This window comes from Pseudoalteromonas luteoviolacea NCIMB 1944 (assembly GCF_001625565.1).
GTDB classification, from domain to species: domain Bacteria; phylum Pseudomonadota; class Gammaproteobacteria; order Enterobacterales; family Alteromonadaceae; genus Pseudoalteromonas; species Pseudoalteromonas luteoviolacea_F.
On record NZ_AUXS01000036.1, the window covers coordinates 1 to 115,343 of the forward strand.

A 115,343-nucleotide genomic window follows, 5' to 3' on the forward strand; every position below is an offset into this window, starting at 1 on the left:
CACAATGACGGATAGGCAGGGGTGTGTATAGTTAGTTTAAACTTAAACTCGCCACCCTGAGCTTAAACTCGTGATCCTGAATCCAAACCCGTAGCCCTGAACCTAAACTCGTCACCCTGAACTTGTTTCAGGGTCCACAGCATTCATACAAAACATGGATTGCGGGGCAAGCCCACAATGACGGATAGGCAGGTTAGTCTGAATTTAAACTCGTGACCCTGAACCTAAACCCGAGATCCTGAACCTAAACTCGTCACCCTGAACTTGCTTCAGGGTCCACAACATTCATTACTAAACATGGATTGCGGGGCAAGCCCACAATGACGGATAGGCAGGTTAGTCTGAATTTAAACTCGTGACCTTGAGCCTAAACCCGTAGCCCTGAACCTAAACCCGTCACCCTGAACTTGTTTCAGGGTCTACAGCATTCATTACTAAACATGGATTACGGGGCAAGCCCGCAATGACTGAAGTAGCGGGGCAAAGACTGAATAGGGCAAAGACTGTATATGTTTAAGAGTGCCGCATTAAATTGGACACGCGATGCTGTCAAAATACGATCACTGGTCTGTATCAAGTGGTGCTCCGAATCCCAATCTATTTCCACTTGGGTCAAGCACTCTAAAATCTCGAACATTGAAGCTACGATCGGCTATTTCAAGTTCAATATTAGCTCCGTTCATAACACACGACTCATAATATTCTTCTAAGTTTGTTACATGAAAGAAAATAACTGAAATACCCGTAGGGCCCCCTCCTGATGCGTCTAGTTGCAGTTCGAAGCCATCTAGTGCAATACCGGCCCTGACAGCTGGCTCCCCCCAAGTCCATGTTACTTTGAATCCGAGGGCATTTTGAAAATAATCGAGACTTGATTGCAGGTCATTAACTGCCAACACAGGGTTCATCAAGGTTACTTTAGCACTTTGTGTCATAATCCGTGTCCTTCAATAACTAATTGACCCACTTCAGTTCACATAAAGATGAGATGGGAAGGAAAGTTGTAAAGTAAGACTGTCAGGTTTCGAGGAATTCTTCAACTGGAAGAGGTTAAGCAAAGGATACTTTATGCGCATATTCAAGAAAGTGATGGTTTGTCTTACATTGATGATTAGGGCTTAACGGGTGTGCGTTAACTACCCCCAGCAATCTGAAATAAAAAGAGAACTTAGGGCATTACTTGGTAAAGCAACGGTTTTTTTAGAGGAGTCCAAATTTAATAGTGAAGACCATCAACTTGCTTTTTTTTGTCAAAAACTCGAAATTAAATCTAACAATACTTGAGCTAAGAGGTGCGTTAAAGGAGGCCTCTTACTTGCTCGTAAATGCGGGTTTTACCAATCCTGCGCAAGTCGTCTATTGCACCCAAAATGACTTTGATAGTGGCTCATGTTTTGCGCTAAGCTGTTTTGCCTGCGTAGACCCTGTAAAGAGCAACCTGGATCGCTTGGAACTGACTTACTATGTAGGCATGACTCAACAACTGCAAATTTACAATCCTATCGTAAAAAGGGGGAGCAGGGCCCTTGTTCGGCCACTCCAAAAATAACATATTAAGTTCAGCCGCTTCCAAATTCAGTGTTGTTTGGGAGCTATGTAGTATTTCCTTATGATAATTCTGAGCGGTCGCAAAGGCTGGTGAGTGAAGACATTGATGAACGTAAAAAATGAGACTGTATCGATTTACAGCTAAAGGTGAAGGGTTGGCCTTCCCCAAATGAGGTTGAATCGTTTTATTAACAGTCTCGCGGTTTGAAAAGTAGCCTACTAAATTTTTTTAGATTGCCAATTATGCTCGCGCGCTATCGCTTCGAGCTTATCAAGTGGGGTTTTCATTGACCAACACAAGTTTGAAAATGTATGAAGGGCAAATTCATCTCGTGTTATTTTGGTCTTAACCCCTTGCTGTTCTTGGATTTTTATATTAGCTGGATATACAGTAGCAGAGTGCATTAACTCTTCATTTGAGTCGTAGTACTCCATTGTATAAACCCACTCCGGAAGGTAGTCAAAAATTGATTTAAATTGTTCCGTTTTGGCCGCGCTAAAATCGTGACAAACTTCATATATAGATGAGGGACCAAATAGCGTACTCTCTTCAATGAGTGCGTTGAAGAATGGGCGAGCAAATATGTCTTTTCCAAGTAGAGACGCCATGATTAGCTTAGAGGCCTCGTCACCCTCGGGGCTTTTATCTCTTCTAATATCAACCCACTCTATTAGCTCGGTGCCAAGCTCTCTACTTGGGTCCGGTGAGTCAGCCAACTGCATAATGCCCATTTTAAATATATTTTTCTTGAAGTTTTTATAATTGAAAGGTATTTCGTTAGTTCCATATTTGGAGCTTAGCCAGTGTGCAACAACTTCTTCTCCTTCAATGAGCGCTTCAGACCATTTAATTTTTGTACGTGGATCCATCGTTTTCTCCTGTGTCTACTTTTGGTCGATTAAATTAATAAGGTCATTCCATTTTAAGTTGCTGTTTTCAATAGTTTTTCCACTTCTTCTCGTGATGATGTTTACGCCATCCGAAGATAACTTAATATCAGTGCTCCCATTTCTTTCTCCTAAATATTCTTTTTGTATATTGCACTTTTTAAACCCGGATTTTACTAGTGAGTTGTACAACCACATTGGAGGGTTGTTGGTCCTAGTTTTTCCACCTACAAACCAAGCATAAATTGGTTGGTTTTCTTCTTTTGCGATTTTTACAATATTCTTTAACCATTCAACATAAAAGGTGCAATCTGATTCGCTTGGCTTTCCGTCGGTATGATGTAATAGGGTAAATATTTTGTCTTTTGTTGGGGTGTAAGTAATAACTCCAGAGCATACGGTGTAGGCCAAGGATTCAATGCATCCCTGCTTAATTATTGCTGAGTAACCATATTTGGATTTCTGTCCGTTCATTACTACAACTTTGTCTTTTTCAATGGTGATATTTTCGTAGGAAAATTGACGCTCTTCTCTATTCATTAATATGTTTCCAAGTTAGCCCAAAGTAACTTTTACTTTAATGATTGATTGTCTTTTATACTCTTTCAGAGTGTGGGATTAATCGGCGTATTTTATTTTTATTGCCTATAATTTATTTTAACGCGCCGTTTCTGCAGCCACTTCCTTTAACTTATCCAAAATGAATTTTTGATTTCGATTGTCTACAAAGGCAATCTGATTGGAAGTAAATACATTGTGTTTGGTATCCATCGCATACAGCCGCACACGGCCTGTACTGCCCCAAAAGGTGTTTATAAGAGATTGATCTTCTTTGGGAAAAGAATTTAATTCGCCGGAACGAAAATGTAGGATGTTAGTGGAAGATGGTTGTAATTCTGCCTGCTCAGTATACCTTTGCATTTTGAGACGAATATCAACATAGTTATTGTCGCTAATTTGCACACGCATAAGTGCGAGTGGCCTCAAAGACGTGCTAACTCTGCCGGCATTAGAGGCGACAACTTCAACAGTAAAATAGGTGTGGTGGTTTACTTGCTGGGCTTTGAGTTTTTGCAACTGGGTTTCAATATTGCGAATATCATCTCTAAGCCGCTCATGACGAATGCTTGATTCCCCAATAACATCGGTGATGTCTTCTTTTACGTCATTAAGCAAAAATTTCAGTGCAACAAGGTTGATATTGGGCTCTGAATCTTGATTAAAGTCCATTTGTGAGTAGTTTCGTGTGATCGCCAATACTTGGTTTTCAAAATACTCCGCCTCTGCATCATCTATAAAATTACTGAGATCCCAGCTTTTAAGTTCGCTGACGCGAAACTCGATAAGCGGGTAGTTTAGATTTTTGGGATCTAGGTAGGCATCTATTCGTTCAATGCTCTTTTGTAGGTTAGCTTTTGTATTAGCTATGTTTTTTAAATCTTGTTTTGCTTTGTCATATGCTGAAAATAAAGTATCAATGGAGAATTCTGGGTAATCAATTTTGTCACCTCGTTCACCGAGCCTGTTGTATTCATACAATTGGCTTTCAGGAATGTAGGGCTCAAGCAAGGCTAATTCGTCAGTATCGAGAGAGACCTTAAATTGGGTGGATTCGTTTCGATTTATCGATGCAACCTCAATAACAACTTCGGATGTTTCGACAAAATAAATCTGCCATATTGGCACAATAGCTGCGCCAGCGACCCCGAGAATACTTAACATGACAGTTTTTAAATTTTTGCGTAGCTTGCTCTGTAAATGGGTTTTTGGTTCGCAGGTTGAAGAATCATCTTTATCCATTGTGCGGCCTGATCAATTTTTGTTATTAGGCTAAGCGAAAAACAATGACGATACTCGGGCATAACAAGCAAATAGCAAACAACAATCAGACCCCTAATCCATACACGGCATTTTTACTCTTATTCATCGCTTACAAATGGTTACTTGTTGCCATAAAAGGTAAAGTCACGAGTTTTAAACCTTGGCTATACTCTTGGTCTAGCTGAGGTGAAATGTTCTAGAGATGACACTTTTAAGTGTCGCAGATTTTAATAAGCGGATTAATAGCATGATCAGAATCACGGTTGCTTTGTTAGCAATGTTTGTCGCAAGCACAGCACAAGCTTTGCCTAAAATTCAATTTTCCAAGCTCGATATAACGCAAAACAAGCGTCTTATTGTTTTCATTAACGACACAAACTCGCTCAGTGGTTTGGCTGCACAAGTTAACGCACAAACTAATGGGCAATTGAAGGCCGCTATTGATAACGCGGCGTTTAAAAGCAAGTTTGGCAATACACAGACCTTTTATGGGCTAGCGCCATTTGCGCAGGTAACGGTAGTCGGTACTGGGTCTGGTTCATTGACTCAATCTCAGTTGCAAGACTTAGGAGGGTACGCCGCGGCAAGCACTCCTGCAAATAGTAAACACCAATTTACTGTGATGGCTGAATCTTTAAATACATCAGTATCAGTGCCAGCAGCTTGGGTAGCCATGGGAGCGGGCCTTCGTGACTACCACTTCGACAAATATAAAGCTGCGGCAGCTCAATCTCAGCCTCGGGATTTTGTATTTCAAACGGCGAACTACAATGCTGCCTCTAACAAATACCATACTGACTTAAAATACATGGTACAGGGGGTTCATTTAACTCGGGATATGGCTTCTGAGCCGGGTAAATCTCTATACCCGCAAAGCTTTGTTAATCGAGTGAAAGATGCGTTCGATGACATTGATAACGTCGACATAGATGTTTTAAAAGTTAGAGACATGAAAAAACACCAAATGGGAGCCATTTTAGGTGTAGGGCAGGGTTCTATCCACGAGCCTAGAATGTTAGTGATCCAGTATCGCGGTGGTGCTAAAAATGAAGCGCCAATCGCGTTAGTAGGCAAGGGGATCACATTTGATACTGGTGGGATCAGTTTGAAGAAAAACAGCGGCATGTGGCAGATGAAGTCAGATTTATCAGGCGCAGCGGCAGTTGCAGGCACAATGCTTGCTGTTGCAAGCCGCGGCGAAAAGGTTAACTTGGTCGGTGTAATGCCTCTTGCTGAAAATATGCCTGCCGAAGATGCAATTCGCCCTGGAGATGTCTTAAAAACAATGCAAGGCACTACCATCGAAATCATTTCCACTGATGCAGAAGGTCGTTTACTTTTAGCTGACGCAGTGCGATATACACAAGATGAATTTAAACCAAGAATGCTAGTAAATATTGCGACTTTGACAGGCTCGGCTGCGAGAGCGTTAAGCGATGAATATGCTGCGCTTGTCACGCGTGACTGGTCGCTGGCCCAAGATATGATGAAGGTGGGAGAAACCAGTGGTGAAGCTGTTTGGCCGCTCCCGCTACACCCTAACTTTTTTAAACAAATAAAGTCCGATATCGCAGACATTAAAAATTCTGGTGCAGGTAACCCCGGGGCGAGTATTGGCGCCGCTGTTGTTGCGACTTTTGTAGATAAGAATGTGCCTTGGGTACATTTGGATATTGCTGGTGTCGATTGGTTAAACAAGCCAATTGCAGTCGCACCTAGAGGATCACAAGGTTGGGGTGTACGCTTTTTAGACCAATTGGTACGTGAAAACAGTAATTAATCGACTTCTATTGCCTTACATTGAGTATTGATGGCCGATAGGACTGTTGGTATCAATATCAAGCGATAAAGAGCACGGCGGTATGTTAATTAGTATACGTACGTCTCGAAAAAAGCAGCCTTGTTATTAAGGCTGCTTTGACGGACATAAAAACTTTACAGTATTGCTTTAGCTTTGCCTAAGTGCTTCACTGGGTTCTTGTGAAGTTATTTTGCGGCAAGGGATATAGGTAGCGGTTAATACCATTAACGTGATAAATAAAGGAATACCTACAATGCCAAAGGCATAGCTATCGCTGCTGAACAGCATCGATTGTGATAATTGATTCAATACCATCAGTGACATACAAACTCCGCCAATTAACCCGATAACGAGTTGTATTCCTGCCTCTTTCATAAACAGACCTATCACCCGACTATTGTTTGCGCCCAAGGCTCTGCGTGTTGCTATTTCTTGACTTCTGAGCGCAATGCTATTTGAAGAAACTGCAAAGATACCACTGGCTGCCAAAAACAGCGCGACTAACCCGCACCACAAAAATATGCTATTGACTGCGTTGACAAGCTGCATAGGCTGAGCAATAAACTCGTCATAACGCTGGATTTGGTGGAGAGTGACATCAAGGTCCATAGCTGCCACAGTTTCTTTTAGAAGTGCTTGTGCTTGTGTGTGAGACCCGAAATAGTGCACAACTATTTCCATATTCCAAGCGCGTAAATCCATCATGCCGTAGCCTGTATGCCATGCGCTGGTCGCCTGCATTGTTGGCCCATGTATGCTATCGGATACAATACCAATAATCGTACGCCATTCTGTATGCCAATTACCTTCATCTACTGTGCGCACTCGTTGTCCAATAGCATTGCCCTCAGGAAATAGGTCTCGTGCCATTGATTCGTTGATGATGGTTGGAGAGCCGCCATTTTCCAGATCGCGCAGGTCAAAATCGCGCCCTTCAATAATCTTCATACCCACCACCCCCCAAGCATCTCGACTGACAGCTTCAAAGTTCCACATTGGGTTTTCGTTGTAGACTAACGCTTCTCGGCCTTGTATTTCGAAGTGAGAACTCCCACCACCTGTGCCAGGCAGACTGCTAAAATAAGCAACACCTTGGATATTTGGGTGCTTTTCTAGGTTACTTTTTAGTTGGTAGTAAAAGTCATTGCGTTTGTCCCTAGGGTTTCTTGGATAACTGCTGGTTGGCAATAGTATTTGTGCGGAGAGCCGGTTGGAAGTGTCAACGCCATAGTCTGCATTTTGTGAATTGTAGCTGGTAGAGAGTAAAATCGTCGCCACAACAAGTACAACAGAAGATAATGCAATCTCGGTAACGACAAGGAGTTTATTTGCTCGACCAGCCTTTTTTCCTAATGCACCACGTGTACCATCTCGTAAAATGGCATTTACATCGCTATTTAATGCGCGAACAGCTGGGAGAATACCGGTAACTGCGACCATGAAAATAATGGCTACTAATAGCACGAAGAATGCGTCACTGTGTAAATTCAAATGCCACCAAAATGGTTTGTCACCGCTCAGTGCAAAAAGCTGCTCAAACGCAACATTGGTAAGGCGAACGCCAATCATTGCAAGGCCCCAGGCGAGCAAACCGCCGATAGAGCAAATAAACAAGCTTTCCCATAGCATTTGCAGCATCAGCCGCTTTTTGGGGATACCTAATGCAATACGGACCCCAACTTCTTTGATCCTTTCATTGACGCGAGCGAGCAATAAACTTCCAACATTGATGCAGGTTAAAAACAGGATCAGTAAAACGACAATAAGCATGGCGACAAAAATAGTATAGTGTTGAGCAATACTGTCGTTGGTATCTTTATATTTGAATGCTCGGATATAACCGCCAGGTGAGTTTGCACGCCACGTAAATGCCTGAGGTAAAGTTTGAAAATGACGCTGTAACAGGTTTTTGATTTCTAACTGAAGTTGCTCAAGTGAGATGCCGGGCTTTAACCTCGCCACTGCATTCATTGCATCAGTGTGTGCATCTGACGGCGCGGCGGGTGCCAACTGAGTTTCAGACAGGGGTTCCCAAATTTGTGCAATTGCCGGAAATGCAAATCCAGCAGGCATAACACCAACTACACGTTTCGAAATGCCATTTACGCGAATACTGGTATTGATGATATTTGGGTCTTTTGACAAATACTTTGTCCAAATTTCATGACTTATCACAATGACAGGCTCGGTTCCAACAGCTTGATCAGATGGGGTGAAACCACGGCCAAGAATAGGTTGAACCCCAGCCAATTCAAACAAGTTCCATTGGCTATAGCTGGCATGTACTTTTTTTGCACTGATGTTGTTGCCTAAATCACTAATGATGGTGGTACCGGTGCGATATAAGCTCATTTTGTGTAGCAAATTAGAGTAGGCACTGATGAAGTTGAGGTGGTAAGGGTCCGTAAGTTGACCTCGGCCATGTGCGGCTCTGAATTCACCTTCAATGGCAACAAGTGGTGTGGCGCCTTGCATGGTTAAAGGTTTAAATATGAGCTGTGACAGGAGCGAGTAGGTATAGACAGTTAACCCTAATCCGATAGCCACAATCAATATTGAGGTGGCAGAAAAAGCAGGTTTTTTGAGTAATAATCTAAAGGCATATTTTACATCAATCCAATATAACATGAGGATGCCTCCTTATACTGCAATCGGCGTTGTGGGTTTATTGTATTTGTCTGATATTACTTCACCGTCAAATACTTCTATGACTCTTTGGGTGCGCGCTGCATACGCAGGGTCATGAGTAACCATACAAATGGTCGCTCCCTCTGAGTTGAGTTGTTCAAGTAGGGTCATCACTGACTCGGCATTTTTCGAGTCTAGGTTTCCTGTAGGTTCGTCGGCCAAAATTATGGCAGGCTGGCCTGCAATTGCGCGCGCCACAGCAACACGTTGTTGTTGACCTCCTGATAATTGGGAGGGAAAGTGGGTCGCTCTATGTGCCATATCTACCCTTTCTAAAGCTAAGCGGACTAGCTCTTGGCGCTCTGATTTGGATAAATCAGCTCGATACGTTAAAGGGAGCTCTACATTTTCAGCAACAGTTAAATCACTAATTAAATTAAATGACTGGAAAATAAAACCAATCTCTTTATTTCGAATGCGTGCTCTTTCATTTGAATCAATGTCAGATGCATCATGGCCCGCCAATTGATACTGCCCTGAAGTTGGTTTGTCGAGTAGCCCAAGCAGTGAGAGTAGGGTAGATTTACCGCATCCAGAAGGGCCAGTAATCGAAACAAAATCCCCCTGTTCTACAGTAAGGCTAACATTGTTTAAGGCATTAGTTTGTATGTCATCGGTGCAAAATATTTTGCTTAAATTTGTTAATTCAACCAAGGCGTTGAGGTTATTTTTATTGCTTTGCATGTCTGGCTCCTAATTGATGCGAATTTGTTGATGTTGTTGCCATGCTGATGCATCTGACACAATGATGTTTTGCCCTTCGTCTAGGCCTTGCTCAACCTGAATATAGTGTGTGGACATATGGCCAAATTTTACCGACTGAACATTGGCGCTCTTGCCTTCACTGTCGATGCGATATACGTTTGCTTGAGTGAAGCTATTGGCAAACATTGGGCGTTTAACAAATAGGGTATTTGGGATTGTGTGAATGGAGATAATGCCGTCCACCGTAAGTTCGGGGCGCACTTCTTTTGGCAGTTGCCCTTGTAATTCTACATCGATCCGTACAGAGCCATTCATAACAGTAGGGTCGATTCGTTGCACTTTTCCTTGGATCTTGCTGACCCGGGTATCGAGCAATACAGCTTGGCCGACTACCACATCTTTAATTTGTTTTTCGGGGACCATGAGTTCTGCGATGTATAAATCTGAACGGGCCAGCAATGCTAAATTGGTGCCGGCTCCAACCTCTTGGCCTAGCTCCATAGGTACTGCTTGTACTATGCTGTCCATACTGGCTGTGACTTTTAAGCTGGCAACTTGTTGTTCGATACGAGCGACGCTTTTGCGCATCATGTTGAGGCGCGCATTACTGGCATCAATTTGTGCAATAAGGTTTTGCTTGCGCTTATCAAGGCGTTGTTGCTCCAGTTTCCAACGCTGTTGATATTGGGTTACATTCATTTTGACTGCTTCAAAGTCAATTTTAGAAATTGCGTCAAACCCTTTATCTAATAGCTCTTTTTGCGCATTTAATGTCAGCTGACTACGCTCATAATTGAGGTGTTCATTGATCACGGCGATTTCTTGATCAAGTAATTCAGATTCTAAAGACACTCGGCGTGCGCTCATTTCAGATTCAAGAGCCTGTAGCTCCCACCTTGCTTCTACAAGCTGTTGTTCAAGTTCGGGATTACTCAATTCAAAAAGTAGCTCTCCTTTTTTTACCACTGCGCCAGCTTTTTTTAGGATACGGTCCACTCGTCCGGGTACATTGGTTGCTATCCAGCGAATATCTTTGGGGGCCAGTACGCCTGTTCCGCGCACTGTGATGTTTAAATCGCCACGCTCCACCGTGCCAATTAGCAGGCTATTTCTGTCGACTAAATAGGATGCACTGCCAGAGGACAAGAACAGTGCCATACTCACGATAGCAGCAGCACACAAAGTGCCCGCTATCAATACTTTCGAATTCCGTTTTTTTGTCTTTTTTCTCACTATATCCATAATTAACTCAGTGTCTTACCTTTGATGCCTGATATTGTTAAGAGGCTTGCTGATGGCGATAAATATAGCGGGGGAAATAGCGCTGAAATAGGCATAAAAAGTAAACATTGCTGGCAAGAAAGTTTACAAAAGTTTGCATTTATATTTTTGATAAAATTGGTACACTGCCGGTGCAGCGTTGAGTTTAAACGGGTTGTTTAAAACGAAAAATGAGAGACATCCCCATATGCAACATAGAATTTTAAATCAACAAAAGGACATGGTTTGAGTACGAAACCTAAGCTACTTATCGTAGAAGATGAGCCAAGTATATTAAGAGGCTTAACAGACTTATTTGTATTTCATGGATATGAAGTGGCAAGCGCAATAGATGGAAAAGAAGGCTTAGAGATGGGATTAACAGGTGACTATACCTGTATCCTTTTAGATGTCATGCTACCTTCGATGAATGGCTTTGATATTTGCAATGCCCTACGAGCACACTCGCGCACCCAGCCTATTATGATGTTAACGGCCAAAAATACAGAAGCTGACATTATTAACGCACTGACGCTTGGTGCTGACGACTATGTCGCAAAACCGTTTTCAACTTCTGAGTTGGTGTTGAGAGTAAATGCTTTGGTCAGGCGCTCTGGCTGGACTGAGCAAGGAGATATGCTTGAGCTGAGCGCTGAAGTATCAATTTGTTTGCAATCTCTAACCGGAAAATCATATCGACAAGATGTTAAATACACACGCCGAGAGGCCCAAATATTGGCGTATTTGCAGCGTAAGGGCGGACTAGTATCACGTGATGATTTGCTCAAGGATGTTTGGGGATACAAGGAAACACGAGATATAGATACGCGAACGGTTGATATCCATATTGCCAAAATTAGAAAAAAAATAGAGGCTGACCCAAAATCCCCTAAGCATTTGCTCACCCATCGCGGTGAAGGCTACCAATTGTACATATTATAAGAATAAAAAATGATGCTTTTTAAAAATAAACGCTTACTCAACTACGCACAGCGTATCAAGCGTTTACGTATATCGGCAATACTGTTGTTATTGCTTTTGCTCATACCTTTGTCTGTTTTGTTGTATTTCAGTTATCAACAATCTCAACAAAGTCGGTTAGTTGAGTATGAAAAAGAGGCAAGCAATCTTGCAAGGGTCATAAATAGAAAGCTTTTTAGAAAATTGAGTGTCAGTAATCAGCTCCCAGCTGACGCATTCAACTATTACCGCTACATCTACAACCCATTGACCAAGCAAACCCAGCAAATGCTGTCGCCACTGGCAGAGCTGAATGGTGAGCAAACCATACGAGGTTTAGTCGGCTACTTTCAGATAGACAGGGAAGGTAACTTTAACTCACCTATTTGGCCCTATGCTATAACGTCTAATATCGAGGATTCTGGTCAGAAGAATCAAACACTTGAAATGATCACTCGGCGTGAAATTGCTACTTCCGTTTACCAAACGATTTTTGAGTCGAATACGGTCAAACAGATGTTGACCCATGGGGTTAGTGCCAAAAATAGTCAATTTAATATTAGTTTTGATTTGCCAGAGTACCTTATTTTCTATCGTGTAGTGGAGGTGATTGATCAGCCAGTTTTGCAAGGCTACCTAGTCAAGCGAGCGCCTTATTTACACCAGCAGGTCGCAGATGTACTAGAGCTACGAAGTTTTGATATTCCTATGTTGGTTACATTAAAAGAAATCGAAAAATCAGTAGCCGATACTTACTTCCTGTATTCGCCTTCAACCGAGGAGCCGGATATTAGTCAACCACTTGATGTGGATGTGCACTATAAACAACAATTTATATTTGAAACGAATTTACATTGGCCATATCGTAATTACAAGGTAGTCCTGTCGAGTGCGCCGCTACCTATTGCACAATCTATGATATATAGCTTAATTTTCAATGCTGTTATGTGTTTGGCGATTGTGTCTGCATGTTATGGTTTCTATCGCTTTAGTGTTAAGCAGCTGGCGCTAGGAGAGGAAAAGGTCAACTTTATTTCCGCAGTCAGTCACGAACTTAAAACACCATTGACCTCGATAAAAATGTACTCTGAAATGCTCAAATCTGGGATGGTTGCCTCTGAGCAACACAAGGGTGAGTACTATGATTTTATTTGTGATGAAAGTGAACGCCTTGCCCGTCTAATTGACAACATTTTGCAGTTGTCTGCATTTGAGCGTCAACAACAAAAGGTGACACCTGAATATACGCCTTTGACGGTCTTGCAAGATATTATTCGTTCGAAAACGGCTTCGCTCACTGAAAATCATCACTTTGAGCAAGTGCATATAATGGAACTGGCACACTATGAGCGTGCCCAAGCTTATATTGAGGTGGATGCATTTACCCAAATAGTTATCAATATTACTGACAATGCCGTTAAGTTTTTTGAATCAGCAGGCATTGACGATCCATCTCGAAGAAAGATTGAATTTACTTTTCGTAAACACCCTATGCACAAAGGAATGGTGCAATTGGAGATCCGAGATTACGGAAACGGCATCAGCAAAGCGCAAGAGGAAAAAATCTTTGAGTTATTTTATCGAGGAAGCAGTGAGTTAACGCGAAACTCGAAGGGAACCGGTATTGGTTTAGCTTTAGTGCGTGAGCTGGTATTAGCGCAGCAAGGCGAGGTCCAAGTGCAAGCTCGGCATCCTGGACTTGCAATGCTGATCTCATTTCCGATGAAGTAATTACACCACCAAAGCGACCTATTTACCTGAGTTCCTGTAACAGGGTGTAATGGTTTTATATTACACCTCCACCCACAATAAAAACATTGTATGTGTACAAAAAGGAATGTATGACAATGTTTTTAACAGCTAGCCAAAAAGATCGCATCCAAACGATAGTTGGTTGCGATAGGGTATTTTTCCCTTCGAACGATCTAAATAATCAAGAAGACCAATACAATCAATCTCGTAAAGTATTCAATCGAAAGTTTGATTTTGTGCCAAGTGCCGTTGTGCAAGTTACTAATTCATTACAAGTCGCTCATTTGGTTGCCTATTCAGAGCAAGAAGGTATTGAATTTACGGTTAAATCAGGCGGTCATGACCATGAAGGAGAGTGTGTTTCAACCGCTAAAGTATTAATTGATTTTTGTCGTATGAATGAGGTTATCGTATTTGACAATAAAAAGCTTGTTAGCATTCAACCTGGGGCAAAGTTCGAAAAAATTAAAACAGAGTTAGATAATAGCCACTTAGGGATACCGCACGGAACCTGTCATACAGTTGCTATTGCGGGTTATACCATGGGGGGAGGTTGGGGACCTTGGACTCGTAAATATGGAATGGGATGTGAGCGCCTTGTTGGCGCGACTATGGTACTTGGAGATGGGACGATTGCCTTCCTTGGTCAAAGTGCAACCGTCCATCGCGAAAAAATAACTAAAAATGGATTAAAAGTAATATTTAACGACGATTTAAACAGCCCACTACTGCGTGCTCTGAGAGGCGGAGGAGGCCTTAGTTATGGAATTGTCACTGAGTTCATTTTTGAACCATTCGAATTACCTGATATTGCCCAAAGTTTTGTGATTAAAAAGAGCGATATTCCCGCATTTGATAACCTCAAAGCGACAGATGTGATCGCAGCTTGGGAGTCGTTGACCAGTGCTGGGAAAAACCCGAACTTAATTGGCACCAATTTGAAGGTCAATGCAAAAGGGGTTATCTGTGAGTCTGAGATTAGTCCTGATGCGGTATTGGATTGGCAATTGAATGGACATTTTGGCGGTACTTCAGAAGAACTAGAGCGCATGTTGAAGCAGTGGGGAGGTGACGTTATCGGCTTAATTCAGCAAGACCCCTCGCTATCCCATGATGCCAAGAAACAACAAATCGATGACTTAACTAAGGAGTTGACCCAGTTTTATAAAAAGGTGTGTTCTAACAGTGTTCTGTATAGCAGAAGCGCAAATACACCTGGGTATACACTGAGCTTTGAAGCGTGGGATAGAGAATTAAAAGGCATAGAATTAGAAACTGACGAGCCCGCACCACATAAAATTACCTCTCGGATGCCGACTCGGGATTGGGGGCATCAAAGCCGAATTGCTTTGGTTAAGTCACTTCAGTCGACATTACTATACCGTGATAAAGAAGATACCAATATCTCGGCATACATTACACTGGGTGCTATAAGTGGGGAATATTATGATAGTAAACCAGCTGATGTTGCACTGCAAAAAATAAGGTGTTCATTCCCGTATCAAGACCGTCCATTTACAATTCAATACCAAGCTTGGTGGGACCAGCTAGCGAAAGGTCATCCTGTTGAAAAAGAAATCGCGACGCGCTTTTATGAGAATAGAGCACAAGATTGGATAGAGTCATGCCGAAGTTATGACATTCCACAAACCAAAGGTTCTTTTATTAGTTTTAAAGATGCGGCTGTTGAAACCAAGGATTACTTTGGTGACAGTTATAATGAGTTAATCGATACTAAGTGCCGTTATAGCAAAGATGCAAAGTGCCTATTTAGAAGCCGTAAAACAATTATTTAATTCGCCCCAGTGAGCCAAGCAAGTTGCAATAACCCTAGCCTTATTTAACGGTTGGGGTTATTAAAAATTGTTGGGAAAAAACTTTTCAATGGAAATGTTAGCGATATATCACAGAGTTAATGAATTTTTCTGCTGGCGATTTTTTACTCTAAAATGCTCCTTTCAAATATAGCGCTATAAGAATCATAGTGTTCATTGATGCTGGATATAATGAGCTCAGAGTTTACTTACGCAGATGAGCACCGTGGCGGTTATGAGTACTTTTATATCTGTTTATGCATGCTTGATGTTTAGTTTAATCCCATATAAATTCGCTATAGCAGCACATGTTTCCGTTAAGTTATAAGGATAAAAATGGAAAAACTATTTTCATATGGCACATTACAATTAGAACAAGTTCAAATTGAAACATTTGGTCGCATACTCACAGGCCAAAAAGACAAACTGATAGGTTATGTCCTTAGCGAAGTTAAAATTAACGATGCTGAAGTAATAAAAACCAGTGGCAAAGATATACACCCCATTTTGAAATATACCGGGAATGACTCCGATATTGTAGATGGTACTGTTTTTGACATAACACCATCAGAGCTAGCTCAGGCTGATGAGTACGAAGTTGACGAGTATGTGCGTGTAGCGGGCCAGTTTCAATCAGGTCAGCAAGCGTGGGCTTATGTGTGCGGGGCAACAGAGTCTGCAAGAACATAACTTAGAATAGCGTTAAAAGGGGTTATATCTTGGCGTTTATATTAAAGGTTGGATTTGCAAGTTGCCTATTGTGGTTGGTAGGTTGTTCTGATAGTCCACAACACGCTGACCCAAATTTTAAGCCGCAGAACAGCACCCCGCGCTTTGCAGAGCATAACAGTCCAGTTGTGTTTATTGATCAAGCACATCATAACTTTTTAACACTTCATGGGCGTTATAAGCCTTTTGCGCAAGTACTCGAAAGTGACGGGTATACAGTTAAGCCTAATCGCCACACATTGTCCTTAGCAAGCTTGAGTAATATTGATGTTTTAGTGATTGCCAATGCGCTCGATAGAAAGAGAAGTGACTTTCAACCGCCATATGGCCAAGCTTTTACGAATGAAGAAATCACTGATATAAAAACTTGGGTGAGTAAAGGAGGGGCTTTGTTTTTGGTCGCAGATCATGCGCCGTTTCCAAAAGTCATTGAAAACCTTGCAGAGGCATTTGGATTTGAATTCTCAAATGGTCATGTCGGTGACGCTGTTTTTAATAGGCAGCAAGGGACACTGGCTGAGCATCCTATTACCGCAGCGCCGTTGAAGGAGGCGACCAATATTTACGGTGTAGCAATGCATAATGCAATACGTGCTAAGGCGACAGAAAGATATATTGACCAAATACGCTCCTTTGGTGGTTCGGCTTTTAAACCGCCCAGCGGAGCGTTTTCGTTGCTTTCAATGAAAGCGGGGAGCACCGCTATCGTACCAAGCGTGCCATTTGAGGTTAATGCGAATACCAAACGAATTACCATTGATGGCTGGAGCCAAGGTGCTGTGATGGAGCTTGGGCGAGGTCGAGTCGCAGTGTTTGCAGAGGGCATGATGTTTTCATCACAAATAGATACAAGAACTGGTCAAAAGCTTGGACTAACCTCACAAGGTGCTGAACAGAACGAGCGCTTTTTATTGAATGTGGTGGCGTGGTTGGTTAAAGGGCTTTAGTTTGTGGCGTTTGTGTTATTTGGTTGCTGTTTTATCTATTTATTGTTGGGTCACAGCAATTGTGCGCCATTGTAGCGCTCATTTTGTTTTGTAAATGCATAGATGATGAGACCTGACTTTGTATCTGATGAGCCAGGGCTCCAAATGATGAAAGCGTATGATTGCCCGACTAAAAATTTATACTGATAGGGCACTCCCCATGGATCGAGTGGTACAGTACCTAGAATTATTCAGTGTGTGGAATAAGTAATTATCAGGCTAATACGCCATTATCATGCCACAGTTTACTAAGCATACTGGGCTCGCCACTTGGTTGGTGTGGTGCCTATTTGTTTTTTGAACTCAGTATAAAAAGAACTCTTGTTGTTAAAACCGCTATCGAGTGCAATTTGAGTGATATTGTCCCGGGACGTTGTCTGCTTTAAAAGTTGGCAGGCAAAGCTGATACGATATTCATTGAGCAGAGCGTAAAAGCTTTTATTCATGTGCTCATTGAGTAATTCAGAAGTTTGATGTTGGCTGAGTCCCAGCAGCTCAGCCAGATGTTTTAGTGTCAATTGGTTATCTAGGAAAATGTGCTCCTGTTCAAGCAAACGCTTTAGATCATGACGACAGCTTTGAACAAGTGACGGACTAAGCTGAAGTTGTTTTTTTGTCGGTTCAACTTCCTGCACTTGAATGTATTGTGATTGTTGAATGCGATATGCGGCAGCAAATGAGAATATCAGTAGGTAGAAACATACGGTAATGTTTAAACTGAGCCACAAAGGATAAAGCCATATAGAGCCACTTAAATACGCAACGGCGACCCCACCGTTTAGGCTCACCACAAATACCACCCAAGTGAATAGCCACTTATTTTTTTTGAGTAATGTGGCATTTTTTGCTGAACGACTTTGCCACATTGCCGTTACGTAACTGAACATTAGGCCAAAATAAATGGTGTGCATTAACTGTGCTTGGGTGTGAATACCAACCACTTTAACGATAAGGAAAATTGAAAATGGCACACAGTGAAGTAACACGGTAGCAAGCTTTGGTTTGGCGTCGAAGCGGTAAAATAAAAAGCACAAACCGCAAAATAGCAACATACAGTTGTTGGCTATTTGCGATATTAATACCGAGTGGATATTAAATTTGAGTTGAATGTAGCTGGTGAATGGGATCAGCATCAAAACCAAGTTGGCTGATGTTAAAAAGTACATACCCTTATCAAAGCTCTGTTCGTACCTTAGCATCATGCCAACACAAAATAGGGCGATTAAGCACGATACGAGATAAAACTCCTGTTGCAGTTCAAGCCACATAGTTAAAATTATCCTTGGTCAGGTTGTGTCATCAAACATAGCGAGAAGTCAATTTAGCTAAACTGATAACTGTAATCATCTGATACTTATCGATATTAATTCAAAAAACTCCTATTTTATCAAGATGGAATAAATCGCTGGGCAAAGCTTTAAGACTAAAAAGGTGATAAATACAACGACTAGGAGTCATCATGAAATCTCTTCAAGCAAGTTTAATATTAATGGGATCGAGCGTTCTGAGCTTTAACGGCAATGCACAAGTGCTAACTGAGGTGCAGGTCGAGCAAGTAAAGCAAAACGTATTAACTTATATGAGTAGTTGGAATTTACAGAGTGGGGAAGAGCGGGTCAGTAATCTGGAGCGTGCCATTAATCCCGGTTTTCGTTACCAAGATCCAACAACTGCCGGGTTCTTGGTTACCGATGCACAAAATGTCAGTAATTGGATCGGCGGATTTCAAGGGCAAATGCGCGACTTTGGACTCTGGCCTGTGGATGCAACTTTGGTGTCGAATATTGAAGTTCATGGTAGCGTAGACAGTACGCATATAAGATTCAATTGGCATATTTCCGCGTTTGACGGTGCGGTGACCGTGGCTGAAGGTGTGGACTATGGTACTGCATCAAACTTAAAGTTGGACTCAATCACGGGCTTTTTTGGGCCGTTAATACCACTTTGTAAGGCCCCGGATTGGCAATCTGGCAGCACTTATCTAAGAGATGATCAGGTGTCTTTTGAACAGGCGATTTACAAAGCGAGTTGGTGGACTCAAGCATCTCCAGTCCAAGATCCTGATGCGTGGGTTAAGCTAACTGACTGTAGCGAAACCCCCTAACTATTAGCAATCGTCTCAGAGCGGCTGGTTAAGGCTGCTCTTTTTAGTGTTCAGAAATATTTGAAACTTTATATCTTGGCGTTAAGATAAGAATGTATCTTGGTACAGAAATAAAGGAATATTTTATGGACAACAAGCATTATATCGTCGATCGAACCCTCCATTGGTTTGCTGCTTTTTTGATTTTATTTATTTTGATGAATATGAGTGCGCAAATTCATACCATCGACTACCAAATTAAAGGTCAAGAATTACATCGTCAGGAGTCAATTCAAACTCATGCATTGATGGCATTAGGTGTATTTACTTTGGTTTTGACCCGGTTAATTTGGGAAAAGCTATTTAGTGGAAAATTGACAAGACAGCCAATACAGAGCCGTGCGCATGCAATTCTGGTAAAAATAGTACATGGGGGTTTTTATTTAATTTTATCAGGGCTGGTGGTTACCGGAGTCGGTATGGCAATAAATGCTGAAGTAGTTATTTATTTGTTCGGCGTGCAATTCTCAGATGCGGTCAGTCGAGACGGTCATTTTTATGCCAGTATGCTCGATATACATTTAATGTTGATAGACACTTTGTGGTGGGTGATCGCCGCTCATTTTGTAGGGGTTTTGTACGCTCGTCGGTAGCGATTCGAATGGGGTGGAAGACCCACCCCGTGTAATTTAGCTTAATACGTCTTGAAGCGCGGCGATTAACAGTGCAACATTTTGCTCGTTGGCAGTCGTGCCCATTAGGCCGATACGCCATGTTTTGCCTGCAAGCTGGCCCAGTCCAGCGCCAATCTCAAGGTTGTATTTGTTTAGTAAAGCTGTACGCACGTAGTTGTCATCTATTCCGTTAGGGATCAAGACGGAATTCAGTTGTGGTAAACGGTGTGGCTCATCAACTAAAAACTCAATGTTGAGCTTTTCAAGGCCAGCTTTTAGTGCGAGGTGTAAATTGTGGTGCCGCTGCCAAGCATTTTCTAGCCCTTCTTGTTTCAACATGAGTAAGGATTCGTGCAGTGCATACAATGAATTGATAGGGGCCGTGTGGTGGTAGCTACGCTTACCTTCGCCTGACCAGTAGTTCATCACTAAAGATTGATCCAAAAACCAGCTTTGTACTTTGCTTTTGCGTGACTGCAAGACTTCTACTGCTTTGTCACTAAAACTGATGGGTGAGATCCCTGGGACACATGACAAACATTTTTGCGAGCCGGAATATATCGCATCAATTCCCCACTCATCTACTTTTAGTTCGCTGCCGCCGAGAGATGTTACTGCATCAACAATGCTAAGGGCATCATATTTCTTTGCCAATTGGCACAAGGTTTTTGCATCACTGCGTGCACCAGTGGAAGTTTCTGCGTGAATAAATGCCAGTGCTTTTACTGTGGGGTTGGCTTTAAATGCGTCTTCAACTTTGTCAAGCGTCACAGGATCGCCCCATTTATCCTCTATGACAATAGCCTGAGCACCAACTCGTTCTATGTTTTCTTTGAGTCGTGTACCGAACACACCATTAATACACACGATGACTTTGTCGTTGGGCTCAATAAGGTTCACAACACAAGCTTCCATACCCGCCGAACCCGGCGCAGATAACGCAATGGTAAATGCATTTTCTGTGCTAAACGCATATTGTAAAAGTTGCTTAATTTCATCCATCAGGCCGATGAATTGAGGGTCCAAATGCCCTATGGTTGGTCTAGACAGCGCCCCTAAAACACGAGGCGAGACATTAGAAGGCCCTGGTCCCATTAGGATCCGCGGGGTTGGGTTAAATGATTCAAACATAAAAATTCCCGTTTTTAGTGTGTTGGTAATGCACGTTGTTGTGGACTTAACAAAACTGGCCGAAATTTCTGGCTTAATTGTGCGCCCTAGATGCTTTTAAATCCAGTGGTGAGATCAAGACTTGCTATTTCTTTGCCTGATCATTTTACGTATCAAAGAGTTGTGCTCTTAACCAGTTTATAAATATCAATTGTTGCCTGGTGTACTGAGCTTCATTCAAAGGCACATAGTAACCAAGTTGTGTGTCGACAGAGAGGTGCGAGCCGTTAGTTAAAACATTCTTTTCAGTCAGGCTCTTAACAAGGCTGGATGAAGCAAAAACGAGTCCACTACCTGCGATTGCTTCTTGAATGCAATATAATTCCTGATCAAAGTACACAACCTCAAATAAACTTGCATCTAGGCCATTGTGGGCTAACCAAGCTTGCCACGGTGCGGCGGGCAGTTGCGTGTTTTTCCACTTTGGAATAAACATGGTGGTTTTTGTCTGGGCGCTCAATCCTGCAAGACACGTATGATTGCCATAGGCATTAAAATTCTCTAAGCAAAGTAACTGGCTTGGTTTAATTTGGCTTGTATCTCCAAAGCGAATAGCAATCGCTTGTGAGTCATGCACTAGGTGCTCACCAGTTGCGACAGAAACTTCAAGGTTTGGGTATGCTTTATTAAACCCTCGCAATGCGGGGATCAACATTTGGGCGGCAAAGGATGAAGTGGTGTGCACTTGAATGACTTTGCCTTGTTCAACCAGCTGGTGGACTGCACGTTCAATGGTACCAAACCCTGTATGGGTTGCCTGAGCCAACAGAAAACCATTTTTGGTAGGCGTTATTTCACGGGTTTTGCGAATAAACAAATCAATACCGAGACGCATTTCTAAGTTTTTTATATGGTGAGACACCGCTGTTGGCGTGATATTTAGTTCCTGAGCAGCAAGTTTAAAGCTGCTGTGGCGCGCTGCGGCTTCAAAGACTCGCAATGCTTGCATGGATACATTCAACATGGCTACTTCCTCAATAAGGTTTGTGTAATTATACATGAGTAAAACTTGCTTATAAGAAAGTTCTTTTCATTTGTCGTGGAGCCCCATAAATCACACAATGTTCGCCAATGAAACACACAAAAAAGGCGACCTACATGTTTAAACTACTTCATATAGATTCAAGTATTAGAAAACGTCAAAACAGCAACCCTCAGCATGACTCAATTTCAAAAAGACTCGCTTATAGCTTTGTTGAAGAGATGAAGAATAACTCATCTGTGTCTCAATATGTATACAGAGATGTAGGTATGACTCCACCACCGTTTACCGATCAAGAGTGGTTAGGCGCAGTGTTTACTCCCATAAACAAAAGAAGTGCACAGCAATGCCAAAAGCTCGCCATTTCAGACTCCTTGATTGCTGAAGTGAAAGAAGCGGATATTATCGTGATTTCAACGCCTATGTATAACTACGGCATGCCCGCGCAGCTTAAAGCTTGGTTTGATCAAATTGTGAGGATCAATGAAACATTTAGTTTTGACCTCGCTCGGGGGGATTTCCCACTTGAGCCCATACTGTCAGGGAAAACATTAGTGCTTATCACATCATGTGGTGAGTTTGGCTTTGAAATCGGGGGAGTGAGAGAGCATATGAATCACTTGGCGCCTCATATTAAGACCCTGTCTAAGTATATTGGCTGCGAACGGATATATGAAATCGCATCTGAGTATCAAGAGTTTGCAGATCTACGTCATCAAAGTTCGCTAGAAGCTGCGTTTGTAGAAACGCGAAAACTTGCCAAGCGTCTTATTTAATAACACTTTCCTAGCCATAAACGTGTCACTCACAATTATGGCTTTTTCCATTTTAGTTCGCGCCATCATTATCTTTTTCTATCCATTTTTACTTTGCTATTTATTATCGTCAGCAGTGTCTTTATTATCTTATTGTTGTTTCAATATTAATTAAGCCAAAAGGAGTGTTATTTGGTGCGACCAGCTAACCACCCATCCGTTATTGAACTCAGTAAAGCCTATTTCGAGCAGCAAAATCAGCCTTGTGAAGCACTACCGAGCTGGCACTTTTGTGATAACGAAACTGATGCTAACGACTGCCTCAATCTAGTGCTCTCAGGAGAGAAAAAAGCAACGTCTCCATCTCTTTGGTGGCATAAAGCCAAAGATATCGCATTGCCGCAAGTAGGTGATTTAAATATTGTCACGGACTGGCATGGCCTTGCTCACTGTATTGTCAAAACAACCAAAGTAAGCGTAGTCCCTTTTAACCAGATTGATGATGCTTATGCCGCTTTAGAAGGGGAGGGAGATAAGTCTTTGGCTTATTGGCGGCAGGTTCACTGGTCGTATTATCAAAGAGAGTTGGCCGGTACAAAGTATGCGCCGTGTCAAGATATGCCTATCGTATGCGAAGTGTTTGAAGTCGTTTTTACTAGGGAGGATAAATGATTGACGCTGTGATATTTGATATGGACGGGACTTTAATTGATTCTGAGCCAATGTGGCAGGAGGCGGAAAAACAGGTTTTTGGCAGTCTTGGCGTCGATGTGCGCGATGAGCTAGCGGCTAGAACTGCGTCCATGACAACCATACAAGCTGCTGAATTTTGGTATCAACATGCTCCTTGGGAAGGGCCGAGTACGTCACAAGTCGCTGATCAAGTCGTTTTACGTGTCGCTGAATTAATTGTTCTTCAAGGAGAAGCTTTGGCTGGTGTCCATCATGCTTTGTCGTTGCTGCAAGAGAAACAACTTAAGATAGGTTTAGCTACTAACGCACCCGTTGCGCTGATCCCCGTGGTGTTCGACAAGCTGGATATAGGTCATTATTTTACGACTTATTGTTCATCGGATAATGAAGTGGCAGGCAAACCTTCTCCAGATGTTTATTTGACAGCAGCGAAGCAAATGGGCGTTTTACCTGAACGGTGTTTAGCTGTTGAAGACTCCGTGACAGGCATGAAAGCAGCGCAAGCGGCAAATATGCGCACGCTTGTGGTACCACAAAAGTCACAGTTCAATAATGTCAAATTTGATAAGGCCGATATGAAACTTGAAAGCTTGCTCGCGTTAACTGAGTCGCACTTAGCATTAAACGAGTATGCACGCTCGGCCAATAAGCGTTAAAACACAGCAAAATAAGTTGCTTAACTTTGCGTTTATTGCAAGCAGTGACTAGCATCTAGCTTGGTAAGCAAATAAATAACAGCGAAAAGGAAGGCAATGAAGATTTTAGTTGTAGATGATACGTACTTTATGAGGGAGCTCATCTGTGAAAGTTTGCAAGAACAAGGTTTTAACGAGCTGACACAGGCGAGCAATGGCGAAGAGGCGCTGAATGCTTTATCAGATAAACACTACGACCTCATCGTTACCGATTGGAACATGCCGAAAATAAATGGCGTTGAACTGATTAAAAAGATGAAGCGCAACCCGGCGCTTCGCCATACTAAAATTATTATGTTAACAGGTGACACAACCCCTGAAAAAATCTTAGAAATGAAAGAGCTAGGTGTTAATGGCTACATTTCTAAACCTTTCACTCCAGAGTTGCTTACAGATTTAGTTTTAAAGTTATCTTAGATTTATCAGATGCTTACTTATCTTAATTGACAAACTTTTTTTAACTTGTTCTCTCATGCCTTATTCTATTTAATAGAAATGCGGTTACTTAAAGGAGATGAGATGCAAGATATAGAAATAAAACAACAGCAGATCCTAACAATGCTCGAAAAAGGGGTCTTTGAACAAGATTTTGAACGTATTGCAGAAGATACCCTAATTGAAAACCTAAACAGCCCGTCTGAAGACTTACGATTACTTAGCCTACATCTAATTGATGATTATTTAAGCCGTGCTAGTGACAGTGCTAGAGCGCAAATAAAGGTGGAAAATTTATATTGGTTAACTGCTAACGAGCATACGCGTGCGAATGAGGCGCTTGGTCAGTTAGTTGCGGCAGAAAAGTTGAACTTAGGCCATAAGTTAGCTGTTTCAGAAACGACTGGCAAGTCAGCTCTTCCACTCGTGTTTAGTATGGCAAATCGTCAGCGTAAAAAGGCGATTTTAATTCATGGTACTTGGGCAAATGGTAATGCTTGGTATCAAAAAGGTGGGGATTTTTACAATTACCTGACCAACAACCATTTTGATGTCATGCCTTTTCATTGGAGCGGGGCGAATCAGCATGCAGACAGAGTAATGGCGGCGGTGCATTTGCGTGATTTGATAGAAAAGAGCGGAAATAACCACGCATTTACAAAAGACGCTGCTGGCTTTTACGATGTTGAAATTTATGCCCATAGTCATGGTGGCAACGTCGCACTAACAGCATTGCGATTAGGGTTAAAGGTATCGAAAGTTGTTTTAATGGGCACGCCGGTTAGATATCAGTACATGCCGTTATTACGCAATGTATCAAATGGGGTGTTTAACGTGTTTTCATTAGGGGATAAAGTCCAAATTGCTGGCGCGTTAGGAAGTAAACGCGGTGGCCGTGCAATTAGTGACAGTGAAAAAGGGGTTAACTACCTAGCAGAAGAGAATCAATCAAACCGAGCGCCAGGGCACTCAGAGCTCCATGATAGCGGTGTGTGGGGGAAAAACAGCTTAGGCGATATTATGCATCAATAAAGGCGGTAATTTACTACCTAATATACCTTTAAACACTTGAAAAAAAGCTAAAAGGTAGCGACTATAAGCGCACTTTTTCTACTAACCTGAAATGGAAATTATCATGACAAAAGTATTGCACACAGAATCTGCACCAGCGGCAATTGGCCCTTATGTCCAAGGTGTTGACTTAGGAAACATGGTACTGACTTCTGGTCAGATCCCTGTTAACCCTGTCACAGGAGAGGTTCCAGAAGCCATTGCTGATCAAGCAAAACAATCACTTGAGAACGTGAAAGCAGTTGTTGAGTCTTCAGGTCTAACCGTTGCTGATATTGTAAAATTGACTGTATTTGTAAAAGACCTGAATGACTTTGGTACTGTAAATGAAGTTTATGGCCAATTTTTCGACGAGCATAAAGTAGCACATTACCCGGCGCGTTCTTGTGTAGAAGTTGCGCGTTTGCCAAAAGATGTCAACATTGAAATTGAAGCGATTGCGGTCCGTAAATAACGAGACAGTAAAGAGATAATAAAGGAGCTTAAGCTCCTTTTCATTGAGCATATTTCAAATTCTACAAACGCAAAAGTATTACTCAATTACGCATAACCCCTTTACCTATCAATGATCAAGGAGTAGTACGATGATTGAAAGAAAGCGAGGCCTATATGAAGGCCGTAATAAATCATCAGCCTATAAAGAATTAGTGTGGACTGTCGCAACGTCATTTGATACTCAAACAGACTTGGCACAGCAAACAAAGCACACGCTAAATACAATCCAAAAAAACCTCAATGAGCTTGGTTCAGATAAGACCCGCATAGTTTCCGCACAAGTATATATTGCAAACATGGCAGACAAGCCAATAATGGATGAAGTTTGGAAAGAGTGGCTTGGCCCAAACCCTGACCATTGGCCCCAGCGAGCTTGCCTAGGTGTTGATCTTGAAGGTGATGTGTTGATTGAGGTGACTGTAACCGCAGTTCGTTGCAATTCAGTTTAAAATATATTCGTCAATAACCTAAAAACGGTAACCCTTATGATTGAGCTGGTGGTTTCTGAAGCCGAACACATTGAAAAATTTATAGATATGGAGCAAGAAAGTGACACGGAACACTTTATCATTCCATATACAAGGTCACAGCATTTAGCACAGATGGACCAAGCGAACACACTGTACTTGTCTATTTTTTGTAAAGGTAGGTTGTCCGGTTTTTTTATCTTGGTCAAACAGCATGGTGGAGATGTGGAGTTTCGACGTGTAGTCATAGCAAAAAAACACCGAGGGATCGGCCAGCTCGCGATTAAGGAGATGGCCCTTTATTGTAAAGTGCACTTAGGAGCTAAGAGAATATGGCTAGATGTGTTTGCGACTAACTCACGGGGTATACACGTATATCGTAAACTTGGTTACCGTCAATTTGGTGTGTCGCAATACCAAGGTCAGCAACTCATTTTAATGGAAAAACAGATTTGAAGTTGGCACTATATGAGATTGTTTGGCCGATAGTTTCAAATGAGTATTAAAGTAAGCAGAGTTGCAAGAACACCTATTAGCAACTTTGAGTTTTAATTAAAATGACCACAAACACAATTCCCCAATCGCAACGGGAAGAGCAACTTAGGGTTTTGCAGTGTCTTTGTAGAGCCCAATTGGATTTATTCGTCTTGATCTAATGTGGCTTGCAGTAAAGACTCTGTTTGTATCGCGATGTCTTTCATTTTTATCGCGTATTGTTCTAGGGCTTTTTGCTCAGGAGTTTGCGCTACAAATTTAGATACGGGAATAGGGTAGCCCGCTTGATCCATAGCAATAAAACTAATGATACAGTGGTTGGTTTCGACCATGTGCTGCTTTTGTGGATCGCCACACCTCACCTGAATAAATATCTGCATACTGGTTTTTCCGGTATGGGCGATTTTTGCGGATACCTCAACAATTTGGCCAACCAAAATAGGGCGGTGAAAACGCACACCAGCGACTGAGACCGTAACGCAATAGGCGCCACTCCAGCCCGCAGCACAGGCATACCCTGCCTGATCGATCCATTTCATTACGACGCCGCCGTGGACTTTGCCGCCAAAATTTACGTCGGTAGGTTCAGCTAAAAACCTGAAAATCACTTCTGATTGATTGGCCATACGCGCCTCATCGTTTTTCGAGTATGAGGTAAGTATAGAAAAAAAGGGGCGTTTCGCCCCTTGCAATTTGAGATATGTAAATAATTGGTTGGGTTATTACATATTCGGGTAGTTGGGTCCACCAGCACCTTCTGGTGTCACCCAAGTAATATTTTGGCTAGGGTCTTTGATATCGCAGGTTTTACAGTGAATACAGTTTTGTGCATTAATCACAAATTGCTTTTCACCGGCTTCATTTTCATTCACCTCATAAACACCTGCAGGGCAGTAACGCTGCGCAGGTTCTGCATATTGCTCTAAATTAACCGAAACCGGAATGCTGGCGTCTTTAAGTTGTAAATGGCAGGGTTGAACTTCTTCATGGTTTGTATTTGATAAAAAGACCGAAGAAAGTTTGTCAAAGCTGAGCTTGCCATCGGGTTTCGGGTAGTCAATTTTAGTCGCGTCTTTGGCGAGTCTTAGGGACTCGTAATCTTTGCTAATATCTTTGATGGTGAAAGGTAATGCACCAGAGAAGAAGTTTTGGTCAATCATGTTGTAGGCGCCGCCTAGGTAGCGACCTAGCTTATGCATGGCTGGACCAAAGTTGCGAGATTGATAGAGCTCTTCATGCAGCCAGCTTGCCTTAAACTTATCGTCGAAACTTTGTAAGTCAGTAGTCGCGTCCTCTTTTGAAAGCGCTTCAATGATAGTATCGGCACCGATCATACCAGACTTCATTGCAGTGTGATTTCCTTTGATTTTGGCGAAGTTCAAGGTGCCAGCATCACAACCAATCAACAAACCGCCTGGAAAATGCATTTTAGGTAATGCGTGCAATCCACCCTTTGCGATTGCACGTGCGCCGTACGAAATACGTTCACCGCCTTCTAGGGTTTGCTTAAACACCGGATGATGTTTCATGCGCTGAAATTCATCAAATGGGCTTAAATACGGGTTCTTGTAGTTCAAATCGATGATCAAACCAACCACAACTTGGTTATTTTCGGCGTGGTACATAAATGAGCCGCCATGGGTTTCATTGTCAAGCGGCCAGCCAGTGCCGTGAACCACTGTACCTTCTTTGTGCTTCGCTGGGTCGATTTGCCAAATTTCTTTAAAACCAATGCCATAGTGTTGTGGCGTAGCGTCTTTATCTAGCTCAAACTCCTTGAGCAATTGTTTACCAAGGTGGCCGCGACAACCTTCAGCAAACACTGTGTATTTAGCGCGAAGTTCCATGCCTGGCATATACGTGTCTTTTGGCTCACCATCTCTGTCTAAGCCCATGTCACCTGTTACAATGCCTTTAACTTCATTTTCTTCAATGATCAGTGAATGAGCACTAAAGCCGGGGAAAATCTCTACGCCAAGCGCTTCTGCTTGCTCTGCTAACCAACGGCAGACATTGCCCATAGAAACGATGTAATTGCCTTCGTTTTTAAAGGTTTTTGGTACCACCATATGTGGTAGGTTTGTTGCGTTTTGCTCATCTTTAAACAGGTAGATTTCATCTTCTGTTACTTTTGTTGTAATAGGTGCACCTTTTTGTGCCCAATCAGGAATGAGCTCATCTAATGCTTTGGTCTCGAAAACAGCACCGGACAAAATATGTGCACCCACTTCTGAGCCTTTTTCTACCACACAGATCATGAGTTCTTGTTCTTTTTGCTGTGCTTGCTGAGCGAGTCGAATAGCGCATGATAGGCCTGCAGGGCCCGCACCCACTATGACGACATCAAATTCCATGGTTTCACGTTCGACCATTTTTACCTCGTATACATTGACGGTAGATTAACTTAAACTCGAGTTAAGTTCTTTTTACGTTAAGCTAAGGTTATTTTAGGTTGACGTTTACGTCAACAGGAAGTAGGCTGGTTTCATTAAATTGTTTCATTGACGTACGCGTCAGCTATACAAATAACCAGATGATGGAGTAACCATGAAAGTACTTGTACCAATCAAACGCGTGATTGACTACAACGTCAAAGCGAGAGTCAAGGCAGATAACAGCAATGTTGATCTTACCAATGTTAAGATGGCCATGAACCCGTTTTGTGAAATCGCAGTAGAAGAAGCGATTAGATTAAAAGAAGCAGGCAGTGCAACTGAAGTGATCGCCGTATCTATTGGTGATAAAGCTTGTCAAGAGCAGCTTCGCACGGCATTGGCACTTGGTGCTGACAAGGCAATCCACATCGAAACAGACGCAACGTTAGAGTCGCTACATGTTGCAAAATTACTGGCTAAATTGGTAGAGCAAGAAAATCCTGAACTAGTCATTTTAGGTAAACAATCTATTGATGCAGACAACAACCAAACAGGCCAAATGCTTGGTGCGTTGACGAAGCGAGGTCAAGGAACGTTTGCATCTAAGTTAGTAATAGAAGGTGGCAATGCCATCGTGACGCGTGAGGTAGACGGTGGCTTACAAACTGTTTCTTTAGCGTTACCAGCAATTGTTACTACTGACCTACGTTTAAACGAACCGCGTTACGCGACACTACCAAACATCATGAAGGCGAAGCGTAAGCCACTTGACGTCATCGCAGCAGATTCGCTCGGCGTCGACTTAGCACCACGCGTTGAGCTGGTTAGAGTTGATGAGCCGGCTAAGCGAGAAGCTGGTGTTATCGTAGAGAGTGTTGAAGAGCTAGTAACTAAACTTAAGACAGAAGCAAAGGTGATCTCATGAGCGTATTAGTCATTGCAGAACATGAAAATGGTGTTTTAAAGCCTGAAACTGCGAAAGTGATCACAGCGGCTGTTAAGATTGGTGGCAATGTTGATGTATTGGTCGCAGGTAGCAGTGTTGCGGCGGCAGCAGATTCCGTTGCAGGCATTGCAGGTGTTACATCAGTTAAATTAGTTGATAATGCAAATTTTGAACACCAATTGGCAGAAAATACAGCTGATCTAGTCGTTGAGCTAGCTGAGAGCTACAGCCATATACTTGCCAGTGCATCGACAACAGGTAAAAACATTTTACCGCGTGTTGCTGCGCTTTTAGACAAATCGCAAATTTCTGAAATTGTTGACGTGGTTGATGCTGACACATTTAAGCGTCCAATATACGCGGGCAATGCAATCGCAACTGTGAAATCGTTGGAGTCACAAAAAGTGATCACGGTACGTGCTAGTGCATTTGATGCAGCGGGCGAGCAAGCGCCAGTGTCTGTTGAGACATTATCTAATGGAGCTGCTAATAGCCTAAGTAGCTTTGTTGGTGTTGAGCAAACTGAATCAGAGCGTCCGGAGCTTACAGCAGCTCCTGTGATTATCTCTGGTGGTCGTGGTATGCAAAACGGTGAAAATTTTGCACTTCTTAACGGCATTGCAGACAAGCTTGGTGCAGCAATTGGGGCATCTCGCGCAGCAGTAGATGCTGGCTTCGTACCAAATGATATGCAAGTAGGACAGACTGGTAAGATTGTTGCTCCAGATCTCTATATTGCTGTAGGTATTAGTGGTGCAATCCAACACCTTGCAGGTATGAAAGATTCTAAAATCATTGTTGCTATCAACAAAGATCCAGAAGCGCCTATTTTCCAAGTCGCTGATTATGGCTTAGTCGCCGACTTATTTGACGTATTACCTGAGCTAGAACAAGCTCTGTAACCAATTCTGGTTGTTGAAGCCGTGTGCACTATGCCGCGGCTTTTTTCCTTTTTATATCCTCACCTTTCGTAATTCTGAAGGCGTCACGCCAAACCAACGTTTAATTGCACGCCTAAAGTTTGGCAAATCATTGAAATCCAGAACTTTAGCTACCTGCGAGTTTGAGTAGCCTTGTTGCCCAATACAGAAACCTGCTTGTTGGCTCAATACCCTATCTTTTAAGCAACTAAATTGACTGTTGTGTAGTGCGAGTTTTCGTTTCAGTGTTGCACCACTGGTATTGAAGTAATTTGCGAGGTCTTCTAATGTGGCTCTGGGGTTGGCAATTAAAAATGATTCTGCATAGGCTAAAAAACCAACGGTGTTGCTGTTGGCTAAAGTTTTTATATCAGACTGAAGTGCCGGTATTGCGCTGTTTTGCCGCGTTTGTAATGCTTCTTTGGAAATCACCACAGTAGTAAAGTGATGCCCGAATGACAAAAGGTTTGCACCTATGGCTTGATATTCTTCAATGTATACAGGCGTTGTATAGGGCAGTTGAAATTGAACTTGTGTATTTTCAAAGCGCCACTTTAAAAAACCGTTGATTAAGCTTAACCACACTTCGAGTAAGAAGCAGTAAACGCTTGGCTGGAGTTCACTAATCGCGGGGTTGACTATTAAATGTATGGCCTTGTTTTGTTTAAACATTCGCACGCTAAAATAGGGAAACAACTCACCTTGTAGTTGCTTGCAAGCGGCAAGTAATGCTTTGAGGTTGCTACAATGAAATAAATACGACGCATAGCGTGCACAGATACTGTGGAGTAAATGTTGCCCAAGTACAAAGCTGATGTCCTGCCCAAGGTGGCAAGTCATGATGTTTTTTATTGTTTGTTCTAGCTGTGAAAAGCTAGATACGTGATCTGGCTGTGCAAAATCGCTGTAAAATAATTTTGTTCCCTTAAGTGCTTTGTCTGGGTGTATACCGCGTTGTTTGGCAAGCTCTATTAGCGGTACTAGCAACTGATGGCTCGAGAGTTTAGGCTCACTAGTTTCAAAATAAGACACTATGCCGCCTGCTTATTTTGGTGCAACTGTGTGATCAGCTGTTCAAAAATTTGCTTGCTTTGCATTGGTTGTGAGACCTCAATACATGCACAATGAAGAGTGTTCGGGTCGAGCGTGAGTAAGTTTTCATCGTATTGATAATGGATTTGTGCAGCCGCACATACTCTCTGTGAAATGGATTGAGCAGTATGAAGTGGTGTTGCAGGGAATAAGACAATAAATTTGTCACCCGCGTACCTGCAAGCTAAGTCACAACCGCGAATGTTTAACGTGATTAACTGGCCGGTATCACGCAGTAGTAGCTCTCCTTTGGTAATACCGTGTTCGAAACAGAATCGTCCATATGATTTTAAGTCCAAGATAGCAACACAAAACTTTGTACCAGTATTAGCGAGCTGTTCAATTTCAATGCTAATTTGTTTTTCCATATACCGGGCACTATAAAGTCCTGTCACATAGTCGGTAAAAGTATGCTCGCGAAAATGCCGCTCTTTTTTGAGCAGTGTTAAATTTAAATATGTCTGCTCTTGATACCACCAGTGCATCGCAAAGCTCATGACAATCATGCCTAGTAATGCGGGAAAGGCCTCTAGGGAGCTCAGAGTCGGGTGGATATGATCAAATGTAAAAAACTCATCAAGACAGTCTAATAACAGCGAAATGAGCATTAAAGTAAGCCCACCGGCAAGTGCTGTTGTAACACGTCCTGTGGGCCGGCTTAACAAGGTCGCAATAAGCCATACCAAAGACATAAACGCTAGACCTCCTTCGCCTAGCGCATCTAGAGTTTCTATGTGGGATGAGGGTTTAGGCTCACCTAGATACACTGTGCAGATCAGAGTTATGGTGATGGAAAATAAGAGCAATAGCCATAAGGAAAAATGTCTAACTTTGCGAAAGGAAAATATCATGATTCTATGCCGAGCCTAGTGAGTAATGCTGTTATGTTATTGCGGTTAATTTTCTTTAACAGGGTCAATTTAGCTCACTACTTTGACAGTTTTTTTAATCTTAGTAGCAATAATTGAGCAAAAAATCACAAGACGATTGTTTTTGGCACTTTAAAGGGGGTGAAATTAGCTCAGTACAGCCTAGTTTGTAGTGAAAAACTAGTTAAATCAGAGTGTTCTAAGTGTAGGTGAAATAAATAATTCATAATGTCCAGATAAGGTTTTTGCGATTTTTAGGGTGAACAATCAACTCAATCTGTACGAGATAAATATGAAACATACACTACCGTTACCTTTTTCAAAGTCTCACAAAGCTGTGGCCATGCTGCTGGGTTTAATAGCAACGGGTGCCCAAGCCAATACTCTTCAGGGACAAATCGGAGATACACAAAATAAGGCGCTGTTTGAAGGAGCGCAGGTCAAAATTGTTGAACTCAATAGACAGGTGAGTTCGAGCCGAGATGGCCGCTTTATTTTTACCCAAATACCTGCAGGAAACTACACACTCGAAGTGAACTATATTGGTGCGCAATCTTATCGTCAAACAGTCAAAATCGACGATAAACAAGTAACCACTGTGTCCGTTGTGCTCACGCCGCTAGATAACGAGGTTGATAACATCATTGTTGTAGGGCAGCGAGCGGGCCAAGCTGGAGCACTTAACCGTCAAAAAAATGCAGATGGGATCATGACGATTGTCAGTGCCGATAGTATTGGCCAATTACCCGACCAAAATGCAGCTGAGGCCCTGCAGCGCTTACCCGGCATGTTTATTCAACGTGACCAAGGTGAAGGGCGTTTTGTGGGGATCCGAGGTATCGATCCAGGATTGAACAACGTGTCGATCAACGGGGCAAATGTGCCTTCTCCAGAAGCAGGGATCCGAAGCGTCGCGATGGATGTAATACCTAGCGAGATTATACAAAGCTTAGAAGTCAGCAAAACAGTAACACCAGATATGGACGCGAGTGCCATCGGTGGCAGTATCAACGTTAAAAGCTTAAGCGCATTCGATAGACAAGGACAAAGTTATAGTTTCACCGCTCAAGCTTCTCACAATGAGTTAGTGAATGAAACAAGTCCAAAACTCTCAGCAAGCTTTAGCGATATTTACGATTTAGCCAATAACACACAGTTAGGTGTTGCTACAGCTGTTTCTTGGTTTGAGCGCAAGTTTGGTTCTCACAATATGGAAACGGACGGTGGCTGGATGTCGCTAGAGCAGGAGAGTGCAGAAACTGGAGAGGACGTTGAATTTTTTGGGGCCGAAGAAATAGAGCAACGTCACTATCAAGTTCAACGCGAACGATTAGGCGCAGCGCTGAATTTGGATTTGCATCAAGGGGCGATGAATAAATACTATCTGCGCACGCTTTACAGTGAATTTTCAGACGATGAATTTCGCCAGCGCAATGAGTATCGATATGACAAAGGAAAATACCTAAGTGCTGAGTCCAGTGAAACCGCAGCCTATTTCACTGATGCTGAAATGGACAGGGACACCAAAGATAGATATGAAGAGCAAAGCATTCTGTCAGTTGTGGCAGGTGCGGAGCACATCCTAAATAGTTGGTTTATTGAGTATAACCTTGGCTATTCTAAGTCAGATGAAGCTGAACCAAATCGATTGGATGTAGATTTTGCAGGTGAAGCACTTACCTTGGGATATGCGAGTTTGGGGGATACGCCAATTTTGTCTCATTCACCTTCAGCTCATGATCTCAACAATTTCTCACTGGATGAAATTGTATGGGAAGACAACCTGAGTGAAGATGAAGCTATCAGCTTTAAGCTGGATGTCAGCAAGGACTTTGTACTTAACGGTTACAACGCACAGTTTAAGGCGGGGGTTAAGTACAATGACAGAGAAAAACTCAATCGTGTTAATGCTAAGGTCTATGACGGCGGCTTTGATGAAATTACCGCACAACAATTTGCAACCAACAGCCCTGAATTTGACTTAGGCGATTTTGGCCCTGGTTTATCACGGCAAGGGATCAAGTCTTACTTTTCATCGAATCAAGCCGATTTAGATTTAAACACATTGGAATCAGACATTGAAAGTAAGGGTAAAAGTTATACGTCACAAGAAACGGTGTCCGCGCTGTATGCGATGCTGAGCTTAGATATTGGCGATTTGAATGTGATTACAGGTCTCAGGTATGAAGACACAGAGTATGACACAGTCGGCAGTCGTGTAGAGCTACTTAAGAATGATATTGAAGATAGCGAGCGCGTTGCAATTACACCTTGGGAAGTGAGTAAAGATTACGACCACTTACTGCCTAACCTTACAATGCGGTATGCCCATTCTGACTCTCTAATAACCCGCTTTGCATATACTCAAACTATTGCCAGACCTAGTTTTGGAGATGCAGCCGCTTTTCAATTATTAGAAAGCGAAACGACATTGGATGATGACGTTGTACAAGTTGAACGAAAAGGTGAAGTTGGAAATCCAGACCTTAACCCGTATGAAGCAAGTAACTTTGATTTCTCTATCGAGTATTATCCAGGCAAGATAGGCGTGTTATCTGCAGGGGTATTTCACAAAAATATTGATAACTATATTGCTAAAAAGCAGGTGCAAGATAACGGTCTGTGGAATGGATTTGAAGAAGTGATCCAATCGGTAAACGGCGGAGAGGCAGAGCTCAGCGGATTAGAGCTGGCTTATACGAAAAATTTCGACAATGGTCTGATGATATCTGCCAATGGTACGTTTATTGATGCTGATGATGCCTTGCCCAACCAGTCTGACACTGTTGCAAATCTCATGATTGGTTATGAAAGCAACCTCCTAAGCGCACGTTTGAGTAATAGCTACAAGAGTAAATCGTACATCATGACCGAGAATGATGGCCGCGTTTACCAAGATGCGCACAATCAAATTGACTTCAGTGTGAAGTATTACATCAGCGAACAAACGCAAGTGTATTTCAATGCAGTCAACCTGACCGACGAACCGCTTTACGTGTACCACGGGCAGCCGCGTTACAACTATCAATACGAAAGTTATGGTCGCTCGTATCAGCTAGGTATTACCTTAAGCTCATTTTAAATTTTTATTCTAATAAACTACGATGGCGCTGCTTAGGCAACTGGGCAGCGAATACTCTATGAAGTTAACTTCCTCTCGCATAGCTGTTTCAGCCCTATTATTGAGCAGCACTTTTTTGGTATCAGCCCAAGATTCTATTTCATTTTTGGCATTTGGTGATGGTGGCTATCACCCTGATTACCCGAAAACCAAACATATTAAAAAGCCCAAAAACAAACAGCAGTTCATTGCAGCAGAGAAGGCGGATTGGCTCGAAGATAATAGACCCATTGAGGAGTTTGACCACGCGCCAATTTACGTTTATCCAGGTACTGAAATCGCGACAGAAGATACCGGTGCTGCGGCTGTAGGCTCTGCAATGGCGAAATTGTGCGAGCGTAAGCCCTGTGAGTTTGGCATACAACTGGGTGATAACATCTACCCAGATGGGGCTGACGCCAATGATGGAAAAGACGATCAAAAGCGCATGAATGATCTTATTTTAGGGCCTCTAAAGCCATTATTTAAAAATCATAAGGATCTTATTGTTTACTCTGCGCTGGGCAATCATGATTGGAAAACATCTCGCAAAGGCGTAAAGCTTCAAACTGAGTGGATGGCAAAACAGCCTAATTTCCATATGGATGAGCGTGGCTACTATAGTTACAAAATCGGTGAGCCTGGCAATGATGTTGAGTTTTTTGTGCTCGATACCAACATGTTGTTATCTGGACAGCACTATTACGAGATCCCACTTAAACACGACGGCAGTGAACAAGGCCTTGCTTCAGCGTTGGCAAGCGGTGTCGCAGAAGTTGAAGACATAGAGGTGCACGAGTCTCCGGTCAATGGTGAAGACCACAAGCAACTAGCATGGTTAGCTGATGGTTTAAAATCATCGAAAGCAAAGTGGAAAATAGTTTATGGGCACCATATATTGTGGTCAATTGGCGGCACTAAATATGATGAAGGACACGTGTTAAGACGGCTGATTTTACCTGAGTTATGTCAATATGCAGACGCCTATATTGCAGGACATGAACATGACCTTGAATTACTTACGGATGATTGTTCTCGTGTTTTGCCGGGGAATAACAAGCCCAAACTGCCTTTAATTATTAGCGGAGCTGCGTCTAAAATGCGCGGAACTCACTCACCGTTTGCACAGCAACAAGAAAATCGCTACCCAGAGTATGACCTTATTTGGGCAAAAAGCTTTATTTGGGGCTTTGCGCATATTGAACTTGATAATCGCAGTGATAGCCTGAATGTCAGTTTTTATACCACACCGAAAGATAAATCAGGCTCGTTGCAGCCAGAAGCGAGTTTTTCGTTTAAGCACCGTAGTGACTAGCAGTTTTACGTGGACAATAAAGTCAATAACCATAACATTCAACTTTCTTTATTGTCCATTCGGTTTGGTGTTTTATTCCTTAGTTTTTATGCTTGATAAAGGTTATAACCATTAATGGAATATTTAGATTATGTAGGTTCATTTGAGGTCTAGACGAGTGTTGGAGAAGGTATTTTTATAATTGAATTCGCTGGATGTCTCTAACTTCAACTCTGTTGAATACACAGTGTGATTAACATGAGCGTCTGATCTTTAGTAATTTTTGAGCTAAAAAGCTCGATTGGTTATCGATTCAATTAAGGATTAAGTATTTCCGTTGTTCATTGATTTATCTAGGTCTAATTAGCAAGAAGAAATTTAGTTTAAATTGCATGAATAGTATTGGTATACATCATTTGGGTACAAGTTAGAATGTAATTATTATGTAAACTACGCCGCGTGACAACAACTCGTATAGGAATAAGGAAATGAGATTAACAAGTTTAACTTTGGCTGTTATTGCGACTTTAGGCGTGACTTTGTCAAATAGCGCGAATGCGGAAGGGTTTATCAATTCACCGGTACGTGTCGCAATTGACCGATTAGGTGTACCATGGGTACAAAAAGATGACTCATTTGGTTTGTGGAGAGAGAAAGAGCTTCCTCATGGACAAAAAGCGATTGCGGCTTCAGGTGGGTACTTTCACTATCATTTTGGTACATCGCCCGATGATAAAGGTTATGCGTTTTATGAAGGGGCAACATTTGCAATTTCAGAAAATGGCAACGCCTTCAGGTATCAGAACTATGATTGGCAGTCAGTGACTGGTTGCTGGGGGGCAACAGACGTCAGTTCGTTCACCGTTGACCATGTATATTGTGTAAATGGTGATGGAAGCCTTAAAAAGTTTAACGACAAGAGCGGCAGCTTTGAAGGCTATTTCCGTATTGATAATGAAGTGATCACCAAAATTGACGTTGCACTAGGTGGTGTGATTTGGGCAATCACAGAAAGTGACAAGCTGTTTAAATACGATGGAGTTAAATGGACACAGCAAAAAGTGGCTTGTGGCAATTTGTGCTCTTTGGTAGACATTGCTGTTGGTGGTGGCCAAGTTTACGTTGTTGCCAGTGTTTATGGAAGCAATGATGGCCCTCAAAGTGTGTATACCTTGAACAATGGTGAGCTTGCAAAATTCGGCTCTTTCTACAATATCGACGTCGATAGAGAAGGGGTAATTTGGGCAATTTCAAACTATACACGCACGCTGTTTTATAAGCGCCCTGGCATGACACAGTTTGTTGAAGATCCACAAATGAGTTTTAAAGTATCTAACAATATTGGTAGTTAATTGCTCCATATATAGCTCAACAAAAAGGTGACCTAAGTACAGTCACCTTTTTAATTTAGGGCGCTATCAAGCCCAGATGAGCCAATTGAGACTGTCACCAAAAAAAGCAGTTGGTGTTTGTTCATATCAGCTTCACCTCCCTAATATATCGTTAGTCGACTTTCAAACGCTTTTATTATGTAAAAATCAAATACAATATACAGGGTGTAACACATGACCAGAGCTTGGCATAAAGCCATACTTTTTACAGGCGCGTCACTAATTTTTTCGGGCAATGCCCAAACTCTCAATCTATCAACTGAAAATAAGGCGTCGCAGCAAATAGTGAGCAGTGAGCAAACATTTAGCTATGAATTTAAATTGGAAATAGGTGATTGGGTATCCTATGGCGTAACAGCTACGCTGGTTGAAGGCGAACCGGGCGAAGTATTCTATTACGATGCTTATAGTCAACCAGCTTATAAAATCGTGCTCATAGGCAATATTGAAAGGTCTGAAAAGTTGGGAGCAGTTGGAACCGTTAAACATTCAATCCAAAAATATGCCAACGGGCAATGGACAGAATTACTTGCTCCTGAAATGACCTATCGCGATAAAAAACGAGGCTCTTTAAAAGTGTATAATGACGATATGACACGAATCTCACTATCAGGTGTCGTTGATATAGAAGAAGTGTAATTTTCGACACAACTATTGGTAATCTGCACCACGGAGAGTAGACGTTAGTATTATTGAAGCCTGCCATGCTAGCTCTCCTTTCATGCCTTTTATACGTGTTACAATGTTTACTATTCATAACAATATTATAGAGTTCCTTTGCATTCTTATACGATATGTAATGTGAGTATTTGTTATCTTCCTTTTCTTGACTAGGTTTAGGTCATTGACCTGCGTTTTTGGCTTTTATGAAAAATTTATGCTGCGTTGTAACCAAGTGTTTTAAAAGATAAAATAAACACTGACTTGAACTGTGTCTTGCAGAGCTAATGAGCTCTTCAGGATATAACGCTATGTAAGTACTTGGATACCAGATTAATGAAAAAAGCAATTTTTACGCTCGCCATTGGTGACAATCCAATGTATCAGGCTGCCTTAAAGAGTTTTGAGATTTATGCTGATAAAGTTGGCGCGGATTTGATCGTGTCCGATAAACTGCATTACAAAATAGATATTGTTAACCCTAAATATCATGCATCACCAGCTTGGACAGAGAAGTTACGAATTGGGGAACTACTTGAGAAATACGACAGAGTTCTATATGTTGATTCGGATGTCCTTATAACTCCACATTCAAGGGATGTTTTTGAGCTGTATCCTGAATTAGATACAACTTATTGGTTTGATGAAGGAGGAAAACAGGAGCGAAGAACTGACGCCGATATGATCCAGTCGTTTCTAGGTCAAGTTCAGTGGCCCAGAATTGAAGAAAGGCCAGTCTATTACAATGCGGGGATAATACTAACTTCGAAAAGTGCAGATTTGTTTAAATTAACTAAATTGGAAGACCTACAACTAATCTGCAATGACATTACCCATTATGACCAGAGTTACTTTAATTACACACTCCACAAACATTGTTTAAAGCATGCGACTCTTGACAAAGCATTTAATCGAATGGATATGTTTGGCAAAGAAAACTATCTAGAAGCCGATTTTATTCATTATGCTGGTAAAGGGTATGCTAAAACCAGTAGACGTCGCGATGTGCAGTTTTTAAAGGATTTCGCGGAGATTTATAAAGATATTATACCAAGCAACGAAATCAACGAGCTAAAAGACAATGCTTGGCAAGCCTATCTAAAGGTAATTTACAAAAAATATCCACTGCCTAATTTTTTAATCAAGCTGTTTAGTGAACGTTTTGTGCCGAGATAATCCGCTTAATTACTGAAAGTCATAGGTGAGAAAGCACTGTAATTCCATCGCTGTTTTGTTATGCTTTGCCTCACCTTTTTTAGTACTTCAACAAATTCAGATTGAATTCCACTTTAGTCACTGAATAAGACGCCAGTCTATAAAAATTTAATTAACCCTACTTATGAATATTAAAATTATAAGCAACAGGTAAGTTAAATAAAGGTTGAGTTTTTATACCTGTTTTAGGTTTACTATTGTTTGCTGAAATGTGGCTATACCTGTAACAGAGGGTAGTTTAACATTTTTCTATGGGCAGCTTATAGCCCCACAATGTGAGTTCTTTTCTTCCCACTACTTTTAGCCCTTCAAATAACAATCGCAACGAAAATTTAGATTGCCACAGCAAAGAGCTTTTTGTTATGTATATTTAGGATAAATAAATGATGTGATATTTTTATATTTATAAAGGCGACTTAAGTAAAGGTGGCAAAACTACAAAATGATTTGGTAAGAAACCTTGGTGCTTCTGGTTTGGTTAGGTTTGCTTTGGGCTTTTAAGGTTTTATTACTCAGTTTTTGTTATGAAAATAATTATATGAAATTAAAATATTCATTAAGTTTCTTTTTTTAAAGGTATGTGTCATTTTATTAATTAAATAATAGCTTAAAAGCCTTTGTTTTTTAATTGCTTGAGGCTTTTTGTGATTAGAATAGGGGGAAAGCCCTATATGATTGCGTTATCAACTTATATATCTTTCCTTGCGCATTAAAAAAGAAAATACATGACCAATAAAATTCAAGGAAAAAGTGTATGCAATCTAAACTCAATAACCAGAGTAAGAAAAAAGTATTCTCGCCAGTTAAGTCTGCCTGTAGCCTTGCATTGATGAGTATTTTAGCCACGCCGTTAGTAAGTCATGCGTCAACGCCTACAAAAATTGGCACTGAACGCCTTGTGAGTGCTGCGCCAATGGTAGGTGATGTTGCGGAAACGACCTCTGTTGTAGAGCTAAACGATGGCAAGTATGTTGCTACTTGGCATGTTAAAAACAGTGGGGATGGCAGAACATCAATTCGAGGCCAAATTTTTTCGCAAGGGGATGAACCTATCGGCAATGCTTTTTCAATTGCAAGCATAAATTCAACAGCCACAAACGTACGTACTATGCGCAATAATGTGTCCCCATTGAATGACGGTGGTTTTTTGGTTTCATGGGAAGATACTGATGCAATAGACTCGTCTAAAAGCGCCATTCAAGCCGCGCGGTTTGCAGCAGACGGATCAAAGGTAAGTACATTTACTATCGCAGCATCCGTTTCTCGATACAATAAATCTTCACATGCTGTACTAAAAAACGGTAATACAGCGGTGATTTGGCAAAACGAAAATGTAGGAAATGACTCAGAAATTTTCGTTAAAATCTTCGACCAAGATTTGAATGTTGTTAAAAATACATTTAGTGCGACTTCAAGCGAAGCCGGAGAGCAAAAGTATGGTGCGATTTCAGCACTTGAGAATGGCGGTTTTGTACTAACTTGGCAGGGACAAGGTGACGATGTCTACAGCCGTGTTTTTAATTCAAACTATCAATACAGTGGGAGCGCAGTTAAAGTCAACACGACAACTGGTGGTGCTCAAGGGTTTGCAGATGTTACTGGGTTGAAAGACGGTGGGTATGTTGTTGTATGGGAAACCCAATCTAATGAACATATTCTTGGTTCAGACAGATATATCTACACACAAAGATTTAATGCCAACGGCTCTAAAAATGGAGTAGAAACCAAAGCCAACACCTATTCAGGCACGCACATGCACCCAGTTATTAAAGGAAATAAGACTGGGGGCTATCTGGTGTCTTGGGCGAGTAGAGATCAAGATGGGGGCTTGTGGGGCGTGTATGCAAGGGAATATCAGCCAGATGGCACCGCAGATGGCAGTCCTTTTCGTGTAAATACCTACACACAAGGCAGCCAGATGTACCCTAATACAGCCTTAATAGGTAACGGCGAGTTTGTAGTAACTTGGTCTGATCTTGACCGAGAAAGCGTTCACGTTCAGAAATTTACCTTTAATGAAGCGCCGACATATGCACTGAGTGCTACGCTTCCATCTATCGCAGTGTTTGAAGGAGACACTATTGAGTTGCCTTTAACGGCTAAGGGCGCAGGTATTTACGGTATAGATACAGTGATGACAGTCAACGATCCTTTGGTTGCTAGCTTTAACGGTGGTAGTTACGGAGAGTTTTTACCAACTGCGGAGCGTTTGTCTATTCCGCTAGGTATTGCTGACAATCAGTGGGATGGTGCATTATCACTGAAAGCTCCGTACCAAGCTAAAACTGGCGAAGGCTTGTATGGTACTGCAACGCTGCTTGCTCATAAACCGGGCACTGTGAACATTGATCTACAGTCACAATTTACTGGAGATGATGGTAACTATGTTTATCAGGGTCAGGTAAATTACTCGATTACTGTACTAGAGTCAGTTGTTTTGTCGGGTAATGTCGCAGACTTGGGGATCACAGGAGACTACTCTCAAGTTACTATTTTCATAAACGGTGAAGCCGTACAGGTAAATCCTGATGGCAGCTTTTCACTCAAAGTTGGCCTTGGCAATGTGACTATTGCAGTGAATGCACCAGGATTCCTGTCAGCCGAAAAACAAATCACGCTAGCGCCTAATCAAGCTGATATGAATTTTGGAGATATTGCTTTGGTTGCTGGTGATAGCAATGGCGATAACAGTATTGATATCGGCGACTTAACCCAATTATTGGGAGCGTATCGAACAGTCAGTACCGATCCGTCATTTACACCGGCAGCGGATTTTAATCGTGATAATAAAATTAACTTACAAGATTTAACGTTACTAGGTAAAAACTTTGGCAAACAAGGCCCGCAAGCTTTGTAAGCTAAGGTTTGTGAACTAATTTTTATATAAGCGAAGGCCACGAGATGTGGCCTTTACAAAATTACGAAGAACGAATACGAAAGAGATCTAAAAATGAAGCAGCTAACAATGATTTTTTTACTCCTGAATAGCTTGATGGTGGCCGCCTCACAAGGGAAAGCGTATCTGTATAGCCCTGAGTTAGATATAAGAGCGGGAAGCGAGTTTTATGTCGATATCATGTTGAAAGACGCTCCTGAGGTGTATGGGTCACAAATCGCGTTACAGTTTGATACAAAGCAAGTCACGGTATTGGACAAGAACGAAAAAGAAGCGGCGGTTCAGATCGAGCACGGAGATTTTTTTGATAGTGCAAGGCTATATACATTAAAAAATGCTGTGGACTTAAAGACTGGCACCATAGACTACATTGTAAGCCAAGTAGCGCCCGCAAAGAGTGTCGCGGGTGATGGGCGAGTTGCTAGAGTATTTTTTAAAGCGAATGAAGCGACTTCGACAACGAATATAGAGTTAAAACAGGCAGACTTTGGAACAAAGCAGGGGGAAAAGTATACTTTTGAAATTGGCGAATCTCTGCAATTTAACTTTGATAATACCTTTGCAGACGCACCACAAGCACCTGCAGATCACTCAATTCTTCTACCTATTACTATTGTTGCTGGTTTTGTGCTTCTTTTTGCTATCGTACTTTTCCTTAAATCCAAAAAAGGTAATACGATGGCCAATGCATAGGAGCAAATTTCTCTGTGATCCAGTGTATTTTTGAGAGCTTCTTAAGTGTTGCATTGTAGGGCTATTAAAAGCTAGTGAGGGGATTGCTCTATTTAGGCTCCTTCACAGCTGGCTTTGCAAAACACACTTTGTGATAGCAAAGAATTCAGCTTAGGTGATTCTGCTATTCGCAATCAGCTGCAATTTTTAGGTATACGCCGAGTGGCTCTTAAACGTCTGCTAATGGTGCGAAAAGCCAGATTGATGTCAATATTAAATTAACTAAGAGTATGGAGAGTAGGGGGTTAAAAGAGAATACGTTGCAAGAAATTAAAGTAGTGCAGCAAAGAGATAAGATTACTGCACTGATACTAAACAGACTAAGAAGTCTTTTTTTGACGGCTGACTAAACAATACGACCCATCTTTTGTACTGGTCATATAGCCAACAAAGTTTTCATCTCTTTTATGAGAAAAAACATGTGTATGGTCGTTTAACTTGCCTTTAAATAGCCATTTTTTGAATACTTCCTCACGTACAACAATACATGGGTTTTTGACTGCAAAGCTCTCTTTATAAGTAACTTCACAGTGCTGCGCACTGTGAGACATAGAAAAAGTGATATGGCTTTGCCTATCTTTATATTCAAGTACACCCGTAACCAACAAGGTCTCAAACTCATTTTTGCTGGTTTGATTTGAAACGAGTAGGCGATGTTTCTTTGAACCAATAACGTCCTCTGCCATGGCTTTTAATTCACTGTGGCAGTTTTTGACATTATATTTTTCGATGATCGTTTCAATCGAGTTTTTAGCAACAATCTGTGTGCTCGTTAGCAATAGGGCTGCGATGAATAGCTTATGCTTCATAGTAGCTCCTTAATTTGTGCTGCAAGCTCATTAGGCGTTGTTGTATGACTCATTGCGGTGATTAAATCGCCTTCTTTGTTGATGATGTAAAATCTTGATGCATGCGCTACTGAGTATTCCATAAACGACTCTTCAAGATTTTGGTCATCATAATAAACGCCATATAATCCACCAACTTCTTTGGTTTGTTCAGCGCTGCCAGTTAAACCGGTAATACGCTCGTGAAAGTAGTCGGTATATTCCTTTAAATCCTCTACTGTATCACGCGCAGGGTCTACTGTGACGAGTAACCCCTGCACCTGATCAAGCCCTTGTTTCTCAAGACGCATAAATGCATTTGTCATTACTGCGAGTGAGTTAGGGCATACCTCTGCACAAGATAAGTAGCCAAAGTACATAACGACAACTTGACCTTGATAATCAGAGAGTGAAACAGGACCGGCATAGCTTTGCAGCGTAAAATCCCCACCTAATTCATCGAAAGATTTTCTTGTTTCATTAAAGTCTTTAGTGGTTGTAGCTAAATAAAACCAAATTAATCCGATAATACCAAGAAAAGATAAAATCCAATGTAAGTGAGCGGGCTTAAACTGCTTCATAACTCTACCTTGCTGTCACATATGAGGTTGGGTCAATGTGAGCAAAATCGACAGACATCAAGACACTCATAGAGGTAATGGCTACGAGTGATAAAATAAACACGCGTTTAGCCCAAGTATGATTGTCCATGCGATGGAAGTCGAAAATAGTGCTCAATAACCAGACCAATCCAATAATAAACGTAAGTGATGCGAAAATGGCACCAACGTAGTTTAACGTGAATAGTGAAAGTGCAAGTACAGTAAAGGCAACAATGAAGCCAATCATGTGTTTTCTAGCAACTTCAACACCACTGACGATTGGTAGTACTGGAATATTAGCGTCTTTGTAGTCTTTGAATCGGTATATAGCAATCGCATAAGAATGCGGGATTTGCCAAATACAGAAGATTGCCAAGATTACAACGGCGCCAATATCAAATTGACCATTAACGGCACAGTACCCCATTACAGGAGGACAAGCGCCTGAAATACTGCCTACAAAAGTACCGTATATTGATTTTCTCTTATAGTAGAGCGTATATAGGCCTACGTATACAACGAAGCCAAGCACACCAAAATAAAAGCTCATCATAGATGCATACAGTGCTAATGAAGCAAAACCTACGCAACCCAAAAGGGTTGCATAGGCCAAAGCTTTGGTTACCGAAATAGACTCTAAGAGTGGCTTTCGGTACTTTGTGCGTGACATCAATTGGTCGATGTCACGGTCAATCACATTATTAAAAACGCAACCAGAGGCGATGATACACACCGTACCCACTATCATTGCTGTAAACGTAACGAAATCAATATTACCTTTGGCTGCGAGCACGTAGCCCGCAACCGCAGTGATTAAGTTACCAAAGATAATGCCTGGTTTTGTAATTAACAGGTAACTTCTTAACATTTTAATGTCCCATGAGCATGTTGTGATTTAGGTGCTCCATAATCCAAATGGAGCCAATCACAACTATGGCCACTGTCAACACAATAAACGCGGCTGAAGTAGTATTCCATATTTGCTCAGAAGATGAGTTCATGTGTAAGAAAAATACAAGTTGTACAAATAGCTGTGCAATCGCTGTAACTAAGATGACACCAAGCGTTAACGCTGGAGATGCCAAATCATACATTACAACTAAAAACGGAATAGCAGTTAGTACTAAAGATAGAAGTAAACCTATCGTGTATTCTTTAACGCTACCGTGAGCTGCACCGCCAGTGCCATGTTCGTTATTAGTGTGGCCCATTACATCACTCCTACTAAGTACACAACGCTAAATACACAGATCCAGATGATGTCTAGGAAGTGCCAGAATAAACTTAGGCAAGAAAGTCTTACTAGGTTATCTTCTGTAAATCCGTCACGTTTGAAGTGAACGAATAGAACAAGCATCCAAATGATACCACCAAATACGTGCAGACCGTGCGTAGCTACTAGCGCATAAAATGCAGACCAATAACCACTTGTCTGAGGTGTTGCACCAAGCGTACTGAAGTGCCAGAACTCATACAATTCTAAGCCAAGGAAACCAAGGCCAAGTAGTAATGTGATGACCAACCAAGTGATCATGCCTTTCATCTTGCGCTGGTTGGCTTGAAGCATTGCCATACCAAACGTGAAACTACTGAAAAGTAGGAATGCAGTACCAACTGCAACTAGATTAAGGTCAAATAACTCTTTTGGTGTTGGGCCGCCAGCGAAGCCGCCACTTAGTACTGCATATGTTGCAAACAATGTTGCGAACAAAATACAGTCACTCATGATATATATCCAGAATCCGAATATAGTATCACCACCGGTATCATGATGATCATGATCATCGTGGTGATCATGAACGTCGTTTGCGATTACGTGATCGTTTGACATAGTTTAAAACTTTCCTCTACTTGCCATTGTTAGCTGCGTGTTCTGCAACAGCTGCCAAGTGCTTTGACTCGATTTCTTCAACTTGGTCTACTTGTACGTAGTAGTCTTTGTTGCGATCAAATGAGTACGCAATCCAAGAAGCTACGATACCGACGAAGCTAGCGATAACCATCCACCAGATGTGCCATACGAAACCGAAACCTAAAGTTAGTGAGAATGCACTGATCACAAAGCCAGCCCATGTGTTAGATGGCATGTGGATCTTCGAGTACTTCTCAGGCTTTTGGTAAGCAATACCATGCTCTTTCTTGTAATGATGCTCATCACGGTCATGGATCTTAGGTAACTTAGCGAAGTTGTAGAATGGAGGAGGTGACGAAGTTGCCCACTCAAGCGTACGGCCATTCCAAGGATCACCTGTAACGTCCATATTTTGCTTACGGTTCTTGAAGCTGATGAAGCCCATGTAGAACTGAACTGCGATACCTGCTGCTACGATAAATGCACCAACCATTGCAACGATTAGCAACGGAGTCCACTCTGGGTTGTCGTAGTAGTTAAGACGACGAGTCATACCGTTGAAACCAAGGATGTATAGCGGCATGAATGCAACGAAGAAACCGATTGTCCAAAGCGCACAAGAAAGCTTATTAAGTTTCTCATCAAGCATCCAACCAGTCGCTTTAGGCCACCAGTAAGTAAGACCTGCGAAGTAACCAAATACAGCACCACCGATGATTACGTTGTGGAAGTGTGCAATTAGGAACAAGCTGTTGTGAAGTACAAAGTCAGCTGCTGGAACAGCTAGCATTACACCTGTCATACCACCAATGGTGAAAGTGAATAGGAAGCTACATGTCCACCACATTGATGCTGTGAACTCAACACGGCCTTTATACATAGTAAATAGCCAGTTGAAGATCTTAACCCCGGTCGGGACGGCTATGATCATGGTGGCGATACCGAAGAAGGCATTTACACTTGAACCTGCACCCATGGTGAAGAAGTGGTGTAGCCATACAACCATTGCTAGAACCATGATAACTGCTGTTGCCCATACAAGAGATGTATAACCGAACAAACGCTTACGTGAGAACGTCGCTGCAACTTCAGAGAAAATACCGAATGCAGGTAGTATCAGAATGTAAACTTCTGGGTGACCCCATGCCCAAATGAGGTTTACATACATCATTTGGTTACCACCAAGATCATTAGTGAAGAAGTTTGTACCTAGGTATCTATCAAGCGTTAGTAGCGTGATAGTTACTGTTAGAATCGGGAACGAAAGAATGATTAGTACGTTTGCACATAGAGAAGTCCATGTGAATACAGGCATTTGCATAAGCTTCATGCCAGGCGCACGCATTCTGATGATAGTAACAAAGAAGTTAACACCAGTTAGTAGGGTACCGATACCTGAGATCTGGAGTGCCCAGAGCCAATAATCGACCCCGACCCAGGGACTGTATTCAATACCTGAAAGCGGTGGATATGCTAACCAACCAGTCGCTGCGAATTCACCAAGGAATAGTGAAATGTTAACTAGTAACGCACCAACTACGAATAACCAGAAGCTCAGAGAGTTCAGGAATGGGAACGCAACGTCACGCGCACCAATTTGCAGTGGTACAACAATGTTCATCAAGCCAACAACTAAAGGCATGGCTACGAAGAAAATCATAATTACACCGTGAGCAGTAAAAATCTGGTCATAGTGTTCAGGAGGGAGATAACCCGCACCCACGCTATCAGCGGTTGCCAATGCCTGGTGAGTACGCATCATAATTGCATCCGCGAAACCACGGACTAACATCACAATCGCTGCGATGACATACATGATACCAATTTTTTTATGGTCTACAGATGTGAACCATTCTTCCCAAAGGTATCTCCACTTACCCATTTTAGTGATAAGTGCGAATAGGAATAAACCGCCAAGTATTGCACAGATCATTACTGGCAGAATTACAGGGTCATGAACAGGAATAGAATCCCAGGTCAGCTTACCCGTGAGCGGATCCGGATCTGTGATTATGGTAGCTTTACTTGCCATTTTGAACCCCAGTGTATTTCTCTATGGTTTTCTTAAAGTGCAGAGGGTCAACATCCGAGTAGTAAACTACCGGATTGTCTTTTGATTTCTCGCTAAGCGCTTTGTAAGTAGGTTCGTCTAGTACTTGCTCTGATGCTTTAACTTTGTTAACCCAAGCATCGAAGCCTGCTTGATCTACAGAGTGTGTTTTGAACTTCATACCTGAGAAACCAAAACCGCTGTAGTTTGCAGACATGCCTCTGAATGTACCTTCTTCAGATGCCATCAGGTTAAGTCTATTTTCCATACCTGCCATCGCGTAAATCTGGCTACCCAAACGTGGAATAAAGAATGAGTTCATCACTGTGTCTGAAGTGATTAAGAACTCAACCGGTGTATTCACTGGGATTGCGATTTCGTTGACGGTTGCAATTTGCTGCTCTGGATAGATAAATAGCCATTTCCAGTCCATCGCAACAACTTGAATAGTCAATGTGTCTTCGTCTTTACCTAGCGGCTTTCGCGGGTCTAGGTCATGAGACGTGACATATGTGAAATATGCAAGTGCAGCAATGATTAAACAAGGCACAATCCAAACAACAAGTTCGATTTTTGTTGAGTGTTCCCAAGACGGCTTGTACTCAGCGTTTTTATTGCTAGTACGATACTTGTACGGGAAGTAAATAGACATAAATAATACAGGGATTATTACAATAAGTAATAAAGCCACAGAGATTATAATCAGGTCTTTCGCCTGTTCACCAATTGGCCCCGCAGGGTCAAAAAGAGCAAGCTCACAACCTGTTAGAAGAAACGCCATCGTAAAAACCATTACGAGTGACAAGGACTTTTTCAGCATATTCAACCTACTTGATATCGCGGGTAATTACCCCATTACCTGCCTGAATAAATTAACGAGATTAATGCAATTGAGAACTGTTTCCATTTACACCCCTCTCGGAGGGGAATGTTATAGGGAATACAGCCAAAATTCAAGGATGTCTTGAGCTAGATCAATACGTACGAATTGCAAATTTAGATGTTTTTTGAGCAATTTATGTCTAGACTTCGTAATGACACCGTCAAAAATAATTCTGGAGCGTGCGATATGAAGAGATTATTTTATTCCACTGATAGCCTAGACGACGCAGAAATGATTTCGAACGAGGTACATGAACTGGGTATCGATGATCACCATTTTTACGTACTATCGCGGGATGAAAATGGTATTGAAACCCATCATTTACATGGCTCAACTCAAATAGAAAAAACCCAAATCTTGTCAGCCAGAAAGCGTGCGTTCTTACTTGCTGGTATTACCGCGTTGGCCCTGATCACATTTATGTATTTCTTTACCGACTGGACAAATAAATTTTTATTACAAGCACTGGCCGCTAGCATAATTGGTGGTTTTGTCGTCATGCTGATTGTTAGGCTTGCAGGCAAATCGTTCGATGAATATTTCCAAATCTTAGTTAATGAACATCTCGATGCAGGTGATGTTATCATAATTATCGACGTCAAAAAGTCACAGACACACATAGTAGAAACTCAGTTAGAAGGGCATCCTAAAGCCCAATTTATTGCTGATAGTTCGAATTTGTCGTCACCCATTCCAGATTAATCCGTTAAAAAGTAGGTTGAAAATAGTGGTGATAAACTTTGGAGAATGGAAAAGTTATCACCACTCGTAGCATCAAATTGTTAGGTCAGCCAATGCTATGCTGCCGAGCTTACTTTTTTATCAGACCGATCTTCCTTAGTCTCTTTTATTTTCGGTAATGGGTTCCTAGAGCCGACGGCTTCTTCAATTGAGTTAAAACCATCCGCTTTCAGCAGCTTAACAAGACCTCGATTGATTTCGTTGATATTTTGTGGTCCATCAAATATCAAAGTAGATATCATGTGCAATATGCTTGCCCCTGAGGTGATCTTTTCGTATGCATCCTTAGCCGTGAATACACCCCCGACACCGATTATGGTCAGTTCACCACGTGTTCTGCGATAAACGTGTCTAATAACATTTGTTGAGATTCTCTGAAGCGGTAAGCCACTCATCGCACCTTTGTGGAAAGGTAGTTCGTCTTTTACGTACTCTTCATTGAATTTAGGTTTTGCAAGATTTGTCAAAACCACACCATCCATTTTGTGTTCAACACATGCGTCAACAATGATATTGATTTCTTCAAGAGTCATATCTGCTGCGAGTTTCACATAAATAGGTCTGCCTTCGACCCTGTGCTCATTTACTGCAATTAGTAAAGCATCTAAATTGGCTTTGTCGACAAATGGTTCGCCATCTTGGGTATTAGGACAGCTGATATTAATAGTGTAATAATCACCAATATCTTTGAAGAGTTTCATTGTTTTGGTGTAATCATCGATTGAGTCTTGAAGATCAAATTCTGGGGTAATATTTGACTTCGCAGCATTGATACCAACTTTTAATTTTCCAAAATTAACACCTTTCAAGCGAGATGAAATTTTCTCAGCACCTTGGTTATTTAGGCCGTACCACACTAAAATCGATTTTGATTTAACCATTCTGAATAAACGTTTACCTGGGTTTCCTGGGCAAACTTCACCAGTGAATGACCCTAGTTCTGCCAAGCCAAAGCCAATCGATGGATAAATTTTGGTTAATTCGCCGTCTTTGTCAAAGCCTGCGGATAAACCTAATGGGTTTCTATATTTGATACCGTCAACTTCAATATTCAGACTGCGGTGTCCGTAATTGAAGAAAAACGAGGTGATCCAGCGAGTTAGAAAGTTTGAGCCCAATATAACGCCTACACGTTTGAACATGTAGTGTGCGTCCTCTGGGTCCATCAGGAATATCAGCGGACGAACCGCTCTGTATAGTAGCTTTAACACAAAGTTACGAATGCCGATGATAAGGCGCATTTTCAACCTCCAAATTTGTCATCGATTGTTGTTGTTAGGTGCTTTCACAAGCACATCTGGTAACTCATGTTTTTTAGCTTATGATCTTTAAATAATAATAGCAATAAGAATTGTTATCATTTACAGTATGGTTATGAATTTATGGAGGTGCTAATGAAAAAGCTGATGTTAAAACTCTTGGGTACGCAAGTTGCCAAGCCAATAACACGAAACATAGTGGAGCCTATTTGGCAAAGTACAGGTGAAGTCTTCTACCTGTTAAATACCTTGCAGCTGAAGTATGAGTCTCGCTACGGCACGGTGTCTGTTGAATCGTTTAACATAAATGCTTTTATTCACGGTGGCACAGATCCGCTCCAGAAGCTTGTTAGAGAGTTTGGTGAGGAGTTTACTGTATCCGTTTGTGCTGTGGCTTGGGAGCGTTGTGGCAACCAAACACGAGTCAAGGCAATAGATAACGCGGCTATTTTTAGGTTTAACCAAGCATTAGACTCGCCAACGCAAGTACTTTTTCAACACCAGTTTTGTTTAGCCGATGAAGTGAATCGAAGTGATGTAAATATATCTAGAAGTGTCGGAGCATTTAAATACTATAACATTCAAATTAATGAGTTTATTAATCAATTAAAGGAAGCAAATAAACGCATCAATCACGACCGAATCAAGCGCCATGGTATAACTGGGGAAAATTTCAACAAAGATATTTTTGGTAGGTTATCGATGGCGTGAAGGAGAGAGTTAGAGGAGTGGGTAGGATAGCAACCACTCCTTTAGGGATTATTGGTCGTCGTATGTGGCAACTTCTTGTTCTATTACAACAAGTTCAACCCCCGCCATTGCAAACATGTCTCTCGTTTCTTGGGCTGCGTGATATCGTTTTTTAGCAACCACTTTTGAAATGCCGCAACTGATTATTAGCATTGCACAAACTCGACATGGCTCCATTGTGCAGTACAATGTTGCACCATCTAAAGGTACCCCATACCTCGCTGCCTGACAGATGGCATTTTGCTCTGCATGGATAGTCCGAACGCAGTGTTGCCTTGTCGTACCATCACTATCAGTCACTTGCTTCATCAAATGACCAACATCATCACAGTGTGGTAAACCAGAGGGGGAGCCCACATAACCTGTTGATATTATTCTTTTATCTTTAACTATAATACAGCCTGATTTGCCTCGGTCACAGGTGGCTCTTTGGCCAACACTGTCAACTAAATCAATGAAGTATTCATCCCAATCTGGTCTCATTGCTTATGCCTTTAATACTACGTTTATATTGATAGTATACGCAGTATTGGCAATAATTCGAAGCCTAACTTTGATATAAAGTAGAGAATAAATATACTTTAATATAGTTTTGTTTATGGTAAATCTAGGAATTCTATTTTTGTGTGTGTTTTAATTGATTATAATATCTTTGAATAAGGTGTTTTATTATGGTTTTCTTAATATTTAATAGGGGTGTTTGAACAATATACCTTTACTCTTCGCAGCGTTTTCAAGTTTTTTAGCTGCGCTTTTGCATATCGGTTGTATTATATTTGGCGCACCTTGGTATCGCTTTTTAGGAGCCACAGAGGAAATGGCTTTGATGGCTGAAGCGGGCAGGGTTGAGCCAGCGGTAATGACGTCAGCGATTGCTGGTGTGCTTTGTTTTTGGGGGGCCTATGCATTGTCGGGAGCGGGTGTTGTCCGTCGCTTACCCTTTTTAAAGACAGTTATATTTTTAATAGCCATCGTACTTATCGGTCGCGGTATTGCTTTTCCTTTAATCATGTCTATGTTTCCAAATAACTCACTGACGTTTTGGCTAGTAAGTTCTTCTCTCTGTGTATTGATGGGAGGGAGCTACGCATATGGTGGGTGGATCCTTCACAAACAACAGGCAAAACACTAGGTTTATATTTGTCAATGCACTAAGAGGTACATTTCCCCTTAAATTATTTTGCATCTTCCGCCTGTGTCCATAATTACCGCCTATATTGAGATTTGGCACTAAACTTGATATCTCGTTGTGCTGGCTTTACTTGCCAGCTCAATGTTGTTTTAAAACAGGTTTTTATGTGGGGTTTGACCCACAACCTGTGTGAATCTTACCAATACGGTGCAACACGCACTAAAAGGGGGCAATAATGAACTATTATGAAGTTAATTTCGATGGACTCGTGGGGCCAACACACAACTATGCAGGTCTTTCGTATGGAAATGTTGCTTCAAAAGCGAATGCCAAAAAGTTTTCAAATCCCAAACAAGCGGCCTTGCAAGGTTTGGGAAAGATGTTTGCACTATCACAACTTGGACTGCATCAAGGGGTGCTAGCACCAAATGCACGGCCAGATCTAAAGACATTGCGCTCACTAGGTTTTGCAGGAAGTGATAAACAAGTCATTGCAAAAGCCGCTCAAATAGAACCTCAATTGCTGAAGGCCTGTTATTCAGCGTCTTCTATGTGGACTGCTAATGCGGCGACGATATCCCCAAGCTGCGATACACAAGATAATAAAGTGCATTTTACACCAGCAAACCTAAGCAATAAATTGCATCGAGCCATCGAAGCTGATACCACAGCGCGAATTCTAAAGTCAGTGTTCCACGATGAGGCTTTTTTTGTTCACCACAGTCCATTGCCTCAACACCCTCTTTTTGGAGACGAAGGTGCGGCAAACCATACTAGACTAGCTGACTCTTATAATCACGCTGGCTTAGCACTATTTGTTTACGGTCAGGATAATCTCAGCGAAATCCGGCCCACCAAGTTTCCTGCTAGGCAAACTCGTCAAGCTAGTGAAGCTGTTGCGCGCAGTCATATGTTAAATCCCGATAACTGCCTTTTTATTCAGCAAAACCCAAACGTGATAGATCAAGGGGTATTTCACAACGATGTGATAGCAATAGGCAATGAAAATGTTTTCTTGTTTCACGAACAGGCTTTTTATAATCAACAAGCTTCGGTTAAAAAGATCCGAGATGCTTACAAGGGGAGCCGTCCACTGCACTTAATTGAAGTGTCGGAGTCAGATGTTAGTGTGGAAGAGGCTGTGCAAAGTTACATATTTAATAGCCAGTTAGTTAGCTTACCAAATGGTGGTATGGCAATAATTGCACCAAGCGAATGTCAAAAGGTAGATAGTGTAGAGTCCTACTTGAGCGCATTAAAGCAAGCGAGTACCCCAATCAATGAAGTTATTTATTTGGATGTCAAACAAAGCATGCAAAATGGCGGAGGCCCTGCTTGTCTGCGGTTAAGGGTCGTTTTGTCTGAACAGGAAATTAAAGCAAGCAATCAGTCTTGTTTGCTAAATGAAACCTTGTATCGCACACTTTGTTTATGGGTGGAGAAACATTACAGAGACAAATTGTCTGAGCATGATTTGGCAGATCCTCAATTACTTACCCAAAGCTACACCGCGTTAGACGAACTCAGCCAAATTTTGAATTTGGGCTCTGTTTATGACTTTCAAAGAGTTTAGTTCTCTACGGAATAAAGCAGCGCACATATTGTGCGCTCATCGATATTGTTTATAAAAATCGGATGAAACTCGATAATTATAAAGACTGAATAATGATACTGATGTTATTATGGGCAAGTTATAGCTTTCGAAAAGAACTCTAAAAGTTTGCAGCTGTACTGGGCTATACGCTAAGTACGACCATTCTAATAAAAAAGTAGTTATTCATTATGTACGATTCACTTCTATTGACATTGCAAAGTTTAAGCTTTGTTGGCTTGTTGTTGGTTATGATGTTTTTGGCCAAATGGTTATATAACTTCACAACACCATACGATACCTTTCATGAAATATTAATTAAGAAAAATAGTGCACTTGCGACATCGGTAGCTGGCTATATTGTCGCCGTTGCCATTATATTTTGCGCTGTGTTAATAGGCCCAAGTGCCGGATTGATCAATGATTTATTGGCTGTATCTGGTTACTGCTTTGTCGGCATGGTAATGCTGCTTATCTCAAGAATCATTAATGATAAGCTAATATTGCACGCATTTTGTAATAAAAAGCAGTTAATAGAAAAGCAAAATGTTTCGACAGGTGCAGTACAAGCTGCAAGTTATATCGCCAGTGCGCTTTTAATCGGTGCTTCCTTACATGGAGAAGGCGGATGGATGTCTGCAATTGTATTTTATGTGTTAGGTCAAATAACCTTGGTAGTGTTCGCGCGCATCTACGATTTGCTGACTGATTATAACTTAATGACGCAATTGGAGTCCGGCAACAACGCTGTAGCAGCAACATTTTCGGCAACATTAATTGCTCTAGGTATGGTGTTATTGCACGCTCTAGTTGGTGAATTCGAAAGCTGGCACGCTAGTATTACTTTGTTTGTTCAAGACGCGGTTATCGGTTTTGTTGTACTGCCGTTGGCTCGTTTATTCATTGACAAAGTGTTATTCCCGTCTGTGTGTATCGATAAGGCAGTTGGTGAAGAGCATAATATGTCAGTGGCCTTGGTCGAAGGCGCTGTCGCTTTATCAGTTGCAAGCGTGATTGTGGTAGTGCTCTAAAATGATGGCAAGTCGCGTTTTAGTTACAACAATATTGGCGATAGTTGTTGCAGCCTATTTCAACTCTTACTTCGATGAAAGTGTACGGCAGGTAAGGACTGTTCTTGGCAAGTCTTATCAGTCAAAGCCTTATGAATTCCGCGTTTCTGAAGACGGTGCACTGGTGCGCTTTGAAGTCTATGGCAATATGCCAGACAACACCTGGAAAAGTGTAGAGTTTGAAGTTTTTGATCCCAATGAACAGTATTTATTTACACTGAGCAGAGAGCTTTGGACTGAAACAGGTAGAGACTCGGAAGGCTTTTGGAGGGAGTCGCAGGGTGATCTGGATTTTACGATTCGTTTAGCAGAAGCGGGCATTTATAACGTCGTATTACATGTAAGCAATGGACCTCATAGTTATGGACCTTCGAGGAAAAAAGATTTCAGGTTTAAGGTCACTGAACTAAGAGGTGATGCGGCGGCGTTTTTGGTTTTACTCTTTATACTTGTCCCTATTGCTTTGTTGTGTGGCGTTATTGTTTTTAAGCATATTGAGATGCATAACAAGTACGGTTCAAGAAATGACAGTTACGATTTAGACTTTAAGCCTGTTGGGTGGTTATTAGCGTTATATTCAGTGCTGCTTATCTTTGCATATTTTCTTGCCCAAAATGATTCAGACGCCGATATCGATTATCACCGAAAAGCAGCTTATAAAAAGCACTTGGCGGTTGACAGACATATGCGTGAACATAGTTTATCAAGTGCAGGATATCGCACTCGCAGTGGGGTTGGAGGCAAGTAATGTTGCGCGAAAGCCATATTCTGCTTTTTAGTATTTTCATTGCGGGGCTGTGCTCAATTGTTTATGAGTTACTCATTGCTACGACGGGCTCGTATTTTTTGGGTGACAGCATAACGCAGTTTTCTTTGACCATAGGTGTTTATATGGCATTTATGGGAGTGGGATCGTACCTATCACGGTTCGTAAAGGATGGCAAGCTACTCGCACAGTTCATTGGGTTTGAATTATTACTCGCTCTGTGTGGGGGCTTAAGTGTGCCGCTGTTGTATTTGGCCTATGCGTTAGATATTTCGGTTCAGGCAACGTCCGTTACGCTGACAGCTGTGATTGGTACGCTAATCGGACTTGAGATCCCGTTACTGAGTCGTTTGATGGAAAAGCACTATAGTCTTAAAGCGAATCTATCTAACGTTTTGTCTATTGATTACTTCGGTGCCTTATTAGCGACCTTATTGTTCCCATTTATATTTCTTCCTTGGTTGGGCATATTTAAAACCTCGCTCACGTTCGGCCTTATCAACTTGTCTATCGCATTGTCATTGTTGTGGTATTTCTCTTCACAAATAATGGACAAGCCAAAATATCAATTACGCATGGCGCTGATATTAGTATCGGTCATTTTGATCGGCACTATGGTATCTAGTGCAAGTTTAAATAAAGCGTGGAATGGGCATGTGTTTGACGACCCTGTTGTACATAGTGAGCAAACCCAGTACCAACAAGTCGTTATGACCAGACATAAGAATGATGTTCGGCTCTATCTCAACGGAGGTCTGCAATTTTCCTCAGTCGACGAGTATCGATACCATGAGGTTTTGGTTCACCCAGCGATGCAGCGTAGGGATGATATTAAACATGTCCTTGTGCTAGGTGGGGGAGATGGACTGGCTGTTAGAGAAGTACTCAAGTACGCCGATGTTGAACATATAACTTTGGTGGACCTAGATCCAGCGGTTGCACGGCTTGCTCGTGAAAACCACTATTTAAAAGATTTAAATGCCAATGCTCTAAACTCAGAAAAAGTGTCTGTATGGCACGGTGATGCAATGGTTTTTTTACAACAACTTACGCGTAAATTTGATTTGATAATCGTTGATCTACCAGATCCGAAAACGGTGAGTTTGGCACGCTTATATTCCTTACAGTTTTATCGCCTTATCGGTAGAGCGTTAAATCCAAACGGGATATTCGTGACACAAGCGACGAGCCCGTTTTTTGCAAAAGAAGCTTTTTGGTCTATCAGAAATACCGTTGCAGCCAGTGGCATGAAGGAAGTAAAAACTTTTTTTGCGAACGTTCCTTCATTTGGCGAGTGGGGATTTGTGATGGGATGCCTATCAAGTTGCCAGAAGCCATTAAAATACGAGCATATTTCGACGCGTTTTTATCATCATGAGTTGGATAGCGCTATGCAAGTTTTAGCACATGACCAAAAAGTAGATAACGAGGTAGTGAGTACCCTCGATAGGCCTAACGTGCTGTATTTGTATCTTGATGGATGGCGATATTGGAACTAATACGTTCAAAGCCAACAGCTGATCACCTCCCTAATCTAAGTCAGTTTTCACCCTTCCTCACAGACCACAACTATATTTGGCTAAGAGCGGCTAAAAATATGTAAATTTTTCGACTAAGTAAGGCTGTTTTCTTGCTTTTAATAAAATGTACCTGAAATCAAAAGTGAATTTTTAACGTCCTTGATTATACTTTGCTTATCCTATCTAGGCATGTTTTAAGTGTTCTAGTCAGTGGCGAGTCGTAGGTCATGTAAAGTGGTCTTGCTTGAAGTAGATAGTGATGAACATACGATAACCAATAATGGGTGATTAGCTATGTCACTAGTACTTCGATGCGTACGGTATGCTCTTATTATAATGGCCAGTGGAGTAAGTTTATTGTGTTTGGCGCAAAGCGAGATGTCGCAGCCAAACGATGAGCTAAAAAAAACGCTCACTGAGATCAAATCTAAACTGACAGCAAAAGATTATCAATCCGCCTTTCGACAGGCCGAAGCGGCTTTAAATGAATGGGCCGGTGATCCAAATTTTGATTTTTTATATGCGCAGGCTGCTTTGGAGCAGGGCAAATACGATGAAGCTATCTTTGCCCTTGAGCGTACGCTTGCGAGTTGGCCTGATCATATTCCCAGTCATTACTTATTGGGTCTGACCTATGCAAAGCAAAATAATTTGGCGCAGGCTAGCAGTGTATTTAAGGGGTTACAGAGATCCCAACTAAGCCCTTCGATGCGCTCGCGTGTTGATCAGGCACTCGAATCAATTGAAAGAAAATCTCAAAAACTCGAACAATCTTTCACTCACGCAATTGCTTTGGCGTTGGGTCATGACTCTAACGTCAACAGTGGTGCGCTAGATGATCGCATTGTGATTGGGGGCGTGCCGTTTTTACTTGATCAAACGAGCCAAAAAACGGCTGACAGCTTTATGCGCTTTAAGTATAACTTTCGCGGGGTATGGCAGCAGACCCAATACCAAAGTTGGAAGCTAGATGTCGATTACTCGGATCAACGTCATCAAGACACCGATGAGTTTGATAGGTATCAAGGCACAATTAGGTTTGGATACGAACATAAACAAGATGCACTGACGCTATCAACTGGGGGGCAATTTGGTGTTTTAACGCTTGATGACAGCACTTATCAGCAAGATATTGGGTTATATGGCTCCGCTCAATACTTCCTCAGTAGTAATTATTTTACAGCCTTCAGTGCTTTTGTATTTTCTCAGAACAATGTTCAAGAGCGGAATTTAGATAGCCGAGTTTATACTGTACAAGGCTCTTTTGGCTATTCCTCCGCTGGTTGGTTGCTCAGAGCGGATGCCGGTTACACTTGGCAGCCAGCGCGATACGACGAAGGCGAACACTATGGACGTGACTATGATTTTGTCTCGGGTTCTATAAGCCATAAAACAAGCGAAAATAGTTTACTTGGTTTTAAGGTGCAATATCGAGACATAGAACACCGCGCTGCGCATCCATTCTTTTTGACAACCAGAAATGAGGAACTGGTCATTCTTAACTTGAATTGGCGATATAGGTGGAGCCAAGCGTTAAGTATTGATTTATCAGCTTCATATTACGACAAACACAGTTCAATTACCTTGTATAGCTACGACAGAACCGAATGGTTCACGGGAGTCCGTTATGAATTCTAACTTTGAGTTAATTGCTAAAAGTAAACTGGCTGCTAGGGTTGCTCTGATAGCTTTTGTGTTACCCATATCTGTCTCAGCTGAACAAGCGGGAAAGACCATAATGTCCCGAGGTGATGTTATTGCTTCAGATAGCAGTACTGAGTCACAGAGGCCATTGAAGCGTCGAAGCCCTGTGTATGATGTCGATGTCGTAAATACAGGTGCCTCAAGCCAAGCACAGTTAAGAATGCAAGATGGTGCTTTAATCGCTTTAAAAGCACAAACCCAGTTGAAGATTGATGAGTATAAATTGGGAAGCGGTGACGGAGGTTCGGTTGTGATGGAGCTTATCTCGGGTGGGCTGCGGACGATCACCGGAGAAATAAAGGGAGACAAAAGCAATTATAAACTGAAAACACCAGTTGGCAGTATCGGGATCCGCGGTACTCATTATGAAGTAGAGTGGAAAAATAATGAGCTATTTTTGGCTGTTTGGGATGGCACGATAGAGTTAGATATGAGCAATGCCGCTGGCGGTGAAGGGCCAGTTTTACTTGGAAAGGGAGGTGATTTTTCATTTGCCAAAGTAAGTGAGAGCGGCACTGTCACATCATTGCTTAAACCCCCATCAGAGCTGTCGTCATTATCTTCAACGCCAAGTCAATCAGCACAATCAACTGAAGCAGAGGAACAGGGAAGCACCATTGCCAATGTTGAAATCAGCACCACAGAACAATCAACACCACTTGCTACAAGTGGCTTCTCACAAATTGTACAGGATGTGTCCCAAAACGAATTTATTAACGAACAAGAGTTGGATAGCATAGGCACAGAGCCTTTAGAGGAGTTGATTGAGCAGCGTTCAGGCACTGCGGCTTATTCCGTAATAGATAGGATTGATGCGACGTCTAGTCTTGGAGCGGTAAGTGCGATTGATATGCAAATGACCGTCAACTTTGACCGAGGAACCGTAGAGCAAGGGGCTCTGTCTTTTCAAGACTCGGGAGGACAGTGGTTCGCTGCGTTTAACGGGCTCATTAACTCGCAAGGGATGACTTTAGGCGTGAACTTTGCCTCGCATGGTAATAATTTAGCAAACGGTACGATTCAAAGTCAGTTTACAGAAGGCCTTGATAAACTAACCGGCTCGTTTAACTTGCAAGAAATAGAAGACCCTAGCGTGTTTGCACAGGGTGCTTTTATTTTGAGTCAGCCTTAGGAGAGTTGCTATGAACCTAAGAGCACTTATTCGAATATTAACGGCAGTATTGCTGACTATATTGGTTAGCAGCTGTGGTGGTGGAAATGACAGCAAGCCACTTCAACAGAGTGGTAATAACAATACCGCTCAGCCAGATAACCAAGCCAACTCTGGGGTGCCAGCTAATTATTCAAACGCCCCTGTGGTCATCGATTTTTCCTATCAACCACGATTTAGGCACGCCCGATTGCAAGAAACCCAAATTGTTGATGAATTGATGATCAATGGTACAGGAGACTTAACTCATCCCGAAGGCACTATAACAGAGCGGGGAAACATCACAGTTGCAGTAGGTAATATCGAAGATCCAGATGGTATTGGTCGTGTTTTGTTAGGCTTTGGTGAAAATGCTGAGCAAGCGATAGTGCTCTGTGATGAAAATTGCGCATCTCCTTTTTCCTTCACCCAAACAGGGGTTAATCCGTTTAACTTCGGCCAACAAAGAGGGAGTATTAATCTTCAAGTGTGGGTCGAAGACTTGAATGGGAATCTGAGCATAGTTGCGATTAAACAAGTTAATTGGCAGCCAAGATCTATCGTGGTTGAGCCGATACAAAGGGGAGAGGACGGGACGGCTCAGGTAAGTTGGCAAGCTTTAGATAATGCACTGAGGTACAACGCCTATTTGTCAGAGACACCGATAGAAAATTTAAATGAAATCAGAACACTACCGGAAGGAAGTCGCTTTATAGCACTGTCAAATACCAGTCAGACCTTTACAGGTTTAGATCCTAAAAAACACTACTTTGCGCTTATCACAGGCATTGATGGCAGTGGTGAAAGTGCCTTTAGTGAATCAATTTTATTACCTGCTACAGAGTTAACTCCACCAATTGCCAACGATGATACCTTTTCAGGTCTACAATTTGAGTCTATTTTAGGTAATGTTTTAAGCAATGATAGAGACCTAGGTTTTGGTCCTTTGCAAGTTTCAACTAGTCTTGTCACTCCCCCTCAAAACGGTACTGTCAGCATGTCCGACAATGGGACGTTTACTTATGTCCCAACAAATAGTTTTTTTGGTACCGATAGCTTTGAATATCAAGTACAAAATGCTCAAGGAGCAACGGCACAGGCCACAGTAACTCTTGATATCGAGGCTGTTCAAATATCCATCCTGACGCTTAACAATACGTATAAAGTCGAGAAAAATACCGAGTTATCAGTCGCCAATAGAGGGGTGTTGGTTAACGATATACATTTGGGTGAACAAGAGCTACTGGTGGATACTCAGCCCGAACGTGGTGTTAATAATGGCACGCTGGTGCTGAATTCAGATGGGACCTTTGTATATACGCCAAATGCTGAATTCGTTGGAGAAGACTCATTTACGTACAACGTGCGAAGTAACGATGGTGAGGTTCAGACTGCGGAAGTAACCATTATTGTTGAAGAGGAAGTTACTAATCAGCCTCCTGTGGCTGTCAATGATCTATTTGAAACCAGCGAAGACTTTATTCTGTCAGTTGCGGCGCCTGGGGTGTTAGAGAATGACTCTGATGAGGTACTAAGCGGTATTTCACTCGGTATTGAAAGTGCGACGAGTAACGGCACTCTGGAATTAACAGAAGAAGGTGGGTTTAGGTATATTCCAAATGCAAACTTTGCCGGGCAAGATGTCTTTATTTACAGTATTACTGATGAAGCGGGATTAAGTGCCAGCGCTCATGGCGTGATTACAGTTGTTGCAGTGAATGACCCTCCAATTGCAAATGATGACTCTGTAGAAGTAGCCCAAGGGCAAGCCGTATCAATAAGTGCCACTAGCAATGATGAAGATATCGATGGGCAATTAGATTTATCTACCCTCGAAATAATCATGCCACCTATGCATGGCTCCGTATCGATTAATTCTGGTACTGGGCAGTTTGTGTATCAAAGCAATGCGGACTTTAGAGGGGAAGATTATTTCATTTATGTTGTGAGTGACAACGAAGGCGCAAGATCAAACGAGGCATTAGTGAGAATTTTTGTCACAGGTGACAATGCCGCACCTGTTGCTGTGAATGACTCGGCAAGCACATCGCAGGGTTTTCAAGTAGATATTAACGTCTTGGCTAATGACTCTGACCCTGATGGTACGCTGGTATTTGACACTATAGAAATCACCACAGCGCCATCCCATGGTCAAGTGAGTAAAAATAGCAGCGATAACGTATTGATTTACATACCAGAGTCCGGCTTTTCTGGAACAGATTCATTCCAGTATCGGGTGCAAGACAACGAAGGTGCTCTATCAAACATTGCTTCGGTTACTGTTACTGTGCAAGCGATAAATCAAAGTCCAATTGCAAATAATGATAGTGCGCAAGTCGAGATTGGTCGTTCGGTCGTCATAGAAGTATTAAACAATGATTCAGACCCAGATGGATCTATTGACTACAGTTCCCTGGAATTGGTCTCTAGCCCCAGTAAAGGCAACGTGACGATAGTGTCAACGGGGAGTATTTTGTATGTTCATACCGGAACAGCGGTGGGTACGGATAGTTTTTCATATCAAGTGAGTGATAATGATGGCTTGCAATCTAATATCGCAATTGTGTCTATCACTATTGTGGAACCTGATACCACACCTGTTGCCGTTGCCGATGTTGCCACCCTAGATAAAAACACGTCTGTGATGATCGATGTTTTGAGTAATGATGAAGCGAAAGGACAAACTTTAAATCTATCCACAATTGAGATTGTGAGTGCCGTTCAGCACGGTTCTACTTTTGTTGATACATCTACTGGCTATATCAGTTATATTCCAATCACAAACTTTGTTGGCACTGACAGTTTTACCTATCAAGTTCAAAATACACTAGGTGAAACATCGAATACAGCAACTGTTACAATAATTGTAGCACCGAGAAACTACCCACCTACGGTTGTGCCTAATTCGGGGAGTATTGATACAAATGCTGTCAATGGTGATCTTGTGCTACAAGTTGCAGCGTCAGATCCTGATGGTGATGATATTAGTTATACCTTGACAGGAACCAATTCAAGTCTATTCTCAATTGCTCAAAATGGTAATGTAACCGTTGCAAATGCGAGCCAGATAAGTAGCAACGGTGAAGCAGTCTATACATTGACAGTGGAAGTGTGTGACAACATTTCACCTCCTTTATGTACCAGTGCGTCTATTACTATCAACGTGAGTGTAGCGGTACAAACCTATGTTGCTAATAAACTCACTTCGTTTGGTACAGATGGCCAGCAGGTTGTGCGTTTAAGAGCCAGCATGGAGTACCATGAATACGGGCAAACACTGGTTTTATCTGATGGTAAGTTGTTGACTGTTGGCGGGGTAGGACAGTTTGAAGCAAGCATTAGCAGAAATATTCATCGCGCGGCAGTTAGTAGGCTAAATTCTGATGGATTCTTTGATAGGACGTTTGCAACAAATGGTGTATTCACAAGTCATTTCGGCATCGAAGTCGCCGGGCAGCCACAAAATATAGTGGCCAGCGCAGTTGCGATTGACAGTGAAAATAGAATCTATGTCGCAGGTTATGCCGATTTTGGTGCTACTCAAGAACTCCTTATATTTAGACTCACGGCAGATGGCACGCATGATACCAGCTATGGCGCAGGCTCTGGTTATACACAATTGCCTTTAACATCCGGCGCGCGCGTTGAGCCAGTGGCAATTTTTGTTGATGATGCGCAGGTCGTTACTGTCGTTTCAAATGTGACAGTGAGCACTCAGACGACCATCATGGTTCGTCGTATTGGCAGTAACGGAGAGGTGAATGGATCATTGGATATAGCACCTAACTCATCCCAGTTTGCGAATGGGGCTGTTGGTTTAAGTGGCACCATTTTAGTGTATGGAGAAACAACATCTGAAGCGGGCAACAAAGATGTGTTAATGACACGCTTTAATGATTCTACGTTGAGTTTAGACACAGCGTTTGGCGCCTCGGGCACGTTGCAGCTAGACATAGCGTCCATGTCATTTGACGACCGCGTAAATGACGTTCTTCAACTTTCAGACAATAAACTCTTAGTTACTGGTGATACCTACTTACCTGGCGGGACAATAAAGTCGACATTTGTTATGCGACTAGCTAATGAAGGGACGCTCGACAGCACTTTCGATACCAACGGTTTTAAAGTATACGACTTAAATGAGTTGCCTTCTTCGTCGATTAGTGGACTTGACTTAAGTAGTTGGCATGCTTCCGGAAAAGGGCTGTTTGCGGATGAAACTCACTATTACATTGGTATTGGTAGAGGCCAGTCAACATCGTCCTATAGCGTCGCTCAAATATTTAGAACCTCTCATGTAGGTGTTGCTGATTCGGATTGGGTGCCTGATTTAGGCGGTCCTACAGTATTCAATTCCTTAGGGTTAAATCCTGGAGAGATGTTACGTACTGCACAAGGGCTTCTGATCCCCGGAGATAAGTACAATCTGATCGGGAATAACTTCTTCAGATCATACTGGTTTGGTGAGTTTACTTTAGCGGGGGCGCCCAATGCGACATTTGGAAGTAACGGCGCGGCAAACGTCACTGTTGGAGATGCAGATGAGCGCTTTGAGTTTGGCCTCTTATCTGTATTGCAAAGCGATAAGTTTTTCTTAGTTGGTGATGCAAAGACATCTCAAAATAACGATGTGCCCTATATTTACAAGCTGGATTCGACAGGTAAAGGTTCAGCAGATTTTGGTAATTTGGGAATATCACAAGTTTCTACGGGCATCAATGCGATTGCCACGGCATCTGCTCAAACAATTGCTGGAAATGTCCTTATGGCCTTTAGTGGGGTAACCTCCAATACTGATGCATACATCGCTAGCTTTGCTGCTGGTAGCATTCAAGATATGAGCTTTGCAGGTGGTGTAAATCAAGGAATCGTGCAAATATCTGCAAGTACATACTCTGGGGAGTCTATTACAATCAAAAGGTTGTATGGGCTTGCTACAGGCGATTTCCTCGCATTTGCAAAAATCTATGATGGCTGTATAAATCAAAGCTATGGCTTTGTTTTCTCAAGCTTAGGTGTGTTAACTGGTAGTTTTCAATACCCAGTACCAGGTACACCCGCCTGTAATACATCAGCAAGAAGCATTGATTTTGTTCATCCAGTATCGACATTTTTGGTAGGAATAGGCACGGATGAGCAAGTATTCCCAGAGCCGAGAGTGATCCTTGCTAAAGCAACAGTAACCGGAGCACTAGATCCAACCTTTGGCAACATGGGTGTTGCCGAATTGGATATCGGTTTGACGTCAGGTGAAACAATAGCGTTGCAAGGCTCCTTGGTTGACTCAGAAGGGCGGTTTGTCATCTTCGGTACTGCAGGAAGTAAAAACTTTGTGCTGAGAGTTAATGCAAATGGCTCTATTGATAGTAATTTTGGTTCGGCTGGTGTAATGACGTTTGAACAGTTGGGCTCAACGGCTGTGAGTGTTAAGCAAGGTTGGGTTCAAAGCACTGGGGAGCTTGTGTTATTCCTTCAAGAAACTGGGGGGCTGAACGTATATATTGCGAGGGTTAAATTGGCAGATGACGCGGGGACATTTGATACGACGTTTAACTCAGTGGGTTATCAAAACTTTGCTACCGCCATGACAGGGCAGCTTTCTTCTGCTATTAGTTTGAATAACGGCGATAACTTTGTACTTGTGTTACAACAGGATGAACCGAAAGTCATAGTGTTGCAAGCTGGTAAAATCGAAATTGCTGATTAGCAGCTAGCGAGGTTTACATAGAATGAAGTTAAAATTCTACGGTGTGCGGGGCTCGATCCCCACACCGGGGCCGGATACTGTTAAATATGGTGGAAATACGGTTTGTGTGTCAGTGCAAAGTCTAGCTGACACACATATTATATTGGACTCAGGTACTGGGATCCGGCTCCTAGGCGATGAGTTAATTAAAGATCCGAGAGAAATTTACATCTTGCTTAGTCACAATCACTGGGACCATATTCAGGGTTTCCCATTTTTTGTGCCAGCTTATATGCCCAATCGCGATATCACCATTGTGCCTGGAGTAACTGAAGCTAATGCGCCTGATGCAATTTTACAGCAAATGGGAGGGAGCTATTTTCCTGTTCAAGCTGATGACCTACCCGCAAAAGTGCAAGTGAATAAGCAAGTCAATGATACTTGGTGGTACAAAGATATATTAATTGAACGAAAAGCGATGAACCACCCCGGAGGTGGCAGTGCCTATCGCCTTACCGTCGACGGAATAAAAATAGTTTATGCCATTGATAATGAACTGTATCCGCCCAATGATCCGGTGACCAGTTTTGAACAATGGATTGAGTTTGTAAAAGATGTCGATTATTTAATTCACGACGGGCAGTTCATTCCCAGTGATTACCCTCTAAAAATGGGGTGGGGACATTCTCAAATCAAAGATGCGTTATCACTTGCAGTTCAAGGGCAAGTAAAAAACTTAGTGATAATCAGCCATGACCCAGCCAGAACTGATAGGGACCTTGATCAAATTGCCTTAGATATAAAGCAGCAAGGTTATGAGTTTAAAACAATTATTGCCAGAGAAGGGCTTGTAATTAAATGAGCCTAGCTAAACGCTTTAAGCTTTATCGGCTTCAGTGGGCTACCGGTTGCGTTATTACCTTTTCTTTTATTCTACTGCACTTATTTGCTTTGTCACCGGCTGCGCCTTATGGCCAAGTGATGAAGCGGTTCGAAGGGTTGGCCTACGACGTCAGGCTAAAAGAAACACTGCCATGGCAGCAGAGGTCGTTTTTACCCATTATTATCGTGGATATCGATGAAAAAAGTTTGATAGAGGTTGGGCGCTTTCCTTGGAGTAGACACGTTATGGGAAAGTTGCAGGATCAGTTAGTAGCCGCTGGCGTATCTGTTGTTGCTTATGATGTGCTGTTTTCAGAACCTGAACTAAACCCCGCGATTCAGGTCGCGAAGCATTTGGGCAGCGATGAGTTAGACACAGTCGATATTTTGCGTTCAGTCGCACCAGATATTGATGCAGATATCGCATTTTCTAAAACTCTAGACGCAACAGATACAGTATTAGGCATGTTATTTGAGCATCAGCAAGATATCTTGGTCGGCAAGTTACCTGAACCTATATTTGCAGGTGAAATAGCGCCAACGGAATTACCTATCCCTGATTTTGCGGGTCACGTCGCGAATGTCAAAGTGTTACAACAAAATAGCCCGGGTACAGGGTTTATCAACAGTGCACCAGACGGTGACGGTTTTGTACGATATTCGATGCTGATGATTAAGCATAAAGAGCATGCTTACCCAGCCCTAGCGTTAGAAGCTGCGCGACTATATACCTTAGCTGACAGTGTTGAAATCATCGCCAAACCTTTTGGTGATGGTCACAGTGTGCAGGGGATTAAGCTAGGTACAACGCTTATTCCTACCGATGACTATGGGCGTGTTGCAATCCCATTTAGAGGTCCTGCTTTTAGTTTTCCCTATATATCCGCAATAGATGTGATTAATGGAAAGGTAGACAAAGAGTTGTTTGATCAAGCAATCGTTTTTGTGGGTACATCAGCGGTAGGGCATGCAGATTTAAGGACAACTCCTGTCGGGGTGCAATACCCTGGTGTAGAAGTACATGCAAATGTATTGGAAGGGCTTGTTTTTCCGGAGTTATTGCCTTCAAGACCGGATTGGATAGATGGTGCGGTGGTGGTGTTATTGGTTTTTTTAGGTGTCGTCATGTCTTTAGTGCTCCCGCTATTGGGGGTATTGGGAATGACAATTTTGGCGACTGTTATCACCGCTTGCTTCATTTTTTTTAGTTTTTACGCATGGGTCGTGTGGCGTTTAGACTTTCCGCAAATTGCGGTGCTTGGGCTAACAGTATCACAAACGACTGTCCTTGGTAGTTTAGGGTTTGTGCGAGAGCATAAAGAGCGCGTACAAATTAAATCTATTTTCGATCAGTATGTACCGCCTGCACATATCGCTTCGATGCTAGAACAGCCCGATCAAGCATCAATGGAAGGCGAAAAGCGTGTAATGACGGTGTTGTTTGCCGACATTAGGGAGTTTACCAGCATCTCCGAGTCACTTGATGCGGGACGATTAAAAGCGTATTTGAATCAATACTTTTCACCTATCACAAAAATTATTTTCGAGTACCAAGGAACCATTGATAAGTATGTCGGTGATATGGTGATGGCTTTTTGGAATGCTCCGCTATTGGTCGATGACCACCCCGAACTTGCTGTGAAATGTGCCATGCACATGCAGCGACAGGTAGACGATCTACAAGCACAAATGCTTGAGCAAGGCTTTCCTCCATTCGCTATTGGGATCGGATTAAATACTGGCGATATGAATGTTGGCGATATGGGTTCTGAATATCGAAGGGCGTACACGGTTTTGGGAGATGCGGTCAATTTGGGTTCACGCTTGGAAGGGCTGACCAAATTTTATGGTGTGGGTGTTTTGATCAGTGAAATGACTCACGAACTGTGCCCCAATATCATTTTTAGGCCGATTGATAAGGTAAAAGTAAAAGGAAAAAACTTGGCGGTGACAATTTTTGAGCCGATAGCACTAAAATCAGAAATCACTGACGAGCAATTGGAAGAGCTTAAAGCACATGAATTAGCATGGCAGTTGTATTTATCGCAATCTTGGCAGGAAGCTTTGTCAGCTTTTACTAAACTAATAGAGTTACAGCCGCAAAGAAAAATTTATCAACTTCTTTGCGAAAGAGTGCGAGATATGCAATTAAACCCTCCCGGTGAAAATTGGGATGGCAGCTATACGCATAAGTCGAAATAGTAAAGGTGTAATGGGCCATGGATTTGTCAATTCGTAGCACAGTAGCTGAAGAAGAGATCATAGAAAGCCAAGTGGCACTTAAGCACTTGCTTAAGTTGGCAATTGAGCTGTCATCAGAACATGATACAGATCGGCTTCTTGAGCATATTTTAGAGTCTGCTATTGCTTTGAGTAATGCAGAAGGCGGGACGATATACTCGGTGTCTGAGGATGCTCAGCTCAAGTTTGCAACGCTAATTAATGAGCCGCTAGGCCTTCATATGGGCGGCACATCCGGTAAAGATATCCCATTTCCAGCCATACCTATTTATTTAGAAGACGGCTCCCCCAATGAAAGTGCACTTGTTGCCCTTGCGGCAGCCAAAAAAGACGTGATTCGGATTGATGATGTATATGACTGCACCGACTATGATTTATCAGCTGCAAGAGCCATGGATAAAAAAACCGGCTATCACACTCAGTCAGTCCTAACTGTGCCAATGGCAAATCACGAAAGAGATCTCAATGGTGTTCTACAACTCATTAACCCTCGAAGCAAAGATAAAGTCGTTAGATTTTCCGCCGATTTGGTTGAGTTGATATGTTCGATCAGTTCACTGGCAGCTGTTGCACTGACTAACAGACAGCTTATTGATGATATGGAAACTTTATTCCAAGCTTTTACACGGCTAATTGCAAAAGCCATTGATGAAAAGTCACCTTATACAGGGGGGCACTGTCGAAGGGTGCCTGAGTTAACCATGATGATTGCTGATGCGGTGCATAATGCGTCTTCGGGCCCAATGGCTGAATTTAAAATGACTGCGGCAGATAGACATGAGCTCTCTTTGGCGGGTTGGTTACATGATTGCGGTAAAATCGCCATTCCAGAATATGTTATGGATAAAGCCACCAAATTGCATTCAGTTTACGATCGAATAGAGCTGGTTGTCGCGAAAATAGAAATTGCCAAAAGGGATATCGAATTAAAGTTTAGTAGGCAAATTGTTGAAGCAGAGGTATTGGATCAACAACAAAAAGCTGAAAGTCTCAAAGCAGAGATGCAATTGGCATTGGATAAACTCGATGAAGAGAGTGCGTTCTTGTCTCGAGCCAATATTGGTGGGGAGTTTATGAGGGAGTCGGACCAGCAACGGGTTCAAGATTTAGCGAGTGACTATGATGTTTCTATCGGTGGTGTCGGGCAACCTTTATTATCGGAAGAAGAGATTTACAACCTGAGTATTGCAAGAGGCACCCTGACTAAAGAAGAGCGACTTGTGATCAATAAGCATATGGATATTACATTAGAGATGTTAGAGGCATTACCATTTCCGAAACACTTACGCAGGGTGCCCGAGTTTGCAGGTGGTCACCATGAAAAAATGGATGGCACCGGGTACCCCAAAGGATTGACTAGAGATCAAATGTCGGTGCCCGCACGGATCATGGCAATCGCGGATATATTTGAAGCCTTAACTGCTGCGGACCGCCCCTATAAAGACGCAAAACCATTGAGTGAATGTCTATTTATTATGGGCAAAATGAAACTTGGGGATCATATTGACCCGGATTTATTTGATGTTTTTGTGAGCTCTGGTGTTTACCTTGATTATGCACACCAATATTTAAAACCAGAGCAAATTGATGACATAGACGTCGCCAACATTCCTGGTTATTCAAAGCCTTGATGTGTGATTGATTTTAATTTACACGCCATGGCGGATTTAGGCGGTTTTCACCAGCCCAATAGAGTTTAATTTTATTATTGGACGGGTCCTTTAATATCGCTTCTTTCCAGAGGTATCTTTCCATGGTAGGCAGTTGTTCAAACTCAATGCCTTTTGAAATTAATCCGTCGACCCAGTTGTCTAGTTCTTGATGTTCAAAATAGATCACCGCACCATTGGTGAAAGACTCACTTTCTAAAGACAGTGAAAAGGTACTGCCACCTTCTGGACATTCGAAACGTGCGTAGTGAGGCGTGTCTACAATAAGTGTAAAACCGAGTAATTGATAAAAGGCTACGGCTTCAGGCATATCTTTTACAGGTAAAGTAACTTGATTCAAATTCATGGTTTTTCTTTTAGTTGTTTAGCAAGAGGATTGCTTCATACTTTCAAACCTAATCTAGTTTGTAAACCAAAACACTTGTAAATGCGCATTAATTTTGGTTTTCCAGGCCGTGGTTCGCAACATGATTTATTAGCTCGGGAAAGTACAAAAGGAATAGCTGTTCTAACTCGTCGTAGTGTTGTGTTAGCTCTTCGCCGATCCCTTTAAACTCATGTTTAAATCTAACTCTATTGGCAATATTATCTATGGCTCGAATGGTTCCATCTAGGGTTTGATAGCTGGAAAACCAATCGCCAGTAATTAACTTATCGACTACCTGTTGCATAGATTGGTGCATGGTTGGCAAACGTTGTTCAAGTAAACTGTAGCTTTGAGTTTTAAATGTCTCAAAGGGTAGTGCGCTAAACTCATTCCAGTTTTTGATCAATAAATGGTCGTAGAATACGTCTAGGGCAATGCCTGAAAACCGCCTACGTTTGGCACTAAACAGAGTTTGTGATTGCTTAACCAATGTGTGTTGATCGGTGAACTTATCAACTAAGATGTGGTTGGCTAGACCGTTTTGAACCGTTGCTGGTAGTGAGCGAGTGTCGATACCACGCTGAAAGTCGCCTAACAAATTGCCATAGTAGGAGTCTGCATTTTTCTTCGCTAGATACAAATGAGCTAGATAGTTCACACATCACCTTTTGATTACATGTAGATCACGGTTTACTTAGGGTTATTATTGAATATAAGGGTAAGAATCTTATTATCAAGCGACGGCTTATAACGGTGAGCAGGTGCGAGGGATTTTTTCTGAATACGGGGCCAATATTTGGATTGTTCTGCTAACCTTAATGTTATGACTCATTGTTAAGACGACTATTCATGCTTGATCTACTGAACTTTGATAACGAGGTACAGTTATGATTGCATATGGATTTTTGCCTTTTTCTGCATACGTTATCTCTGATTTTATTTTTTTTCATCGCAATCGTTCCATTAGCTTTGATGTACTAGTACGTCAGGTGCGATTCACCGGTGTTGAAGCGCTCGGATTGGTGGTACTTATCGCTATGCTCATAGGGGCTTTGATCATTGTTCAAGGTTACCCATTACTGGCAGCAATCGGACAAGGTAATTGGATTTATGACATTTTGATCTCAACGATTGTTCGGGATCTTGGACCCTTTATTGTGTGTTTTATTGTATTGGCGCGCTCTGGAACGGCAATAACGACTGAGCTAGGCAACATGGTTGTCAGTAAAGAAATAGATGCTTTGGTTTCTATGGGGGTCTCACCTATCTCTTATTTAGTTGCACCGCGAGTACTCGGGATGATTATCTCTTTAGTGTTGCTAATGAGTTATTTCGTAGCCTGTGGCATTTTTGGTGGATACTTGGTGAGTAACGCCTTTCAATCAATTCCTGTAAGCACTTTTTTTGCAAAACTCATTGGGGAACTACATTGGCTCGATATTGTGGTGATGTTAGTCAAAGTAGCACTATCTGGTTTGTTCATCAGCTTAATATCTAGTTATCACGGATTAACGGTAAACAGAGCAATCACTGAGGTGCCACAACGAAATATTAAAGCTGTGGGGCGAGGGCTGATTTCTGTCTGTTTGATTCATGTCGCATTGACACTGTTATACGTGATTTTGATAGGGCGTTAGCTATGCATATTGAGTTCAGGAATATTTCTCACAGCGTTAAAAATAGAGCTATTTTTAGTGACTTAAATGCTCAGGTAGGGTCGGGTGAGTGTTTAGTGGTTTCCGGGCGTTCAGGCTGTGGAAAAACACTATTTTTCAGTATTGCGAGTGACATTATTAGACCTGACAGTGGTCAAGTCGTTATCAATGGTCGTGCCGTAAATCAAATGCACTCAAAGGACTATGCTGAGTTTAGACGGAACTTGGGTGTTGTATTTCAGTTATCAGGCTTAATATCGAATTTAACTTTAGAAGAAAACCTTATGCTGCCGCTCAACAGGCATTTTAAAGAGTTGGATAAAGGTGAAAAATTACATCGTATAAACGCCTTAGCCAAGGAGTTTTCACTGCAACATTATCTTGCACAAAGAACTGAGATGCTGTCATCAGGGCAAGCTTCTCTTGCGGGGTTAGCCCGGGCACTACTGTTAAAACCTAAAGCGGTTATTTGGGATGCCCCAATGACAGAAATTGATGAGCAGTGGGGACAGTATGTCTTAAACCTATTGGTACGCTTAAAAGAACAGGGGACAACGCTTATTTTATGCTCTAATCGGAAAGAGGTTATCAGCCAACTAGCGGATGAGCGGTTAGAGCTCAATGAGATGCTTTGTTATTCGGAGCTTTAGCCTATGCAGCATAGCCCCAAAAAAACAAATAATATAGTACTCGCTTTTGGCGTGGCCGGCATTGTAATGCTCGTTGTTTTGACTTCTATGATCCTCGTAAATAATCACACTTTTGCTGACAAAACGTACTATAAAACCATCTTACAAGATGCAAGTGGGCTAAGTGCGTTACCAGCCATATATTTTAAAGGGTTAAAAATAGGCAGAATAGACGGGTTCAAATTGAATCATGACACCAACTTGATTGAAGTCGAGCTTTGGGTGTTTCGTGAGTACCAAAATAAAGTTGTGCAATATGCGGTCTTGGCAGGGGAGCAGCATCCCATTTTTGATGATGTGACTACTTTTGAGCTAATTTTACCAGAGCTAAATCGAGCCAATCAGTATGCTCAACTTGCACCGAATAGTTTTATTCCACATATTAGTAGCGCTCTTGGAAAAAGCTATATAGAGCAGGGTTTTATAGCCCAAAAAGGCGATGATATCGAGTCTATTTTAGCCAGTATTAACCAATTACTGCAGAACTTCCAAAAAGAGGATAACCCTGAAGCGGGTGCCATATTTAGGGTGTTGGATCGAGTTGCCAAGATCAGTGATAACTTAATGGTAGTTAGTGAGGAAGTTAAAAGCAGTGATTTATTGCCTGATGCTGAACGCACATTGGCCCAGAGTCAGCAGCTATTGGAAAAAATGCCTCAAGTCTTAGAGCAGCTGAATACCACCTTGTTGACGACCGAAAGACTTATGGGACAAGCAGAAACAACACTCGATAATTATGCTCAACCTGCAGATATAATAGGTGAGGTAACAAATAGACAACTTCCTATTGTACTTAGCAATCTAAATGAAAGCCTGACTGTGATGCAGCTTATGCTTAAAGAAGTACACAGTGAAAGAGAGCAATTTGCGATTGCTATCCACAGCATGCAGCAAGTGCTGGACAAAATGGACAAAACGCTACAGGCGCTAAATAATCATCCAATTTTAAAAGATGGTATAGAACAAAAGCCTAGTTCCTCGGGAGTAGAAATGCATGATTAAGTATGCAGCAGCAGTCTTGGTCATGTTGTTAATTTTCCTTAATACAGGGTGCTCTAGTGCACCAGAGAAGCAATATCGTGTCACCAGATATCTAGATTTGGCCAATACTTGGACGGCGAGAGGGGATCGAAAGCGCCAAGAACAAAAGTTAGACATCGCCCTAAGCAATTACAACACGGCTTATAAGTATGCGCACTTAAGAAATGACCTAGAATTAATGGGCATTTTGCAACTCAAAAAAGCGATGCTGTATATCCTTTTAGATAAACCTGATAATGCATCACAATTCATAGAGCATGCTCGTCAATTGCAAGTTTTTGAAGGCGCAGAGCTGTCTTTGTCTATCAAGGCACTGGAAGCCAAGCAAGCGTTTGAACAAGGGGAAACTCAAAGGGCTTCTGCCTATGCAGATGAACTAAGTGCCGCTTACGAAGGAAATATTGAAAAACAGATTTACTATCGTTGGTTAAGTTGGATGTATACAAAGAACAGTTTGTTGCCTTGGGAGCAAATGAACCAAGATCTTACTCAATTGGAATTGCTAAAAAGTAAGGGAGATTTAAATAACATCGAAGTGTTGTCTTTTGTTGTTTACCACAATGCTCTATGGCGTGTAGACCATCAAGCACCTGAAACAAAACAGGCAATTGAACAAGCTATTGTGCACTTTTCAGAGTTAGAGTTAACCAATCGAGTTCGGGATTGTTACGGTCTAGCCGCTAGATTTTATCGGCAACGGGGTGAAATAGAGAAAGCCCACTATTTTTCAAAGAGACAACAACGTTTGTCTGACAGCATTAATATCTCAAATTCAAGTGAGTAAGTTAGACATGACTTGCTCCAACCTTATTGCGAAACCACAAAATAGCAGAACAACTAGGTGTCGATGACAGTTGACCACGCAGCATTCCAACGATTGAGCTTTTCTGTCGGTGTCAGGTCTTTTGGGCTAACACAAACAGAAGGCTGAACTAGGTACTTGGCTTCGAATAACTTTTTGCATACTGCGCCTTTTGTTTCTTTGTGATTAGAGTGGGTGACGGCGACAATATCCATGCAACGGGCACATTGCCAAAAAGTCGCTTGCAGCGACCCTTGTTTGAGCTGTTTCATTGGGTCTTTAGCGGTCAGTGACAGTGTACCGTTCGGATCTGATAAATAGGCGAGGCCATTGGCACGGCAAAAGTCACAATTGCACTCACGGGCTTGGTATTTTTCAATAGGATGAGGAAAGTTCACTGACACCTCTACATTTCCACAGTTACAACTTACACAGTACTTCATTTGGTCCTCGAATGATAAAAGATAACTAAATTAGCGACACTGTACTTACTATGAGGAGTTTGTAATAAATTTTCTCAGTGTTTATGAATCTTCAATATGATAAACCTCACTTCTATTACGGCCATTATTTTTAGCTTGATATAGTGCTTTATCAGCATGAATTTGCGTTGCTTCAAAGGCTTGTTGCGACACGGAGTCAGTATAGGCGATACCCGCGCTCAAAGTCACTTCGCCAATTTCTGGTTTAATCTGTTCGATGCTCTTTTCAAAGTTGCCTCTTATTTTTTCACTTAACTGTAAAGTGTGTGCAGGGGTCGTATCAAACAAGACGATGCAGAATTCCTCTCCCCCCCAACGAACAACCAGATCGGAAGCACGCATAGTCGATTTTAGCTTGTTACCAATATGCGTAAGTATTATGTCACCAGTTTGGTGACCGAAGTGATCGTTAATTTTCTTGAAATGGTCGACATCTATCATGATCACACTGAGTGAATGACACTTTCTTTGTGATAGCGGCATAATGTTATCCAAATACCGAGAGAGGCCACGCCTGTTCAGTAAATCGGTTAACTCGTCGTGATGTGCGGCATATTCCAGTTTGCGAACAAATCGCCCTGCACTGAGTAACATAAGCAATGGAATGCCCGCTACAATGCCAATGAGTGCGACTAACCAAGTATACCCTCCCACCCAACTGAATTGTTCTCCAATACTAGGAAGAGCGCCAAACGCGCCATACAGTGTGTAAAAAAAGGTAAGTATTAGTTCAAGTAATACGACAACGATGGTGATCTTTACGGCGATGTACTCATTCTTGTCGTGCTTCGCATGTTGCCAAAGGACCCACCCGTAATGCGCTCTTACCAGTAATAACCAAATGCCGATTAACAGTAGACGCATAGGACGATCAGGCAGTACGAAAGTAAAAAACAAAGACATCACTAGCACTGGTGCTATTAGGATGAATATTTTCTTTGTGGACGGAGGGGTGTGAACAAAGTGCCAAGCACCAATTAGCCACAGTGCATGACCAAAAACTAGGCAGGTATTAAAGATTGCAACTGTGAGTTGCCTCGGTGCACTTTGTAACGTTAACTGAGATAGGTAAGCAATGGATAAAATACCGAGTGCGATAGCCCAAAACCGAGCCCCTTCAATCGTTTGACTCATTTTGGTGACTGCGCTTAGGACAATGGCCCCGGTGATTGATGCAATAAAAAGTGAAAGCATCAAAGTTAAGTCATGAACTTGCACTTAGAGTATTGTCCTTGTTTAGTGTTATGGGTTGTAGCTCAGAGATAGTAGGCGCATGTTTTAACTTAGAACGTATTTAAAAGCTTAGCAAACGTTCTGGTTTTTGCATGAAAAACAAGGCGTGCAGGTTTTATTGGCGGCTAAAAAAGCGTATTAATCTATAGTTATAGTGAGGTGGAGTCTTGGAGCTACTATGAGTGAAGAAATAAATTGTTTATTTGTCTATGGTTCTTTGGCACCCAACTGCGTCAATGCGCATATCTTAAAACCTCTGCGCGGCGAGTTTAAAAAAGGGTGGGTGCGTGGGCAGCTTTGTCAGCAAGGTTGGGGCGCCGACATGGGATACCCTGGTATCGAACTTAATTCGCAAGCTCAATGGGTAGAAGGCTATGTATTTTTGTCACAACAACTAGGTGACCACTGGTCTATGCTAGATGCCTTCGAAGGAGAAGAGTATTCAAGGCAAGTGTGTGAAGTGAAAATGGAAAACGCAGAGTATTGTAAAGCGTATATTTACACTTTATCAAAGTAGCCTTGTTCAGGCCAAGTGACCTGTTGCGATGAGGTCATAGTAACAACCGAATTGCACAACAGGAATACATGTACTTGCTTATTCAAGTATGGCAATAAATATGCGTAAACTTTGTTTCTTTTTATTGATTTTTCATAGTTCTATTTTTGCTACACCAGTTAGGATATTGGTAAATGACTGGACCAGTCAGCAAATATTGGCCAACATTGCCGAGCAAGTTTTCATAAGACTTGGCTATGAAGTAGAGTTTATCAATGTTGAAGTGGATGCTCAGTGGTATTTGCTCAAATCTAACAAGGCCGATCTGCAATTAGAAGTATGGCAGGGCACAATGGAAGAGAAGTACACCCAATTGCTAAATAAGGGAGGGCTAGTTGACTTAGGTACGTACTCGGTGGCGACGCGTGAAGACTGGTGGTATCCCTTATACGTTAAAGACGCATGCCCAGGGTTACCTGACTGGCGTGCTCTGAGAAAGTGCCATGATATTTTCGTAAGACCCGATTCAAGGGGGAAAGGGGTTTATGTCGCAGGACCTTGGGAGAAACCAGATCGAGCAAGAATTAAAGCGCTAGGTTTAAACTTTATCGTTAAACAAGTCGAAGATGGTCAATCTTTATGGCAGGAGTTAGCAAGTGCGATTGCTCAGCAGCAAGCAATTTTGATATTTAATTGGACGCCAAATTGGGTGGGGAGTGTTTATCCAGGAGAGTTTGTTGAGTTTCCAGCTCACTCCAAAGACTGCGAAGAGGATGCTAAATGGGGGATCAATGCTGAGCTGCCTTATGATTGTGGTAATCCAAAGTCAGGGTGGTTGAAAAAAGTGTCCAGTAATCGGTTCGTTGAGTTATTTCCATGTTTAGCTAATGGGTTACGGCAATTTGATTTAACTAACGATGAAATAGAATCTTTGTCTGCTAAGGTGGATGTTGAAAAGTCGACTCCCAAGCAGGTTGCGCAGCACTGGGTAATTAAAAACAGAGTGCGCTGGGAGTCATTGTTTCACGCCTGCAAGCAATAAAGTAAGCCGAGGTTATTAGCTCGGCCAGATTTTTGATTACGATGTTGATTGGCGAATAATCAGTTTAGGTGGTAATAAAGTTTCAGTTATTTGCTCACCCTTAATCAGCGCTAGCAAGTTCGAAACGAGCATCTGACCTGCCAAGGTTGTGTTTTGCTGTACTGTACTCAATGAAGGGGTAATGTAATTTGCAGCAGCGATGTTATCAAAGCCAATCACACTGACATCTTCTGGGATCTTCAATCCAGCTTCCTTTAACGCTTTTATTGCGCCAATTGCAATCAAGTCGCTGGCGGCAAATAAGGAATCGAATTTAACGTTATTTGCTAAAAGTGAGTGCGTCGCGTGATATCCGGATTCTTCGGTGGAAATAGCATTGGCAATATTTCTTTCGCTCAATGAGATTGACTTTTGCTCTAGGGTATCCTTGAAACCTTTAAACCGCATTAAAAACTCTGGGCTGTGCTCTGAGGCGTCCCCAATAAAAACACATTGCTTTTTACCAGAAGAGATGAAGTGTTGAGCGGCCAATTCACCACCGCCATAATTGTCACAACTTACAGTTAAATCAGGTCGCCCCTCGACTTTCGCACCCCAGCAAACAAACTTGGTATCTTGAGCCAACAAGTTTTGTAGTCTTGATTGGTAGTCCATATAGTCGCCATAGCCGAGTAATATGATCCCATCAGCGCGGTGGCTGTCTTCATATTCAGCACGCCAATCTTGACTGATCGATTGAAAGGAAACGAGTAAGTCGTATCCTTCTTTTGCACAGGCACGGGTAATACTGCCCAGCATGTTTAAAAAGAAAGGATTGATCTGAGACTCATCGCCGGTAGGATCTTCAAACAATAAAATGGCCAATGTCGCACTTTGCTGGGTACGTAAATTACTGGCATTTTTATCTACTTTGTAATTGAGCTTTTTAGCAATTTCCCACACTTTTCTGCGAGTTTCTTCATTGACAAGTGGACTATTTCGTAGCGCTCTCGACACGGTTGATTGCGAAACACCTGCGAAATGTGCAATGTCAAATGAAGTTGCTTTTCCTTTCGTTTTCATGGTCAAAACTATTTTAATGGAGTCGTGAGTATTGTCTTTGATTATTTTTTTTTTGCAACCAATTTCACAAAAGCTGTAAATTTCTATTGATGAAGTTTGACACCGGTGTCATAATGTCGGTGTTTTATCATTTTGTTGTCAAAACGTATTTAGCTGCCCTCATTTGGGGCAGCTCTTTTTTCAGCCTGCGTGCAAAGTTTCGGCTGATTATATATTTGGGATAACAAGTGGGTGTAAGCCCCAAAGGTGTTTGGAACACCGCAACAACAGAGAAAAACATCATGAGCCAGACAACACAGAATAGTTTTAATGGTCATGACCTTGCGTTCGAGCCGATTATCGTTGCCGATATCGGGGGTACTAATGCTCGATTTGCCGTCGTGACAAAATACGATTTAGACTCTAAACAGTTTACAATTGACCATCAGTTCACTTTTCCTAGTGCAGAGTTTCAGTCCTTTGAATCTGCTCTTTCAGCTTTCCTTGATAAACTCACGATTTCTAAACCTTCCCGAGCTTGCTTTGCCGTCGCCGGACCTATAAAAGGTCAACAGGTTTTTCTGACAAACCTAGGCTGGAACTTCAATTCTCAAGATGTGCAAAAACAATTTGGTTTTGAACAACTCGCTGTGATCAATGATTTTGCAGCATTTGCATATGCTGCGCCGTACTTGAAAAAAGAAGACAATATTCAAATAAAAGCAGGTCAAGCGGCGCCTGGGGCAAATATTGCAGTGATGGGGCCGGGCACAGGGTTTGGTTCAGCATGTCATGTAAGTGATATACATAGCAGTGCGGTGTTAAGTTGTGAGGCGGGCCATATCAGTTTGGCGGCTGTCACCGAATTAGATAAACAGTTATTACATGTGCTTAAAGAGAGTATCGGTCATGTATCGGTTGAAACCGTGTTCTCGGGACCTGGATTGGCAAGACTGTATAAAGCGATGGCACAAGTTAAAGGACTACCATCAGAAGACTTAAATGCAGCACAGATCAGCGCGAGAGCGGGTGAGTGTGAAGTATGTGACGCAACACTTAATCAATTTTGTGATTGGATTGGCAGTGTTGCAGGTGATCTTGCGTTAACCTTCGGGGCGTTGGGTGGCGTGTTTATTGGCGGTGGAATCTTACCCCGCATGACTGAACGGCTGATTTCTAGTCGATTTGTTGAAAGGTTTACAGAAAAGGGGATAATGTCTCAATACGCAGGGCAAATTCCAGTAACTTTAGTTGTGCAGGATAATATTCCTTTAATTGGTGCAGCAGCGTGTTTACATAGCCGCAGCCAATTTTCGTAGATTGGAATAAATATGAAAAAAGTAACCATTAACAGCGTGGCAGAGTACGCGGGAGTATCGAAAAAAACGGTCTCCAGAGTGCTTAATAATGAGCCCAATGTAAGTCCAGCCACACGTGAGAAGGTACTCAAAGTTTTTAAAGAGCTTGATTACAAGCCGAATCCTATTGCGCGGGGGCTCGCGCGCAACAAAAGCTTTATCATTGGTTGTTTGTATGACAATCCCAGTAAGAGTTACATCACTCGTGTGCAAAGTGGTGCGTTAGAGGCATGTCATAAGTTTAATTATAATCTGCTGATACACCCCTGTGAGCTTCGCGGCGATGAGTTAATTGAAAACGTTGATCAGCTGCTGACAACGTCAAGGTTAGACGGGTTAGTGCTGACGCCACCGTTTTCGGACTCGCAAGTTTTAATCGATTTTTTAAAGGCCCAAAATGTTCCTTTCGCTCGAGTAGCCTCTGCTTTGCAGGATGATACTTCTATTTCTGTGCGAAGTAACGACGAGCAGGGTGCTTATGAACTTACCGAGCATTTGATATCACTTGGTCATAAAGAAATCGCCTTTATTAAAGGCCACCCTGATCACAGCGCAACAGAAAAACGTTTCAGTGGTTACCAAAATGCTTTGCTCAAACACGGTATTGAATATAAAGAAAAGCTTGTTGCAGAAGGTAACTTTAGTTATCACTCCGGTGCTGACAGTGCAAAAGAAATCTTGGATTTAGAACCAATGCCAACGGCGGTGTTTGCTTCAAATGATTACATGGCCGCAGCCGTGTTGAAGCTCGCCACACAAAGACGTATCAGAGTACCGGAAGATATTTCAATTGCTGGTTTTGACAATGCGCCTATTGCTCGCCATATTTGGCCTGGTCTGACTACCATTGCGCAGCCAGTAGAGGAAATGACTCGTCAGGCTGTAGAGCAGTTGATACTGCAAATATCTGATCCATCGACAGAAGTTTATCAAAAAGTTTTGGAAGCAAAACTCATCACCAGAGAGTCCACTGCTGCAAAATAGCAAAGTTTAATTACATCTACTTGTCAAAAGCCCAATCCCTAGCGATTGGGCTTTTTTTGTCCATAATTTAGATATGGACCGAATTTAATCTAAATTTAATGTTCAATAGGTTGACACCGGTGTCATGAATGTGAGTTAATACAGTGACACCGGTGTCAGGTTGAGGTGAGAGACAACCTGATAGCGTACCTTTGAACGGGTAAATCAAAGCTGCTCAGTACACAGTTAATTGTACTGAGCCTTTTTCCTCTAAACATGCAGAGAGGCGGATTATGTTGCATCCTCGAATTCAAGAAGTTACTGAAAGAGTCGTTAAACGCAGCCAGACAACTCGTAGTGCCTACCTTAAGCGTATACAAGAAGCAAAAAAACAAACACGCGTTAGGGCCGGCTTAGGTTGCGGTAACTTAGCACACGTAATGGCTGCTTGTTCAAGCAGTGACAAGGCGCGATTGAAGGCCGACGACCAGCCAAACTTAGCCATCATTAACTCATACAATGATATGCTTTCTGCTCATGTTCCTTATATTGAATATCCAGATTTAATTAAAAAGATAGCAACGCAATACGACGCAACTGCTCAGGTGGCGGGCGGCGTACCGGCAATGTGTGACGGGGTTACACAGGGCCGTGATGGTATGGAGCTGTCTTTATTCTCACGTGATGTAATCGCAATGTCGACCGCAGTGGCACTATCTCATGACGTATTTGACGGTGTTTTCTGTTTAGGTGTATGTGACAAAATTGTCCCAGGGTTGCTGATTGGTTCTTTATCTTTCGGTCATTTGCCTATCTATTTCTTACCAGCTGGCCCAATGGAATCTGGTATTCCAAATAAAGAAAAAGCACGTGTTCGTCAGAGCTTTGCACAAGGGTTGGTGAGCCGTGAAGAGTTGTTGGAAGCTGAAAGCGCGTCATACCACAGTGCTGGTACTTGTACTTTCTACGGCACAGCCAACTCAAATCAAATGCTGATGGAGATTATGGGTCTTCACTTACCAGGCAGTTCATTCATAAACCCTTATACAGAGTTACGTGATGGCCTAACGGCAAGTGCTGTCAAAATGATGCTTGAGCAGCTAATTAAAACAAAATCAGCTAACCCAATAGGTGAAATCGTTGACGAAAGAACAGTGATCAACGGTTTAGTTGGATTATTGGCAACAGGTGGCTCTACGAACCACGCTATTCACTTGGTCGCAATGGCAAAAGCTGCGGGTGTACAAATTACTTGGAAAGACATGGCTGATTTATCTGAAGTTGTGCCACTGCTTACACGTATTTATCCAAATGGCTCCGCAGATGTTAACCACTTCCAAGCTGCTGGCGGTATGGGCTTCTTAATGCGTGAGCTGCGTGACGCAGGTTACTTACACAATGATGTAAAAACCATTGTTGGTGAAGGCTTAGACGATTATACCAAAGAGCCTGTTTTGGACATCGATACTAACGTGATAATGACCAACAGCGAAGGCCCGACAAAAGTAAAATGGGTTCCTTGTCCAGAAAACTCCCTTGATGAAGAGGTATTAAGACCAGTCTCTAATCCATTTAATAAGCAGGGTGGTTTGCAGCTACTGACAGGTAATTTGGGTAAAGCTGTGATCAAAGTATCTGCTGTAGATGAGAAACATCAATTTGTTTCTGCTCCTGCAAAGGTTTTTAGTTCACAGGCGGCACTTCAAGACGCTTTTGCTAAGGGTGAGCTGAATCAAGATTTCATTGCTGTAATTAAAGAGCAAGGTCCAAAAGCCAAGGGCATGCCTGAATTGCACAAGTTAACGCCTGTTATGGCCACACTGCAAGATCAAGGCTACAAAGTGGCAATTGTAACGGACGGCCGTATGTCGGGTGCTTCAGGTAAAGTACCAGCGGCTATCCACCTTGCGCCGGAAGCTGTAGAAGGTGGCATTATCGCGAAAATTCGCGAAGGTGACATGATCACACTTGATGCACCAAATGGCGACCTTGTTTTACATGTCTCTGATGAAGAAATAGAAAAGCGTGAATTAGAACTTACACAACCAGAGCTGACTTTTGGTACAGGCCGTGAGCTATTCACAGGTTTTAGAAACATGGTAAGCAGTGCAGATATGGGCGCGAGCGCCTTTGGTATCGACGAATAACAACATTGGGGATGAGGTAAATATGAAAATACAAGAAATCTTATCGGCAGCACCCGTGGTTCCGGTAATTGTTATAGAAGAATTAGAAGATGCAATTCCTTTGGCACGTGCGCTTTACAATGGTGGTTTACGTGCCCTTGAAGTGACTTTGAGAACGCCTGTTGCTGCGGAAGCGGTAAAGCAAATTAAAGAAGCGATACCAGAAGCATATGTTGGAACTGGTACTGTGGTCGACAAAGCATCTTTTGAGGCGTCTGTGAACGCAGGGGCAGATTTTATGGTGAGTCCGGGTGTGAGCTCTGAACTACTAGAGCTGGCAAAAAGCACGGATATCCCGTTCTTACCAGGCGCTGCGACACCAAGCGAAGCAATGGAGCTTGCAGCTCACGGTTTTAAATTCTTGAAGTTTTTCCCAGCAGAAGCTGCTGGTGGTGCGCCAATGCTTAAGTCGATTGGTGGACCTCTACCGCAAGTGACATTTTGTCCTACCGGTGGAATATCGCTAGAAAGCGCGCCTAAATATCTGGCATTAAATAATGTAGTTTGTGTTGGCGGTACTTGGATGTTGGATAAATCGCTAATTGCAAATAAAGACTGGCAAGCCATCGAAGCGCTTGCAAAACAAGCAAGTGAAGTTAAATAATTAGGGGAATGTAATCATGATCAACATCGCAATTAATGGCTATGGCCGCATCGGTCGCAACGTACTACGTGCACTTTACGAATCAGGTCAGAACGACCAAATTAGAATTGTTGCAATTAATGACTTAGCACCAGCAGAGACCAACGCACACTTGACACAGTTTGATTCTGTACACGGTCGCTTTAATGAAAAACTGACACTTGCTGGTAACACATTAGTTATCGGAAACGATGAAATCGCATTGACGCAAGAGCGTGACCCAGCAAATTTACCGTGGAAAGCATTGAACGTTGATATCGTTCTCGAGTGTACAGGCATTTTCACTTCTCGCGATGCTGCCGCTAAGCATATTGAAGCGGGTGCTAAGAAGGTGATCGTATCAGCTCCAGGTACGGATCTGGATGCGACAGTGGTTCACGGTGTGAACAGCGATGTTTTGAATGAAAACAGCAACATTATTTCGAATGCATCATGTACAACAAACTGTCTTGCGCCTGTTGCCAAAGCATTGAACGATGTAGTTGGTATTGAGCAGGGCAGTATGACAACAATTCATGCATTTACAAATGACCAGAACTTGTGTGATGTATATCACAAAGATTTATATCGTGCTCGTAGCGCAACACAATCAATGATCCCTACTAAAACAGGTGCAGCTAAAGCTGTTGGCCTAGTACTTCCAGAGCTTGCTGGTAAGTTAGATGGTATGGCAGTACGTGTTCCAACAGTAAATGTTTCTCTTGTTGACCTTACTTTTGTAGCGAAACGTGAAACTACTGCCGACGAAGTGAATGAAATTGTAAAGGCTGCTGCTGATGGTGCAATGGCTGGTGTGCTTGAGTACAACACGCTACCACTTGTTTCAATCGACTTTAATCACAACCCTGCATCTTCTGTCTTTGATGCAACGCAAACAAAGGTAGAGGGCAAACTGGTTAAAGTTATGGCATGGTATGACAACGAATGGGGTTTCTCAAACCGCATGCTTGACCAAGTTAAAGCTCTAGGTGCATTTCTGTAACACTTGGTAAAATAATAAATTTAAAACCCCGCGAGTTAGCGGGGTTTTTTGTATTTGTCTTATGTGCAATGTTAAGTACGACAATCAGAATATGGCAATAAGGTAAGTACAGCGCACGATAATCTTTGATGAGAAATATAAGATAGCAAGCTGCTTCCAAAATATATCGATAATTGCATGGTTTTTAAGCAATCGGATGGTAGATGTTTGATCTATCCCCACACAGGGACAAATCCTCTAATCAATTGGTATAAGTGACTTGAGAATCAACGCGCAATATGAAAAAATTCCAAACAATTAAAATACAGTAAACTCAGAATCGAGGAACATAATATGCGCATTATCCTTTTAGGCGCGCCTGGTGCTGGTAAAGGCACTCAAGCTCAATTTCTTATGGAAAAATTTGGTATCCCTCAAATCTCGACTGGCGATATGCTTCGTGCTGCAATCAGCGAAGGTACACCACTAGGTCTTGAAGCAAAAAAAGTGATGGATGCTGGCCAGCTAGTTTCTGATGAAATTATCATTGGTCTAGTAAAAGAGCGTATTGCAAAGCCTGATTGTGAGAAAGGTTTCCTTCTAGATGGTTTCCCACGCACAATTCCTCAAGCTGATGCAATGAAAGAAAATGCAATCAACATCGACCATGTAATTGAATTTGATGTTGCAGATGAGATCATTGTAGAGCGCATGGGTGGCCGTCGCGTACACCCTGGTTCTGGCCGTGTTTATCATGTTGTATACAACCCACCTAAGGTTGAAGGCAAAGATGACGAAACTGGTGAAGACCTAATTATCCGTGCAGATGACACTGAAGAAACTGTTCGTAAGCGTTTAGGTATTTATCATGACCAGACAAGACCACTTGTTGACTACTACAACAAAGAAGCTGAAGCTGGCAATACTAAATACCACAAGCTAGACGGCACTCAAGCGGTTGACGCTGTAAGCCAACAACTTGGCGAGCTACTCGGTTAATATTTTAATTAATCGAGAAAGCAATAACCCAGTTACTTTGTGACTGGGTTTTTTTGTTTCATTACAAATAAAAATGCCAGAGCTGGTCAAAAAGTTACGCCCGAAACTCGAGCGTAAATAAATCCAAGGGGGGAGTTCAAATGCCAAATAGGTATTATTTGACATGCACATTTAACAATATTTGTATGACTAAATTATGACAGGGCTTTATTGTTTGTTGCTAATAGACTGAGATCTAGCATATTTGCACTGCAAGGCTTACTAAACCAATAGCCCTGAAACTCTGTAATACCTAGTTTAGATAGCCTCTCGAAATCCTCTTGAGTCTCTACACCCTCGGCAAGTAAGGCAATTTGCATGTTCTCACAAATAGTCTTCAGTCCCAGTAATAATGAGCGTTGCTTTTTAAGGTCAGTGATATCCGTCAACAGACTTCTGTCTAATTTTAGGCGTTGTATTGGACATTCTAAGACGCGTGCAATGTTGGAATACCCTGTACCAAAATCATCAATACTCAACATGAAGCCAAGCTCATTGAGTTTATCCATGACATGGTTGTGGTCGTCGGCAAAACTATATTCTGTTAATTCAAGTTCAATGGATTGAGGTGCGACGCCATACTTACTGGTGATCCCCTGTATTTGCGAAATAAAATGAGGATCCTCAATGTCTCTTGAGCTGATATTAATGGCTACAGGTACGTTTATTTCGGGGTTGGCAGTTATGAACTGACAAACCTTGTCGAGCATTGTGCGCGTGACATGGCTTACCAGCCCGAACTCTTCAGCGATGGGAATGAACTGTGAGGGAGGTACCCAACCTAGCAAACTATTGTGCCATCTTGCCAGTGCTTCGTAGCCGATAATATTTTTCTGAATATCGTGTTTGCTTTGCAAATAAAGCTTCAACTCTCCCAGCTCTATTGATTTTTCAAGCAGTAATGCCATTTCATGCCTAGCAAGGGTTTGCCTACGTGTCAGTTGGTCAAATACTGTAATCATTTGATTAGGTGCACGGAGTTCACAAGCTTGAAGGGCACTTTTTAATAGTCTTTCCGCGATGTAACCATGCTCAGGGTAGGTGGCGATACCAATTGCATATTTTGAATGGAATTGATGTTGACCCAGTTTAATCCAAAAATCTAATTGCTTGTGCCAGCGATTTGCAATGTCTTTGAGAGGGCCTTTTGCTTCAACTAAAATAGCAATGCGGCCAGCGCCAATATACGCAATTTGATCTAACAACTCTGCGTCTTGTTCAACCAATTGGTTAATTCGTGCGTAAAGCGTACGGTGCTGTTCACCGTCTATCATATAATCCAGTACGTGCTTATTGAGGTTGTCAGCTATTAAAAGTGCGAACGGCTCGCCTCTGTCTATATGCGCCTGTAGTTGTTCCAATAACCAGGTTTTGTTTGGCAAATTGGTGGCTTTATCGAAGTACTTTGCTTGCTGGTGTGCGACATCTAGCGTTAATAAGTCTTGCTGCAATTGTTGCTGATCAGAAACATCCTGAAGGTACCATGCCTTAATATCATTTGAATGCTGTTCCTGAGCCGCAATTTCGATACATTTGTCATCTACTTCGAACGTTTTAGGCAAAGCTTCTATGAGATCGTTGTCATAGGTTAAATACTCTACATTATCTGGCGTTATTCTGTTTAATGGCAGTGGTAGAGGTTGTGTTTGAATACTTAGAAGACGTTTTGCCTTATCATTCGCTTCTACAACATTTAGCTGGTTATCGACCAAAATAATGGCGTTAAACGACTTTTGAAAAAAGCGCTGATAAATTTGCTTTTGCGATTTTAGCAATGTGTTGTTTTCATGCATGTGCTTGTTTAAGCGATTGGCTGCTAGACTGGTTCGCCAAACCGCCAGAGGGATGCAGCAGTTCAAGAAGAAAAACAACAACAGTTGGATATGCAATATCGCATCGACATACATTCGCTGCCCCTTTGGAACGATAGAGATATCGATATTTTTTAGTATCAAAATAAATGGGACAATATTGAGCGCTGCGTAAAATATTGCTGTTCTCTTACCAACGAGTATTAGTGCGATGATAGGTGTGATGTAAACAAATATGGAGCCCAAATGCGCAAGTTCTAGGCTAGGAATAAAAAGTTTGATCATTATGCCTGCGACTACGATGCAGACGAGCAACAAATGAGCGGTAATGAAAAATGTATGGCTACTTAAAAACAACAGTGCACCAAGGGTAAGGGTAAAGCCTGTAGTCAGTGCGATAACATAGTCTAGGTTATAGTCAATTGCCGTGGGTAAACTGTTGAGGAAAATACCAAAGCAAAGAACTAATCCTGTAGCCAGGATAATACGAAGGGCACTAAGACGCCATGTTGGGACGTTTACACGTGGTTTATGTTCTTCTTCAAGTAAGAAAAATCGGCTTAATGTGCTCAAAACTAAATATTTCGTATTATTATTTTGAACAATACTAAGGTCTAACTGTACACAATTCAATGACAAATCAGCAAAATAAAGACTTAAATCAATTTGATTACGTTGTCATTTTCGAATTACCCATAAATGATTATCAATAGTGGGGAGTTTTTTACTTGCTTTGACCGCTTTGAAAGGGAGCTAGGGGTTTTGAGTTGGTGACGGATGGTGGTCTGCCTGGTTGAGAAGTAAGCAAAAGGTTTTCTACATACTGATAAAGCGCTAAAAAAACGGTAGTATAGCGTTATACAGACTATAAAAAGATTATTTGAGTACAAAGATGAGCAAAGGGTTCATGTTCGTTTGTGATGGCAGTAATGGTGCTGGCAAAACAACAGTTATTAAGGGTATTGAGGCGCATCTAATTTCAAAAGGGTATGAAGTCGTTTTGACTCGGGAGCCTGGCGGAACTGAAATTGGGGAGAAAATTAGAGAAGTCATTTTAGACCCGAATACACCTCAAATGACAGATTTAGCAGAGCTGATGCTGTTTGGCGCTGCTCGAGCACAACATATAGAAGAAAAAATAAAGCCAGCGCTAGAAGCGGGTAAAATCGTAATATCTGATCGTTTTGATGCCGCTACTTTTAGTTTTCAGCATTATGCAAGAGGCATTGACCTGTCAGTTATAAAAACCATAAATGACTTAGCATTAAACGGCTTTAAACCTGACCTTAATATTATCTTAGATCTTGATCCTGAAATCGGCTTGCAGCGTGTCCAGCAAAGAGGTGAAGGTCTAGATCGCTTGGAAGTTGAAAAACTCGACTTTTTAAAGAGAGCACGTGATGGTTACTTGATTCAGGCAAAGGCGGCTCCGGAATCTTTTACAGTAATAGACGCAAGTTATTCAGCAGAAGATGTACTCGCGCAATGTTTACAGGCAGTCGATGCCCGAATGGCACAAAAGTAATGACGTATGTTTGTAAAAAAGGCGTAGCATAATGTACCCTTGGCTAGAACCAGTGCAATTTAGAATGCAAGAAAGCTTTGCCAGAAGTCGTTTTCATCATGCGCAGCTGATCCATGGGTTACAAGGGGTGGGCAAGAGTGAGTTATCTCGCGCATTAAGTGAAGGGTTATTATGTGTCAATAGTGTCGAGGCGCTGTCGAGTTGCGGTGTATGTAAAAGCTGCTTGTTAATAAAGGCGCAAAATCACCCTGATTTACTCTATCTTTCGGCTGACTCAAGCAGTATTGGAGTCGATGAAATCAGGACGCTTAACGAATTTGTTTTCCATTCTGCGCAGCAAGGTGGGAACAAAGTAGTCGTTATTGAGCAAATCGAAAAAATGACTGAATCGGCTGCTAACGCCCTTCTAAAAACACTCGAAGAGCCAGCGGCAAAACGATATATCCTGATGACTTGTAATGATGTATCTAAAGTAAAGGCAACGGTATTGAGTCGTTGCAATCAAGTCCAAGTGTCTATAACAGACAAACGCGTTTCACAGCAGTGGTTAGCGGAGCAGGGGATCTCCAGCAGTGCGTACCCTTGGGTTGATATTTTCTCAGATCAACCCTTATTGCTAAGCAAATGGGCACAGCTAGAAGTCATTTCTGAAGTGGATTACCTGTGGAAAGTTTCCCATGATATTGCTAGCATTTCTGATGTAAATGCACTAGAAACGACGCTTACAAAAGATGCATCCTTATTATCGGTGTTTGCGCGTTTTCTAATGCAGGTGATTAAACAGCAACTCACGGCTCAAAACATTGGGTTTGTTCAATTTCACAATTGCACTGTGCAAATTGAAAAATACATGTCCGATCATCACAGGATTTTGGGCATTAATAAAACATTGAGTCTGTCTAATTTGGTGTTTGGGCTACAGCGAGTATTAAAACAGGATTGAATACAGTGCAAGAACTATTAGTTGATATCGAAGACAACGACGAGCTTTATCGAAGCTACATGCCTTATTTGAAAAACGGTGGGATATTTGTTAAAACCAATAGTCGTTTCGATATGGGGACGCCGATCTCAATGAGAATAATGTTGCCTGATGCGCTTGAAGAAGAGGAAGTAACAGGCAAGGTTGTTTGGATCACACCACAGGGTGCACAAAACTCGAATCCGCCTGGTGTAGGTGTGTGCTTTGATGCCGAGTTTGAGCTGGTAAATGATAAAATAGTAAAAATGTTGGGTACTGCGCTCAATCTTGATAAACCAACCTATACGATGTAAGAAAGTAGTAATGATAGTAGATTCACATTGTCACCTTGACCGCTTAGATTTTGATAAATTAAAGAGCGAGCTGCCAGAAATATTACAAGCTGCCCGCGATAAGCAAGTAGAGCACTTTCTGTGTGTTAGTGTTACGTTAGATCAATTTCCAAATATGTTACGCGTAATCGAACCCTTTGATGATGTGTCTGCTTCATGTGGCGTTCATCCGCTAAATCAAGAGGAGGCTTTAGATAAAGCTCAGTTGTTGTCGTTGGCGCAGCACGACCGCGTGGTTGCAATCGGTGAGACAGGACTAGATTACTACTACGCTAAGGACACTCACAAAGTTCAGCAGGACAGCTTTGCAGGGCACATTGATGTTGCCAATGAGCTCAATAAGCCACTCATAATTCATACGCGTGATGCCCGTCAAGATACCATTGACATTATGAAAGCTCACAATGCGCAAAATTGCGGCGGAGTTTTACATTGCTTTACTGAAGACTGGAATATGGCGAAAAAAGCGATAGATATGGGCTTTTATATTTCAATATCAGGGATTGTGACGTTTAAAAATGCAGTAGAGTTGCAAGAGGTTGTTAAAAAGCTGCCTCTAGATAGACTGTTAATTGAAACAGACTCTCCTTATTTAGCGCCTGTTCCGCACCGTGGTAAAACTAATCAGCCAGCCTATGTACAGGACGTCGCTTATTTTATTGCTGACCTAAAAGGTTTATCGTTCAAAGAGCTGGCTCACGCGACGACCCACAACTTCTATCAGTTATTTAGCCTAGCAAGTCGTAATCGAATCAGTGAATCAAGCTAATCTACCTCTATTCCTCTGCGGGCCAATGGTCCGTAGAGCAGAACCTCACCTTATTAGTTTTCAGTTTGTTACGACTAAACTGGTTAATCTGGTTGTGGAGTTTGCTGGCTATAAAACAGCTGTTGAGCAAACCAATATACAGCTTGGGGAGGCGTTATATCTCATATTTCTGAACGTCCGTCCGCAAGGACAAGCGTTTTCAACGGATATAGAATTGCCGTATGAAGTATATAACAACACGGTTGCTGTTGACCTTTCTCGGTTTAGTTATCAGGCGTCGCCAACATTAATTGTTCCTAAGGTGCTCACTCATGTTCTACATGGTTCTTGCAGAAACCCGCATCACCCTAGCAAGGATAGTTTGGCAGAAGCCGATGCCTATGTCGCCAACAGCTATAAAAATAGCGATGAACGTCCTAGCTTGTTAATTTTATCCGGCGATCAAGTTTACGCCGATGATGTTGCAGGCCCTATGCTTGTGGCTGTGCATCAATTGATAAGTGTACTTGGGATATACAAAGAACTGCCCTTGGAGCTGTCTTTGCCCAGCGAGTTGGCATCGCAATTATATATACGAGATGGACACCTGCCAAAGGAGCCTTGGCAAAATCGAAGCAAACTAACGCTAGGCTACTGGACCCGTAAAGATGAGCCGCATTTTTCAAGTGTAAAAGCGGGTAATCACCTAATCTCTTTTGAAGAGTTTGTCGCTTTTTATATTCTGAATTTTAGCTCTGAGGCTTGGAAGTTAGTAGAACCTTTTGGCTTTAAAAGCGACACTCTCAACGCGAAAAATCAAACATTATTTGAGGCTGAATCAAGAGCATTAACAGACTATATTGCCACACTCCCTAAAGTGGAAAGGTTAATGGCGAATATTTCTACATTGATGATGTTTGATGATCATGACGTCACAGATGATTGGAATTTAACACCGAGGTGGGAGCAAAACGTCGCTAACTCTTCCGTTAGTAAGCGTATCATTAATAATGGCTTGATTGCATATTGGTTGTTTCAAGGGCTAGGCAACGACGCCCAGAGCGTCTCGGGTGACTTACTTCCTGGTTTTTTAAAATCTTTTCAAAATGATGTATGGCAATTTGATAAGTTTGACAGAGCTATAAATCGGTTTGGTCAATGGCACTATTGCTTGGATACAACGCCAAAAGTCGTGGTGATCGATACGCGCACGCATAGGTGGCGTAGTGAACAGGATTTTGATGAACCGAGTGGTTTGATGGACTGGGAAAGCCTAATGGATTTACAGGATGTATTAATCCATCACGAAAGTGTTTTATTAGTGAGTCCTGCACCTGTTTTTGGTGTAAAAATTATTGAAACCATTCAGGCAATTTTTAACACCTGCGGTGAACCTTTGGCAGTTGACGTAGAGAACTGGATGGCTCACGAAGGCGCAGCAAGAAAGCTTATCGACATATTTAAACGTGAAGATACGCCCAAAGAGACAATAATTCTCTCTGGAGATGTGCACTATTCGTTTTGCTTTTCTGTACAGGCAAGATTCGGTCGTCACCACAATCGAATTTGGCAACTGACTGCATCGGGTATTAAAAATGAGTTTCCAAAAGGGTTGCTGGCGATTCTAGAAAAATTGGATATCGCGCTATTCTCGACTTGGAGTCCGTTTAATATATTTACGAAACGCTGGCAGCTAGCTGTGTCAAAACACAAATCTGACTACGGCAATGGGCGCTACTTGGTGTCAGACTCGGCGATAAGCTTAGTGCGTATGGAGGAAGGTAAGCTGAAAAACTACACCTTACTGCATGGCACAGGTGAAGTGACGCAATTCGAACTGAACTAATCACGTAAGTATAGAAGCGCTAAACACAACTTTTGCTATAGTTACCTGTAAGTATAGTGACTTAAGTGGCATTTATGCTATCGATACTGCGCTTTTGTATGATGTGTCTTTGCTGGATATTAAACAATAACCAGAGCAAACGCATACTTTCTGTATGTCTGCTGTCCACTGCGTGTCACGCAGGAGCCAGCCCTGTTTTTACCGACACTTCGCAGATAATGCGCCGCTTCGACTATGAATCTGGGTTGAGCCAAGTAACAATCATGGCACTGACGGAGGACCAATTAGGCTATATTTGGATTGGTACTCAAGCAGGGCTCAATCGCTTTGATGGTCATGAGTTCAAGCAATTTACCAGTAAACAACAAGATCCCAATGCACTAGCCGGTGCATTTGTCACCGGGCTGTGTCACAGTGGAGAAACTGTCTGGATTGCAACAAGTACAGGTTTAAGTGCTTACCACACGGTAACAGGTCGATTTCAAAGCTTTTTGAAAGAAAATTATCAAGCGATCAGCTCTGATCGGGTAAAAAGCCTCAATTGCAGCGGAAACTATATATCGGTTTCAACTGAAAACCACGATTTTTATGTGATAGATAAAGTATCCCTCGTGCCTCAATCCATAAAATTAGAAGGTCGTTTTGCCAGTCATGCAATCACATATAATGGTCAGATTTACTATATCTCTGAGCGTGGTTTTATGACGTTCAGTATGCAATCAAGCAAAAGCGCGTTGCTGCTCGCCGGTGACTTTAAGTACTTGGCTTTACGTGGCGAGCGGGCGTTCTTGATCACAAAAGACAATAAACTGCTTAGCTACGATGTGCTGTACGAGCGTATCTTGTGGGAAATAGAGGTCGGTAGCCAAGCGGGTTTGGAGTTAAATACATTACACATATCGACAGATAAACTGTTTGTAGGAAGTAACTTTGGGGTATACCTATACGACTTAAAAGGTCAATTTAAAAAGCACTGGTTTAAACATGAGGGTCAAGGACTTGGCCTACAAGATAACAGTATTTTGTCCGTCCTTGTCGATAGCAACCAAGACTTGTGGTTTGGAACGGAAACCAGTGGCTTACACTTTATTAGTCAGTTAAGTGAAAACTTTGGGCACGTTAGCGCGTTTAACTACCCTGACAGGTCTCTTCCTGAGCCTGATATCAGAAATTTTGCACTGGATAGATACGACAGGTTGTGGCTGGCCACATCCTCAGGGTTATATTTTTTCGATGGCGCAGGGTTTGAGCAAGCTCAACAAGTATTTCCAAAAGTCTCTGTAATGGAAAGTGCGTTCATTACTAAATTACATATCCAAGGCGAGCATATGTGGATCGCGACACGAGGCTTGGGTATGTACCGTCTGAACATAGACAGCGGGGATTTAATTAATATCATTCCAGATATTGGCAAAGGCCCTGAACTGAGCTTCAATGATATCATTGAGTTTGAAGGCAAGGTATTAATGAGCTCTCGCACTATGGGGCTGCTTTACTTCAACGAAAAAACCAACAAGCTTGAACCCTTTTTGCCTTTTGAAGATAAGGCGCCCAGCCATGTTTCATCACTATTAAAACAAGGTGATGCCCTTATTTTTGGCAGCATTGGAGATGGTCTATTTAAATATGAAGACGGTACGCTTTTGCAGCTAACCATTGCGGACTCATTGGCGTCAAATATTGTATTTATGTTGCAAGAAGATAGTTTTGGCCGTATCTGGGCTGGGAGTGAAACAGGCATTTCGATAGTCGATAGTAACTTTTCCGTTGTTAAGGCGATAAAACGGTCTGATGGTTTGGCAAATAGCGCCATTTGGGCGCTTTTGTATGATAAACAAAATCATATTTGGTTTGGCACCAGTGGCGGATTGTCTCGAATCAATATCCATGACTTTAAAATTGATAACTTTTTTCCGGTAGATGGCGTACAAGGCAACGAGTTTAATTACAACGCAAGTTGGCTCGCTCCTGACGGTCGGGTTTTTATCGGAGGGTCGAACGGGTTTAACCAATTTCACCCAGAAGAGATCAAGATATCTCCAATAATAAGGCCGCTATTAATTTCTAATATTGAATTGTTAGGCCGTACACTTCACCCATCTAACAACAAAGAACTCAAATTGGCCCCAGAGCTGACTACGTATCTTGAACTTGAATATGACCAAGACATTGTTTCACTTCATTACTCAAGTTTGGATTATGGCTCAGAAGGCTTGAGGTTTTTCTATCGTATTTTAGGGCTTAGCGAACAATGGCTTAAGTTGGCCGATGGGGTTAGGCAGATAAACTTACTTAAGTTGGCGCCAGGAAAATATCAAGTACAGGCCTATACCATTAATCGCTTCAACCAAATTTCACCTGTACATCATTTTGACATTAGAATTAATGCGCCTTGGTGGTGGAATGATTATACAAAAGCAGGCTACTTTTTATTGTCGACATTGTTGCTCTTAGTGTGGTTTAGGCAGCGTCAAAAGCGATTTCAGCAGGTAGTTAATGACAATAAAATCATGAACGAATTACAAGAGCGTTTGGAGCTTTCCCTCTGGGCTAGCCAAGATGAGATGTGGGACTGGCACATAAGTACCAACAAAATTTATCGTCATAGTGTTAAACCACGCATCGCGTATGGACAGTGCAAGTCTACCATGTCGGTTCATGATGCTGTTCAGTTCATTCATCCAAAAGATTATATAAGCTGGGAGGAAAAGCTTGAGTCTTGCTTGGAGGGGGAGCAGGATACATATGAAATAGCGATTCGAGTAAAAACTGTTGACGATGATTGGACATGGGTACTTGAACGCGGAAAAGTGGTAAGTAGAGATTGCCATGGTAAGGTGGTACGCCTTGCTGGTGCGCTAAAGGATATTGCAGAGCTCAAAGCGCACCAAAATGCATTGCAATCGTTAAATGAAGGTTTGGAGATTAAAGTTGCAGTTAGAACTGATGAGCTTTATCAAAAAAACCAAAAGCTCGAACAGGCGATGATTGAACTAAAACGCACTCAACAAGAGTTAATTGAAAGTGAAAAAATGGCGTCTTTGGGTAATGTTGTTGCTGGCATTGCCCATGAAATAAATACCCCTTTAGGAATTTCAATAACTGCGATTTCGTACAATCAAGAAAGCCTTAAAACAGTTGCGACCAAACTAGAAAATCAGACATTAAAACAGTCTGAATTGGAGTCATCGATTCAAGAGCAGCAAGAAGGCTATTTGCTTATGAGTCGTAATCTAGATCGTGCTAAAGAGTTAATTAGCAATTTTAAACAAGTTGCGGTTGACCACTCAAGCGAGGTGCAAAGGGAGATTAATGTTAAAGAGTATGTTGAAGATGTCTTTATATCACTCAGCCCTTTGGCAAATGGTAAGCAAATAACGTTGGCAATCGAGGGGGATGGAGAGATAAATGTAAACACTTACCCTGGTGCGTTATATCAAATACTAACCAATTTGTATAACAATACTATTTTGCATGGTTTTGAAGGCAAAGAGGAAGGAGAGGTGAGCGTCAATATTCAACAGCTGGAAGGGAGTTGGTCTTTGACATATAAAGATGATGGAATAGGCATGAATGAGCGAAGCCTAACCACGCTATTTGATCCCTTTGTGACGACAAAACGAAACCAAGGTGGATGTGGGTTAGGAATGCATATTGTTTATAACTTAGTTACTCAGTTATTAAAAGGAGAGATATCAGCTTGGTCGAAGCCTAATAAAGGTTTAGAAATAAAACTAAAAGTGCCAATTACCACTGATAGCCTTGTTTGAATATAGCCCTCCCTCATTAAAATGAGGAAGGGTGTCTAGACTATTTTAATTAATTTATATTAGTCGAAATATCTAAGTTAATATTGTCTTTTGCGATTTTCCAAATTTCAGTTACCCGGGTCGTTCCCCCGGTATTTCGGCAAACAACTTGAGCCGCTATTAATCCAGTTCTGGCATCATATTGGACTGCCTCATTGAAAGATAAGACATCGCTATAAAACCCTTTACTGTGTCTTGAAGCCAAAGAAAGGGGAGAATCACTTTCAATACTAGATGCAAAACAAAAACCATCTGGTTCACTATTATCAATATTTAATATTGCGCTGTAGCTTACATCTTGATAAAACCCTGGATAAAGGTGATCGCCCTCTGACCACAGAGCTGCCTCTATATTACTGTTTAACTTTACTTTTGGAGCGGGCGCCAATTTGTGTCTGAAAAAAGAAACAATGTCTGTGTTACCCGCACATTCTGCTTCAACATATTTTGCACTATATTCGTGACCCTTGGGAATTTCGGCAGTAAGTACTTTTCCCTCGATTCGCATACGAGACAATAGCTTGTCGGTGTTTTCATCATAGATAGCGGCTTTCTGACAAGGTGTGTTATTTAGATAATGCGGTGTGTAGACCCGTATATTATAGGCAGAACTTGACTGCGTGACCATGGCATCGATTGCGCCTTGGTCATAATAGGTTACCCGGCCTGCATTACCATCTGTATCGTAGAATAGGGTTCCAGCCAAACTTTTTGCACTCAATAAAATAGATAAGGGTATTATCATACTAGGTTTCATTTTTCATTCCTTTTACATGTTGTTAATAAATAACCTTACCCTGAGTATAATCAGATGTGAAGCAGTATTTTAATATCTCGATGTTTTATTTAAATCGAAATATAAAAGTATAAAATTAAAATTGCTTTGTAATATTTATTATTTCTATTTTTCAAATGAGAGCGCATTGAACTACAGTTAGATGTGCCCTTAAAATTTCGGCTGAGGCAATATGAAAGAGCAAGAGTCAAGCTCTACGACGCATACTGTGTGTCGGGGTATGTTGCTTGTAAGTATGCATCCGGATTTTTATAAGCTTGTGAGCGAGTAGCTCCAACCAATATCGGAAGCTTTGTTTGCTAGTTCAAGGCGAGGGCGATGCCGGCTTTGGCATAAAGAACCTGCTGTTGCGCAAAGCACTTGAGGTTATCAGTTTAGGTTATGAAAAGGCTGTTATTACTCGGTATTTAATTGCACTTTGCACCAAGGTGAGTATGTCGTTACAGCGACCGTTCAATCAGGTACTAGGGGGAGAGTGAATGCCAATAAAAATCAAGGTTGCAGACACCACAAGTCTGATAGATGAATCTTTCAGGCTTAGATATAAAGTTTTTGTTGAGCAGGAAGGATACATTGAACCTAATTCTCAACAGCGCGTGTTTGATCGTTTTGATGCATTTCCAACCACATTTAATTTGGTCTCTATGCTTGATAACGTAGCTGTAGGTGCTTTTAGGTTAGCCATTGATAGCAGTCAAGGCTTACCAGCAGATAGCTACTATGACTTTAGACAGCATATTCCTGATGGTGCGGTTTTGATGCACGGCGGTATGTTTTGCATTGATCGAGAGTATCGCTCAGGTGGTATGGCAATGGGGCTTATTTTAATGGCCAGCTATCTTGCGATGACAAAAGGGGTGACCCACGTTGTTGCACCAATTAACCCAGCAATAGGTAATATGCTCAAGCGGATAGGTTTTAAACAAGTTGCAGACGAGTTTATGGATCCGCAAGTCAATATTGCAGTTTTGCCGCTTATTTTAGATGTCGCAGAAGTAAAAGATTTTTTTCTTAACTTTATAAGACAAAATGAGTTACATGATTTTCTTTGTGATTATCAAAGGTGGTTTTATAAAGCGGGTGAAACAATCATCTCTGCTGGGACCGAAGGAAATGAAGCATTTGTCATTATTGAAGGCGCTGCGCAAGTACAACTGCCTAATACGGATACTGTTGTAGCGACGGTAGAAGAAGGAGGAATGCTCGGAGAGTTAGCTTTAATTACTGATGAACCGAGGTCGGCAGATGTTATTGCTAAACAAGATGTTGTTGTTATGGTTATCAATAAAGATGTGTTTTTACATCGCTTTATGAATTCACCAGAACATGCATTAAAACTGCTAAAATTACTGGGTAACCGAACACAGGACATGCTCAAACAATTGCAGTTGAAAGATGGCTTAGGGAGTTAGTTGACTCGAAAAGAAAATAAGGACATGAGCACTATGTCATGTCCTAATCGGCGTGTAAGCTATTACATTACTCGCATGCCTGGCTCTGAGCCTTCATCAGGGTTCAGAATATAAATTTCTTTACCGCCAGGACCTGCCGCTAAAACCATGCCTTCAGACATGCCAAAGCGCATCTTGCGAGGTTTCAAATTCGCAACCATGACGGTGAGTTTGCCTTCGATGTCTTCAGGGGCGTACGCAGATTTAATACCAGCAAAGACCTGTCGAGTTTCTCCGCCTAAATCCAGTGTTAGTTTAAGTAACTTTTCAGCGCCTTCGACATGTTCAGCTTTAGCAATTTTAGCTACGCGTAAATCCACTTTTGCAAAATCATTAAATTCGATTTCATCTGCAATAGGCTCTTTAGCTAGCGGGCTATTTGGATCCAAAGCGGGTTTTGCTGGTTCTAAGCTTTCTTTTGAAGCATCTACCATGGCGTTAACCTTATCTAAATCGACGCGTTGCATCAGCGCTTTAAATTTATTGATGTCATGATTAATCAATGGCTCGGCCACGGTTTCCCAGCTTAACTCTGTTGCTAAGAACTGCTCAACATTTGCACTCATACCTGGCAGTACTGGCTTAAGGTACGTCAAGATGATTTTGAACATGTTTAGGCCAAGAGAGCAAACTTGGTGTGCACGCTCTTGCGTAGTTTCATCTTTAATGAGTACCCAAGGTGCTTCAGCATCGATGAATTGGTTTGCTTTATCAGCAAGCGTCATGATTTCACGGATAGCGCGGCTATACTCGCGGTTTTCATAATGGGTCGCAATGGTATCTGACACTGCACTAAATTCAGCCAACAACGCTTCATCCATAATTTCATTGCTAAGTTTGCCAGCAAACTTTTTAGTAATGAAACCCGCACAGCGGCTCGCAATATTTACAACTTTACCTACGAGATCTGAATTTACGCGCTGGGCAAAATCTTCAAGGTTTAAGTCTAAGTCAGTGATACCACTGTTTAGCTTCGCAGCGTAATAATAGCGCAGATATTCAGGGTCCAAATGTTCAAGGTAAGTACGAGCTTTAATGAACGTACCTTTCGACTTTGACATTTTTGCGCCATTTACTGTTACGAAGCCATGTGCGAATACATTGGTTGGCTTTCTAAACTCAGCGCCTTCAAGCATTGCAGGCCAAAACAAGCTGTGGAAATAAATGATGTCTTTGCCGATAAAGTGGTATAGCTCAGCGTCTGAGTCTTTACCCCAGAAAGCGTCAAAATCGATACCGCTTTTATCACACAGATTTTTAAAGCTAGCCATATAGCCAATCGGCGCATCTAGCCACACGTAAAAATATTTACCTGGCGCACCCGGTATTTCGAATCCAAAATAAGGAGCATCACGGCTGATATCCCACTGCTGTAAGCCTTCTGCAAACCATTCTTCCAGCTTATTTGCCATTTCAGCTTGTAGGCTGCCCGAATGTAGCCACTCTTTTAACATGCCTTCGAATGCTGGTAAGTCAAAGAAGAAATGCTCAGAGTCCTTTAATACTGGTGTTGCCCCAGACATTGCAGAGCGTGGCTCTTTCAGCTCAGTAGGGCTGTACGTCGCGCCACAAGCGTCACAGCTATCACCGTTTTGATCCGTAGCGTCACATGTAGGGCAGGTTCCTGTAACAAAGCGATCCGGTAAGAAGATGTTTTTCTCGGGATCAAACAACTGTGAAATCGTACGTTTTTTAATGTGGCCTTTGTCATTTAAGCGTGTATAAATAAGCTCACTTAATGCTTTATTTTCATCGCTGTGTGTGCTGTGGTAATTGTCAAAAACGATATTGAAATCAGCAAAGTCACGTTGTCTTTCTACGCTTACATTCTTGACCATTTCTTCAGGGGTGATGCCCTGCTTTTGTGCATTTAGCATGATTGGCGTGCCGTGTGCGTCATCAGCACAAACATAGTACGCTTCGTGACCACGCATTTTTTGGAAGCGAGACCAAATATCAGTCTGAATGTATTCAAGTAAATGCCCTAAATGAGTTGGGCCATTTGCATATGGTAATGCACTTGTAATGAGAATTTTTCTCTTTGTCATAGTTTTCCCATGGTTAATTAGCCGCTTTGGCTAACGCCAGTGTAACTTTGACTCAATTTGGCGATGAAATTGAGCGCAATTTTTTAGTCCAACTGGATTATGCCCTAATAACGCGATTTTGACTGGTCTTAATTTATCGAATGTTACATAATTCCTGCGTTCTTTTCACCACCTGATGGCGTTTTATTTGTATGTTTGGCATCAAGAAGTTTTTTAGTAAAGAAGATCCAAGACAAACTGAAATTGTGAATATGTTAAATGGCTATCGTAGCGCCATTTTTCCGATGGGAATTCAAAGTGAATGGATTTCATCGATAGAAAAACAAAAGTCAGTTTATCAAATCACAATAACACTTCCTTTTGCTGCGCGTTCGCAACAGTTTGAACTGGAACAGCACCTGCGTAAAGACAACAACATTGACGCCAGCATTAAGATTGAAACAGCCATCCCATCTGCGTATAAATTTAAAAAGATCAAACATATTGTACTAATCGCGTCTGGAAAAGGCGGTGTGGGTAAATCCACGACCGCAGTTAATCTTGCGTTGGCGATGCAAGCTGAAGGAGCAAAAGTAGGATTGTTGGATGCCGACATTTATGGACCCTCAATACCGTCGTTGTTAGGCTTGGTGGGGCAACAACCATCCGCAAAAGATGATAAAACTCTTAACCCTATGCAAAAATATGGCTTGAATACGATGTCTATTGGTTATTTGGTGCCAGCCGAAAATGCCACAGTATGGCGGGGGCCAATGGCATCTCAAGCATTAAACCAGCTTTTAAATGAAACTGATTGGGGTGAACTCGATTATCTAATTGTGGATATGCCTCCAGGAACTGGAGACATTCAATTGACAATGACACAAAAGCTGCCTGCCAGTGGCGCAGTGATTATTACAACGCCGCAAGATCTTGCCTTGGCCGATGCGCAAAAAGGCATAGCGATGTTTTCACAGGTGAATCTGCCTATTATCGGCTTAATAGAAAACATGAGTTATTTTAATTGCCAGCATTGTGGTGGAAAAAATGCGTTGTTTGGCCAAGATGGCGGAAGTGAACTGGCAGCGCGACACGGTGTTCCATTACTTGCAGAAATTCCTTTGGATATTCAAATTCGTGAAGAGTCCGAAAAGGGGCATAATATTATCACTCAAGATACGAAAGTAGCTGAGCACTACACCTATTGCGCACAGCTTTTGGGTAGCATGCTCAATCTTCAATCTTCTGATGCGGCAGGCGTTGAGGTCGTTTTTTCAGATGATTAGGTTCACCTAAAACATCGAATTGAGGGTTTATTTCGTTTAGGAACTGGCAATTGTTTGCGTAGTCATCATACTTACCTATGTGGTTTTGGGGCGGCTTATTTTTTCATAGTTTGATGGGCATAATTGTAATAATCCAATTAAGCCGAAAGTCTAAATCACTTACTCAAGGAGGTGGGTATGTGGTTGTATATGAAACACATCGTGTTCTTTTTGTTTCTGCTCGTGAGTGGACAGAGTGCCTTTGCATCTCAAGAATATGTCATTGCGCAGTTTACCGATACGTCAAATGAACTGTCGGTTGATACTGTCATAGATCGCAGCGCTAGCTTCATACCTATAGGTGGTGAAGCTAAATTCGTCAAAGGAGAAACTCTTTGGGTCAAAGTTAGCGGCAAGCGTTATTCAAAAGATCTAGTTGCGATTATGAGCACAATTGAGGGTACTGTGAAGCTGTATCAGGTTTCAAGTGGTAAAATTGTTGCGTATAAATTGGTTTCCCCTGAAGTTGCTCACCTTGCTCCCAATCTACATATTTTACCTTCTATGGCGCTGTCAGATGGTCAGGCGCAATATGACGTTTATATAAAGGTTAAAGCCAAATATGGTGGCCTGCTTTCACTAGATGTGTTGTCTGAGAGTGAATATAGAAAAGCGTTGAATTCGCGATTATTTATCATAGGTGTCAGCAGCGGTATTCACTATTTTCTCGCTTTTTTCGTAGCTTTAATGGCGCTGTTTCAGTTGAGAAAAGGGTTGGCGGTATTAACCGCCTATTTTGTCTGCATCAGCGTTCATACTGGTGTTTATAGTGGTGCCAATAACTTAGTTTTCCCCAGTGAGGTTGCCAGCTATTTTGCAATTTACCAAAGCCAAATATACTTGCTGTCTTTAATTTTTGCAGTGTTATTTTTACATTACTTTATGGTATTGAAACGGGCCGAACCCAGATATATTCGCTTGGTGAATATTTCGGTTTGGCTTATTGCTGCATTGGCTGTGCTAGTGGCGCCACTTAATGCGCAGCACTCTTTAGTGTTTCATCTGCTCGGTAGCCTAATTTGCTGCTTGTTATATTTTGTCGTACTGAAAAGTCAATTGGTAGAGCACAGAGATGAGGTTATGGCGCTGGTTCTGACTTGGCTACCGATTTTTGCATTAAAAGCGTATATATTTGTTAATCAGTTTGGGATCTACTTACCGATAGATGACCCGATCGTAAACCACTTTCTTATTACCTCACATATTGTATTGCTGGCTTTTTATTTATATTGGCATGACAAAAACAAAAAAAAGCAGCTTTTGTTTTATGCGACGCATGATAAAGATACAGGAGCACCTAACCGCTATATGTTGCAGCAAAGTTTGGACTCACTCGAAAAAAAAGGAAAAGAGCATACTTTGCTGTTATTTAGGCCACTGGTTTTGCAGACTATTCGATTGAACATGGGGTGGAGCTTTGCTAATACACATCTTAAAAAGCTATTAAGTAAAGTAAGCGAGCAATTAAACACCTATGGCAATGCTGTTACTGCTGAGCAAACAAACTCGCACACAGCCATATATCGATTGGATGATTCTCTTTTTGCGATTGTTTTACTTGGTAAATTTGAGCTGAGTCAAGTGGAGCAATTTGTTTGTATTTTATCAGCCAGCTTCGAAGACGGAATTGATTTTTGTGGAGACTTACTGGTCGACCAACTGGAAATAGGGGTGGCAAGTAATCCGATTCACGCTGCCAGTGCAGATTCATTGATCCAATGTGCGATGCAAGCTCTTGCCGCCAAACCAGCTGGGACGAATAAATGGCAGCTTTTCGATTTTGGTAACTCGATTGTATCTCAACGTCGCATTAAAATCGCATCGGCGTTAAAAGTTGCTATCGAACGTGAGCAGCTAAGTTTGTACCTTCAACCTCAATTGCATTTAGATTCTGGCAAAGTCTACGGTGCGGAGGCATTGCTTAGGTGGCACCACCCAGAACTAGGAGTTGTGCCTCCGAGTGAATTTATTCCGATTGCGGAGTCTTCAGGGATTGTGTTTGAATTAACAGAGTGGGTTGTCGAAACGGGGCTCAAGCAACAGGCCGAACTTGTTAAGCTGCTTGCATCACACACTCTTTCACTGAATATTTCTGGCAAAGATGTTGGCCGAAAAGAGCTTGCTGTTCAATTGATTGAACTGATTAATCAATATGCTCTGTCTCCCATTCAAATTGTGTTAGAAGTTACTGAGTCAGCGACAGTAGACAATGAGAGAACGCTGTATGACACCTTAGCTGATTATCGAAAAATTGGACTGAGAGTGGCTATTGACGACTTTGGAACAGGGTACTCATCTTTGGCTTATCTCAGCCAACTGGGGTTTGATAAACTAAAAATAGATAAACGTTTTGTCCTAGACCTTGAGAGTTCAAAGACCAATCAAACTATCTGTAAGGCTACCTGTGATATGGCACATAGTTTGGGCTCTGTGGTTGTTGCTGAGGGAATAGAAAGCGAGGGAAGCTACAGGCAGCTTCAATCATACCAATGTGAAATAGGCCAAGGTTATTTTATTTCAAGGCCGCTGCCGTTTGAAGAGTACAAAGCTTGGTTGCAAAGAATGATCGATGTTGAAGATGTTATACATTATCTAACATCTTAATCACTTTGTAACTTATAGCTTTGTATATTCATTGTGACTCAAAGAAAGTTGCTCTAAACAGTTAGACAGAATGCGTGCCAAGGCCATAAAATCGATCGGTTTGGGCAGCATATCTACCATACCAACTTCTACTAGGTGCTGTTTACTTAGCTCGTCAATATTAGCCGTCATCGCGATAATATGCGTGTGTTCGGCTTTAAGGTTTCTCTTGGCGATGGTTTTTGCTGCAGTAAGTCCATCCATGACAGGCATGATACTATCCATAAATATGATGTCGTAACATACTTGTTCACAATTATGAATTGCTATTTGGCCATTGCTAGCAATGTCAGGCTCTATATTGAATTTCTTTAAAAATGACGTCATCACTTTTTGATTGATGAGGTTGTCTTCTACCAAGAGTACACGTAGCTTGGATGCATCGAATTGGGCATGGGTGAGTGTTTTTTTGGGCGGTGGCATTTTTGCTTTTTGAAGAGGTAAATTTACAAAGAAGTGACTCCCTTCACCTAAGCTACTGGTAACTTTGATCTCGCCCTGCATTAACTCAATTAATTCTTTTACAATCGACATCCCAAGACCAGTGCCTCCAAAGTGGCTGCCGACTTCATTCTCTCCCTGTTTAAAAGGTTCAAATAAGTTACTGATACTTGTAGAAGACATCCCTATGCCTGTATCACGGACTTCAATGGTTAAATACAGACAAGAAGTAGACTCTTCACTGTGTACGTTTAGTTCTACAGCTCCGCTGTCGGTGAATTTTACGGCGTTGCTGATCAAATTCGTGATTATTTGGTTTAATCGGGTCGAATCACAATTTACCCAACAAGATTGAGAAAGGCTTATCTCATGCACAAATTGAACGTCTTTTTTACTGACTAGTTGTTTAGATAATTCGACTTGGTCATCTATGAGTGGCACGATATCGCAAGGCTGGCAAACGAGGGATAGCCCTTCTTGAGATATCTTTGAAAAGTCTAAAATCTCATTGACTAAGCCGGTCAAAATCGCGGTGCTACGAAGCGCTAGCTGAATGTCCTCGGTTTTTTTTGTGTAATTGTTTTCGTCCATGGCATTTAACAGTAGTCCATTAATGCCGTTCAGTGGGGTTCTCATTTCGTGGCTAATTTTGGCTAATAATAAACTGCGTTCACTCAATAGGCGCTCAGCTTCAAGTTTTTGCAGTTTTAGCTTCTCTCTTAGTTCCACGTCTGAGGTGATATCCTGTAAAGAGCCAATTAAGCTAGTGCATTCACCATGATGGAATTCAGCCTCACCGTGGCAAGAAACCCAAATAGTCCTATTTTGCTTTGTAGTTGCTCTTAATTCGAGGACCCAAGATTGGCCATAGTTGATTGCATCAGATATTGCCTTCGAAAATGTATCTCTGTGTGTGCCTTCACTGAAAAAACGCATCCATTGGGACAGTGTAGGGTTGTCGTCTAGGTTTAAATTATGGATCCGTTTAGTTTCGTTGCTCCAAAATACTTGCTGTGAAGGGAGGTCTATTCGCCAACTACCAATTGAAGCGACTTGCTCCATTTTTTCTAACGTTTTGTAATTACTTCTTAGCTTGCTTTCTGACTCTCTTCGCGCCAGTTCAAATCCCAACCATTGAGCAAATAGCTCCACATAATCAATATGCTCTGTTGTGAAAGGTGGGCTGATTTTAGCCGCGGAAAAATTAATCGTGCCAAATATACGATTGGCAACTCGAATCGGTGCGCCAATATAGGATTCTAGTTGGAAGTCTTGATAGCAAGGGTGTGTAGAGATTTCACTGCTTCCAGCGTGGTGAAAAGACAGTGCTTTGTCTGCATTGAGTGTATGTACACAATAGGTTCCGGTAAGGTCAAATTGGCAGTGAGGGGTGAGTTCCGGGTTCTCTGATTCAACATATAAAATGGTATATTGTGAATCTAGTACCTCGCTTACGATTGCGATTTCAAGGTCGAAAACCTCTAAGCCAAATTTTAGAAGGGCCTGTATTTTCTCATCGGTGCTTAAATTTTGTTTTGATACGATGTCATGGAATTGCCTTAAAAAACTCACTGTTTAAATCCTTCTTTTTACTAATAAATCACAAAGTATCGATGGGATAAGCTAGCCCATAGATTGGGGGTGACATAATATATTAAAAGAAGTTTAGCGCAATGTGGTATTTTATTAACACTAAAAGACACGAAATAGGCAAGGCCAAAAATCTAAGGCGCGGCGCTGTGAAGGGCGTGGCCTAGTGCGCTAAAGTAATCTTTTATTGCCGCAGAGATTAAGTTAATTTCGTCACCAATAAGAAAGCCGCCAGCTACTTCTAATTTTGAATTAATCACATCTGAAACGAGAAACTCGTTTTGAAATTCGAAATGCTGAGCAATAACACACTCAAAGGCACGTGCAGTTAGCTCCTGAGGCAGGCTGTAATACAGCTGCTGTGCTTGTTGATCTAAAGCTATACCGCGAGTGAAAAATGCACTGGGCTTGTTACCCTCACTGTTAAGCAGAACACGCTTGTATATATCATTGAGTAACTGATTGAGCGGGTGAGAAGTATTTGGGGTGGATGTTAGCCACTTTGCCGACGCAAAATCACTAGCTGTGCAATGCTCAAAAAAATGTTTACAGATGTAGTGATCAAAGGCATGCCACCACTCGTGAGCAAGTGCTCCGCCACCAGCATTTTTGGCCAGTGCCAAAGTTCGTTTGGATGGAGCGTAATGAGCTTGTACACCCTTTTGTCCGCCGCTGCCAAAAGCCAAGTTAAGTGTTCCACGAAGGCCAATAGCTTTTGGCGGCAACGATAATATTTGAGCCAGATCAGCAAGCGAATCATAAAGTAGGTTTGCGGCAATATGCTGTTCTTCTTTACTGACCCAATTGCCAAGCACGATGGTTTTAAATCCAAAGGTTGATTTTAATTCATCAAAACAGACTTGATCTCCGTAGCGATAATCTGGACCGTTTCGTTTATAGCGTCTATGAAGTCTGCTGTTATTCATTCAGATATCGCTGTTTTACGTCGTCAGGCATAAACTTTGTCTGCTCATGGATCATGCCTGCAAGCAGATCATATAAGGAACCAACAGGCAATGATTCATAGTGACTTAAAAAATAAGCGCACGCTTCCAAAGTCGATAGGCTATGTAATTGTTCTGCTTTTCTAATGGTGTATTTGTTCTCAGGGATTGATGAAAAAGAAATCTTTTTTAAACGCGTTAACCAAGGGTTGAGCATGGCGATTTTATGTGTTTTTTTCCAAGTGCCATCTAATACAAAAAGATACTCAATCGTCTTTTGATGCCTGTTAATTGTTTCTACGGTTTCTGCATTTTGGTCTGGGTATAAAAGTGCACAGTTGCTGGTACGGGCAATCTGTTGTGCCGTAATAAAGTCCTCAGGAGACTCTCCTTGAAAAACCTCAATATTTGCGAGTTGTAATTTGAGTAATCGAACTGTATTTTTCGCCACGGATACTTCGCTTGGGTGCTGTAAAACGATAATTTTGGTTCTATTTTGCAGTTTTGGACAAACATAGTTGCAAACACATGTTTTTATAGAAAAGTGGCAAATATTACAGGTACTTCTTTTCATAAAGGCTTTTAACAGGTTACAGTGTGCTATATCTTAACATAATTTATAGTTGGCTTTGCTCTTGTTGCGACTCTTAACTAGCATATAGTTATGGCAAAGTGGCGGGTAATAGACAATAAAGGACTTTTATGGACACTAGAATTGATGAAACTTGCTTGGAAAACATGCAGTCTTTGTTGGGGGAGCAGTTCAACGATACTTTGGAGTTTTGTCTAAGTGAATTTGATAGATTGGCTAACGATGTAAAAGCCACTATTGATAATGACTTGGAAGCAGCGACCAGAAATGCTCACAGTTTAAAATCAAATGCAGCGCAATTTGGGGCGATGAGTTTAGCGGATGTTGCCCGTAGTATAGAAATGGCGCTGATAGAAAATAATACTGAACATGCAAAGTCACAGGTAAGTGTGTTGTGTGATGAAGTGGTGTCATCAAAAGCGCTACTGCAACACTGGTTAACTTCAAGTGTATAAAAATTTGGGTAGATAACGCCTTTTTTCCCCTTGCAAGAGGCTGTATTGTAACTCAATACAGCCGAGTTTTCGTAGCCGTCTGTTTGTCAGTAAATTATACAACATTTGACCCTTTCCAATTGTCCAATCTCTGGTTATGCTACTCCTGAAATGAGGGAGAAATTATGCATAAAATAAGTAAAAGCAATAAATTAAATGGGGTGTGTTACGACATTCGAGGGCCTGTATTGTCTCAAGCTCAAAAAATGGAAGATGAAGGTGTCAAAGTACTCAAATTAAATGTTGGGAATCCCGCCGCATTTGGTTTTGATATGCCTGAAGATATGCATAGAGACATCATTCGAAATTTACGTCAAGGGCAGGGCTATTGTGATTCAAAGGGCCTGTATTCAGCCAGAGTTGCAGTTTACCAGTATTATCAGCAAAAAGGTTTCCCAAATATCAGTGTCGACAATACGTTTATCGGCAATGGCGTCAGTGAGCTTATCCAAATGGTCACGCAGGCATTGCTTAATGATGGCGATGAAGTATTGATCCCCGCTCCAGATTATCCACTTTGGACGGCATCAGTAAAACTATCCGGTGGCGTACCTGTGCATTATATGTGTGATGAATGTGCTGATTGGTTCCCAGATATCGCTGATATTCGAGAAAAAATCACAAGTAAAACAAAAGCATTGGTTTTAATAAATCCAAATAACCCAACTGGAGCGGTTTATAGTAAAGCCCTTTTGGAACAATTATTGGATGTTGCCAGAGAGCATAAGTTACTTGTGTTAAGTGATGAGATTTACGAAAAAATTCTATTTGATGGTGTCGAGCATTTCTCAGTGGGGTCGCTATGCGACGATCTGCCAATTATAACTTTTAATGGCTTAGCCAAAACATATCGTGCGGCTGGGTTAAGAATGGGGTGGATGGTTGCGAGCGGGAAAATCTCGGCCATGACAGATTTGCTTGAAGGTTTAAATATGCTCGCCTCAATGCGGCTCTGTGCCAATGTCCCTGCTCAGTTTGCCATTCAGCAGGCGCTTGGTGGTGTACAGTCTATCGATGATCTATTGTTGCCGGGTGGAAGATTGTACGAACAACGTAATATCGCATGGCAAGGTTTGAATGATATTCAGGGAATATCCTGTGTAAAGCCAAAAGGGGCCTTGTATGCGTTTGCCAAATTCGACACTAAGCATTTTAACGTTAAAAATGATGAACTCATGGTGTTAGATTTATTGCGAGAAGAAAAAATATTGTTAGTTCATGGCCGTGCATTTAACTGGCCATCGCCAGATCATTTCAGGTTAGTTTTTTTACCGCATAAAGATGAATTAGAACCCGCCTTGCAATCTATGCAACGCTTTTTCGATCATTATCGTCAGTAGACTTAAAACAGGCCCTTAAAAAGGGCCTTGCTTAATGCTCAGCAATGTTAGTTACAAACCGACTATACAGTGTTGGCAAGTTTTCTAGTATTGCTGCTTTCCCTAACACATCGTGTGTTTCTAGAGCTTCATAAATTGTGCTCAGTGAGACGTGATCCATCATGGCTTTAGATGTCTCAATGTGACTGATATGCCAAGGCTCCTCAGCGACACCACCTCTAAATTTGTCATAAGGTCTGAAAAACCCAAATTGCTGTAGAGAGCTGTCAAGCCAACACGCAAAGTCATAAAACGGGCCGTCAATTTGATATTCCCACGGTTCCAGCTGCAGAGACTGCCCCGGCTGCAGGTAGTTGCTAGCGTAAACATCTAAATCACTGCCAAAGTGATGACGACTGGTTCCTGGAAGTGCAGAAAAGAGCATAATCGCTTCGACAATTTTTGCATCGCTTAAGGCTGAAATGTCGACGGTGTCGCTATTTCGGTCAAGGACTGGACGTTTCCCACTAAATTTAGCGTTCCAAATCATGCTTTGGCGATGAAAGTCTCGATAAGACGAAGCAATGGTAAAATCAAAACCAGCTGATTTGGCTGCGTTGTTTAGAGCGTTTAAGCTCTCAACTACTTGCGCATGTACAAGTCGCCCTTGATAATCTACTAGGTGTGTTTGATCTAGCCCGAGTGCTTGTCTCTGCGCAATGTTCATTTGGGGTTTGCCAATAACTTTTCCAGTATGGACTCATAAATGAGTGCTAAGTCATCGAGTGACTTGGTACACACGTGTTCATCTACTTGATGGATAGTTTTATTAATTGGGCCAAGTTCAATTACTTTGCAGCCTGTTTGTGCAATAAATCGTCCATCAGAGGTTCCGCCAGTTGTTTCGGCATTGGCGGTGATGCCTGTGACTTCTTTAATTGCATCGAGCGTGACATTGAGTAATTCTCCTGGCTCAGTTAAAAACGGCAGGCCATTAACTGTCCAGTTGAGTTCGTAGTCTAGCTGGTGTGCTTTGAGTATATCATTGACGCCTTTTTGTAGGTCCTCGACGCTCAACTCTGTGCTAAATCTAAAGTTAAATTGAACCTCGACTGTGCCTGGAATCACATTGCCTGCGCCAGTTCCACCGTGAATATTAGAAATCTGAAAGCTGGTTGCAGGGAAGTATGCGTTGCCAGTATCCCATACTTTGCCGCTTAGTTCGGCCAAAGCAGGTGCAACATCATGAATTGGGTTCTTTGCTAAGTGGGGGTAGGCAACATGACCTTGAATGCCTTTCACTGTTAAGTGACCGGTTAACGAACCACGCCTACCATTCTTTACAACGTCACCAAGCGTATCTCTTGAAGATGGCTCGCCAACTAAACACATATCTATTTTTTCATTACGTGCTTCAAGCAGATCCACCACTTTTGTTGTGCCATTGATAAAGGGGCCTTCTTCATCAGAGGTAATTAAGAAACTAATTGACCCTTTGTGGTTAGGGTGTTTTGCCACAAAACGCTCGGTTGCTACTACCATGGCGGCAAGTGAGCCTTTCATATCGGCCGCTCCTCGACCATGCAAAATCCCATTCTCGACCAGCCCAGCAAAAGGAGGGTGTCGCCAATCTTTTTCGTTACCTACCGGTACAACATCAGTGTGACCAGCAAAACAAAAGTGTGGACCTTCCGTTCCCTTTCGCGCCCAAGTGTTGAGCGTATCAATGAAAAAGTGCTCTTCAATGTTGAAACCTAGTTTTTCAAGGCGGCTGTTGATCAGGTTTTGGCAACCTGCATCTTCAGGGGTGACGGAAGGACGCTGGATCAGCGCTGAAG

The 115,343-nt window shown here is 42.0% G+C and carries 98 protein-coding genes (1 of these 98 running past the window's edge); 62 read left to right on the forward strand and 36 right to left on the reverse strand.

Going from position 1 to position 115,343, the window contains the following annotated elements; all coding sequences use genetic code 11:
* Nucleotides 1–560: 560 nt before the first annotated feature.
* The 4 genes from N483_RS13060 to N483_RS13080 form a co-directional block, all read right to left on the reverse strand.
* Nucleotides 561–935 carry a VOC family protein gene (locus N483_RS13060; protein WP_023399211.1) on the reverse strand — a complete coding sequence of 125 codons (375 nt, stop codon included), beginning with the start codon at nt 933–935 and terminating at the stop codon, nt 561–563.
* An 832-nt stretch (nt 936–1,767) separates the two neighbouring features.
* Nucleotides 1,768–2,418, reverse strand: coding sequence for a hypothetical protein (locus N483_RS13070; RefSeq protein ID WP_023399212.1), 651 nt, complete (start codon nt 2,416–2,418; stop codon nt 1,768–1,770).
* A 15-nt stretch (nt 2,419–2,433) separates the two neighbouring features.
* The gene (locus N483_RS13075) at nt 2,434–2,976 is read right to left on the reverse strand and encodes a hypothetical protein (RefSeq protein WP_023399213.1); all 543 of its coding nucleotides are present in this window, start codon (nt 2,974–2,976) and stop codon (nt 2,434–2,436) included.
* A gap of 117 nt (nt 2,977–3,093) precedes the next feature.
* Complete coding sequence (locus N483_RS13080; protein ID WP_023399214.1) at nt 3,094–4,236, reverse strand: hypothetical protein; 1,143 nt, start codon at nt 4,234–4,236, stop codon at nt 3,094–3,096.
* 268 nt (nt 4,237–4,504) lie between these two features.
* Here N483_RS13080 and N483_RS13085 point away from each other — a divergent pair, with 268 nt between their 5' ends.
* Nucleotides 4,505–6,037 carry a leucyl aminopeptidase gene (locus N483_RS13085; protein ID WP_023399215.1) on the forward strand — a complete coding sequence of 511 codons (1,533 nt, stop codon included), beginning with the start codon at nt 4,505–4,507 and terminating at the stop codon, nt 6,035–6,037.
* A gap of 168 nt (nt 6,038–6,205) precedes the next feature.
* On the opposite strand, the gene N483_RS13090 is transcribed toward N483_RS13085, so the two are convergent.
* From N483_RS13090 to N483_RS13100, 3 genes are read right to left on the reverse strand one after another with little or no spacing between them, the layout of a single operon-like run.
* The gene (locus N483_RS13090; RefSeq protein WP_023399216.1) at nt 6,206–8,686 is read right to left on the reverse strand and encodes an ABC transporter permease; all 2,481 of its coding nucleotides are present in this window, start codon (nt 8,684–8,686) and stop codon (nt 6,206–6,208) included.
* Between the two features lie 12 nt (nt 8,687–8,698).
* Nucleotides 8,699–9,430 (reverse strand): ABC transporter ATP-binding protein, encoded by a 732-nt coding sequence (locus tag N483_RS13095; RefSeq protein ID WP_023399217.1) that lies wholly within the window; start codon nt 9,428–9,430, stop codon nt 8,699–8,701.
* A 9-nt stretch (nt 9,431–9,439) separates the two neighbouring features.
* The gene (locus N483_RS13100) at nt 9,440–10,693 is read right to left on the reverse strand and encodes an efflux RND transporter periplasmic adaptor subunit (protein WP_023399218.1); all 1,254 of its coding nucleotides are present in this window, start codon (nt 10,691–10,693) and stop codon (nt 9,440–9,442) included.
* 264 nt (nt 10,694–10,957) lie between these two features.
* On the opposite strand from N483_RS13100, the gene N483_RS13105 reads away from it, so the two are divergent.
* The 5 genes from N483_RS13105 to N483_RS13125 all read left to right on the forward strand — a co-directional run bounded on the left by N483_RS13105 (nt 10,958) and on the right by N483_RS13125 (nt 16,913).
* On the forward strand, nt 10,958–11,653 hold the full coding sequence (locus N483_RS13105) for a response regulator transcription factor (protein ID WP_023399219.1): 696 nt from the start codon (nt 10,958–10,960) through the stop codon (nt 11,651–11,653).
* 9 nt (nt 11,654–11,662) lie between these two features.
* Nucleotides 11,663–13,402, forward strand: a complete 1,740-nt coding sequence (locus N483_RS13110) for a sensor histidine kinase (protein ID WP_023399220.1) — start codon at nt 11,663–11,665, stop codon at nt 13,400–13,402.
* Nucleotides 13,403–13,512: 110 nt separating this feature from the next.
* Nucleotides 13,513–15,219 carry an FAD-binding oxidoreductase gene (locus N483_RS13115; RefSeq protein ID WP_080672593.1) on the forward strand — a complete coding sequence of 569 codons (1,707 nt, stop codon included), beginning with the start codon at nt 13,513–13,515 and terminating at the stop codon, nt 15,217–15,219.
* A 354-nt stretch (nt 15,220–15,573) separates the two neighbouring features.
* Complete coding sequence (locus N483_RS13120) at nt 15,574–15,927, forward strand: gamma-glutamylcyclotransferase family protein (RefSeq protein ID WP_023399222.1); 354 nt, start codon at nt 15,574–15,576, stop codon at nt 15,925–15,927.
* Between the two features lie 29 nt (nt 15,928–15,956).
* Entirely contained in the window at nt 15,957–16,913 is a 957-nt protein-coding gene (locus N483_RS13125; protein ID WP_023399223.1) for a DUF4350 domain-containing protein, read from the forward strand.
* Between the two features lie 287 nt (nt 16,914–17,200).
* Here the strand turns inward: N483_RS13125 and N483_RS13130 are convergent, their stop codons facing one another.
* Complete coding sequence (locus N483_RS13130) at nt 17,201–18,220, reverse strand: helix-turn-helix domain-containing protein (protein WP_023399224.1); 1,020 nt, start codon at nt 18,218–18,220, stop codon at nt 17,201–17,203.
* Between the two features lie 191 nt (nt 18,221–18,411).
* On the opposite strand from N483_RS13130, the gene N483_RS13135 reads away from it, so the two are divergent.
* On the forward strand, nt 18,412–19,056 hold the full coding sequence (locus N483_RS13135) for a carbohydrate-binding protein (RefSeq protein ID WP_023399225.1): 645 nt from the start codon (nt 18,412–18,414) through the stop codon (nt 19,054–19,056).
* A gap of 125 nt (nt 19,057–19,181) precedes the next feature.
* A complete protein-coding gene (locus N483_RS13140; RefSeq protein WP_023399226.1) occupies nt 19,182–19,688 on the forward strand; it encodes a cytochrome b/b6 domain-containing protein in 507 nt (168 codons plus the stop codon).
* A 36-nt stretch (nt 19,689–19,724) separates the two neighbouring features.
* On the opposite strand, the gene N483_RS13145 is transcribed toward N483_RS13140, so the two are convergent.
* The gene (locus N483_RS13145; protein WP_023399227.1) at nt 19,725–20,840 is read right to left on the reverse strand and encodes a pyridoxal-phosphate-dependent aminotransferase family protein; all 1,116 of its coding nucleotides are present in this window, start codon (nt 20,838–20,840) and stop codon (nt 19,725–19,727) included.
* A gap of 145 nt (nt 20,841–20,985) precedes the next feature.
* Complete coding sequence (locus N483_RS13150; protein WP_023399228.1) at nt 20,986–21,843, reverse strand: LysR family transcriptional regulator; 858 nt, start codon at nt 21,841–21,843, stop codon at nt 20,986–20,988.
* 134 nt (nt 21,844–21,977) lie between these two features.
* Between N483_RS13150 and N483_RS13155 the strand changes: the two genes are divergently transcribed.
* The 8 genes from N483_RS13155 (at nt 21,978) to N483_RS13190 (ending at nt 26,928) form a co-directional block, all read left to right on the forward strand.
* Nucleotides 21,978–22,637, forward strand: coding sequence for an FMN-dependent NADH-azoreductase (locus N483_RS13155; protein ID WP_023399229.1), 660 nt, complete (start codon nt 21,978–21,980; stop codon nt 22,635–22,637).
* A 174-nt stretch (nt 22,638–22,811) separates the two neighbouring features.
* Nucleotides 22,812–23,288: an ASCH domain-containing protein gene (locus N483_RS13160; protein WP_023399230.1), complete on the forward strand. Its 477-nt coding sequence runs from the start codon at nt 22,812–22,814 to the stop codon at nt 23,286–23,288.
* Complete coding sequence (hxpB, locus tag N483_RS13165; protein WP_023399231.1) at nt 23,285–23,965, forward strand: hexitol phosphatase HxpB; 681 nt, start codon at nt 23,285–23,287, stop codon at nt 23,963–23,965. Before N483_RS13160 ends, hxpB begins: the two co-directional genes overlap by 4 nt.
* 96 nt (nt 23,966–24,061) lie before the next feature.
* Entirely contained in the window at nt 24,062–24,421 is a 360-nt protein-coding gene (locus N483_RS13170) for a response regulator (protein WP_023399232.1), read from the forward strand.
* 102 nt (nt 24,422–24,523) lie between these two features.
* A complete protein-coding gene (locus N483_RS13175) occupies nt 24,524–25,471 on the forward strand; it encodes an esterase/lipase family protein (protein WP_023399233.1) in 948 nt (315 codons plus the stop codon).
* Nucleotides 25,472–25,574: 103 nt separating this feature from the next.
* Nucleotides 25,575–25,964: a RidA family protein gene (locus tag N483_RS13180; RefSeq protein ID WP_023399234.1), complete on the forward strand. Its 390-nt coding sequence runs from the start codon at nt 25,575–25,577 to the stop codon at nt 25,962–25,964.
* A gap of 130 nt (nt 25,965–26,094) precedes the next feature.
* The gene (locus N483_RS13185; protein WP_023399235.1) at nt 26,095–26,454 is read left to right on the forward strand and encodes a RidA family protein; all 360 of its coding nucleotides are present in this window, start codon (nt 26,095–26,097) and stop codon (nt 26,452–26,454) included.
* Between the two features lie 36 nt (nt 26,455–26,490).
* Nucleotides 26,491–26,928 (forward strand): GNAT family N-acetyltransferase, encoded by a 438-nt coding sequence (locus tag N483_RS13190; RefSeq protein ID WP_023399236.1) that lies wholly within the window; start codon nt 26,491–26,493, stop codon nt 26,926–26,928.
* 182 nt (nt 26,929–27,110) lie between these two features.
* On the opposite strand, the gene N483_RS13195 is transcribed toward N483_RS13190, so the two are convergent.
* Both N483_RS13195 and N483_RS13200 read right to left on the reverse strand, forming a co-directional pair.
* Nucleotides 27,111–27,593, reverse strand: coding sequence for an acyl-CoA thioesterase (locus N483_RS13195; protein ID WP_023399237.1), 483 nt, complete (start codon nt 27,591–27,593; stop codon nt 27,111–27,113).
* A gap of 96 nt (nt 27,594–27,689) precedes the next feature.
* A complete protein-coding gene (locus N483_RS13200; RefSeq protein WP_023399238.1) occupies nt 27,690–29,339 on the reverse strand; it encodes an electron transfer flavoprotein-ubiquinone oxidoreductase in 1,650 nt (549 codons plus the stop codon).
* 175 nt (nt 29,340–29,514) lie between these two features.
* On the opposite strand from N483_RS13200, the gene N483_RS13205 reads away from it, so the two are divergent.
* Nucleotides 29,515–30,267 (forward strand): electron transfer flavoprotein subunit beta/FixA family protein, encoded by a 753-nt coding sequence (locus N483_RS13205; protein WP_023399239.1) that lies wholly within the window; start codon nt 29,515–29,517, stop codon nt 30,265–30,267.
* Nucleotides 30,264–31,190, forward strand: coding sequence for an electron transfer flavoprotein subunit alpha/FixB family protein (locus N483_RS13210; RefSeq protein WP_023399240.1), 927 nt, complete (start codon nt 30,264–30,266; stop codon nt 31,188–31,190). Before N483_RS13205 ends, N483_RS13210 begins: the two co-directional genes overlap by 4 nt.
* A gap of 51 nt (nt 31,191–31,241) precedes the next feature.
* On the opposite strand, the gene N483_RS13215 is transcribed toward N483_RS13210, so the two are convergent.
* Nucleotides 31,242–32,240, reverse strand: coding sequence for a helix-turn-helix domain-containing protein (locus N483_RS13215; protein ID WP_023399241.1), 999 nt, complete (start codon nt 32,238–32,240; stop codon nt 31,242–31,244).
* Nucleotides 32,240–33,151: a GGDEF domain-containing protein gene (locus N483_RS13220; protein ID WP_023399242.1), complete on the reverse strand. Its 912-nt coding sequence runs from the start codon at nt 33,149–33,151 to the stop codon at nt 32,240–32,242. The genes N483_RS13215 and N483_RS13220 overlap by 1 nt, the downstream gene beginning before the upstream one ends.
* A gap of 310 nt (nt 33,152–33,461) precedes the next feature.
* On the opposite strand from N483_RS13220, the gene N483_RS13225 reads away from it, so the two are divergent.
* From N483_RS13225 to N483_RS13255, 7 genes are all read left to right on the forward strand, one after another.
* Nucleotides 33,462–36,251: a TonB-dependent receptor gene (locus N483_RS13225; RefSeq protein WP_023399243.1), complete on the forward strand. Its 2,790-nt coding sequence runs from the start codon at nt 33,462–33,464 to the stop codon at nt 36,249–36,251.
* Nucleotides 36,252–36,309: 58 nt separating this feature from the next.
* Nucleotides 36,310–37,584 carry a metallophosphoesterase gene (locus tag N483_RS13230; protein ID WP_036976092.1) on the forward strand — a complete coding sequence of 425 codons (1,275 nt, stop codon included), beginning with the start codon at nt 36,310–36,312 and terminating at the stop codon, nt 37,582–37,584.
* Between the two features lie 467 nt (nt 37,585–38,051).
* The gene (locus N483_RS13235) at nt 38,052–38,915 is read left to right on the forward strand and encodes a hypothetical protein (RefSeq protein WP_023399245.1); all 864 of its coding nucleotides are present in this window, start codon (nt 38,052–38,054) and stop codon (nt 38,913–38,915) included.
* Between the two features lie 213 nt (nt 38,916–39,128).
* On the forward strand, nt 39,129–39,593 hold the full coding sequence (locus tag N483_RS13240) for a hypothetical protein (protein WP_023399246.1): 465 nt from the start codon (nt 39,129–39,131) through the stop codon (nt 39,591–39,593).
* Between the two features lie 357 nt (nt 39,594–39,950).
* On the forward strand, nt 39,951–40,790 hold the full coding sequence (locus tag N483_RS13245) for a glycosyltransferase (protein WP_023399247.1): 840 nt from the start codon (nt 39,951–39,953) through the stop codon (nt 40,788–40,790).
* 793 nt (nt 40,791–41,583) lie between these two features.
* Nucleotides 41,584–43,686: a dockerin type I domain-containing protein gene (locus N483_RS13250; protein ID WP_023399248.1), complete on the forward strand. Its 2,103-nt coding sequence runs from the start codon at nt 41,584–41,586 to the stop codon at nt 43,684–43,686.
* 93 nt (nt 43,687–43,779) lie between these two features.
* Nucleotides 43,780–44,418, forward strand: a complete 639-nt coding sequence (locus tag N483_RS13255) for a cohesin domain-containing protein (protein WP_023399249.1) — start codon at nt 43,780–43,782, stop codon at nt 44,416–44,418.
* Nucleotides 44,419–44,777: 359 nt separating this feature from the next.
* Here N483_RS13255 and N483_RS13260 read toward each other — a convergent pair whose 3' ends face one another.
* The 7 genes from N483_RS13260 to cyoA are packed head-to-tail and all read right to left on the reverse strand — an operon-like array spanning nt 44,778 to nt 50,569.
* Complete coding sequence (locus N483_RS13260; RefSeq protein WP_023399250.1) at nt 44,778–45,266, reverse strand: hypothetical protein; 489 nt, start codon at nt 45,264–45,266, stop codon at nt 44,778–44,780.
* Complete coding sequence (locus N483_RS13265; RefSeq protein WP_023399251.1) at nt 45,263–45,865, reverse strand: SCO family protein; 603 nt, start codon at nt 45,863–45,865, stop codon at nt 45,263–45,265. The genes N483_RS13260 and N483_RS13265 overlap by 4 nt, the downstream gene beginning before the upstream one ends.
* 4 nt (nt 45,866–45,869) lie before the next feature.
* Entirely contained in the window at nt 45,870–46,754 is an 885-nt protein-coding gene (gene cyoE / locus N483_RS13270) for a heme o synthase (RefSeq protein WP_023399252.1), read from the reverse strand.
* A gap of 1 nt (nt 46,755) precedes the next feature.
* Nucleotides 46,756–47,097 (reverse strand): cytochrome o ubiquinol oxidase subunit IV, encoded by a 342-nt coding sequence (gene cyoD, locus N483_RS13275; protein WP_023399253.1) that lies wholly within the window; start codon nt 47,095–47,097, stop codon nt 46,756–46,758.
* Nucleotides 47,097–47,717, reverse strand: coding sequence for a cytochrome o ubiquinol oxidase subunit III (gene cyoC, locus N483_RS13280; protein WP_023399254.1), 621 nt, complete (start codon nt 47,715–47,717; stop codon nt 47,097–47,099). The genes cyoD and cyoC overlap by 1 nt, the downstream gene beginning before the upstream one ends.
* Nucleotides 47,718–47,733: 16 nt before the next feature.
* Nucleotides 47,734–49,770 carry a cytochrome o ubiquinol oxidase subunit I gene (cyoB, locus tag N483_RS13285; RefSeq protein WP_023399255.1) on the reverse strand — a complete coding sequence of 679 codons (2,037 nt, stop codon included), beginning with the start codon at nt 49,768–49,770 and terminating at the stop codon, nt 47,734–47,736.
* Nucleotides 49,760–50,569 carry a ubiquinol oxidase subunit II gene (gene cyoA / locus N483_RS13290; protein ID WP_231105459.1) on the reverse strand — a complete coding sequence of 270 codons (810 nt, stop codon included), beginning with the start codon at nt 50,567–50,569 and terminating at the stop codon, nt 49,760–49,762. Before cyoA ends, cyoB begins: the two co-directional genes overlap by 11 nt.
* A gap of 288 nt (nt 50,570–50,857) precedes the next feature.
* Between cyoA and N483_RS13295 the strand changes: the two genes are divergently transcribed.
* Nucleotides 50,858–51,373: a hypothetical protein gene (locus N483_RS13295; protein ID WP_023399257.1), complete on the forward strand. Its 516-nt coding sequence runs from the start codon at nt 50,858–50,860 to the stop codon at nt 51,371–51,373.
* 95 nt (nt 51,374–51,468) lie between these two features.
* On the opposite strand, the gene N483_RS13300 is transcribed toward N483_RS13295, so the two are convergent.
* Nucleotides 51,469–52,653, reverse strand: coding sequence for a quinone-dependent dihydroorotate dehydrogenase (locus N483_RS13300; RefSeq protein WP_023399258.1), 1,185 nt, complete (start codon nt 52,651–52,653; stop codon nt 51,469–51,471).
* Nucleotides 52,654–52,806: 153 nt separating this feature from the next.
* Here N483_RS13300 and N483_RS13305 point away from each other — a divergent pair, with 153 nt between their 5' ends.
* Complete coding sequence (locus N483_RS13305; protein ID WP_023399259.1) at nt 52,807–53,382, forward strand: hypothetical protein; 576 nt, start codon at nt 52,807–52,809, stop codon at nt 53,380–53,382.
* 48 nt (nt 53,383–53,430) lie between these two features.
* On the opposite strand, the gene N483_RS13310 is transcribed toward N483_RS13305, so the two are convergent.
* Entirely contained in the window at nt 53,431–53,904 is a 474-nt protein-coding gene (locus N483_RS13310) for a deoxycytidylate deaminase (RefSeq protein WP_023399260.1), read from the reverse strand.
* A gap of 217 nt (nt 53,905–54,121) precedes the next feature.
* Between N483_RS13310 and N483_RS13315 the strand changes: the two genes are divergently transcribed.
* From N483_RS13315 to N483_RS13365, 11 genes are all read left to right on the forward strand, one after another.
* A complete protein-coding gene (locus N483_RS13315) occupies nt 54,122–54,553 on the forward strand; it encodes a hypothetical protein (RefSeq protein WP_036976098.1) in 432 nt (143 codons plus the stop codon).
* Nucleotides 54,554–54,788: 235 nt separating this feature from the next.
* Nucleotides 54,789–56,126, forward strand: a complete 1,338-nt coding sequence (gene astB / locus N483_RS13320) for an N-succinylarginine dihydrolase (RefSeq protein ID WP_023399262.1) — start codon at nt 54,789–54,791, stop codon at nt 56,124–56,126.
* Between the two features lie 209 nt (nt 56,127–56,335).
* Nucleotides 56,336–57,175, forward strand: a complete 840-nt coding sequence (locus N483_RS13325; protein WP_023399263.1) for a DUF350 domain-containing protein — start codon at nt 56,336–56,338, stop codon at nt 57,173–57,175.
* 1 nt (nt 57,176) lies between these two features.
* A complete protein-coding gene (locus N483_RS13330; protein WP_023399264.1) occupies nt 57,177–57,962 on the forward strand; it encodes a hypothetical protein in 786 nt (261 codons plus the stop codon).
* Nucleotides 57,962–59,479 carry a polyamine aminopropyltransferase gene (locus N483_RS13335; protein ID WP_023399265.1) on the forward strand — a complete coding sequence of 506 codons (1,518 nt, stop codon included), beginning with the start codon at nt 57,962–57,964 and terminating at the stop codon, nt 59,477–59,479. The genes N483_RS13330 and N483_RS13335 overlap by 1 nt, the downstream gene beginning before the upstream one ends.
* A gap of 399 nt (nt 59,480–59,878) precedes the next feature.
* Nucleotides 59,879–61,138, forward strand: coding sequence for a tetratricopeptide repeat protein (locus tag N483_RS13340; protein ID WP_172642410.1), 1,260 nt, complete (start codon nt 59,879–59,881; stop codon nt 61,136–61,138).
* Complete coding sequence (locus N483_RS13345) at nt 61,128–62,336, forward strand: FecR family protein (RefSeq protein ID WP_023399267.1); 1,209 nt, start codon at nt 61,128–61,130, stop codon at nt 62,334–62,336. Before N483_RS13340 ends, N483_RS13345 begins: the two co-directional genes overlap by 11 nt.
* A gap of 10 nt (nt 62,337–62,346) precedes the next feature.
* On the forward strand, nt 62,347–68,061 hold the full coding sequence (locus tag N483_RS13350; protein ID WP_023399268.1) for an Ig-like domain-containing protein: 5,715 nt from the start codon (nt 62,347–62,349) through the stop codon (nt 68,059–68,061).
* Nucleotides 68,062–68,083: 22 nt separating this feature from the next.
* Nucleotides 68,084–68,902: an MBL fold metallo-hydrolase gene (locus tag N483_RS13355; protein WP_023399269.1), complete on the forward strand. Its 819-nt coding sequence runs from the start codon at nt 68,084–68,086 to the stop codon at nt 68,900–68,902.
* Nucleotides 68,899–71,124 carry a CHASE2 domain-containing protein gene (locus N483_RS13360; protein ID WP_023399270.1) on the forward strand — a complete coding sequence of 742 codons (2,226 nt, stop codon included), beginning with the start codon at nt 68,899–68,901 and terminating at the stop codon, nt 71,122–71,124. Before N483_RS13355 ends, N483_RS13360 begins: the two co-directional genes overlap by 4 nt.
* A gap of 17 nt (nt 71,125–71,141) precedes the next feature.
* On the forward strand, nt 71,142–72,794 hold the full coding sequence (locus N483_RS13365) for an HD domain-containing phosphohydrolase (protein WP_023399271.1): 1,653 nt from the start codon (nt 71,142–71,144) through the stop codon (nt 72,792–72,794).
* 13 nt (nt 72,795–72,807) lie between these two features.
* Here N483_RS13365 and N483_RS13370 read toward each other — a convergent pair whose 3' ends face one another.
* Together N483_RS13370 and N483_RS13375 are read right to left on the reverse strand one after the other, a co-directional pair.
* Nucleotides 72,808–73,179, reverse strand: a complete 372-nt coding sequence (locus N483_RS13370; protein WP_023399272.1) for a VOC family protein — start codon at nt 73,177–73,179, stop codon at nt 72,808–72,810.
* Between the two features lie 88 nt (nt 73,180–73,267).
* The gene (locus N483_RS13375; protein ID WP_023399273.1) at nt 73,268–73,858 is read right to left on the reverse strand and encodes an ACP phosphodiesterase; all 591 of its coding nucleotides are present in this window, start codon (nt 73,856–73,858) and stop codon (nt 73,268–73,270) included.
* A gap of 229 nt (nt 73,859–74,087) precedes the next feature.
* Between N483_RS13375 and N483_RS13380 the strand changes: the two genes are divergently transcribed.
* From N483_RS13380 to N483_RS13395, 4 genes are read left to right on the forward strand one after another with little or no spacing between them, the layout of a single operon-like run.
* Nucleotides 74,088–74,837, forward strand: a complete 750-nt coding sequence (locus N483_RS13380; protein WP_023399274.1) for an ABC transporter permease — start codon at nt 74,088–74,090, stop codon at nt 74,835–74,837.
* A 2-nt stretch (nt 74,838–74,839) separates the two neighbouring features.
* Nucleotides 74,840–75,505 carry an ATP-binding cassette domain-containing protein gene (locus N483_RS13385; protein ID WP_023399275.1) on the forward strand — a complete coding sequence of 222 codons (666 nt, stop codon included), beginning with the start codon at nt 74,840–74,842 and terminating at the stop codon, nt 75,503–75,505.
* Between the two features lie 3 nt (nt 75,506–75,508).
* Nucleotides 75,509–76,546, forward strand: a complete 1,038-nt coding sequence (locus N483_RS13390) for an MlaD family protein (protein ID WP_023399276.1) — start codon at nt 75,509–75,511, stop codon at nt 76,544–76,546.
* Complete coding sequence (locus tag N483_RS13395; RefSeq protein ID WP_023399277.1) at nt 76,539–77,369, forward strand: hypothetical protein; 831 nt, start codon at nt 76,539–76,541, stop codon at nt 77,367–77,369. Before N483_RS13390 ends, N483_RS13395 begins: the two co-directional genes overlap by 8 nt.
* 53 nt (nt 77,370–77,422) lie before the next feature.
* On the opposite strand, the gene N483_RS13400 is transcribed toward N483_RS13395, so the two are convergent.
* Both N483_RS13400 and N483_RS13405 read right to left on the reverse strand, forming a co-directional pair.
* The gene (locus N483_RS13400; protein WP_023399278.1) at nt 77,423–77,830 is read right to left on the reverse strand and encodes a hypothetical protein; all 408 of its coding nucleotides are present in this window, start codon (nt 77,828–77,830) and stop codon (nt 77,423–77,425) included.
* 81 nt (nt 77,831–77,911) lie between these two features.
* On the reverse strand, nt 77,912–79,087 hold the full coding sequence (locus tag N483_RS13405) for a GGDEF domain-containing protein (protein ID WP_023399279.1): 1,176 nt from the start codon (nt 79,085–79,087) through the stop codon (nt 77,912–77,914).
* Between the two features lie 193 nt (nt 79,088–79,280).
* Between N483_RS13405 and N483_RS13410 the strand changes: the two genes are divergently transcribed.
* The gene (locus N483_RS13410; protein ID WP_023399280.1) at nt 79,281–79,619 is read left to right on the forward strand and encodes a gamma-glutamylcyclotransferase family protein; all 339 of its coding nucleotides are present in this window, start codon (nt 79,281–79,283) and stop codon (nt 79,617–79,619) included.
* 100 nt (nt 79,620–79,719) lie between these two features.
* Nucleotides 79,720–80,640 carry an ABC transporter substrate-binding protein gene (locus tag N483_RS13415; RefSeq protein WP_023399281.1) on the forward strand — a complete coding sequence of 307 codons (921 nt, stop codon included), beginning with the start codon at nt 79,720–79,722 and terminating at the stop codon, nt 80,638–80,640.
* Between the two features lie 36 nt (nt 80,641–80,676).
* Here the strand turns inward: N483_RS13415 and N483_RS13420 are convergent, their stop codons facing one another.
* Complete coding sequence (locus N483_RS13420; protein WP_023399282.1) at nt 80,677–81,702, reverse strand: LacI family DNA-binding transcriptional regulator; 1,026 nt, start codon at nt 81,700–81,702, stop codon at nt 80,677–80,679.
* 281 nt (nt 81,703–81,983) lie between these two features.
* Here N483_RS13420 and glk point away from each other — a divergent pair, with 281 nt between their 5' ends.
* The 6 genes from glk to adk all read left to right on the forward strand — a co-directional run bounded on the left by glk (nt 81,984) and on the right by adk (nt 88,791).
* Nucleotides 81,984–83,000, forward strand: coding sequence for a glucokinase (gene glk / locus N483_RS13425; protein WP_036976201.1), 1,017 nt, complete (start codon nt 81,984–81,986; stop codon nt 82,998–83,000).
* A gap of 12 nt (nt 83,001–83,012) precedes the next feature.
* The gene (locus N483_RS13430) at nt 83,013–84,023 is read left to right on the forward strand and encodes a LacI family DNA-binding transcriptional regulator (protein ID WP_023399284.1); all 1,011 of its coding nucleotides are present in this window, start codon (nt 83,013–83,015) and stop codon (nt 84,021–84,023) included.
* A 272-nt stretch (nt 84,024–84,295) separates the two neighbouring features.
* Entirely contained in the window at nt 84,296–86,149 is a 1,854-nt protein-coding gene (gene edd / locus N483_RS13435) for a phosphogluconate dehydratase (protein WP_023399285.1), read from the forward strand.
* Between the two features lie 22 nt (nt 86,150–86,171).
* Nucleotides 86,172–86,792 carry a bifunctional 4-hydroxy-2-oxoglutarate aldolase/2-dehydro-3-deoxy-phosphogluconate aldolase gene (locus N483_RS13440; protein WP_023399286.1) on the forward strand — a complete coding sequence of 207 codons (621 nt, stop codon included), beginning with the start codon at nt 86,172–86,174 and terminating at the stop codon, nt 86,790–86,792.
* Nucleotides 86,793–86,808: 16 nt separating this feature from the next.
* Nucleotides 86,809–87,813: a type I glyceraldehyde-3-phosphate dehydrogenase gene (gap, locus tag N483_RS13445; protein WP_023399287.1), complete on the forward strand. Its 1,005-nt coding sequence runs from the start codon at nt 86,809–86,811 to the stop codon at nt 87,811–87,813.
* A 333-nt stretch (nt 87,814–88,146) separates the two neighbouring features.
* Nucleotides 88,147–88,791, forward strand: a complete 645-nt coding sequence (gene adk, locus N483_RS13450; protein ID WP_023399288.1) for an adenylate kinase — start codon at nt 88,147–88,149, stop codon at nt 88,789–88,791.
* Nucleotides 88,792–88,985: 194 nt separating this feature from the next.
* Here adk and N483_RS13455 read toward each other — a convergent pair whose 3' ends face one another.
* On the reverse strand, nt 88,986–91,214 hold the full coding sequence (locus tag N483_RS13455; protein ID WP_155250759.1) for a GGDEF domain-containing phosphodiesterase: 2,229 nt from the start codon (nt 91,212–91,214) through the stop codon (nt 88,986–88,988).
* 319 nt (nt 91,215–91,533) lie between these two features.
* Between N483_RS13455 and tmk the strand changes: the two genes are divergently transcribed.
* The 6 genes from tmk to N483_RS13485 all read left to right on the forward strand — a co-directional run bounded on the left by tmk (nt 91,534) and on the right by N483_RS13485 (nt 99,844).
* Nucleotides 91,534–92,166 (forward strand): dTMP kinase, encoded by a 633-nt coding sequence (gene tmk, locus N483_RS13460; RefSeq protein ID WP_023399290.1) that lies wholly within the window; start codon nt 91,534–91,536, stop codon nt 92,164–92,166.
* A gap of 31 nt (nt 92,167–92,197) precedes the next feature.
* On the forward strand, nt 92,198–93,109 hold the full coding sequence (holB, locus tag N483_RS13465; RefSeq protein ID WP_023399291.1) for a DNA polymerase III subunit delta': 912 nt from the start codon (nt 92,198–92,200) through the stop codon (nt 93,107–93,109).
* 5 nt (nt 93,110–93,114) lie between these two features.
* On the forward strand, nt 93,115–93,441 hold the full coding sequence (locus N483_RS13470) for a PilZ domain-containing protein (RefSeq protein WP_023399292.1): 327 nt from the start codon (nt 93,115–93,117) through the stop codon (nt 93,439–93,441).
* 10 nt (nt 93,442–93,451) lie between these two features.
* Nucleotides 93,452–94,249: a TatD family hydrolase gene (locus N483_RS13475; protein ID WP_023399293.1), complete on the forward strand. Its 798-nt coding sequence runs from the start codon at nt 93,452–93,454 to the stop codon at nt 94,247–94,249.
* Between the two features lie 25 nt (nt 94,250–94,274).
* Nucleotides 94,275–96,074 (forward strand): PhoD-like phosphatase, encoded by a 1,800-nt coding sequence (locus N483_RS13480; protein WP_023399294.1) that lies wholly within the window; start codon nt 94,275–94,277, stop codon nt 96,072–96,074.
* Nucleotides 96,075–96,148: 74 nt separating this feature from the next.
* Nucleotides 96,149–99,844 carry a two-component regulator propeller domain-containing protein gene (locus tag N483_RS13485; RefSeq protein WP_231105461.1) on the forward strand — a complete coding sequence of 1,232 codons (3,696 nt, stop codon included), beginning with the start codon at nt 96,149–96,151 and terminating at the stop codon, nt 99,842–99,844.
* Nucleotides 99,845–99,893: 49 nt separating this feature from the next.
* On the opposite strand, the gene N483_RS13490 is transcribed toward N483_RS13485, so the two are convergent.
* A complete protein-coding gene (locus tag N483_RS13490) occupies nt 99,894–100,640 on the reverse strand; it encodes a hypothetical protein (protein ID WP_023399296.1) in 747 nt (248 codons plus the stop codon).
* Between the two features lie 335 nt (nt 100,641–100,975).
* Between N483_RS13490 and N483_RS13495 the strand changes: the two genes are divergently transcribed.
* Both N483_RS13495 and N483_RS13500 read left to right on the forward strand, forming a co-directional pair.
* Complete coding sequence (locus N483_RS13495) at nt 100,976–101,158, forward strand: hypothetical protein (RefSeq protein WP_036976119.1); 183 nt, start codon at nt 100,976–100,978, stop codon at nt 101,156–101,158.
* Nucleotides 101,159–102,091 (forward strand): N-acyl amino acid synthase FeeM domain-containing protein, encoded by a 933-nt coding sequence (locus N483_RS13500; RefSeq protein ID WP_023399297.1) that lies wholly within the window; start codon nt 101,159–101,161, stop codon nt 102,089–102,091. It abuts the gene before it with no gap.
* Between the two features lie 62 nt (nt 102,092–102,153).
* Here N483_RS13500 and metG read toward each other — a convergent pair whose 3' ends face one another.
* Complete coding sequence (gene metG, locus N483_RS13505) at nt 102,154–104,178, reverse strand: methionine--tRNA ligase (RefSeq protein ID WP_023399298.1); 2,025 nt, start codon at nt 104,176–104,178, stop codon at nt 102,154–102,156.
* A 191-nt stretch (nt 104,179–104,369) separates the two neighbouring features.
* On the opposite strand from metG, the gene apbC reads away from it, so the two are divergent.
* Together apbC and N483_RS13515 are read left to right on the forward strand one after the other, a co-directional pair.
* Nucleotides 104,370–105,443 carry an iron-sulfur cluster carrier protein ApbC gene (gene apbC, locus N483_RS13510; RefSeq protein ID WP_023399299.1) on the forward strand — a complete coding sequence of 358 codons (1,074 nt, stop codon included), beginning with the start codon at nt 104,370–104,372 and terminating at the stop codon, nt 105,441–105,443.
* Between the two features lie 177 nt (nt 105,444–105,620).
* Nucleotides 105,621–108,086 (forward strand): putative bifunctional diguanylate cyclase/phosphodiesterase, encoded by a 2,466-nt coding sequence (locus N483_RS13515; RefSeq protein ID WP_023399300.1) that lies wholly within the window; start codon nt 105,621–105,623, stop codon nt 108,084–108,086.
* Between the two features lie 12 nt (nt 108,087–108,098).
* Here N483_RS13515 and N483_RS13520 read toward each other — a convergent pair whose 3' ends face one another.
* The 3 genes from N483_RS13520 to N483_RS13530 all read right to left on the reverse strand — a co-directional run bounded on the left by N483_RS13520 (nt 108,099) and on the right by N483_RS13530 (nt 111,674).
* Nucleotides 108,099–110,138, reverse strand: a complete 2,040-nt coding sequence (locus tag N483_RS13520; protein WP_023399301.1) for a hybrid sensor histidine kinase/response regulator — start codon at nt 110,136–110,138, stop codon at nt 108,099–108,101.
* Between the two features lie 152 nt (nt 110,139–110,290).
* Complete coding sequence (locus tag N483_RS13525; protein ID WP_023399302.1) at nt 110,291–111,082, reverse strand: CLCA_X family protein; 792 nt, start codon at nt 111,080–111,082, stop codon at nt 110,291–110,293.
* Nucleotides 111,075–111,674 carry a tRNA-uridine aminocarboxypropyltransferase gene (locus N483_RS13530; RefSeq protein WP_023399303.1) on the reverse strand — a complete coding sequence of 200 codons (600 nt, stop codon included), beginning with the start codon at nt 111,672–111,674 and terminating at the stop codon, nt 111,075–111,077. The genes N483_RS13525 and N483_RS13530 overlap by 8 nt, the downstream gene beginning before the upstream one ends.
* A 128-nt stretch (nt 111,675–111,802) precedes the next feature.
* On the opposite strand from N483_RS13530, the gene N483_RS13535 reads away from it, so the two are divergent.
* Both N483_RS13535 and N483_RS13540 read left to right on the forward strand, forming a co-directional pair.
* On the forward strand, nt 111,803–112,147 hold the full coding sequence (locus N483_RS13535; RefSeq protein WP_023399304.1) for an Hpt domain-containing protein: 345 nt from the start codon (nt 111,803–111,805) through the stop codon (nt 112,145–112,147).
* A gap of 164 nt (nt 112,148–112,311) precedes the next feature.
* Nucleotides 112,312–113,526 carry a pyridoxal phosphate-dependent aminotransferase gene (locus N483_RS13540; RefSeq protein WP_023399305.1) on the forward strand — a complete coding sequence of 405 codons (1,215 nt, stop codon included), beginning with the start codon at nt 112,312–112,314 and terminating at the stop codon, nt 113,524–113,526.
* A gap of 31 nt (nt 113,527–113,557) precedes the next feature.
* Here N483_RS13540 and N483_RS13545 read toward each other — a convergent pair whose 3' ends face one another.
* Nucleotides 113,558–114,232, reverse strand: a complete 675-nt coding sequence (locus N483_RS13545; protein ID WP_023399306.1) for a M15 family metallopeptidase — start codon at nt 114,230–114,232, stop codon at nt 113,558–113,560.
* Nucleotides 114,229–115,343, reverse strand: partial view of a succinyl-diaminopimelate desuccinylase gene (gene dapE, locus N483_RS13550; protein WP_023399307.1) — the 3' portion only. It continues 37 nt past the right edge of the window; the window shows 1,115 of its 1,152 coding nt (coding positions 38–1,152); the start codon falls outside the window, past its right edge — the gene reads right to left on this strand; the stop codon is at nt 114,229–114,231. Before dapE ends, N483_RS13545 begins: the two co-directional genes overlap by 4 nt.

What these genes read in the sequence shown, in the direction of transcription:
- N483_RS13060 (WP_023399211.1), bottom strand. Translation starts at nt 935, where the DNA reads ATGACACAAAGTGCTAAAGTAACCTTGATGAACCCTGTGTTGGCAGTT.
- N483_RS13070 (WP_023399212.1), bottom strand. Translation starts at nt 2,418, where the DNA reads ATGGATCCACGTACAAAAATTAAATGGTCTGAAGCGCTCATTGAAGGA.
- N483_RS13075 (WP_023399213.1), bottom strand. Translation starts at nt 2,976, where the DNA reads ATGAATAGAGAAGAGCGTCAATTTTCCTACGAAAATATCACCATTGAA.
- N483_RS13080 (WP_023399214.1), bottom strand. Translation starts at nt 4,236, where the DNA reads ATGGATAAAGATGATTCTTCAACCTGCGAACCAAAAACCCATTTACAG.
- N483_RS13085 (WP_023399215.1), top strand. Translation starts at nt 4,505, where the DNA reads ATGATCAGAATCACGGTTGCTTTGTTAGCAATGTTTGTCGCAAGCACA.
- N483_RS13090 (WP_023399216.1), bottom strand. Translation starts at nt 8,686, where the DNA reads ATGTTATATTGGATTGATGTAAAATATGCCTTTAGATTATTACTCAAA.
- N483_RS13095 (WP_023399217.1), bottom strand. Translation starts at nt 9,430, where the DNA reads ATGCAAAGCAATAAAAATAACCTCAACGCCTTGGTTGAATTAACAAAT.
- N483_RS13100 (WP_023399218.1), bottom strand. Translation starts at nt 10,693, where the DNA reads ATGGATATAGTGAGAAAAAAGACAAAAAAACGGAATTCGAAAGTATTG.
- N483_RS13110 (WP_023399220.1), top strand. Translation starts at nt 11,663, where the DNA reads ATGATGCTTTTTAAAAATAAACGCTTACTCAACTACGCACAGCGTATC.
- N483_RS13115 (WP_080672593.1), top strand. Translation starts at nt 13,513, where the DNA reads ATGACAATGTTTTTAACAGCTAGCCAAAAAGATCGCATCCAAACGATA.
- N483_RS13120 (WP_023399222.1), top strand. Translation starts at nt 15,574, where the DNA reads ATGGAAAAACTATTTTCATATGGCACATTACAATTAGAACAAGTTCAA.
- N483_RS13130 (WP_023399224.1), bottom strand. Translation starts at nt 18,220, where the DNA reads ATGTGGCTTGAACTGCAACAGGAGTTTTATCTCGTATCGTGCTTAATC.
- N483_RS13135 (WP_023399225.1), top strand. Translation starts at nt 18,412, where the DNA reads ATGAAATCTCTTCAAGCAAGTTTAATATTAATGGGATCGAGCGTTCTG.
- N483_RS13140 (WP_023399226.1), top strand. Translation starts at nt 19,182, where the DNA reads ATGGACAACAAGCATTATATCGTCGATCGAACCCTCCATTGGTTTGCT.
- N483_RS13145 (WP_023399227.1), bottom strand. Translation starts at nt 20,840, where the DNA reads ATGTTTGAATCATTTAACCCAACCCCGCGGATCCTAATGGGACCAGGG.
- N483_RS13150 (WP_023399228.1), bottom strand. Translation starts at nt 21,843, where the DNA reads ATGTTGAATGTATCCATGCAAGCATTGCGAGTCTTTGAAGCCGCAGCG.
- N483_RS13155 (WP_023399229.1), top strand. Translation starts at nt 21,978, where the DNA reads ATGTTTAAACTACTTCATATAGATTCAAGTATTAGAAAACGTCAAAAC.
- hxpB (WP_023399231.1), top strand. Translation starts at nt 23,285, where the DNA reads ATGATTGACGCTGTGATATTTGATATGGACGGGACTTTAATTGATTCT.
- N483_RS13170 (WP_023399232.1), top strand. Translation starts at nt 24,062, where the DNA reads ATGAAGATTTTAGTTGTAGATGATACGTACTTTATGAGGGAGCTCATC.
- N483_RS13175 (WP_023399233.1), top strand. Translation starts at nt 24,524, where the DNA reads ATGCAAGATATAGAAATAAAACAACAGCAGATCCTAACAATGCTCGAA.
- N483_RS13180 (WP_023399234.1), top strand. Translation starts at nt 25,575, where the DNA reads ATGACAAAAGTATTGCACACAGAATCTGCACCAGCGGCAATTGGCCCT.
- N483_RS13185 (WP_023399235.1), top strand. Translation starts at nt 26,095, where the DNA reads ATGATTGAAAGAAAGCGAGGCCTATATGAAGGCCGTAATAAATCATCA.
- N483_RS13190 (WP_023399236.1), top strand. Translation starts at nt 26,491, where the DNA reads ATGATTGAGCTGGTGGTTTCTGAAGCCGAACACATTGAAAAATTTATA.
- N483_RS13195 (WP_023399237.1), bottom strand. Translation starts at nt 27,593, where the DNA reads ATGGCCAATCAATCAGAAGTGATTTTCAGGTTTTTAGCTGAACCTACC.
- N483_RS13200 (WP_023399238.1), bottom strand. Translation starts at nt 29,339, where the DNA reads ATGGTCGAACGTGAAACCATGGAATTTGATGTCGTCATAGTGGGTGCG.
- N483_RS13205 (WP_023399239.1), top strand. Translation starts at nt 29,515, where the DNA reads ATGAAAGTACTTGTACCAATCAAACGCGTGATTGACTACAACGTCAAA.
- N483_RS13210 (WP_023399240.1), top strand. Translation starts at nt 30,264, where the DNA reads ATGAGCGTATTAGTCATTGCAGAACATGAAAATGGTGTTTTAAAGCCT.
- N483_RS13220 (WP_023399242.1), bottom strand. Translation starts at nt 33,151, where the DNA reads ATGATATTTTCCTTTCGCAAAGTTAGACATTTTTCCTTATGGCTATTG.
- N483_RS13225 (WP_023399243.1), top strand. Translation starts at nt 33,462, where the DNA reads ATGAAACATACACTACCGTTACCTTTTTCAAAGTCTCACAAAGCTGTG.
- N483_RS13230 (WP_036976092.1), top strand. Translation starts at nt 36,310, where the DNA reads ATGAAGTTAACTTCCTCTCGCATAGCTGTTTCAGCCCTATTATTGAGC.
- N483_RS13235 (WP_023399245.1), top strand. Translation starts at nt 38,052, where the DNA reads ATGAGATTAACAAGTTTAACTTTGGCTGTTATTGCGACTTTAGGCGTG.
- N483_RS13240 (WP_023399246.1), top strand. Translation starts at nt 39,129, where the DNA reads ATGACCAGAGCTTGGCATAAAGCCATACTTTTTACAGGCGCGTCACTA.
- N483_RS13245 (WP_023399247.1), top strand. Translation starts at nt 39,951, where the DNA reads ATGAAAAAAGCAATTTTTACGCTCGCCATTGGTGACAATCCAATGTAT.
- N483_RS13250 (WP_023399248.1), top strand. Translation starts at nt 41,584, where the DNA reads ATGCAATCTAAACTCAATAACCAGAGTAAGAAAAAAGTATTCTCGCCA.
- N483_RS13255 (WP_023399249.1), top strand. Translation starts at nt 43,780, where the DNA reads ATGAAGCAGCTAACAATGATTTTTTTACTCCTGAATAGCTTGATGGTG.
- N483_RS13260 (WP_023399250.1), bottom strand. Translation starts at nt 45,266, where the DNA reads ATGAAGCATAAGCTATTCATCGCAGCCCTATTGCTAACGAGCACACAG.
- N483_RS13265 (WP_023399251.1), bottom strand. Translation starts at nt 45,865, where the DNA reads ATGAAGCAGTTTAAGCCCGCTCACTTACATTGGATTTTATCTTTTCTT.
- cyoE (WP_023399252.1), bottom strand. Translation starts at nt 46,754, where the DNA reads ATGTTAAGAAGTTACCTGTTAATTACAAAACCAGGCATTATCTTTGGT.
- cyoD (WP_023399253.1), bottom strand. Translation starts at nt 47,097, where the DNA reads ATGGGCCACACTAATAACGAACATGGCACTGGCGGTGCAGCTCACGGT.
- cyoC (WP_023399254.1), bottom strand. Translation starts at nt 47,717, where the DNA reads ATGTCAAACGATCACGTAATCGCAAACGACGTTCATGATCACCACGAT.
- cyoB (WP_023399255.1), bottom strand. Translation starts at nt 49,770, where the DNA reads ATGGCAAGTAAAGCTACCATAATCACAGATCCGGATCCGCTCACGGGT.
- cyoA (WP_231105459.1), bottom strand. Translation starts at nt 50,569, where the DNA reads ATGGCGTTTCTTCTAACAGGTTGTGAGCTTGCTCTTTTTGACCCTGCG.
- N483_RS13295 (WP_023399257.1), top strand. Translation starts at nt 50,858, where the DNA reads ATGAAGAGATTATTTTATTCCACTGATAGCCTAGACGACGCAGAAATG.
- N483_RS13300 (WP_023399258.1), bottom strand. Translation starts at nt 52,653, where the DNA reads ATGCGCCTTATCATCGGCATTCGTAACTTTGTGTTAAAGCTACTATAC.
- N483_RS13305 (WP_023399259.1), top strand. Translation starts at nt 52,807, where the DNA reads ATGAAAAAGCTGATGTTAAAACTCTTGGGTACGCAAGTTGCCAAGCCA.
- N483_RS13310 (WP_023399260.1), bottom strand. Translation starts at nt 53,904, where the DNA reads ATGAGACCAGATTGGGATGAATACTTCATTGATTTAGTTGACAGTGTT.
- astB (WP_023399262.1), top strand. Translation starts at nt 54,789, where the DNA reads ATGAACTATTATGAAGTTAATTTCGATGGACTCGTGGGGCCAACACAC.
- N483_RS13325 (WP_023399263.1), top strand. Translation starts at nt 56,336, where the DNA reads ATGTACGATTCACTTCTATTGACATTGCAAAGTTTAAGCTTTGTTGGC.
- N483_RS13330 (WP_023399264.1), top strand. Translation starts at nt 57,177, where the DNA reads ATGATGGCAAGTCGCGTTTTAGTTACAACAATATTGGCGATAGTTGTT.
- N483_RS13335 (WP_023399265.1), top strand. Translation starts at nt 57,962, where the DNA reads ATGTTGCGCGAAAGCCATATTCTGCTTTTTAGTATTTTCATTGCGGGG.
- N483_RS13340 (WP_172642410.1), top strand. Translation starts at nt 59,879, where the DNA reads ATGTCGCAGCCAAACGATGAGCTAAAAAAAACGCTCACTGAGATCAAA.
- N483_RS13345 (WP_023399267.1), top strand. Translation starts at nt 61,128, where the DNA reads ATGAATTCTAACTTTGAGTTAATTGCTAAAAGTAAACTGGCTGCTAGG.
- N483_RS13350 (WP_023399268.1), top strand. Translation starts at nt 62,347, where the DNA reads ATGAACCTAAGAGCACTTATTCGAATATTAACGGCAGTATTGCTGACT.
- N483_RS13355 (WP_023399269.1), top strand. Translation starts at nt 68,084, where the DNA reads ATGAAGTTAAAATTCTACGGTGTGCGGGGCTCGATCCCCACACCGGGG.
- N483_RS13360 (WP_023399270.1), top strand. Translation starts at nt 68,899, where the DNA reads ATGAGCCTAGCTAAACGCTTTAAGCTTTATCGGCTTCAGTGGGCTACC.
- N483_RS13365 (WP_023399271.1), top strand. Translation starts at nt 71,142, where the DNA reads ATGGATTTGTCAATTCGTAGCACAGTAGCTGAAGAAGAGATCATAGAA.
- N483_RS13370 (WP_023399272.1), bottom strand. Translation starts at nt 73,179, where the DNA reads ATGAATTTGAATCAAGTTACTTTACCTGTAAAAGATATGCCTGAAGCC.
- N483_RS13380 (WP_023399274.1), top strand. Translation starts at nt 74,088, where the DNA reads ATGATTGCATATGGATTTTTGCCTTTTTCTGCATACGTTATCTCTGAT.
- N483_RS13385 (WP_023399275.1), top strand. Translation starts at nt 74,840, where the DNA reads ATGCATATTGAGTTCAGGAATATTTCTCACAGCGTTAAAAATAGAGCT.
- N483_RS13390 (WP_023399276.1), top strand. Translation starts at nt 75,509, where the DNA reads ATGCAGCATAGCCCCAAAAAAACAAATAATATAGTACTCGCTTTTGGC.
- N483_RS13395 (WP_023399277.1), top strand. Translation starts at nt 76,539, where the DNA reads ATGATTAAGTATGCAGCAGCAGTCTTGGTCATGTTGTTAATTTTCCTT.
- N483_RS13400 (WP_023399278.1), bottom strand. Translation starts at nt 77,830, where the DNA reads ATGAAGTACTGTGTAAGTTGTAACTGTGGAAATGTAGAGGTGTCAGTG.
- N483_RS13410 (WP_023399280.1), top strand. Translation starts at nt 79,281, where the DNA reads ATGAGTGAAGAAATAAATTGTTTATTTGTCTATGGTTCTTTGGCACCC.
- N483_RS13415 (WP_023399281.1), top strand. Translation starts at nt 79,720, where the DNA reads ATGCGTAAACTTTGTTTCTTTTTATTGATTTTTCATAGTTCTATTTTT.
- N483_RS13420 (WP_023399282.1), bottom strand. Translation starts at nt 81,702, where the DNA reads ATGAAAACGAAAGGAAAAGCAACTTCATTTGACATTGCACATTTCGCA.
- glk (WP_036976201.1), top strand. Translation starts at nt 81,984, where the DNA reads ATGAGCCAGACAACACAGAATAGTTTTAATGGTCATGACCTTGCGTTC.
- N483_RS13430 (WP_023399284.1), top strand. Translation starts at nt 83,013, where the DNA reads ATGAAAAAAGTAACCATTAACAGCGTGGCAGAGTACGCGGGAGTATCG.
- edd (WP_023399285.1), top strand. Translation starts at nt 84,296, where the DNA reads ATGTTGCATCCTCGAATTCAAGAAGTTACTGAAAGAGTCGTTAAACGC.
- N483_RS13440 (WP_023399286.1), top strand. Translation starts at nt 86,172, where the DNA reads ATGAAAATACAAGAAATCTTATCGGCAGCACCCGTGGTTCCGGTAATT.
- gap (WP_023399287.1), top strand. Translation starts at nt 86,809, where the DNA reads ATGATCAACATCGCAATTAATGGCTATGGCCGCATCGGTCGCAACGTA.
- adk (WP_023399288.1), top strand. Translation starts at nt 88,147, where the DNA reads ATGCGCATTATCCTTTTAGGCGCGCCTGGTGCTGGTAAAGGCACTCAA.
- tmk (WP_023399290.1), top strand. Translation starts at nt 91,534, where the DNA reads ATGAGCAAAGGGTTCATGTTCGTTTGTGATGGCAGTAATGGTGCTGGC.
- holB (WP_023399291.1), top strand. Translation starts at nt 92,198, where the DNA reads ATGTACCCTTGGCTAGAACCAGTGCAATTTAGAATGCAAGAAAGCTTT.
- N483_RS13475 (WP_023399293.1), top strand. Translation starts at nt 93,452, where the DNA reads ATGATAGTAGATTCACATTGTCACCTTGACCGCTTAGATTTTGATAAA.
- N483_RS13480 (WP_023399294.1), top strand. Translation starts at nt 94,275, where the DNA reads ATGGTCCGTAGAGCAGAACCTCACCTTATTAGTTTTCAGTTTGTTACG.
- N483_RS13485 (WP_231105461.1), top strand. Translation starts at nt 96,149, where the DNA reads ATGCTATCGATACTGCGCTTTTGTATGATGTGTCTTTGCTGGATATTA.
- N483_RS13490 (WP_023399296.1), bottom strand. Translation starts at nt 100,640, where the DNA reads ATGAAACCTAGTATGATAATACCCTTATCTATTTTATTGAGTGCAAAA.
- N483_RS13500 (WP_023399297.1), top strand. Translation starts at nt 101,159, where the DNA reads ATGCCAATAAAAATCAAGGTTGCAGACACCACAAGTCTGATAGATGAA.
- metG (WP_023399298.1), bottom strand. Translation starts at nt 104,178, where the DNA reads ATGACAAAGAGAAAAATTCTCATTACAAGTGCATTACCATATGCAAAT.
- apbC (WP_023399299.1), top strand. Translation starts at nt 104,370, where the DNA reads ATGTTTGGCATCAAGAAGTTTTTTAGTAAAGAAGATCCAAGACAAACT.
- N483_RS13515 (WP_023399300.1), top strand. Translation starts at nt 105,621, where the DNA reads ATGTGGTTGTATATGAAACACATCGTGTTCTTTTTGTTTCTGCTCGTG.
- N483_RS13525 (WP_023399302.1), bottom strand. Translation starts at nt 111,082, where the DNA reads ATGAATAACAGCAGACTTCATAGACGCTATAAACGAAACGGTCCAGAT.
- N483_RS13530 (WP_023399303.1), bottom strand. Translation starts at nt 111,674, where the DNA reads ATGAAAAGAAGTACCTGTAATATTTGCCACTTTTCTATAAAAACATGT.
- N483_RS13535 (WP_023399304.1), top strand. Translation starts at nt 111,803, where the DNA reads ATGGACACTAGAATTGATGAAACTTGCTTGGAAAACATGCAGTCTTTG.
- N483_RS13540 (WP_023399305.1), top strand. Translation starts at nt 112,312, where the DNA reads ATGCATAAAATAAGTAAAAGCAATAAATTAAATGGGGTGTGTTACGAC.
- N483_RS13545 (WP_023399306.1), bottom strand. Translation starts at nt 114,232, where the DNA reads ATGAACATTGCGCAGAGACAAGCACTCGGGCTAGATCAAACACACCTA.